The following is a 111499-nucleotide window of genomic DNA, read 5'->3' on the forward strand; positions in this document are numbered from 1 at the left end:
ACCTCAGAGCGACACACAATCCAAGAAGCCCACGACCACCCCTCGACCCCGCCGCACGGGTTAAAACTCAAGCTAGGCGAGGGCTCCGGCCAGCTCGCGGCGGGATGTGATGCCCAGCTTGGCGAAGACCTTGCGCAGGTGCCATTCCACGGTGCGGGGGCTCAGGAACAGCACCGCGCCGATTTCCGGGTTGGTGCGGCCGGCCACGGCCAGGCGGGCGATCTGCGATTCCTGCGGCGTCAGCTCCTCGCGGGCCGACGTGCCCCGCTTGCGAACGGTCTCGCCGGTCGCGGTCAGCTCGCGTCCGGCCCGCTCGGCGAAGCCCGCCGCGCCCATCGACAAGAAGGACTCGTACGCGATTCGCAATTCGCTGCGAGCCTCGGCGCGCCTGTTCTCGCGACGCAGCCATTCGCCGAACAGCAAGCGCGCCCGCGCCACCATCACGCTGAGCCGATCCGCCGGCAGCAGCTCGATCGCCTTGCGGAAGTTCCTCTCGGTGCCCGGGGCCGGCCCGGCCAGTGCGTCGGCCAGGGCCTGGATGCCGGTCGCCCAGTTCGTCCCGGCCGGGCCCGTCCGCTCCCGCAGCCGCTCGGCGGCCCCGGCCGCCTCCGCCGTCGAACCCGACCGCGCGGCCGCCTCGATCAACTCGATGAGACCCCAGTGCCAGAAACCCAGGTCCTCGTACGCGATGGTCTGCCGGGCCACGTGCAGCGCCTCCGGATAGCGGGCGAGACCGTTGTAGAGCACCGCTTTGTTGTGGCCGGCGAGAGCGAGCAGCCGCCCCTCGGCCCGGGACCGGGCGTCCCGCTCGGCCGGCTCCATCACATCCAGCGCCGGCCGTTCCGCACCTCGATAGGCGAGCAGATTGAGCGGGGCGGACGGCTGCGCCACCAGGCCGGTGGCCCGCCCCAGCGTGTCCGCCTCGCCGACCAGCTCGGACGCCTCGTCCAGCCGGCCGGCCAGCACGAGGGCGCCGGCCCGGAACGTGAGCATCGCGGGCAGCATCGAGAGCACGCCGGTCTCGCGCGCGAAGCCGGCGGCCTGCGCGGTGAGCCGGTTCCAGGCCTGGTCGTCGAACAGCTCGTGGGCGACCGGCACGCCGATCCAGACCAGGCCGAGGTTCTCCCGGGCGTCGAGCGCGGCCAACGCCCGGGTCAGCGGCTCGACCGAGGCCGCGAAGCCGTCGAGCACCCAGGTGGTCAGCCCGGTCAGGAGCAGGCCGGCCGGGTCGTCGCCCGGTGCGACGACGCGGGCCGCCTCGGCCACCAGCCGGGCATCGCCGTCACCCAGCCGGCCGGTGTGCAGGGCCGCGCCCAGCGCCGACAGGTACGTCTCGCGGGCGGCCGGCAGATCCAGTTCCTCGAGTCGGCGGGCCGCGGCTACCAGCGCCCGTGCAGCGTCGCGGCCGTGATTGAGCCAGAACGCGACCTGGGCTCGCAGCCGTTCGACCCCGGCCTGACCGAGCGGGTCGAGCGGGCCGATCTCGGCCGCGGCCAGCAGCTCGGGCACGCGGGCGGGCGCGCCGGCCAGGAAATGCGCCCGCGCGGCGGCCAGCGTCCGGGTGGCGCGGGGCTTGGGGTCGGGGCTGAGCTCGGCCGCGCGTTCGAGGAAGGCAGCCGCTGCCGCCCGGCCGCCCCGGCTCAGCGCGCGGTCGGCCGAGCGTTCGAGCTCGTCGGCGACCGCCGCGTCGGGGCCGGCGGCGGCGTGGGCGAGGTGCCAGGCGCGGCGGTCCGGCTCCTGGTGCGGGTCGAGGACGTCGGCCAGCGCGCGGTGAACGACCCGCAGGCCGGCGGCATCGGTCGACCGCCAGCTCGCCGACCGTACGAGGGGATGACGGAACCGGACCCGGGCGCCGATCTCGATCAGCCCGGCCACCTCGGCCGGCCCCGCGGCGCCGGGCGGCACACCGAGGCGTTCCAGGGCGCGCCACAGCAGCGGCACGTCGCCGACCGGTTCGAGGGCGGCCGCCACCAGCAGCGTCCGCGTCTCGGGCGGCAGCTCGGCGATGCGGCGCCGGAAGTCCTGGTCGAGGCGGCCCGCCACCGGGCCCGGACCGGGACCGCCGAAGCCGAAGGCCAGCTCGGCCGGGGTCAGGCCGCGCGGCAGCTCGAGCAGCGCCAGCGGGTTGCCCTGCGTCTCGGCGACGATCCGGTCGCGCACGCGCTCGTCGATCGGGCCCGGCAGCACCGTCTCGAGCAGGGCGCGCGCGTCGGCGTCGGGCAGGCCGGCCACCCGCATCTCGGGCAGCCCGGTCAGCAACCGCTCGTCGCCGGGGCTGCGCGCGGCGAACACGAGCGCGACCGACTCGGCGTCGAGACGGCGGGCCACGAACGTGAGGATCACCTCGGACATGCGGTCGAGCCACTGCGCGTCGTCGACCACACAGACCAGCGGCTCGTCCGACGCGGCCTCGGCGAACAGGCTCAGCACGGCCAGGCCGACGAGCAGCGCGTCCGGCGCCGGGCCCGAGGCCAGCCCGAACCCGACCGCCATCGCCTCGCGCTGCGGCTCGGGCAGCCGGTCGAGGTGGTCCATCAGCGGCGAGCAGAGCTGCTGCAGACCCGCGTACGCGATCTCGGTCTCCGACTCGACACCGGCCGCGCGGGCCGTCGGACCCGGCGCGGCGCTGCTCAGATGGTCGAGCAGGGCCGTCTTGCCGGCGCCGGCCTCGCCCCGCAGCACCAGGACCCGGCTCCGACCGCCGCGCACGTCGGCCAGCAGGCGATCGAGCTCGGCCAGCTCCCGGCGGCGCCCCCGCAGCGTTTCCGTCGGCACGTGGTCACTCCTTCTGATCGTCCCCGCCCGCCATCGCGGCGGAACCGTTGTCCGTGGCCGCCGTCGCGACCTGAGCGTCGTGCCCGGCCGCCCGCGCGGCGGAGCCGTTGTCCCTGGCCGCCGTCGCGACCTGAGCGTCGTGCCCGGCCGCCCGCGCGGCGGAAGCGTCGTCCCGGGCGGCTCGTGCGGCGATCCGGGACACCTCGTCCACCGTGAGCGCGATGATCGGCTCGTCCGGCCCGCCCGCGGCCAGCCCCCGCTCGACGTGCCCCACGTAGTAGTCCGTGGCGACACGCTGGTCGAGCGCTTCGTTGAGGGCCTCAGCGATCCGCTGAGCCAGTTCGTTCATCATGATTGCCAACGGTAGGCCCCGCCGGACCTCAGGGTGTCGCCGGGAAGATCCGGTCCAACTGGTATGCGCTCGCGCAGCGTGTCGTCGGCCAGGAAGCGTACGAAATAAGCCGCGTGCACCAGGTGCCGCTGCCGGCGGTTCTCGTCGAGCGGCAGGAATTCGAGCAGGACGCTCCGCAGAATGTCGCGGGGGCCCGCAGCATCGCCCAGCGCGGCGACCCGCGCTTGGGCCTCCGCCTCGCCGTCGGCGTTGAGCAGGTCGAGCGCGCCGAGTAGCAGCTCCTCGCGGGTGCCGAAGTAGTACTGGAGCTGCCGCGCGGGCACGCCGGCGTCGGCAGCGACCCGGCGGATCGTCGCCTCCTCCAGACCTCCGGCGGCGGCCAGCCGCCAGACCGCCGTGGTGGCAGTGGCGGGCATGCTTCTGGCCGGCTGGGGTAGTCGCCGGGCCACCACCTGACTCCGGCGCCCGGTGACGCCGGCTCATTGAAGTGGTGCTGAACGCGCTGGCCGGAGTCTTGGTCAGGCGGGCTCGGGCTCGCGGCGACCCTGTTCGGCCGTACGGGCCTCCGCCTCCTCGACGATGCGGCGCTCCTCCGCGGCGTTCTTGCGGTGCTGGCTGAACGAGTAGACCAGCGCGGCCGCCCAGACGACGTAGATGACGGCGTAGATGCTGTAGCGGACACCGTCCGACGCGTCGATCCAGTCCGAGCGGAGCAGGGTGCGGCTGTTGGTGAGGATGATGACGCCGCCGACCGCAGCACCGAGCACGCGCGGCGGAATGTGGCGGACCAGCCAGGCGGCGATCGGGGCGGCGATCACGCCACCGATCAGCAGCGCGGCCACCCAGGTGAAGTCGATGTTCTCGGAGCCGAGCCCGAACAGGAAGCCCAGGCTCGCGGCCACCGCCACCAGGAACTCGCTGGTGTCGATCGAGCCGATCGTCTTGCGCGGCTCCAGGCGGCCGCTGGCCAGGATGGCCGGGGTCCCGACCGGCCCCCAGCCGCCGCCACCGGTCGAGTCGACGAAGCCGGCCACCACACCCAGCGGTGCCAGGAACCGCTTGCGCAGCGGCAGGCCCAGGCGACCCTTGGGCAGGCCCATCGTGGTGAAGCGGATGAAGACGTACAGACCGAGCGCCAACAGGATCAGTGCCATGAGCGGGGCCGCGGTCTCGGTGGACAGCCCGGACAGGAACGTAGCGCCCGCGAACGCGCCGACCGCACCCGGCACACCGATCCGGAAGACGACCTTCCAGTCGACGTTGCCGAACTTCCAGTGCGAGACACCGGAGACGAGCGTGGTGCCGATCTCGGCCAGGTGCACCGTGGCCGAGGCCGCGGCCGGGTTCGTGCCGATGGCCAGCAGCAGCGTCGTCGACGTGACGCCGTACGCCATGCCGAGGCTGCCGTCGACAAGTTGCGCTCCGAGGCCGACGAGGGCTAGGAGGATCAGCTTTCTCATGGTCGCTCCAGTCCAGGCGCATGTGGGGGACGAATGCTGGGTGCGCCTATCGTGCCTACCATTTCGATAGGAGAACAGGCAAGAGCATCCCACCTCCGCCACCGCTTGTCACCCCCGGCCCACCGACACGCCGACCGGATGTCCTAATCGTCCGCATCCCGGCGTTCCGCAGCCGCTGAAACCGTGGGCCCCGCCGACCGTCGGTCATCTCAACTGTCGTTCACGCAGACCGTCACCCGCGCAGACCGTCGCCCACCTCGACCGTCACCCACGCAGACCGTCACCCACGTCGACCGTCACCCGCGTCGACCGTCACCCACGCAGACGGCCACCTGCGCAGACCGTCGTCCAGCTCGACCGTCGCCCGCGCAGACAGCCACCCTGCGGAGACCGTCATCCACGTCGACCGTCGCCCGCGCAGACGGCCAGCCGGCTCGACGGTCAGCCTGGTCGACCATCAGCCCGTGGGCTGCCCTACGATCCCGACCTGTGCGTAATCGGTGGTCCTTGGTGTGGTACGCGGCGCTTCTCCTGCTGGTCACGGGCCCCGAGCCCACCCACCCGGTCGCTCCCGCCGACGCCTGCGCCCAGGTGATCGCCGCTCATGCCGACGCCCACGGATCCGAGGTCAGCTGCGCTGTCGAGTGGTAAGGCCCGATCAGCGCGGGACCAACGGCCCTGACGGGACGCCGCGGCGAAGGCGACCGTGGAGGCATGAGAGCGCTGATCGTCTACGAATCCCTGTTCGGCAACACCGAGGCCATCGCGCGGGCGGTAGCGGCCGGGCTCACCGACGAGTACGAGGTCACGGTGGCCGAGGTGGGCGAGACACCGTCCGTCGCCGGGGTTGATCTGCTGGTCGTGGGAGCGCCCACGCACGCGTTCGGGTTGAGCCGGGCCGCCACGCGGCAGGACGCGGTGAGGCAGGGCTCGACGCGAGCCGCCACGACCGGCCTGCGGGAGTATCTGGATGCCGTTGAAGGGGTCCGGGCCGGGTTGGCTTGCGTCGCCTTCGACACGCGGGTCGGGCGGCCGTTCAGCGGCTCGGCCGCGCGCAAGGCCGACCGCCGCCTCCGCCGGCTGGGCGCACGACCGGCCTGCCCGCCGGAGAGCTTCCTGGTCACCGGCACCGCCGGCCCGTTGGTGGAGGGCGAGCAGAAACGTGCCGAAAGCTGGGCCGCCCACCTGGCGGCCGGGTTGGCGCCGGCCTCCGGCCGGGCCGCTTGAGCTGACTGGATGAGCGGGATCAGCACAGCCACATCAGCGCAAGCAGGGCGGCGCAAGCCCCGCCCCGCGAGCACCACCGCACGGACACCTTCCCACGAGCACCACGACGCAGGGCAGCGGCAGGAGAGGGCCGGCGAACCCCGCGGTCACGCGGCGCGGCTGCGCCAGAGGAGCCAGACGAAGTAGGGGGCGCCGATCAGGGCCGTGACCAGGCCCGCCGCCAGCTGGTTGGGGGCGATGACCGTACGCCCGAGGGTGTCGGCCACGCAGACCAGCAGGGCGCCCAGACCGACCGACACCGGCACCATCCGGGCGTGTGAGGCGCCGACCAGGGCCCGGGCCGCGTGTGGCGCCACCAGGCCCACGAAGGCGAGCGCGCCCACCGCCGTCGCGGCGGCGGCCGTCAACACCGCGGCCAGGGCCAGGAACGCCAAGCGGGCACGGTTGAGAGGCACGCCCAACAGGCGGGGCACGTCCTCGTCCAGCGCGACCAGGTCGAGCGTGCGGCTGCCGGCGAGGGTCAGCGGCAGGGCCACGGTCAGCATGAGCAGCACGGGAACGACCTGGCTCAGGGTGCGGCCGTACGTGGAACCGGCCAGCCAGGTCAGGGCCACGCCCACGTTCCACGGGGAGACGACGACCACCACGAGCGTCGTCACCGCGGTGGCGGCGGCGCTCACGCCCACGCCGACCAGGACGATCCGGTCGGACGACAGGCCCCGGCTCGCGGCCAGGTGGTGGACCAGCGCGAACGTCGCCAGCGCGAACAGCGTCGCCGCGCCCATGACGGGCCAGCCGCCGACGCCGGGAAACAGCAGCACTACCAGCACGGCGCCCACGGAGGCGCCGGGGGTGACACCCAGCAGGCTGGGCTCGGCGAGCGGATTGCGGGCCACGGCCTGGACGATCGCTCCGGCCAGGGCCAGCGCGGCCCCGCCCAGCAGGGCGGCCAGCACCCGCGGCCAGCGCTGGTCGAGCACGAAGCTGACCTGGCGCCCGGCCGTCCCGTTGAGCCAGTTCATGACGTCGCCGAGCAGGATCAGGCGGTCGCCCAGCAGCAGCGCCGTCACGAACGCGGCGACGACGGCGACGCCGAGCACGATCCCGACCGCGATCACCCAGGCGCCAGTGCGCACCGAGCCGTTGGCGCCGCGCGCCGGAGCCGCCGCCGGGCCGCCGTCGCGCAGGCGGCGGGCCAGCCACACGAGCAGGAGCGCGCCGGCCAGGGTGGTGACCACGCCGGTGGGCACCGAGATGGCCAGCGACGACGGGATGGCCAGGCGCAGCACCACGTCGGCCGCGACCACGACCAGCGCTCCGGCCAGGCCGGCGAACGGCAGCAGCAGCACGTGGGCGCCCAGGCCGGGCACGCGGCGGGCGGCCAGCCGGGCGATGACCGGCGCGCACAGGCCGACGAAGCCGATCGGGCCGGCCACGACGACGCCGGTCGCGGCGAGCAGCACCGCGCAGCCGATCGACAGCACCCGGGTCCGGCGGACGTCGACGCCCAGCACGCGGGCCGAGTCGTCACCCAGGCCGAGCACGTCGAGCCGGTGGGCGAGCAGCATGGTGGCCAGCACGCCGACGGCCACGACGGGCGCGGCCAGGGTGACGTTCTGGGTTCCGGACTGGACGGTGGTGCCGCTCCCCCACGCGAACAGGCCGATCGTGTTCTGCTGGAACAGCATCAGCAGCACGGTCGTCAGCGCGTTCAGGGCCAGCGCCACGGCCGAGCCGGCCAGCACGAGCCGGGTCGGGCCGGCCGCGCCACCCCGCGAGACGAGCAGCACGAGACCCGAGGCGAGCAGGCCGCCCACGAAGGCGACGGCGCCGCCGGCGAAGAACGGCAGGGAGATGCCGAACGCGGCGACGGCGACCACCGACACGTACGCCCCGGCGTTGACGGCCAGGGTGTCGGGCGAGGCCAGCGGGTTGCGGGCCACCGACTGCAGCACCGCGCCCGAGATGCCGACCGCGAGGCCGACCAGCAGTGCGGCGAACAAGCGGGGCAGGCGGCTGGCCACGAGCACGGCCACCGCCTGCGACCGCGCGTCGTCCGCTTCCGAGCCGGGCAGGATGGCCCGCGCCAGCTCGGCGACGCTCAGTGCGGCGGTGCCCTGCGTGAGGTGCACCGCCGACAACACGAGCAACAGCGCGGCCGCACCGGCGAAGACCGCTACGACCCCGTACGTTGTGGAGCTCTTGACCTCAGCCGCAGGAAGGGTGGTGGTGGTCACGCGCTCAGTGCGGCGGTGAGCGCGTCGACGAAGGCGCCGGCCGAAGCCGGGCCGCCGAACATCCAGATGCCGTCCGGGATGCGCTTGACCTTGGATTCCTTGACGAACGGGAGCTGCTTCCAGACCGCGTTGCTCTTCAGCGCGTCGGTGAAGTCGCCGCCGTCGGCGTCGTTGGCCACGTAGACGAACGTCGTCTGGGCCTTCGTGATCTTCGTGAGGCCCTCGACGTCGGTCTGCGCGAGGCCGTAGTCCTTGTCACCGCCGCTGGTCCACTGGTTCTCCAGGCCCAGCTCCTGGGCGATGCCGCCGAAGAACGAGTTCGGCGTGTACATGCGCAGCGACACGTTGCCGGACTCGACCCAGCCGTCGGTCATGACGAACGGAGCGCCCGCCTTACCCGCCTTGGCCAGCGCGTCCTTGCCCGCGGTGATCTTGGCGTCGAAGCCGGTGAGCAGCTCCTCGCCCTGGGCCTGGGTGCCGGTGGCCTGCGCGAGCGTGGTCACCGTCTTGCGCATGTAGCCGATCGGGTCGGCGCCGTCCGAGCCGCGCAGGGTGAGGACCTTGGTGGTCTTGGCGATCTGCTCGATGACGTTGGCCGGCAGGTCGCTGGTGGTGACGACCAGGTCGGGCTTGAGCGCGGCGATCGCGTCGAGGCTGGGTTCGCCGCGGGTGCCGACGTCGGGCGTGCCGGCGTCGATCGGGGCGCTCTTGTCCCAGGCGTTGTAGCCCTTGACGTCGGCCTGGCCGACCGGCTTCACGCCCAGCGCCACCAGGTTCTCGGTGAGGCCCCACTCGAGGGAGACGACAGCCTTGGCGGGCGCGTCGAGGTGCAGCGGGCCGCGCTCGTCGGTGAGGTCGACCGGCCCGCTCGAGGGGGCGGCCGATCCGGCGCCGGCCTCGTCGGCCGGATCTTCGGTGGTGCCGCAGGCGGCGAGAACCATGACGGTCAGGGCAGCGGCGAAAGCCCGGCGGGTAAGCGCCATCACAAATACCTTTCAGATGGTTACGGGCCGGCTGGTGTGCCGGCCGATCGGGCGCGTGTGGAGATGGCCGTCGTCGCCGACGGACACCTCGATGCGCAGTCCGTAGACCTCGCTGAGCAGCTCGGCCGAGAGCACGTCGGCCGGCGTGCCGGTCGCCCGCACGACGCCGGCGTGCATGAGGACGACCTGGTCGGCGACGGCCGCGGCCTGGTCGAGGTCGTGCAGCACGACGCCCACCGCGACCCGGTGGTCGTCGGCCAGCTCGCGCACGATGTCGAGGATCTCGACCTGGTAGCGCAGGTCGAGGAAGGTGGTGGGCTCGTCGAGCAGCACGACGCCGGTGTCCTGGGCCAGACAGGTCGCCAGCCAGACCCGCTGGAGCTCACCGCCGGACAGTTCGTCGACGGCTCGCTCGGCCATGGCGTCGACCCCGGTCAGCCGCATCGCCTTGTCGACGTGGGCCGGGCCCTCGGCGTCGCCGGCGCCGAAGCGGCCCCGGTAGGGATGCCGGCCGTAGGCGACGACGTCTCTCACCCGTACGCCCCCGGGGGTGGGCCGGGACTGGGTGAGGAGCGTGACCCGCCGGGCGAAGTCCTTCGGCCGCAGGGCGAAGGCGTCGCCCTCGCCGTCCAGCGTCACGGTGCCCGACTGCGGCGCGTGCAGGCGCGCCAGCGAGCGCAGCAGCGTCGACTTGCCCGACCCGTTCGGCCCGACCAGCGCCACCACTTCCCCGGCGCGCAGCCGCAGGCCGGCTCCGTGCACGACGGTACGACCGTCGTAGGCCAGCGTCAGGTCGCTCCCGGCGAGCGCCACGTCCCCACTCATGAGGTGAGGCTAACCTAACCCGAGATCAACTCATAACCGCGGGTCGCCGTGCGCGCTTCCCGAGCAGCTGAACCGTCAAAACGCCGAGGGCCAGCGGGATCAGCCCGAGCACGACATTCTGCAGCAGCGCGAGATCGTCGACGACGAAGATCGCCCAGTCCGGCCCCACCATCTGCTCGGCGGTCTGGAAGGCCAGGTGGAAGCCGATCGGCACCCACAGCGTGTCGGTGATCGCCCGGAGCAGCCCCTGGACGATCGCGAACCCGAAGAAGGTGACGACCCGGTCGACGCTGCCGGCCGCACCGATCAGCACACCGAAAAGGGTGAACAGCGCCGCTTGCACGACCACGACGGCCCAGGTCGGCATGGCCGCGGCCAGGTTCCGGAAGAGGTAGCCGCGGAAGACGAGTTCCTCGGGCAGCGCCTCGTAGAGGAACACGAGCACGATCAGGCCCAGCACCGGAAGCACCGAGCCGCGCACGTCGATCGACACCAGGCCGACCGCGACGAAGACCGTGACGGCCACCGCGGCGGGAATCAGGTAGCCCGCCGCGCCGGCTGCCAAGAGCCTTCCCACCGTACGAGGGGAAGCCCGTCGAAGCCCGCTCCAGGGCACCCGGTCGAGGTAGCGCCACGCCACCACCACCATCGGGACGGCCAGCGCGGTAGCCGCCACTGCCGAGAACACGTGCCGCCCGCGGTCGTAGTCGTCCGTACCGAAAAACGCCTCACCGGCCCAGTAGATCCCCAGCCAGATCGCCGTGGCCGCAGCGAAAACGATCCCGGCCCGCACCGCCACCTGTGGTCGCCCCATGCCCCGAGTCTGCGGCCGGCGACCCGCCCGTCGCTGCCGACTTAAGTCGACGGGGACGGCCGAAAGGCTCAGTCCTCGCGGTCCTCCTGGTAGGTCGCTCCCCCATGGGATTCCGGCGTCAGCGGCCGGGCGCCACCCTCGGGCGGCCCCGATTCCGACTGCGATCCGGCGGCGAGCTGCGGGAACTTCGCGTCGAAGGCGGGCCGCTCGGACCGGATGCGCGGCATCCGGTCGAAGTTGCGCAGCGGCGGCGGGGACGAGGTCGCCCACTCCAGCGAGTTCCCGTGCCCCCAGGGATCGTCCACTGTGACCAGCTGACCGACTCGGTACGACTTCCACACGTTGTAGAGGAACGGCAGTGTGGACGCGCCCAGCACGAACGAGCCGAGCGTCGAGAACGTGTTGAGGAACGTGAAGCCGTCCGAGGCGAGGTAGTCGGCGTAGCGCCGGGGCATGCCCTCGGCTCCGAGCCAGTGCTGCACCAGGAACGTGGCGTGGAAGCCGAGGAACGTCAGCCAGAAATGCACCTTGCCGAGCCGGTCGTCGAGCATGCGGCCGAACATCTTGGGGAACCAGAAATAGACGCCGGCGAAGACCGCGAACACGATGGTGCCGAAGAGCACGTAATGGAAGTGGGCCACCACGAAGTAGCTGTCGTGCACGTGGAAATCGACCGGCGGGCTGGCCAGCAGCACGCCGGTGAGGCCGCCGAGCAGGAAGGTGACCAGGAATCCGACCGCGAACAGCATGGGGGTCTCGAGGCTGATCTGGCCCCGCCACATCGTGCCGATCCAGACGAAGAACTTCATTCCCGTCGGTACGGCGATCAGATAGCTCAGCAGGCTGAAGAACGGCAGCAGCACCTGGCCCGTGGCGAACATGTGGTGCGCCCAGACACTCATCGACAGGGCCGCGATCAGCAGCGTCGCCGAGACCAGTCCCTTGTAGCCGAAGACCGGCTTGCGGCTGAACACCGGAATGACCTCGGTGATGATGCCGAAGAAGGGCAACGCCACCACGTACACCTCGGGGTGGCCGAAGAACCAGAACAGGTGCTGCCACAGCATCGGGCCGCCGGTCTCGGGCGCGAAGACCTGAGCGCCGAGCGTGCGGTCGGCCGCCAGCACCAGCAGCGCGGCCGCCAGGAACGGGAACACCAGGATGACCAGCAGGCTGGTGACCAGGATGTTCCACGTGAAGATGGGCATCCGGAACATGGTCATGCCGGGGGCGCGCAGCGTGAGCACCGTGGTGATCATGTTGACGGCGCCCAGGATGGTGCCGAGCCCGCTGATCGCGAGCCCGACCACCCACATGTTGCCCCCGACCCCCGGCGAGTGGATCGAGTCGCTCAGGGGCGCGTACGCCGTCCAGCCGAAGTCGGCCGCGCCGCCCGGCACGAAGAACCCGGCCACGACCAGCGTGCCGCCGAACAGATAGAGCCAGTAGGCGAACGCGTTCAGCCGCGGGAACGCCACGTCGGGCGCGCCGATCTGCAGCGGCACCACGAAGTTGGCGAACGCGAACACGATCGGCGTCGCGAACAGCAGCAGCATGACCGTGCCGTGCATCGTGAACAGCTGGTTGTACTGCTCGGGCGACAGGAACTGCATGCCGGGCCGGGCCAGCTCACCGCGCATCAGCAGCGCCATGACGCCGCCGAGGAGGAAGAAGACGAACGAGGTCGTGAGGTACATCAGGCCGATCTGTTTGGCGTCCGTGGTGCGGATGACGCGGGCCAGGGCCGAGCCCCGGACCTGGGGACGGACGGGCCAGGGCCGGGTGACGACAGGCTTCGGTTCGAGAGGCTTCGGTTCGACCGCAGTCATCGTGACCTCCTCGGGCGTGCCGAGGCCTGACGCTACGCCGACATCCTCAAGACCACACCCCGTACGGGCGTCAATCGACCATGAAGGACGCGGTGGTCACGTTGGGCGAGGTGGCAGCCGCCGCATCGCCGGCCGCCCGCACCACGTACCGGTAGGTCATCCCGCGGTTGCCCTGGGACAGTCCGGCCCAGGCGCCGCCGGTGGCGAACGTCGCGAACGTGGCGTTCTGGTCGGTGACCCAGGTGTTGCCGCTGCGGTGCTGCAGGCTGACGGTGACCTTGCCGGCGCGCTTGGGGAAGATCTGCATGGCCGCGCGCACCGCGTCGAGCGACCGGTAGCGCGCGACGCCGTTGCTGACCCGGGTGTAGCCGGTGAGCTTGACGACGGCTGCGCCCGCCGTGGTGAAGCGGGCCGACGCGGAGGCGGCCCGGGCGGTGCGGGTGGCCGCGACGGCGGCCGACGCGGTGCCGTTGCCGAGCCCGACCAACGACCAGGTGGCCACACCCCAGGCGTTGGTGGTGACCGACCTGGCCAGCGTCGCGCCGCCGGCGGTGACCCGGATCGTGACCGGGGTGCGCGGCCGGCTGGTAGCCCGCACGGTTACGGTCAGGCTCTTGCCGTACGCCGAAGCGGGTTTGACGCTCACCGCGAACGCCGGCCCGGCCGCGGCACCGGTCGGCGCGACGACACTCCCGGCGACGAGGGCGGCGGACACAAGGGCGGTCATCAATTTCCTCACCGCCCCAGCATCACCGCGTCGCGTTGCCGGCACGGTTCACGTTGATAGCCGGTCGGTTGTTCAGGCCCGATAGCCGTCGAAAAGGGGACCGCCGGCTCGCTCGAGAACCTCACGGGCCAGCTCGGCGGGGTCGTCACGGGCCGCCAGCCAACGAGCCGCGAGAACGGGATCCTGCTGACGCAGCTCGCGCAGCAACCACTTGCCGCTGCTGAGCCACCAGCCCGCGAACGCCAGGGCGGCACGGGCCGTCTCCGTCCACAGAGCGGCGGCAATCACCACGCGTTCGCCGGGGTCGGTGGCGTGGTGGTGGTCGTCGAGCAGGTCGGTCAGTCCGTAACGCAGGCGATCGCGTTCGGCCATGGTCAGCCCGGGCGGGCCGGCGGCCAGGATCTGCGCGCACTGCCCGGTCACCTCGCTGGGATCGCCCAGCAGCGGGACGCCGGTGGCGAGCATGCGGTGGGTGCTCGGCTTGCGGGCGGCCAGGTCGTCGGCCAGGAACGCCGCCAGCGTGGCCGGGGTGTTGACGAACAACTCGACCGGCCAGCCGCGAAAGCGCAGGCTCTCGCGGAAGTGGGGCGCCTCGTCCCGCAGCACCATGATGTCCAGGTCGGAGCCGGGCGTCCGGGCCGGACCCAGCACACTGCCGGTTAGCAGGGCCCACGTCGCCTCCGGGAAACGGTCCAGCACCAGGTCGCGGGCGTCGGTCAGCGGGTCCATCCGGCGATTCTGCCCGGCCGGTCAGCGGTAGCCGAGGCGAGGGGGCGGCCTTCGCGAGCCTCATCGGGCGGCCTTCGCGGGGCTCAGGACTGGCGGAGCACCGACTGGACGCCGGCCAGCAGCTGGTCCCGGGTGTAGGGCTTGGCGACGATCATCGAGTCGGGTTCGAGGTTGTTGCCGGCCTCGTCGATCAGCGCCTCGGCGAAACCGGACACGAAGACCACCCGCAGGTCGGGGCGGCGTTGCTTGGCCGCCCGGGCCAGCTGGCGGCCGTTCATGCCGGGCATCACGACGTCGGTGATCATGGCGGCGATCGGGTCGTGGTGGCGGTCGAGCAGGCTCAGCGCCTCGACCGCGTCGGCCGCCGACAGCACGCGGTAGCCGGCGCCGTCCAGGAAGCGGGCGGTCACCTCGCGCAGGTCGGCCTCGTCGTCGACCAGCAGCAGCGTCTCGCCTCCGGACGACTCCGAGACGCCGCCGGGCGGCGCGGGGGCTGCGGGCTGCGGAGCGGGGGGTGCGGCCTGGTCCCGTACGCCGGGAAGGGTGATCGTCGCGGTTGTGCCCTCGCCCGGGACCGAGTCCAGCATCAGCTGGCCACCGGCCTGACTGACGATGCCGTGGGCTGTCGACAGGCCCAGCCCGGCCGTCCCGGTCGACCGCTTCGTGGTGAAGAACGGCTCGAACGCCCGGTTCAGCACGTCGGCCGGCATCCCGCGGCCGGTGTCGGTGACCGTCACCGCCGTGCCGCCCTCGGCCCCGGCCGAGGTGGCGATGCTGATCGTGCCGCCGCCCGGCATCGCGTCGGCCGCGTTCGTGACCAGGTTGACCAGCACCTGGCCGATCTGGCGGGGATCGGCCCGCACGTCGGCCGGGCCGGGGGCCAGCTTCAGCACGACCGTAGCCTCGCCGGCGGCATCATGCAGAGCCTCCAGCATCTCCCGCAGCAGCGTGTTGACGTCGAAGGTCGCCGGCTGGGTGATCTCGCGCCGGCCGAAGGCGAGCAGCTGCTGGGTGAGCGCCTTGGCCCGCTCGCCCCCCTTGACCACCTGGTCGAGGTCGGCCAGCAACGAATCCGACAGCCCGGCCGGCAACGACTCCGAGAAGTCGTTGATCGATTCGATGGCCAGCGAGGTGTATCCGAGGATCGCGCCGAGGATGTTGTTGAAGTCGTGCGCGGCCCCGCCGGCCATCCGCCGCAGGCTGTCGAGCCGTTCCGCGTCGCGGCGGCGGGCGTCGTCCTGGCGCTGCTGGGTCTCGTCGCGCAGTCGTTCCTCGGCCGCGATCACGTCGGAGACGTCGTCGACCATGAGCACGCCGCCGGCCAGTTCGGCGTCGTCGTCCTGGATGTGCCGCAGCTGGAGCCGCAGACTGCGCACCGTGCCGTCGCCGAAGTCGACGCGGTGGGTGAACCGGCGCTCGGTCGCGTTCCCGCGCAGCAGGTCGAGGGCGTCGCGGCGGGCCGGAACGTCCAGGCAGGCCAGCCAGCCGCGCCCGAGCAGGCCGGCGATCGGCGTACGCATGATCTCGGCCAGCCGGGGGTTGATGTAGTCTGCCTCCCCGTCCGCGTCGACCAGCGCGATGCCGACCGGTGAGGCCACGGCCATCGCCTCGAAGCGGCGCTCCGTGTGGTGCAGCGCGCGCACCTTCTCGATCAGCTTGGCGTTGACCGCCTGCACGTGGGCCTGCGCGAAGTCGTCGGGCGGAACCACGTCGATCGAGACCGGGCCGCCGGCCAGCGCCGCGTCGACCGCGTCGAGCAGCTCGTGCGGATCCTGGGAGCGCAGCACGACCTGGCTGACCCCGCACGCCTCGGCGATGGGCCGGGTCTCGGGTTCGAGGTAGTTGGCCGTGTAGAAGATCACCGGCGCCTGGGCAGCGACCTCGTCGTCGTCGGTGCGCAGCCGGTGCACGAGCTCGAGCCCGTCGATCCCGGGCATCAGCACGTCGGAGACGACCACGTCGGGATGGTGCTCGTGGGCCAGCCGCAGCGCGTCGGCGCCGTCGTGGGCCTCGATCACCTCGTGCCCGCGGTAGCCGAGCAGCATACGGACGATGTCGCGGTTCGCGGCCACATCGTCGACGACCATCACCGTCGCCACCGGCGGCTCCTCATCTGCTCATGTCCGCTATAAGACTAAAGCATGAAAGATCCCTTGTACGGTTATTCACCGTGAGTAGTCGACATGTCGCGACCGCGGTCGTCGCCACGGGGAGCCTGGTCTGGGCCTGGCGCCGCCTCGTCCGCCGCCACGACCGCCGGCGCCTCGAGCGGTACATCCACCTCGCGGCCATCCTCGAGGAGACAGCCGCGCCGGCCTTCGTCAAGACGCTCGACGGGCGCTACCGGGTCGTCAGCCCCGCCTACGAGCGGCTGCACGGGATCACCGGCGCGGCCGGGCGCTTCGACCACGAGATGCACTCGCCGGACCGGATGGCCGAGATCCACCGGCACGACACGGACGTGCTCGGCGGCAACGGCCCGGTCGCGTACGAGGAGGAGCTGGACGGCCGCTGGTTCGTGACCACCCTGCACGCGCTGCGCGACGGGCGCGGCCGCCCGTACGCGATCTTCGGCGCCGGCGTCGACGTGACCCAGCTGCGCCTGGCCGAGGGCAAGTTCCGCAGCCTGCTCGACGCGTCGCCCGAGGCGATGGTCTGCGTCAGCGGCGACGGCCGGATCGTGCACGCGAACGGCCGCGCGGTGGAACTTTTCCGCTACCGGCGCGACGAGATGGTGGGCGCGGCGATCGAGACGCTGGTGCCCGGGGCCAGCCGCAAGGTCCACGTACAGCATCGCAACCGATACTTCGCCAGCCCGTCGGCCCGGCCGATGGGCGAGGGCATGCTGCTGACCGCCCAGCGCAAGGACGGCACCGAGTTCCCGGTCGACGTCAGCCTCTCCCCCGTGCAGGCCGAGGGCAAGACGATGGTGCTGGCGGCGATCCAGGACGTCTCCGCACGCCGCATGCAGGGGCACACGAACGCGCGCCTGGCCGCGATCGTCGAGTCGTCGAACGACGCGATCGTCAGCAAGGCCCTCGACGGCACGATCCAGACCTGGAACTCCGGCGCCGAACGGCTCTACGGCTACACCGCGGCCGAGATGATCGGGCACGATGTCACCCGGCTGCTGCCGCCCGACCGGCTCGACGAGGAGAAGCACCTGCTGGCCCGGGTGACCCGGGGCGAGACGATACCTCAGCACGAGACCCGGCGGATGCGCAAGGACGGCCGGATCATCGAGGTCTCGCTGAGCATGGCTCCGATGCGCGACGACGAGGACCGGATCATCGGGGCCTCCACGGTGGCCCACGACATCACCGCCCGCGTCAAGGCCGAGAACCGGCTGCGGGTCGAGCGCGAACAACTCGAGATGATCATGTCGGCGGCGGCCGACCCGTTCTTCTCGATGGATGCCGACGGCGTCATCACGGAGTGGAACCGGCAGGCCGAGCAGGTCTTCGGGTGGCCCCGCGAGCAGATCGTCGGACGCAACGTCGCCGACACCGTGTTGCCGGCCCGGTACAGCCAGGCCCTGGGGCGATTCCTCGAGGGCCGGTGGGACTGGCTGCTCGACCGGCCGACCGAGATGCTCGCCCGGCACCACGACGGCCGGGAACTGCCGATCGAGCTGACCATGTGGCGCATCCGGCACGACGGCTGCGCGCACCTGCACGCCTTCGCCCGCGACATCAGCGCCCGTCTCGAGACCGAGCAGGCGCTGGCCGAGGCCCGCGACCAGGCCATCGAGACGGCCCGGCTCAAGTCACAGTTCCTGGCCTCGATGAGCCACGAGATCCGCACGCCGATGAACGGGGTCATCGGCCTGACCAGCCTGCTGCTCGGATCCACCCTCGACGATCAGCAACGACGATACGTGGAAGGGATCAGCACGGCCGGTTCGGCGTTGCTGTCGGTCATCAACGACGTGCTCGACTTCTCGAAGCTGGAGGCGGGCAAGGTGCTGCTGGACGACACCAACTTCCAGCTGCGCCACCTCGTCGACGACGTGGTCGCCCTGGTCGCGCCGCCCGGCACGGCCCACACGGTCACGATCACCGGCGCGTGCGACCCGCGCCTGCCCGAGACGGTCAGCGGGGACGCGGCCAAGCTGCGCCAGGTGCTGCTGAACCTCGCCGGCAACGCCATCAAGTTCACCGCGTACGGCAATGTCTCCATCACCGTCACTCCCGACGCCGGCCTGCAGGCGGGCCCCGACGGCATTCCCGTTCGGTTCGAGGTGCGCGACACCGGCATCGGCATCGACCACCGCGAGCAGGAGAAGCTGTTCGAGCCGTTCACCCAGGCCGACGCGGGCACGACCCGGCGGTTCGGCGGCACCGGGCTGGGGCTGGCCATCTCGCGCGACCTGGTCGAGCTGATGGGCGGCGCCATCGGCGTGCAGAGCGAGCCCGGCCAGGGCAGCACGTTCTGGTTCACGGTGAGGTTGCGGCCCGCCCGCGCCGGCGTCGACGTCGCGTCCAGCCACGCCCTCGACGGCCTGCGGGTGGTGATCGTCGACGAGGACGAGACCGACCGGGCCGTGCTGGCCGACCAGCTGGCAGCCTGGTCGATGCAGGCGACCGGCGTCGAGAGCAGCGAGGCCGCGTACCAGATCCTGCGCGACGCCGCCGCCACCGGCCGCCCCATCGACCTGGTCATCCAGGACGTGCACACGGCCGGCCTGAGCACCGCGGCCCCCGAGGGCACGCCCGTGCCGAAGACCATCCTGCTCACGAACGACCCCACGGCCCTGCCGTCCGAACCCGACCCGCAGGCGGTGTCGGCCGCCTTCACCAAGCCACTGCGCCAGTCCCAGCTGTACGACGCCCTGGTCGGCGTCCTGGACGTGGCCGAGTCCCCGGCCGAGACGCCGTCGCTGCCTGCCGCCGGCCGGGGCCACGTGCTGCTGGTCGAGGACAACGAGATCAACCGCACGGTGGCCCTCGGCATCCTGGCCAACGTGGGCTACAGCGCCGACGTCGCCGTGAACGGCCGCGAAGCGGTGCGGATGGCCGCCGCCCGCGACTACCAGCTCATCTTCATGGACTGCCTGATGCCCGAGATGGACGGCTTCGCCGCCACGGCCGAGATCCGCCGCCAGGAGGGCCCGGGCCGCCACGTGCCGGTCATCGCCCTGACCGCCAGCGCCCTGGCCGAGGACCGGGCCCGCTGCCTGGCCGCGGGCATGGACGAGCACATAGCCAAGCCCCTGGTGCCGGCCCAGGTGGCCGCCGCCCTGGCCAAGTGGGCCGTCCCCGCGGCTGCCGGCGGCTCCGGCGTGCTCGCCCAGATCGAGGCCCGCCTGGACCAGCTACGCGGCCCCGACCCGGCCCACAGCGCCCCCGTCATCGAGGGCCTGCTCCGCAAGATGATCGACCGCATCCCCGGCCACATCGAGAAGATGAGCCAGGCCCTGGCCCTCGACGACGCCCCCACCCTGCGCAACGAGGCCCACCAACTGAAAGGCATCATGGCCAACATCGGCGCCGCCTCCGCCGCCGACGCCTGCGGCCACGTGGAAGATCAGGCCCGCCTGGGCGACCTCAACACGGCGGTGGAAGCGCTGGCCGCCCTGCACCCCGAGATCGACGCCGTCCGCGACGCCGTGGACATCATTCTTCGCACGCCCGCGGGTACGAGGCCGGCCTGACCTGCGACCACCGGATCGTCAGGCGCGCTCGAGGTGGGCTGCCATCGCCGTCATGAGGCGCTCGCGGGCGTCGACCTCCTTCAGCCGGGCGTCGGTGGCCTGCCGGCGCCACATGTCGCGCGGGCTGTGGATGTCGCGCGTGCTCGCGGTGGGTTCCTCGCCCGCCTCGGACTGCTTGCTCAGCGCGTACCGGAGCTTCTCGTGGCGGTCGAGCCACGCCTCGAACGCCTCGCGCACGGCGGGCTCGGCGAACAGTCCGACCAGCACACGGGCGCGCACCAGGTCCTCGTCGTCCGCGCCGGCTGTGCTGACCCGCACCACCGTCGTCGCGATCTCGACGTACGAATCCTCGAGCCGGCGGTCGCGGCGGTCGGCCCCGGCCTGGATGTGGCGCAGTTCCTCCAGCCGGCGGCCCTGGTCGCCGGTCAGTTCGGCCAGCGCCTCGGCGTGCCGGTTGCTCTCGCGCGCGAGCTCGGCGGTCTGCCGCTGGCTGCGTACGCTCGTGGCCCAGCCGAAGAGCAGGCCGGCCACCGCCACCACCCCGCTGCCGACCGGCGTGATCCAGTCCATCGGGTCAGTCGGCGCAGTAGCGGCCGTCGTAGGCGGAGCCGTCGATGACGCCGCCCCACTTGACGCACGAGCCGTCCGCCACCGGGCCCGCCTTGGCGCCGCCCGCGGAGAACTCGTCCTTGCGCCGGTCGCTGGCCCGCGGCTGCCCGTCGACCTCGGCGTAGGCCGACATGGAGATCTTCTTGCCGTTGCTGACGCTGCGAAGCGTGACCGTGCAGACCTGCTCGCCCTCGTTCAGCGAGAGCAGGAGGACCTGCCCGACCTCCTGGCCGTCGCCGTCGCGCACCTTGCCCTGGTCGACCTCCTGGAAGTCGTCGCCGCAGAGCGCCTCGGCGGTGATCGGGTTCTCGGTCTCGGTCTCGCTCGGCTCCGGTTCCGGGGATTCCGTGGTCTCGGTCGGTTCCGGCGCCGGGTTCTTCGTGCGCGGGGTCGAGGCGGGCTTGCGGGTCTTGGGCGGCTTGGTCGACGGGCTGGTGTCGCCGGCGATCACCCCGTTCGACGACGTGTCCTCGCCCGCGCTGTCGGACATGGCGAAGGCCACCCCGATGCCGCCCACGCCCACCACGACCGCGGCGATGGCCGACGCCAGGACGATGTTGCGGCGACGGTTGCGACCGGCGGACGAGCCGGAGCCCGGACCCGGACCGAAACCGCGGTCGGAGTCGGCCACGCCGGCGCCCGGCAGCGGGATCGCCACCGCCCCGGCAGCGGGCATCCGGCCCGAGGACGTGCCGTAGCCGGCTTGCGGCGGCACCCCGGCCGAGGCGCGACCGGCCTGGTAGCCACCGGACGACACCGGGCGGGCCGATCCCGTGTTCTGGTAGCCGGGCGACACCGGCCGGGCGGAGCCGGTGTTCTGGTAGCCGCGCGGCGGCACCGCCGGAGCGGGCATGCGGCCCGAGGTGGCCGGGCCGGGCTGGCCGTACGGGCGGGTGGCCTGGGTGTTCGTCGGGCCCTGGAAGCGGGTCGCCTGGGTGTTCGGCGGGCGGCCCGGGGAACGAGCCACGGTGGCCATCTCGGCCGCGCTCGAGAAACGCTGCGACGGCTCCTTGGCCAGGGCGCGCAGCACCAGGGCGGCCACCGGCGGCGGCACGTCGGCGGGCAGGGTCGGCAGATCGCCGTACACCAGCTGGGACATGACCTGCAGCGGGTTGTCACCGACGTAGGGCGGGCGGCCGGTGAGGCAGCAGTAGGCGACGGCGCCGAGGGCGTACACGTCGGTCTGCGGGCCGATCTTCTTGGCCTCGGCCTGCTCGGGGGCCATGTAGTTGACCGAGCCGAGCACCACGTTGGTGCCGGTCAGCCCGGCCCCGGCGGCGGAGCGGGCGACCCCGAAGTCGACCAGCACGATCGCGCCGTTGCGGCGGACCAGCAGGTTGGCCGGCTTGACGTCGCGGTGCACGATGCCCGCCTCGTGGGCGACCTGCAGCGCGTCGGCCACCTGGGCCACGATCGTCATCGTCTCGCCCGGGCTGAGCCGGCCCGCCTGCTCGATGCGCTTGGCCAGCGAGATGCCCTCGATGAACTCCATCACCAGGTAGTCGGTGCGGTTCCCCCCGACCTGGGCGTTCTCGCCGTAGTCGTACACCTGCACGATGCCGGGGTGGCGCAGCGCGGCCATCATGCGGGCCTCGGTGCGGAACCGCTGCAGGAACTCGCGGTCGGCCATCAGGGCGGGCAGGATCGTCTTGACGGCGATCGGCCGGTGGAGCATGAGGTCCTCGCCCCGCCAGACCTCACCCATGCCACCGGCGGCGATCCGCTGGGTCAAGCGATAACGGTCGTTGAGCATGGTTCCCGGGGACAGCACCCGGACATGCTACTCAAGCCGAACAACCCCGAAAGGGAGCGGCCCGGCCGACTCCGTGGGGACGGAGTGGGCCGGGCCGCGGGGAGCGCCGGAGGGTTGACCCGCTGGGTCAGGCCTTCCCGGCCGGCGCTGGTTCGAGCGCGGTGTCGGCGGGCGGAGGCGGAGCGTCATCGTCCGAATGCGGATCGTCGAGCATGGTGGCCTCGTCGAACGGGTCCTCGCCGGTCAGCACCGCGCGGGTCTTGTCGCGGTCGATCTCGTTGGTCCAGGTGCCGACCAGGACGGTGGCGACCGCGTTGCCGGCGAAGTTGGTCAGCGCCCGGGCCTCGGACATGAACCGGTCGATGCCCACGATCAGGCCGACGCCGTCGACCAGTTCGGGGCGGTGGCTCTGCAGGCCGCCGGCCAGCGTGGCCAGGCCGGCGCCGGTGATGCCGGCCGCGCCCTTGGAAGCGATGATCATGAACACCAGCAGCGAGATCTGCTCGCCGATGTTCAGCGGCTGGTCCAGCGCCTCGGCGATGAACAGCGAGGCCATGGTCAGATAGATGGCCGTGCCGTCGAGGTTGAAGGAGTAGCCGGTCGGGACGGTGATGCCGACGACCGGCTTGCTGACGCCGAGGTGCTCCATCTTGGCGATCAGCCGGGGCAGCGCCGACTCCGACGACGAGGTCGACAGGATCAGCAGGAACTCGCGGCCCAGGTACTTGAGCAGCGAGAAGATGTTCATCCGGGCGACCAGCCAGAGGATCACCGCGAGGATGACGAAGACGAAGATCGCGCAGGTGACGTAGAAGCCGAGCATGATCTGCGCGAGGCTCTTGAGCGCGTCCACCCCGGTCTCGCCGACCACCGCCGCGATCGCGCCGAACGCGCCGATCGGGGCCAGCCACATGATCATGGCGAGGATCTTGAAGACCAGTCGCTGGATGGTCGTGATGGCTCGCAGCACCGGCTCGCCCCGGCGGCCCATGCCCTGCACCGCGAAGCCGACCAGCAGCGCCACGAGCAGCGTCTCCAGGACCTCACCGTCGGTCAGCGACGACAGCAGGCTGTTGGGGATGATGCCGAGGATGAAATCGGCCAGGCTCTCGTCGGCCGCGCCGCCCGCCGCCTTCTGACCGGCCGCCGCCGCGTCCGGGTCGAGGTGCAGCCCGGCGCCGGGGTGGATGATGTTGCCGACCACGAGGCCGATCGCGAGGGCCACGGTCGACATGACCAGGAAGTAGCCGAGGGCCAGACCACCGACGCGGCCGACCTTGGCCGCCTGCCGGATCGAGCCGACGCCCAGCACGATGGTGCAGAAGATGACCGGGGCGATCATCATCTTGATCAGGTTGACGAAGCCGGTGCCGATCGGCTTGAGCTCCTTGGCGACATCCGGAACCACGAGGCCGAGCACGATGCCGGCCACGACCGCCGCGATGACCGCCAGGTAGAGGTAGTGCGTTCTGTCCCGCCTGACCCGCGGGGTGGGGCTCTGGGTCTCCATGGAGCAGACTGTGTCCTGCGTCTCAGCTCGAGGGCGACATTGCGTTCATTCTGTTTACTGCCGGGAACCGGAACCGAAACATGCCTTTAGCAAGACGGTGGAGCATCGCGCGCCAGCTCTTCGTGCTCCAGGCGCTGGTGGTGACGGCCCTGGTCGCGATCGGCACGGCCGGAGCGGTGCTGCTGGCCCGCGACGACACCGAGCAGGCGGCCATCGACCAGGTCACCGGCATCGCCCAGGCGATCGCCCACAATCCTCTGGTCATCGAAGCGGTGCGCGGCCCCGATCCGTCCGAGGTGCTGCAGCCGTACGCCGAAAGCGTCCGCCTGGCCACCGGCACCGACTTCATCGTGGTGATGGCGACCGACCGCACCCGGTACACGCACACCAATCCGCAGCTGATCGGCCGGCGGTTCATCGGGACGATCCAGGACGCGCTCGACGGCGGCACGGTGATCGAGAAGAGCGTCGGCACTCTCGGTGAATCCGTGCGCACGGTGGTGCCGGTGCGGGACGACAGCGGCCGGGTGATCGCGCTCGTGTCGGTCGGCATCAGGACCCACGCGATCAACCAGAAACTGCTGAGCCGCACGCCCGCTGTGGCCATCCCGACGGCGCTGGCGCTGCTGCTTGCGGCGGCCGGGTCGTGGCTGCTCAGCCGTCGGCTGCGACGCCAGACGCACGGCCTGGGACCGGCCGAGATGACCCGGATGTACGAGTATCACGACGCGGTGCTCCACTCGGTGCGCGAGGGTCTGGTCGTGGCCGACCGCTCCGGGCAGGTGACGCTGGTCAACGACGAGGGCCGGCGGCTGCTGGGCGACGGCGACCTGCCGCCCGAGATCAGCGAGCTGCTCGCCTCGAAGACAACGGTCGAGGACGAGCCGGTGCTGGCCGGCGACCGCATCCTGGTCGCGAACCAGCGGGTGATCCGCTCGGAGGGACAGACCGTCGGCACGGTGCTGACGCTGCGCGACCACACCGAGTTGCGCGCGCTGGCCGGCGAGCTCGACTCCGTCCGCGGCCTGACCGAGGCGCTGCGCGCGCAGGCCCACGAGTCCGCCAACCGGCTGCACACCGTGCTCACCATGGTCGAACTGGGCCGCACCGACGAGGCCGTGCGCCTGGCCACGGCCGAGCTCGAGGTGGCGCAGCAGCTGACCGATCAGGTGGTGGGCGCGCTCAGCGAGCCCGCGCTGGCCGCCCTGCTGCTGGGCAAGTCGGCCCAGGCCGCCGAGCGCGGCGTGCAACTGGTGGTGGACGATGCTTCCCGGCTCGGCAGCACCCCGCTGCCCAGCCGTGATCTGCTCACCGTGGTCGGCAACCTGGTCGACAACGCGCTGGAGGCGGTGGCCGGCACCGAGCCGCCGAGGGAGGTGACAGTGCTGGTGGTCGAACGGGACGGAGCTGTCCTCGTGCGGGTGGGCGACACCGGGCCCGGGCTGTCGTCAGCCGACGCGTTCCAGCGGGGCTGGTCGACCAAGGCCGAGGGTCGCGGGCTCGGCCTGGCGCTGGTCAAGCAGGTGGTGGACCGGCACGGCGGCAGCATCGACCTGGCGGGGGCCGGGGGTGGGGGCGCGCTGATCACCGTACGGCTGCCGGTGCGCCCGCTTTCCGCAGCTCACTCGCTTCCCGCAGCGCCGGAGACCGCGTGAGCGCCATCCGGGTGCTCGTTGTGGAGGACGAGCCGCTTCTGGCTGAGGCCCACGCCGCGTACGCGGGAAGGGTCGAGGGCTTCGAGGTGGCCGCCGTCGCGCACACGGCGCAGCGGGCGATGGCCACGCTGCGCACGACACCGGTCGACCTGGTGCTGCTCGACCTGAACCTGCCCGACATGAACGGGCTCGAGCTGACCCGGGCCCTGCGCGCGGCCGGGATCAGCACCGACGTGCTGGTCGTGACGTCGGCGCGGGACCTGGCGGTGGTGCGTTCGGCGGTCTCGCTGGGCGTCACGCACTACCTGCTCAAGCCGTTCACGTTCGCCACCTTCCGGGAGAAGCTGCTGGGGTACGCCCGGTACCGGGCCCACATGCTCGGCGTGGAACCGGTCGCGGCACAGCACGAGATCGACCGCGCGTTCGCGGCGCTGCGCGGAGCCTCCCCCGACTCGCTGCCCAAGGGACTCGACCAGGGCACGCTCGACCTGGTGCTCGGCGTGCTGCGCGGCGCCGCCGAGGCGACCGGGCTGTCGGCGGCCGAGGTGGCCGCGCGGATGGGCGCCTCCCGGGTCACCGCGCGGCGCTACCTGGAGCATCTGGCCGAGGCCGGGCAGGTCGCGCGGAGCCCCCGCTACGGCGGGCCGGGGCGCCCCGAGGTCGAGTACCGCCGCGTCCGCTAGGAACGCGGGCTCAGGGTGGCGAAGGTCGCGGCGGTGGTGGTTCCGTAGACGAGGTGAGCGCTGAGGTCTTTGGCCAGCGTCACCCGGTCGTACTCGTAAATGGGCTTGTAGAGGCCCGCGGGCGGGAGCACCGCGTAGCCGGTGAGCCAGACGCCGGCGCCGAAGGGCGGGCCGTAGGTGACGCGCGGTTTCGGCAGCGAGCCGGCCAGCACTCCGTAGGCGGCGCCGTTGAGGATTCCGTAGCCCCAGTGCGTGATGTTGTTGACCAGCGCGGCCTGGCTGTCGGGGAGTTTGCGCTGGAAGAGGCCCTCGTACAGGCGGCGTCCGACCTGGGCCGGCGCGGGCGCGTCGTCCCAGGTCCGCACGGTTGACGAGAACTCCCAGGCGAGGAAGCCGTCCTGGCCGCCGCCGCGCTTGTATCGCCAGAAGAGCAGCGCGTCCATGGCGAGGGTGCCGACCGTGCCGGCGACGAGGCCGCGGATGACGGCGCCCAGAGGAGTCGTGCGGGTCATGGGTTTCCCTTCGTCGTGCTGGTTCCCCTCAGACTGCCCCCCGGCTGCGGGAATGGGGCTCGGCGTAACGGACGTCTCACTGCCGGCCCGGCCGTGCAGCGCATGAATGATTCGGCGTGGTTATCGTGAACCCATGGCAACCGAGAGGGCGATCACTCCGATGGGGACGGTCTCGTTCCGCCTCGGTCTGCTCGGGGTCGCGCAGGATGCGCTGTACGCGTCGCGGCTGGCGAGCCTCGAGCTGAAGCCGAAGCATGTGGCGCTGCTGTGCATCCTGCGGTTGCGGGCCGCCGGGTCCCAGATGGAACTGGCCGGCCTGCTCGGCGTGGCGCCCAGCCTGGTGGTGCTGCTGGCTGATCACCTCGAGGAGCGGGGTGCGATTCAGCGCGTACGCGACCCGGCCGACCGCCGCCGGCAGAGCCTCCGCCTGACCGAAAAGGGGCTGCGGCTGCTCGCGTCGGCGACCGAGGTGGCCGCCGAGCTGGACGAGGAACTGGCCGCCGCCCTGCCGGCAGCCGACCGGGCCGCGCTCAGCACCGCCCTGGATCGCCTGCTGGCGGCATCTCCGCACCGTTCCTGACCTCGGCCGCTCGTCACCACGGTGGACGGGCGCGGCCTTCGGGCAGCCCCGCCTGCGCTCTCACGCGAGCCGGGTGCGGCAGCTCTCGCTCAGTCCGCCGTGCAGCAGCCGTCGGCGCAACCAGTGGGTTCCTCGTTGTTTCCGCGGGCGATCGGTTCGGTCCTTCCGCCGGCGATCGGTTCGGCCTTTCCGCCGGCGATCGGTTCGGTCTTGCCGCCGGCGATCGGTGGGGTGCAGCAGGTGTCGCCGCGCCAGGCCTCCCGGCCTTCCTTGACCGCGACGGCGGCGATGATCAGGGCGGCGACCGGGTCGGCCCAGCTCCAGCCGAGCACGCTGTTGAGGGCCAGGCCGATCAGCAGGACTGCGGACAGGTAGGTGCAGAGCAGGGTCTGCTTCGAGTCGGCGACGGCGGTGCGGGAGCCCAGCTCGCGGCCGGCTCGGCGCTGCGCATAGGAGAGGCCGGGCATGACAGCCAGCGAGACGGCGGCCAGGAGCAGGCCGACCGTCGAGTGCCCGGCCTCGGAGCCGGTGAGCAGGGTGCGTACGGACTCGAAGGTGACGTAGGCGGCCAGCGCGAAGAACGACAGTGCGATGACGCGCAGCGCCGCCTTCTCGCGGGCCTCGGGGTCACGGCCGCTGAACTGCCACGCGACGGCCGCCGCCGAGGAGACCTCGATGACGGAGTCGAGGCCGAAACCGATCAGCGCGGTGGAGTTGGCGACGGTGCCGGCGGTGATCGCGACGACAGCCTCGATGACGTTGTAGGCGATCGTGATGCCGACCAGCAGGCGGATCCGGCCGGCCAGAACGGCACGCCGCGACGGGCTCGGACCGAGCTGGAGAACCATCAGCAACCACCCTTCATCTCACCGGCGACGCCGGGACGGCGACTCATCTCGCTGTCCCCATGGCCAGAACCACACCGAACCAGCCCGCCATCAGCAGGATCCCTTCGCCTCGCCGTCGCCGCCACGCGCAGCCAAGACCGAATCGGCCGACCATCAGCAGCCTTTCGTCTCGCTGCCCGACCGAATTGGCCGCTTGTCAGCAGCAGCCCTGGGTTTCGCTGTCGGGGCAGGCGGCCGGGTCGACCGCCAGGACCAGGCCGAGCAGGTCGCCCAGGGCGTGTCGCAGGCGGCTGTCGGCCAGCTCGTAACGGGTGCGGCGGCCCTCGGGCACGGCGACGACCAGGCCGCAACCGCGCAGACAGGACAGATGGTTGGACAGATTCTGCCGCGTGACGCCGAGCAGGTCGGCCAGCTCCGCCGGGTAACCGGGGGCGTCGCGCAGGGCCAGCAGCAGCCGCGCCCGGGTCGGATCGGACAACGCGTGACCGAATCGCGCGAGCACCTGGCCATGGGCGACTGTCTGCATGCGGCCGACAGTACAGCGCCTGCTGTATTCAGTGGAAGATGAATCAACAACTTATCTGAATCGGATTCCGACGCCGCACTGATCAGGATCCGGGCGATGTGGGATTCTTCCGCCATGACGACGCCGCAGCCGCCCGAGCCCCTCCAGCGCCCGACGCCCCCGCCCGGGCCGGACGCGGAGCCGGCAGCCGGCGAGTCGCCATCCCCACCCGACCCCGCGCCCGCGGGCGAAACTTTTCAGCCCAGCACGGCTCCCACAGCAAACGAGTCACCTCAGCCCGGTCCGGCGCCATCCCAGCCCGGCCCAGCCCCGAGAGCGAACGAACCGTTCACCACCGGCCCGACGCCGACAGCCGGCAATCCGTTCCAGCCCAGCGAGGCTCCGACAGCAGGCGATCCATTCCAGCGCGGACCAGCGCCAGGCGACCCATTTCAAGCGGGCCAGGCACCAACGGCCGGCGAATCGTTCCCGGCGAGCCAGCCACCAACGGCCGGCGACCCGTTCCACGCGAGCCAAGCGTCAACGGCAGGCGACCCGTTCCCAGCGAGCCAGCCACCAACAGGCGGCGACTCGTTCCGGCCCGGCCCAGCTCCAGGCGACCCGTTCCAGGCGAGCCAGGCGCCAACGGCCGGCGACCCGTTCCCGGCGGGGCAGGCGCCAACGGCCGGCGACCCGTTCCAGCCCGGCCCCGCCACCGGTGCGGGTGGACAGCAGGTTCAGAACGGCGGCGGAGCAGCGAAGCCGTCCCGGGCGTGGCTGGTCGGGGGCGCCGCGGGGGCGGTGGTCGGCGCGCTCGTCGTCGGGATTCTCTGGGCGGCCAGCTCGTTCGTCGGCGGCGGTGGCAGCGACGACGACGCGGCCGAGGACGCCGCGGCAGCGTGTGGGGTCTTCCAGCGCGTGCCCGACGACTGGAAGCAGGAGACCGTCACCGAGGAGAACACCTATCAGCTCGGCGGGGCCATCGCGCTGGCCCAGGCCGCCGGCCAGCGGGACGCGAAGTACCGCGCCCTCGCCACCCAGGCCCAGCAGGTGCAGCAGGCGGTCGTCACATTCGACATCGGCCGGGTCAACCAGCTGGTCGTCGACGTCCGCAACACCTGCGACGACCTCTGATCAGCACGGAGCCGAGGCGACGTCCCCTGATCAGCGCCGCGCCGAGGCGTCGATCTCTGATCAGCGCCGCGCCGAGGCGTCGATCTCTTCGCGCCGCCGCCGCACCAGGCCGTCGAAGGCCTCGTCGGGCAGCGGCCGCGCGTCGCTGAGCTTGATGCCGCCCTTGGTCGAGCGGTAGCCGTCGAGGTCGGCGACGACCGCGGCCACCACCTCGGCGCTGAACGGGAAGACCGAGTATCCGTGCTTGGCCGCCACGACGCTGATCAGCGGCTTTCCGCGGTAACGGTGCGCCGCCATGCCGTAGCTCGTGCCCTCTTCGGCCTCCGGCACGAGCTCGACCACCCGCTTCCGCAGCCGTTCCAGCATGGCGCGGGCCGGCTCGTCGACGCCCCCGATGTAGTCGGCCACCTCACCCATGGGTCTCATGCTGCCGTACGCCGCATGAGAACGCCGATCATCGCCGTGCTCTGCCGGCGGGTGAGCAGGATGCGGCCGGCCGCTGCCAGGAAACGGTTGGCCCGGCCGGCGATGACGCCGGGCTGCGCCTTGCGGCGGGACAGCGCTTCAAAAGCGGTCTCGACCACCTGCTCGGCGGTCATCCGACGACTGCCACCGTCCGCGGTGCCGCCCGCGACGTCGAAGAACTCGGTCTCGGTGGCACCCGGTGACAGGGCGAGCACGCGCAGGCCGGTGCCGCGCGACTCGTACCAGAGCGCCTCGGTGAAGCTGAGCACGAACGCCTTGGTCGCGCCGTAGACGGCCATCGTCGGGTTGCCCTGATAGGCCGCCATGCTCGCCACGTTGATCAGGAAGCCGTCGCCCCGGTGACGGAGGCGCTCGATGAACGTACGGCTGATGTCGACGACGCTCGTCACGTCGACCGCGATCTCCTGGCGCAGGCGCTCCGGGTCCTCCTCGTGGAAGGCGCCGTGGGTCGCGAAGCCGGCGTTGTTGACGACGCTGGTGATGTCGATGCCGCGGCGGCTCAGCTCTTCGTCGAGCGCGGCGCCGACTCCGGGCGTGCTCAAGTCGAGCAAGATCACATGCGTCCGGACCCCGTGCAGCGACGCGGCGAGCGCTTCGAGCCGGTCGCGCCGGCGGGCGACCAGCACAACGTCAGCCCCGCGGGCGGCGAGACCCCGGGCGAAGGCAGCGCCGATGCCTGAACTGGCCCCCGTGACGAGGACGGTCTGGTTGCGGTACTCGATCGGCTTCATGCTGGCACGGTAGGCCTGGTTGGCACTGAGTGTCAACTAGTCACTGCTCGCCTATACTGCTCGGATGGTCAACGAGGGGATGTGGAACCGCACCCGGCAGGCGGCGATCGGCGAGATCAGCGCGATCGCCATGGACCTGTTCCTGGAGCGCGGTTTCGAGGTGACGACTTTCGATGACATCGCCACGGCGGCCGGCATCTCGCGGCGATCGCTGTTCCGCTACTTCGGCACGAAGGAAGACATCGTCCTGGTCCACCTGGCCGACGAGGGCAAGCTCGCCCTGGAAGCCCTCGAGGCGCGCCCCGACGACGAGCCGGTGTGGACAGCACTGCTCAACGTGCTGCTGCTGATCGACGACGACGGCGGCGACCGCGAGCGTCTCCTCAAGATCTCCGAGATGATGTACGACGTCCCGTCGCTCCGGTCCCGCAGCCTCGAGAAGCATCTGCAGTGGCAGTCCGACCTGCTCCCCGAGGTGAAGCGCCGCCTCGGCGCCGCCTCCGGTGACCTCCAGGCCGCGGCCGTGATCGCCAGCGCCGTCGCCTGCCTCGACGCCGCCGGCGAGATCTGGACCAGATCGCGCGGCCAGATCCCCCTCAGCCATCTGCTGACCGACGCCTTCGACGCCGTGCAACAGGCCGCCCGCTGACGCCCGACCGCGTCGTGCGGCACGAAGCGTTCCCGTTACGTCCGCTGCAGCAGGGCGCGCGCCTCGGCCGGCGCCTTCATCTGCCCCTCGAAACCGTTTCCGATCGGATGCGCCGCGAGCATGCCGGGCGCCCGACACGCGTTCGAAAACGCTTGAGATCCTGCAGCGCCCGGTCAGGAGTGCGCCACACCTGGCATCCTGCCGTCGTCGCCGCTTTGACAGCGGAGGGTCCGGATGGTGTGGTGGTGCCCGTGAAGGGTCAGATTGTGCACTCGCCCGCCGGTGAGGAAGTTGTCCTCGACGACGTCGGTCAGACGGTGCTGCTGGACAACCCGGTCGTACGGGTGTGGGACGTGTCCTTGGAAGCCGGGGAGACCCACCCCTGGCACCTGCACCACAACCCCTACGTCGTTCTGAGCCTGGCCGGCTCGAAGGCGCGCATGGACTGGTTGGACGGCAGTGAGCCGCGCTTCCTCAACGAGTACCGCGGCGGCTCGGTCTATCGTCCGCTGTCGCCCGTGCACCGGCTCACCAACATCGGGGGCCGCTTCTATCAGAACCGGCTCGTGGAGTTGAAGGACCTCGGCGAGAACCTGCCGTCCCCGGTGGACGTGGGGCCGGGCGACCGGAGCGTCGAGGGCGAGCGGCCGGGGCCGGAACTGGCCGACGGCCGCCTGCCGGTGATCGACCACCCGCACGTCAAGGTGTGGACGGTCACCGTGGACGAGGGCCGCAAGCTCGACCTGGCCGACCTTCCGCACGTCGTGGCGGCGCTGGATCCGGGCGCCGACGGTGGCGTCTCGTTCCACCCGGGCGGGCCGCTGACACTGACCGAGCCGGGTGAGTGGTTCGTCCTCGAACTGACATACACCGCGTCCTCGAACTGACCGAGGGCCCATGCCCCAGCGGCCCGCCGCCGAGAGCCGATCCCACAGCGGCCCGCCGCCGAGAGCCGATCCGGCAGCCACCTGCCCGCCGATTCGATCGTGCGGCGGCCCGTTGCATCGTCACCGCTCAGTAGAGGTCGAAGCGGAAGACCTCGAAGCCGCTCGCGTACTTCGTGCCCATCTTGCTGCCGGCCTGCCGGGCGAAGCCCTCGAGAAACTCCTCGGCGTCGAAGTCGCCCGAACCGAGCCCGCGCAGATAGGCCGCGTGCGCCTCGAGTGAGCGCACGCCGAGGTCGAACGTGGCGGTCGTGTCCACACCGTGCTTCGCCTGTGGGGAGCCGGCCGCCCAGACCTGGCGGACGCCGCCCCACTTCTCCAGGCCCTCGTCGATCTGTTCGCGGAACACCCAGCGATTGGCCGCGTCGCGCACCGCGTCGAGCACGGCCCTGCCGGTGGCGATGTGGTCGGCCATGTTGAGCGCGGCGCCGTCCGGGTCCCAGCTGTCACGGAAGTTGTTGGTGATCACGATTTCCGGGCGGTGCACGCGGATCACCCGGGCCAGGACGCTTCGCAGCGTCACGCCGTACTCGATCACGCCGTCGGGCAGGCCCAGGAACTCCACCTGTTTCACGCCCACGATTTCCGCGGACGCCCGCTGCTCCACCTCGCGCACCGGGCCCGCCTCGTCCGGGTCCATGGCGTCGATGCCCGCCTCGCCGCTGGTGAGCAGCACGTACACCATGTCCTTGCCCTGCCCGGTCCACCGCGCGACGGCTGCCGCGGCGCCGAATTCCAGATCGTCGGGGTGGGCCACGATCGCCAGCCCTCGTTGCCAGTTCTCGTCGACGGGCTGCCACTGAACGTCATCGGTCATGGGCCCATCATGCGCCGGAAACCGCTCGTCAGGACCCGGCGATTCCGGCGCGGCGCAACCGGTCGGCCAGGACGCGGCAGCGCTCGCGCAGTTCGGGCGGGTCGAGCACCTCGAAATCGTGCCCGAGCAACACGATGTGCAGGAGGACGAAGTCGAGGCTGCCGGCGCCGCTGACGACCTCGCTGCCGCCGTCGCGCTCCCGCACGAGCGCGGCCGAGGCGGGAATCTGCGCGCGGACGGTCTCGAAGGGCGCGCGCACCAGGAACCGGGCCTGGTGCCGGTACACCCGGCTGGAAATGCTTTCCTGCACGTACGCGGCGGCGTCCGGGGCCTCGCGCGGGCGGAAGCGCCAGGTGCGGGCGGCGACATCGCTCATCCGGTCGAGGCGGAAGGTACGCCAGTCGTCGCGTTCCAGGTCGTACGCGAGCAGGTACCACCGCCGGTCGGAGGCGACCAGGCGGTAGGGCTCGACCCGGCGCCACCCGCCCTTGTAGGTGAACCCCGCTTCGACCCCGTCGCGGCAGGCGCGGGCCAGCGTCATCAGCACCTCGGAGTCGACCGGCGGACGGCCGCCCCCGAACGACTCGACCGCGCCGGCCAGCGCCTGCACCTCGTGGCGGAGCCGGACCGGCAGCACCCGGTCGAGCTTGGTCAGGGCGCTCAGGGCCGCGTCCCCGCCCTCCGCGCCGGCCAGGAGCGCGACCGCGGTGGCGATGGCCTCCTCGTCGTCGAGCAGCAGCGGTGGCAGGGCCTGGCCCGCGCCGAGCTGGTAGCCGCCGCCGACGCCCTGACCGGCGTGCACCGGGTAGCCGAGGGTGCGCAACCGCTCGACGTCGCGCCGCACGGTGCGGGTGGTGACACCGAGCCGGTCGGCCAGTTCGGGCCCGGTCCACACCCGTCGCTGCTGGAGCAGGCCGAGCAGGGCCAGCACCCGCTCGGTCGTGCCCCGGTCGTCCACAGATCCCAGTGTCGCAGACATAGCGGACCGATCCTGTCCTCGTTCCGTGTCAGGGTGTGCTCATGGACGTCAACTGGAACGAGACGCTGCGGGAGCAGTGGACCTGGCACTGGGACAACCAGTTGCGGGCGCGGCTCGACGGGCTGACCGACGACGAATACTTCTGGTCACCGGTGCCGGAGGCGTGGAGCGTGCGGCCGGACGAGCCCGGTGGTATCGACTTCGCCTTCCCCGAGCCGACCCCGCCCCCGTTCACCACGATCGCCTGGCGGCTGGGGCACGTGGTCGTGGGGGTGCTCGCGATGCGGAACGCCGCCCACTTCGGGACGCCCCAGGTGTCGTACGAGAAATGGTCTTATGCCGGGACCGCGGCGGAGGCCCTGTCTCAATTGGAGGAGCAGCTGGCCGTGTGGCTGGAAGGCGTTCGCAGCCTGGGCGAGGACGGCCTGGCCGAGCCGTGCGGCGCCAAGGAGCCGTACCCCGAACTGCCGATGGCCGCGCTGGTGCTGCACATCCACCGCGAGCTGATTCATCATCTGTCCGAGGTCTGCCTGCTGCGCGACCTCTATGTGAGAGGAGCCGGCCGATGAGCCGTCACATCCAAGTCACCTTCGACGCCCGGGATCCCGCGAAGCTGTCGTCGTTCTGGCGGGACGTACTGGGCTACGTGCATCCCGGGCCGCCCGGGGTCACGCTCGCGACGGGCGAGGATCCGCTGGCCGCGTGGGAAGTCTTCCTCGAGAAGCGCGGTGTGCCACCCGAGGCCCGCAACCAGGCCTCGGCCATCGAGGACCCGGACGGCGACGGCCCCCGCATCTTCTTCCAGCAGGTGCCGGAGGACAAGGTCGCGAAGAACCGGGTGCACCTGGACGTGCGGAATGCGCCCGGCCTCGAGGGCGACGAGCGGATGGCCGCCCTCGAGAAGGAATGCGACCGGCTGGTGGCGCTGGGCGGCAAGCGGGTGAGTCGTTCCGAGCCCGCTCCGCCGATGAGCCACGGCTTCATCGTGATGAACGACCCCGAGGGCAACGAGTTCTGCCTCGACTGAACGGGGGGCGGGAGCGTCGCCGGGCGACGCTCCCGCCGGCGGATCAGCAGTACGTGGACTGCTTGCCGATCACCTTGTACGGACAGTCCGCCACCTCGGCCAGCAGCAGCGCCGCCTCACGGTTGCGCGTGGTCTCGCGCGTGATCACGCTGGCCGGCGGATAGAAGCCGCCGCCCGACGCCGACCGCGGGTACAGCTCGAACGTGTACGCGAAGATCTTGTGCGTCCCCCACAGCCAGTCGAGCGAGTCACCGTCGGTGATGTACAGGTCGGACGACTGCTCGGCGGTGTAACCATTGGTCGCGGCCATCTGACGGCCGAATGTGGCGAACGTGTTGTAGTCGTCCGTGGTCATGCCGGTGGTGGTGTTCGCCGTGGTGTGACCGAAGGGCCAGAGCACGAGCTCGGAGTAGCTGTGGAAGTCCATGGCCGCGCGGATCTGCTGCTTGCCGCCCACTACCCGGCCGTTGACGAAGTCGCGGACGGCGCGGGTCTCGGGCGCGGAGAAGGCCGACGGCCCGCGGTAGGTCGCCGACGAGGTGCTGCCCGACGAACCGCCGCAGCAACCCCAGCGGTAGCCGTAGTTGCGGTTCAGGTCGGTGCCGATGTTCGACGAGCCGCTGTTGGGCTGCCGGTTCTTGCGCCACGAACGGTAGCTGCCGGTCGCGACGTCGTACTCGGAACCGTCCGGGTTGACCGACGGGATGACCCAGATCTCGCGGCTGTTCACGACGTTGCGGACCCGGGTGTCGCTCGCGTAGTTGTCGGTGAACAGGTGCAGCAGATAGATCGCCATCTCGACCGTGAGGTGCTCGCGAGCGTGGTGATTGGCGTCGTACAGGATCTCGGGCTCGCTCTCGTCGGCGCCGACGTTGTCCGAGATCTTCACGGCCACGATGTCGCGGCCCTCGTAGGTCCGCCCGATCGTGCGCTTGCTCGCGATCGACGGGTTGGCCGCGACGATCTGGTTCACCTCGGTGATCAGCTCGCTGTAGTTGTGGTAGGGCGCGTCCGACGGCGGGAAGTCGAACGTGCTCAGCACGGGCTGCACGGTGAAGCCCTGCCGCTGCAACGCCCGCACCTCGGCCGGGGTAGCGGTGACGGTGACAACGGCGTGCTCGACGCTGTCGATGGCCACGCCGGTGCGGGCGATCACGTTGCGCTGGCCTTGCTGGCGTACGTCGTGAATCTCGTACTGGGCCGGTTCGGCGCTCGCCGTCGGCGCGGCGTCGGCCGGCATGCCGGCGAGGATGGCGCCCAGCACAGCGACGGCGAGTGCGGCCGCGGTGGTGCGTCGTCGTCTCATGAACGACCTCCGGGTCGGGGGATGGTGCCCTCAGCCCACCACCGGCTGGAATTGATAGCAATCGATCAGGCCATGCCAGTCCGTACCTCTCACCGACGTGATGAGCGCATCAGATGACGACGGGACTCCCAGTACCGGCAGCCGGCCCGCGACTACCGCCGGGCGCGCCTGACCGCCAGAACGATGAGACCGACACCGAGGATGGCGGGAACACCGATCAGGCCCGCCTGGTGGTGGCGTTGCCGGGGCTGCTCTCGCATCATCGGTGACATCGCGAATCTCGAGGAGACGCTGTGAGCTTTGACGAAATCTTCGCCGGCCGGCGGGTCATGGCGATCCTGCGCGGCCTGTCACCGCGCGAGACGATCAGCGTCGCGGGGGCGTTGTGGGACGCGGGAGTGAGCGTCCTCGAGATCCCGATCGCCGAGCCCGAGGCCGTCGCATCGCTGCGCGCGGCGGACGGCGCGGCCCACGAGCGAGGCCTGCGGGTCGGCGCGGGCACGGTCATCACCGCCGACCAGGTCCGGGCGGCAGCAGAGGCGGGAGCGCAGTACACCGTCGCGCCCGGACTCGACTTGGACGTGCTCGCCGCCAGCGAGGCAGCCGGAATCCCGCACCTGCCCGGCGTGGGCTCAGCCACCGAGGTGCAGCGGGCCTGGCTGGCCGGCTGCCGCTGGCTCAAGGCCTTCCCCGCCGCCGCCCTCGGACCGGCCTGGATCTCCGGCCTGCTGGGCCCGTTCCCCGACGTCAACTTCGTAGCTACCGGCGGACTTTCCGTCGCCACCGCCCCCGTCTTCCTCGACGCCGGCGCCCGCGTCGCCGCTCTCGGCGCTGCCCTGGCCGACCCCTCGCAACGCGACCAGATCAGCGACCTCCTCACCTGAGGCCATCACAGCGGTGGTCCACCGAAGTGACGAGGGCCGTCACGCCGGGCGCGGCTAAGATCATCAACCGTGACGACGGCTCGCTACGTGCTCTTTCCCGGGCGGCACCACCTGCTGACCCAGTTCCAGGCCGACTATCTGCAGCGGCTCGTGGACGACGGCGCGGGAACCATCGTGTGGGCGGTGACCTCGGCCAACCACGACAACACCAAGCGCAACCCCGTGCCCTACCACCGGCGCGAAGCGGCGATCGAGCGGTTCAGCGTGGTGACCGGCCTGCGGTCGGTCGTCGTGCCGGTGTTCGACACGGCGCCGACCGACCAGTTCGCTCAGGTCACGCTCAAGACCGTCACCGTGGCGACCGGACTCGAGCTCACGCCGGCGGACACCGTTGTCGCCTGTTCGACGCCGCAGGTGGCGGCGTTGTACGAGGAACTCGGTTTTCGCATCGCGCCGGTCGAGGCCGACCCGGCCCTGGACGCGGTGCCGGAACGTCCGTGGGACGTGCTGCTGCGGCTGGCCGCCGGCGACGAGTCGTGGCGCAAGCTCGCGCATTCGAGCACGATCGACGTGTTCGATCGCTATCGCCTGAGCGAAACCGTGCAGTCCGTGGTCAACGATCCGGTCGTCGGCGATGAGGGCGGCCTGACCGCGACGCGCGACTACCGGACGTACGTGGAAGCGTTCGCCGACGCCGCCGCCCGGAAATGGACCGCCGTGCGCCAGTACGTGCAGCCGGGACGCATCGTCGACATCGGCTGCGGCGCCGGGGCCGTGCTCGAACTGGCCGACCGCGACGACGCGCTGCACGAGAGCGACCTGATCGGCGTCGAGGTGGCCCGGCACCTGTACCAGGAATGTGTGCACAAGAAGGCGCAGGGTGTCTTCCGCAACGCCAACGTCTACTTCTACCAGCGCAATGTGCTCGGCGGCGCGGTGTTGCCGGACCGCTCGGTGGACACGACGCTGACGTTCGCGCTCACCCACGAGATCTGGTCGTACGGCAACCGCCGCGACTCCCTGCTGGCCTTCGCCCGCCGCATCCACGACCACACCGCCCCCGGCGGCGTCTGGATCAACAGCGACGTCTGCGGCCCCGGCGACCGCCTCCGCCCGGTCCGGCTCACACTGCGGACCGACGACGGCGTCAACCCGGCCGAGCCCCGTACGGATCTGGCCGCGCTGCCGTCAGCCGAAGTCGCCGCCTACGTGAGCGAACTGTCGACGCGCGCCCGACTCGCTCAGTTCGCGGTCGACTTCGCCTTCCCCTTCGAGTACGAATCCACCGGCGAAGGCGTCGTGCGGATCGCCCTGGGCCAGGCCATGGACTTCCTGACCCGCAAGGACTACACCGACAACTGGCTGTCGGAAACCCAGGAGCAGTTCTGCGGCCTCGACTTCGACGACTGGCGCACGCTGCTCACGGAAGCCGGCTTCGACATCGACCCCGCCTCCCACCCCCTGCGCAACGACTGGGTGATCGACAACCGGATCGCCCCCACCGCGTCCCTGGCCGACGACCAGGGAGCCCCGCTCGACTGGCCGTCCACCCACGCGATCATCGTGGCCCGCCGCCCCCACAACAGCTGACCCACGCCCACAACTGCTCGCGCCGTGGACAGGCCGCGGTCGACAGGCTTGCTGTCAATGGGCCCGCTGGCGACAGGGCCGGTGCAGACAGGCCCGCTGTCGACACACCCGCCGTCAACAGGGCCGGTGGGAGAACCTCGTTGTGGATGGACGTATGACGGGCAGTTCGATCAGCTGGCGGTGGCCGTCACCAGGACGGCGTGCTGGCGTACGTGGAAGGCACCCTCAGCAGCTACCTTCACCGCAACGACCTCGCGGATGCTCGCCATGACCTCAGCGGTCAGGGCGGCCGGGTTCCGGCTGGCGAGGTACCGGAGCACCGGCTCGGCGTCCGGGATCGCCAGCTCGCACGGATACCGCTCGACCACGACATCGCCGAAGTGGCGGCTGACGTACGAGCCGATGTTCTCGGCCGAGACGCCGTTGAGCACCGACCGCTTCTTCGGTAGCAGCGCGTCGATCTCGGCCAGGTGATCGCGGCCGTTAACCGAGACCGCCAGCCGCCCGCCACCGCGCAGCACCCGAGCGAACTCTCGCAGCCCGACCTCCGGGTCATCGAGGTGGTAGAGCATGTGGTTGGCGATGAGACCGTCGAAACTGCCGCGCGCGAACGGTAGCTCCATGGCACTCCCCCGCACTACATGCGCCCCCGCCACCGCCCGCAGCCCCTCGCACATGGCCGGCGAGAAATCGACCAGAGTCAGACCCGTCGGCGCCTGAATCCGGTTCCACAACGCTCCCGTGCCCGCACCCACCTCGACCACCCGGCCCTCACGGGGCAACCGCTCCCCAACCCACGAATACCAGTCCTGCGGATTCGTGCGGTAGTCGTAGATCGCGATCCGAGCGGCCAGGTTGCCGGTGGTCGACGCGTACTGCGAACGAGCATGCGCGGAGGGAGTCGTCACGGTCGCATCGTAGGCCCGGCCCGCTCACCGGCCCGGGCCACAGCTGTAAACGGGCGGGCACGACGAGCCCCCGGCCCGGCGGATCAGCTCAGCCGGACCAGCATCTTGCCCGTGTTCTCGCCCCGGAGCAGGCCGATGAAGGCGGCCGGCGCATTCTCCAGGCCGTCGACGATCGTCTCGCGCGCCTGCAGACGACCCTCGCGCACCCACGGGCCGACCTCGGCCAGGAAGTCGGGCATCCGCCGGTTGTGGTTGCTCACGATGAAGCCGCGCAGGTTGAGCTCCTTGCCGATCGCCAGCGCCAGGTTGCGCGGCGCGGCCGGGGCCGACGTCTCGTTGTACGCGCCGACCGCACCGCACATCGCCACCCGCCCGTACTTGGTGAGCGAACCGATCGCCGCCTCCAGGTGGTCGCCGCCGACGTTGTCGAAGTACACGTCGATGCCGTCCGGCGCGGCCTGGCGCAACTGCTTGCGTACGGGGGAATCGCGGTAGTTGAAGGCGGCGTCGAAGCCGAGGTCGTCCACGAGGTGGCTCACCTTCTCGGCCGAGCCGGCGCTGCCGATCACCCGTTTCGCCCCGCGCAGCTTGGCGATCTGCCCCACCACGCTGCCGACCGCTCCCGCCGCCCCCGACACGAAGACCGTCTCGCCCGGCTTGAACTGGGCGATGTCGAGCAGACCGACGTACGCCGTGAAGCCGGTCAACCCCAGCACGCCGAGGTACGCCGACAGGTCGGCCGCCGCCGGGTCGACCACCCGCACGCGGGCCGCCTCGGTCACCGAGTACTCCCGCCAGCCCAGCCCGTGCACCACGAACGCCCCGACCGGCACGTCCGGTGACTCCGAGGCCACCACTTCGCCGACCGCCCCGCCCTCGAGCGGCGCCCCGAGCTGGAACGGTGGCACGTACGACTTCGCGTCGTTCATGCGCCCGCGCATGTACGGGTCGACCGACATGTAGACGTTGCGGATCAGCACCTGTCCCGGACCGGCCGTGGGCATCGGCACGTCGGCGATCTCGAAGGTGTCGTCCGTGGGCCACCCGTCAGGCCGGGCGGCGAGCCGAATCTCTCTCACAAACGCCTACGGTACGGTGCGACGTGACCAGCACCATGCCGACAGCCAGCCTGTCGATCGACCAGCGGGCCGGCATCCGCCACCTGATGGACCTGGCCTTCCTGGGCAGCTTCGACGACGACGACTTCGATCACGCGTTGGGCGGCCTGCACTTTCTGGTCGAGGAGCAAGGCACGCTCATCGCGCACGCCGCCGTCGTCCAACGCAGTTTTCTGCACGGCGGCCGCGCCTACCGCTGCGGCTACGTCGAGGCGGTCGCCGTCCACCCCGACCGGCGCGGCCAGGGCTTCGCCGCCGCGGTCATGAGCGCCGCCGAGACCGTCATCGACCGGGCGTACGACCTCGGCGCGCTCTCCGCCTCGGCTTCCGGCCGCGGCCTGTACGTAGCCCGCGGCTGGCTGCCCTGGCTCGGCCGCACAGCCGTGCTGGCCCCCGAGGGACTGACGTTCACCGCCGAGGACGACGACAGCACCTTCGTCCGCCCGGTTCCCGGGGGTCCCGCGCTGGACCGCACCGGCACCCTCGCCTGCGACTACCGCAACGGCGACGTCTGGTAGGCCGCGGGCACCGCAATTCCGAACCGCGCACACACCAACGGCACGTCATGCCTGTCCTTCACCCGCGGCGCATAACCGGTGTGCCATCGCACCGACCATTCGGGCGCCTCGCAGCGCACGGTCACCCCGGCGATGATTCCCGAGCCGTCCAGGGCCGCCGCCGGAAACGATTCCCCGGCCACCGCCGAGCCGTAATGAATGGTTCCGTCGGCCCGCGTCTCATAAATGTGCAGATCCATCCGGCGACGCCCGCCGTCGTGCACCACGAAGTTCCACGGCTTGTCCCCCGGCCAGGGGTGAATGCGGTCGACGCCCGCCGAGACCAGCGCCTCCATGGCGTTCTCGAATTGCCCGGCCGGCAGCCAGACATCCAGATCGGCATGGTCCCGGGTCTGCTGTCCCAGGAGGGCGTCCACTCCCCAGCCGCCGCCGACGCACACGTCCACGCCGTGCTTCCCGAACACCTGCACGAGCCGGACGGCCTCGCCTGCGGTCATCTGATACGTCATCGGGTCAGTTCCAGCACCAGCTCGTCGTGGATCTCGATGCCGTGCGCGCCGACGAGCGGGATCGCCGGTTTGAGCGCCCGCGCCCGGTCGACCGCTCCGGAGTGGACGGCGACCAGGCGCAGCCCGCGACGCTGATAGAAGCGAAGCGCGTCCAGGTTGTCGTTCGTGGTGACGAGCCAGAGCCGCTCCGCTCCGGCCGCCCACGCCTTCTCGGCGGCGGCCGCCAGCAGCACGGTGCCGATGCCGGCGTGCGGCACCACGGCGTCGATCGTGACCACCTCGAGGCCGCCGGGGGCGATCGTGTACGTGAGCAGACCGACGGGGCCGCCGTCGCACCAGGCGAGCAGGGCCGGCAGGGTGGCCGCGTCGTAGCGGACCTCGTGCGCGACGACCACTGTGGTGCCCCACGATCCGGTCAGCAGCGAGACGACGGTCTCGCGGTCGGCCGGCCCCGCCTCGCGCACGATGATCTCCCCCATGGACGCGAGCCTAGACGGCGGCCAGGAACGGGCGGAAATGGTTTGCCACCTCGTCGGCGATCGCCTCGGCCGGGCGCGTTCCGTCCACCTCGATCACCGGGACATCCCATTCGCGCGCCCTTTCGACCGCGTCCAGGGCCAGCAGCCGGTCCCGCTCGATCCGGTTGCGGGAGGCCAGCTCCGGGTCGCTCACCTGATGCCCGACGGCCATCGCCCGGGGCAGCCGGGCCGCCTGCTTCAGCCGCCATTCGTCCGTCGGCACCATCACCACCATCCGGGCCGGATCGGTGACCGCCGCGACCAGTTCCGGCCGGCAACCCCAGCCGTCGACCAGAACCGGCCGGGGCGAGACGATGCCCCGCAGATCGTCGAGCACCCACTGGAACCGTTCCGGGAAGTCGGCCAGCACGGTGGCCGCCATCTCGGCCGGCGTCGGCCCGATCCAGACCGATTCCCAGTCCGTCTCGCCGTGGTATTCGCCGCGCCGGGCCCGGGCGGCAACGCGCCTGTCCTCGTGCCCCCGTGCCGCATGAAAATCGTAGTGATAATGCGTCACGCCGAGCCGGTCGACGAGAATTCCCGCGACCGTGGTCTTCCCGGCCCATTGTCCGCCACAGATCCACAACGCATTCCGCACAGTTCCCTCGAGCGTCCATTCCACGGCCCCCAAGGTGCCCGTTTTGCCCGCAAAAAACAAGCCTTGTTCTTTTGGCCGGGAGCTGATTAATTATTCTTAGGGGCAGCGTCCGGTGCAGAGGACCTATGCATAGGACCCTTGCAGGCCGGGAACACCCCCGCCTAGCGTCCCTGGCATGGCAGACGAATCCAGGGCCGAGAAGTCCGAGGTGGTGCTGACCGACGCCGCCATGATGCGGGCGATGGCTCACCCCCTCCGCATGCACATCGTCGGCTCGCTGCGGCTCGACGGCCCGGCCACCTCGGCGATCCTGGCCCGCCGCCTCGGCACCGACTCCGGTCAGACCAGCCACCACCTGCGCCTCCTGGCCCGGCACGGCTTCGTCATCGAGGCGCCCGAACAGGGGCGAGGCACGCACGGCCGCGAACGATGGTGGAAGGCCGCCCACGAGTCGACCCTGTGGGCGGACGACACCGACGCCGAGGACCTTGCCGCCGCGAACCGGGCCTCCCGCGCCGTCTACGACCAGGTGATCGACCAGTTCCACGCGGAAGCCGCGCACCAGCGCTGGAGCACGGAGTGGCTCGACGCCGCCGCGACCTCCGACTACGTCATCCGCACGACCCCGGCCGGCCTCCAGCGCCTCCGCGAGCGGATCGTCGAGGCGATCCGCGAGGCCGACGCCCCCGAGCCGGGCGCCGAGACGGTTGTCGTCGTCCTGCACGCCTATCCCCGGCGCGGCCGGCGATGACCAGCCTGTGGCGCAACCGCGAGTTCAACCTGCTCTGGGGTTCGCAGTCGCTGTCCGATCTGGGCGACGGCATCGCCTCCCTCGCGCTCTCACTGCTCGTGCTGGTGAAAACCGGCTCGCCGGTCAGCGCGGGCCTGGTCGGCACGGCCACACAGGCGGCGCGTCTGCTGCTGCGGCTGCCCGCCGGCGTCCTGGTCGACCGGGTGGACCGCCGCCACGCGCTGATCGCTTGCGACGCCGTACGCCTGCTCGTTTTCGCCGTCCTGACATTCTGTGTCATCACCGACCGCGCCGGGCTCGAGCTGATCCTGGTGGTCGCGGTCGTCGACGCCGGCGCGAGCGCGGTCTTCTCCACAGCCGAGGACGCGTCCTTGCGCAGCATCGTGCCGATCGGGCAACTGCCGGACGCGGTCGCCCGCAACGAGGCGCGCTCGTACGGCACCGCGCTGGCCGGGCCTCCCCTGGGCGGCCTGCTGTTCAGCCTGGGCCACGCCGTGCCGTTCGCCGCCAACTTCCTGTCGTATCTCGTGTCGATCGTGGCGGTCCTGTTCATCCGCAAGCCGTTGCAGGCGCCGCGCGAGGAGGAACCCCAGGGGTACGGCGCCGCCCTGACCGAAGGCCTCCGGTTCGTGCTGACGCATCCGTTCCTGCGTACGCTCATGCTGGTCGCCGCGCCGCTGAACTTCGCCATCACCGGCGTCATCTTCACGGTGATCGTCGCCCTGCAACGCCACGGCACCACCCCGGCCGTCATCGGCCTGACCGAGACCGTCGTCGCCGCCGGAGGCCTGCTCGGCGCGTTCGCCGCGCCCGCCATCCAGCGCCGCCTGCGACTGGTGCCCCTGGTCCGCACGCTGTGCTGGACCGCCGCCGCCCTACTGGCCACCGCCGCGCTGCTTCCGTCGAGCATCGCCGCCGCCGTCCCGCTGGGGCTGACCGTCTTCCTCGGCCCGGCGGCAAACGCCGCCCTCTTCGGCTACCAGGCCGCGATCACCCCCGACCGCCTTCAGGGCCGCGTCATCAGCGTCATCATGGTCGCCGCGACCTCACTGGCCGCCCTGGCTCCGCTGCTCGCGGGCACGATCCTCGCCTGGCGCGGCCCGGCCACCGCGATCCTGTTCTTCGCCGCCGCCGTCGCCGGCTCGGCCCTGATCGCCACCCTCGGCACCGGCCTCCGCTGGACCGAAAGCCCCGTCACCGTCCCGGCCGCCTCAGGGTCGGCAGGACACTAGAAGCCGGCCGCGCGCCGCTCGAGGTATCGGCGCTCGGCCGGGTTCGCCGTCAGTTCCGCGGCTTTCCCGTACGCCGCCACGGCCGCTTCCTTCCGGCCGAGCCGCCGCAACAGGTCGGCTCGGACCGTGTGCCACACGTGGTGGCGTTCCAGCCCCTCGAGACCGTCGACGACGGCCAGCGCCAGGGCCGGCCCGTGCACCTCGGCCACCGCGACCGCCCGGTGCAACGCCACGACCGGCCCGCCCGCGACAGCCGTCAGGTGGTCGTAGATCTGGAGGATCTGCGGCCAGTCCGTCGCGGCCGCGTCGGCCGCGTCGGCGTGCACGGCGTTGATCGTCGCCTGCAACTGGTACGTCCCGGGCCGGCCGCGCCGCAGGCAGTCCCGCAGCAGCGCCTGACCCTCGGTGATGTGCTCGCGGTTCCAGAGCGTACGGTCCTGATCCGCCAGCACCACCAGGTCACCCTCGGCGGTCGTCCGGGCGGGCCGCCGGGCCTCGATCAGCAGCATCAGGGCGAGCAGACCGCGCGCCTCGGGCTCGTCGGGCATCAGCGCCACCAGCAGGCGGGTCAGCCGGATCGCCTCACCCGCGAGGTCGTCCCGGGTCAGCCCCGGCCCCGAGCTCGCCGCGTACCCCTCGTTGAAGATCAGATAGAGCACCGCCAGCACCGCGCCGAGCCGGTCCGGCAGGTCCTCGTCGTGGGGCACGCGGTACGGGATGCGCGCGTCCCGGATCTTGCCCTTGGCCCGCGACAGCCGCTGTCCCATGGTTGCCTCCGGCACCAGGAACGCCCGCGCGATCTCGCCCGTGGTGAGCCCGCCCAGCAGCCGCAACGTCAGCGCCACCCGTGCCGCCGGCGCCAGTGCGGGGTGACAGCAGGTGAAGATGAGCCGCAATTGGTCGTCCGCCATGTCCTCGACCCGCTTTCCCGTCGCCCCACCGCCGGCCAACGCCTCGGACTCGGCCGAAACGGCGACCCCGGCCGCCCATTCCCGCACTGCCGCCGCCTCCCGGCCGCTCCGGGTCGATTCGCGGCGCAGCCGGTCGACCGCCCGGTTCCGGGCCGTCGTGATGATCCAGCCGGCCGGGCTGGGCGGAACGCCGTCCTCGGTCCAGCGGGGCACGGCCACGGCGAACGCCTCCTGCACGGCCTCCTCGGCGAGGTCGATGTCGCCGAAGTGCCGGATGAGGACGGCCACCGCCCGGCCGTACTCCGCCCGGTAGACCTGCTCGATCCCGTTCTCGGTCACGCGATCGGACGGACCTCGATCGCCAGCGGCGCCAGCACCGCTGCCACCCGGGCACCCCAGCTCAGCGCCTCGTCGAGGTCGGCCGCCCGGATGACGGTGAAGCCGCCCAGATGTTCCTTGCCCTCGGTGAACGGGCCGTCGGTGAGCACCGCGTCCCCGTCCCGGTCGCGGACGACGGTCGCCGTCGACGGCGGGTGCAGCCCCACGGCGAACACCCAGGCCCCCGCGGCCTTCATCTCGTCGTTCAGCTTTCCCAGCTCAGCCATGACGGGCTCGAGCACTGCGGGCGGCGGCGGATCCCCGTCGGGCTGGTAGATGCTCAGCAGGTACTGCTTCATCGCTCCTCCTCGTGGCTACTCATTCAGCACCTACACGAATGAGCGCACCCGCTTTCGACAACCCCGCAGCGAGGCGAGGACCGTCAGAGCCCGGCGTGGTAGGCGAGCACCCCCCGGTTGATCGCGGTGATCGCCTTGCGGGCCGTGTCGCGCAGGCTCTCGGAGGCGGCCGACGCCTCGCGCAGCTGACCCAGCAGGTCGAGCACCTGGCGCGCCCAGCGGACGAAGTCGCCCGCGGGCATGTCGGCGTCGTAGTTGTGCCCGCTCGCCAGCACCTTGGCCAGCGGCTCGCCCCGCGCCCAGCGGTACATCGGCCACACGAAACCGGGGTCGGGCTCACGGGTCAGGGTGAGCCCGTGGTCGGACTCGTCGCCGGCGATCTCGCCCCACAGCTTGCCGCAGGCGTCGACGGCCTCGGTGATCGCGCCCTTGGGCACCGAGGCGCGGTCGTCGGTCTCGCGGCGCGACTCGTAGAGGACCATGGACACCGCGGCGGCCAGCTCGTCGGGGGCCAGACCGTCCCACACGCCGTGGCGCAGGCACTCGGCCACCAGCAGGTCGGCCTCGGACCAGATGCGGCCCAGCATGCGGCCCGGCTCGGTGACCTCGCCGGCCTCGGTGAGGTAGCCGCGCTCGGCCAGCACCGCGCAGACCTGGTCGAACGTGCGGGCCAGCGAGCTGGTGCGCCCGGCCACCTTTTCGCGCAGCGCGTCGGTGTCACGCAGCAGCCGGTGCCGCCGCTCGGCCCAGCGGGCGTGGTCTTCCCGCTCGGGGCAGGCGTGGCACGGGTGCTGCCGCATCTGCACCTTGAGCAGCGCGATCTCGGGGTCCTCGCCGGTGCCGCCGCGCGAGCGGCGCCGGCCGTTGCCGTGCCGGTCGTGCCCGGTGGCGCTGATCTGGGCGGCCAGGTCGCGGCGGGCGGCGGGCGAGCGCGGATTGAAATGCTTGGGCACGCGGACGCGCTCGAGCACCTCGGCCTCGCCCGCGAAGTCGGCCGGGCTGACCCGGCCGGCCCACCTGTCCTGCGTGAGCACCAGCGGGCGGGGCTCGCCGAATCCGCCGCTGGGGGCCTCGAGCACCACGGCCAGCCCGGCGCGGCGGCCCTGCGCCACCCGGATGACGTCGCCGACCCGCAGCCGCTCGAGCGACGTCACCACCGCCGCCCGCCGCTGCGCCACCCCCTGCCGGGCGTTGGCGCGTTCCCGGTCGGCGATCGCGATCCGGATCGCGAAGTACTCGTCGAAGTCGCCGTGGTGGCAGGCCTCGTCGTTGGCGTAGGACTCCATGGTCTCGACGTTGCGCTGCACCTGGCGGGCCAGGCCGACCACCGAGCGGTCGGCCTGGAACTGGGCGAACGACGACTCGAGCAGCTCGCGGGCCTGGTCGGCGCCGACGGAGCCGACGAGGTTGACCGCCATGTTGTAGGACGGGCGGAACGAGGACCGCAGCGGGTAGGTGCGGGTGGAGGCCAGGCCGGCGACGAGGCGCGGGTCGACCTCGGGGCTCCAGAGCACCACGGCGTGCCCCTCGACATCGATGCCGCGGCGGCCGGCCCGGCCCGTGAGCTGCGTGTATTCGCCGGGTGTGAGGTCGACGTGGGCCTCGCCGTTGAACTTGACCAGCCGTTCGAGCACCACGCAGCGGGCCGGCATGTTGATGCCCAGGGCCAGCGTCTCGGTGGCGAAGACCGCCTTGACCAGGCCCTGGACGAAGCATTCCTCGACCGCCTCCTTGAAGGCGGGCAGCATGCCGGCGTGGTGGGCCGCGATGCCCCGCTCGAGACCGTCGAGCCATTCCCAGTAGCCCAGGACCGACAGGTCTTCGCGCGGGATGGAAGCCACCTTGGCCTCGGCGATGGTGCGGATCGCGGCCCGTTCCTCGGCGCTGGTGAGCCGCAGCCCGGCGCTGAGGCACTGCTGCACGGCGGCGTCGCACCCGGCCCGGCTGAAGATGAACAGGATGGCCGGCAGCAGGTTGGCGCGTTCGAGCCGGTCGACGACCTCGGCCCGGGGCGGGGGCTGCCAGCGCTTCGACCGGCCGCCGCGACCCGGCCCGTACGACCGGTCGGTCATCTCGAGCCGGCGCTGCATCTCGCGCGTGTAGCGCAGCAACTCGGGGTGCACGTCGTGCTTCCGGGCCGCGTCGGCGTCGTGGAACAGGTCGAACATGCGGCGGCCGACCAGCATGTGCTGCCAGAGCGGGACGGGACGGTGCTCACTGACGACGACCTCGGTCTCGCCCCGCACGGTGACCAGCCAGTCGGCGAACTCCTCGTAGTTGCTGACCGTGGCCGACAGCGACACCAGGGTCACCGAGGACGGGAGGTGGATGATCACCTCTTCCCAGACCGCGCCGCGGAACCGGTCGGCCAGGTAGTGCACCTCGTCCATCACGACGTAGGCCAGGTTCTTGAGCGCGGGCGAGCCCGCGTAGAGCATGTTGCGCAGCACCTCGGTGGTCATCACGATCACGGGCGCGTCGCCGTTGATGGCGTTGTCGCCGGTCAGCAGGCCGACCTGGTCGGGCCCGTAGCGCTCGACCAGGTCGTGGTACTTCTGGTTGGAGAGCGCCTTGATCGGCGTCGTGTAGAAGCACTTGCGCTCGCCGGCGCGCAGAGCGAGGTGGACCGCGAACTCGCCGACCACCGTCTTGCCGGCGCCGGTGGGGGCGCACACGAGCACGCCGCTGCCCCGTTCGAGCGATTCACAGGCGGAACGCTGGAAATCGTCGAGGTCGAAGCCGACGTCGAGCATGAAATCCGCGAGCGCCGGAAACTCGGCCACCCGGGCCGCCCGCCGCTTGGACGCTGCATATCTTTCGGCGGGACTCGTCATGACCACAAGCGTAGGTCGTGGGTGTGACAACAGAGGGCACGGGCACGGTCGGTATGGTGCATCCGTGCCGGATGTTGCATCGACCGATCACCCTCCCCATCGGCCGCACCGTCAGGTCGACGCCGTGCTGTTCGATTTCCACGGCACGTTGGCCCAGGTGGAAGACCCGGTGACCTGGGTTCTGGCGGCCGCCGCGACGTGCGGGCGCGAGCTCGACCGGGGCAAGGCCACGGTGCTGGCCGACCGTCTGGTCACCGCCGGGCGGGCCGGTGGCCCGCTGCCCCACCGGGTGCCGCCCGGTCTGGCCGAGCACTGGGCCGACCGCGACCTGTACGCCCAGAGCCACCGCGCCGCCTACACCGGGCTGGCCGCGACGGTCTCGACCGACGTCGAGGGCCTGGCCGACGCCCTGTACGACCGGCTGCTCGCCCCGGACGGCTGGCTGCCCTACCCGGACACGGAGCCCACCCTGCGTACGTTGCACGACGCCGGCATCAAGGTGGCGGTGGTCAGCAACATCGGCTTCGACATCCGCCCGCTGTTCGACGCCTGGGGCATGACGGCGCTGATCGACGCGTACGCCCTGAGCTACGAGCTCGGCCGCACCAAGCCCGACCCGGCCATCTTCCTGCGCGCCTGCGGCATGCTGGGCGCCGACCCCGAGCGCACGCTCATGGTCGGCGACACCCCGGCCGACGCCGGCGCGGTCCGTGCCGGCTGCGCCGCGCTGGTGCTCCCGGCTGCTGAGCCCGGCCGCCCCAACGGTTTGGGCGCCACCCTGGCCCTGACCGGCTGTTCAGCCTAGGGCGGATCAGATGCGCCCTAGATACGGCGGGGCCACGCCCCAGCCCCAGTGCGGCACCGGCGCGTCGCGCACCGGGTCGGCGCCGGGTTGCGAGTTCTCCCGGGCGAGCCGGGTGCCCCATTCCAGGTAGCCCGCGAACGCGGCCCGGAACTCCGGGTCGTCCGGCAGGCTCACCTCGTCGGCGGCGTCCATCATCAGATTGACCCAGCGCCGCCGCTGGGGCTCGGTGATCCCCTTGCCGAGGTGATGCCGCAGCATGGCCCCGTAGCCGCCGCGCCCGGCGGTGTAGGCGGCGGGCCCGCCGAACACTTCGCCCAGCCAGAGGGCCACGTAGCGCGGATGGTCCGGATGCATTCCGGCGAACAGCGCCGACAGCAGATCGTCGACGACAACCCGCCGGTAGAACGCTTCGCACAGGGCTTGCAGCGCCTTCTGGCCGCCGGCCCACTCGTAGAGGGTCGGCGGCGCCGCGCCTTTGCTGGTGTACTCGTCAGCCACGGGGAAAGCCCACCATCGGCGGCCGCCCCCGATCAAGTACGCACTTTCCGGTGCGTGACCCGCGGAGACGACGATGACGAAGCGTTACCACTGCCCGGTCGAGCTCACCGTCGACGTGGTCGGGGGCAAGTGGCGGGTGGTGATCCTGGCCCGCCTCAAGGAGGGCGTGCACCGCTACGGCGAGCTGCGCCGGCGGATGCCGGGGATCAGCGACAAGATGCTCACCCAGCGGCTGCGCGAGCTCGAGGCCGACGGGCTGGTGGCCCGCGACGACCTCGAGACCGTGCCACCGCATGTGGAATACCGGCTGACCGACGAGGGCCGGAGCCTGACGCCGGTGCTGCAGGCGCTCTACGACTGGGGGCTGGAGCGCGCCGCCCGCACCGGCGTCCCGGTCGGCTCGTGAGCCGTCAGGGGCGTTCGGTTTCCTGCCGTACGGTCTCCGCGCCCAGGTCAGAGGCCGTGCGCAGCGCCGACGGGGTGGGGTTGTCGGCCGTCTGCTGCAGGCCGGCCACCCGGTCCTCGATGACGAACGTGGCCCGGGTGTGCACCGGCGCGCCGGGCGTGGTCACGAACGGCACCACGCGGAAGTCGGCGGTCAGGCTGCCCGGGGTGATCCGCGTACGGACGTACCCCCGCTGGTTGTTGTAGAAGCGCAGGTGCGGGTTCCAGGCCGCCCACGGGTGCTGCCCGGAGGCGACGTCGGTCCCGTTGCCGGTCGAGGTGATCGAGGAGCAGACCAGCTCGGTCCCCACCGTCCGCGACGTCGGGTCGGCGTAGTCCAGCTTGAGCTCGTCGGCCCAGTGCGCGTGCACGTCCCCGGTCAGCACGACCGGGTTGCGCACGCCGGCGTCGACCCAGCCCCGGGTGATCCGGTCCCGCGAGGCGGCGTAGCCGTCCCACGAGTCCATGCTGGTCACGACCTGTGGTCCCGAGTTGTTGTCGCGCTGACCGAAGAACACCTGCTGGCCCAGCACGTCCCAGCGGGCCGACGAGCGGCGGAACCCGTCGAGCAGCCACTTCTCCTGCTGCTCGCCGGTGATCGAACGGGCCGGGTCGGAGGCGGCCGGGCAGTCCTTGTAGCCGTCGCCGCAACCCTGGTCGTCGCGGTACTGGCGGGTGTCGAGCATGTGGAAGGTGGCCAGCCGGCCCCAGCGCAGCCGCCGGTAGAGCTGCATGTCGAGGCCGCGTGGGATGGAGGTGCGACGCAGCGGCATGTTCTCGTAGTAGGCCTGGAACGCGGCCGCGCGCCGGGCCGGGAAGTTCGGGTCGGGCGCCTCGGGCACCTCGTCGGCCCAGTTGTTCTCGATCTCGTGATCGTCGAACACCACGGCCCAGGGCGCGACGGCGTGCGCGGCCTGCAGATCGGCATCCGTCTTGTACTGCGCGTGCCGCTGACGGTAGTTGGCCAGCGTGACGGTCTCGGGCCCGGCGTGGTCGCGCGGGTTGCCGCCGGGGATGGTGTAGACGCCGGCCTGGTACTCGTACTGGTAGTCGCCCAGGTGCAGGATCAGGTCCGGTTCGTCGGCGGCCAGGTGGCGGTAGGCGGTGAAGTAGCCGTGCTCGTACTGCGAGCAGGAGGCGAACGACATGGCCAGCGTGCCGCCCGTCGCCCACAGCGGCGGGGCGGTTCGCGTCCGGCCCACGGGCGAGACGTAGCGCTCGGCGCGGAAACGGTAGAAGTACTCCCGTCCGGGCAGCAGGTGGTGCAGTTCGACGTGCACGGCGTGCGCCGACTCCGGCCGGGCCGCGGTCACGCCGCGCCGGACGATCGTGCGGAAACGCTCGTCGGCGGCGAGTTCCCAGGTCACCGGCACGACCCGTGACGGCATGCCGCCGAGGCCGTCGTCGGCCAGCGGGGTGGGGGCGAGGCGGGTCCAGAGCACGAACCCGTCCGGTTCCGGATCGCCCGACGCGACGCCGAGCGTGAACGGGTCGGCCTGCAGCGGGCCCCGGTACGGTGCCGCCGAGGCTGCCAGGGGCCAGGTGGTCACGGCGCCCGCGACACCGGCGGCGGCCGAGCTCAGCAGAAGCGATCTTCTTGAGAGTGCCATGCCCGCAGCCTCGCGGGCATAGATGGAATTAGATTGCTGCCGACCTTACGAGCCGGGAAAGAGCCAATTAGGCGTACGAGTCGAGGTTGACGCCCTGCCGCTGGCCGGGAACCTGCTGGGGGACCTCATTGACGGGGGCGGCCGGCTCCGGCGCCTGAGCCAGGGCGGGCGTCACCTCGGGGGTGCGCTGCTCGGTGGCGGCCTCGGCCATGCTCCGCAGGTTCGAGCGGGCGGTGTCGTAGGCGGAGGTGACCAGCGAGCCGAGCGAGTTGATCTGCATGCCCCTCCCGATCGGCCGGTTCCTGAGGATCTGATGAAGAACTCAGCGGAGCAACCGAACCGCACCCGGCGCACACGTCAGGTCGAGGTCGAGGGGGCCGAGGCGCTCCCCGTCGGCGTAGGCGACGATCCCGTCCGAGCGCAATCGCACGTGCCGGGCCCGGAAGACGGTAACCCGCCGGTCGGTGACGTGCGTGCCCCGCCGCAGCCGGGGCTTGAGCCGGGCCAGGCCCGCCCGCCCGAACGGCGTCGCGACCACCACGTCGAGCAGCCCGTCGGTGGGGTCGGCGTCGGGCAGGATCCGCATGCCGCCGCCGTAGCTGGCGCAGTTGCCCACCGCCACCAGCATGCCCTCGAAGCTGTGGTCCTCGCCGTCGAGTTCGAGCGCGTACTTGCGCGGCTTGAGCCGGGCCAGCTCGAGCAGGATCGCCAGGTCGTAGCGCCGGGGCCCGCGCGGCCAGCGCATCCGGTTGGCCCGCTCGTTCACGAGCGCGTCGAAGCCACCGGCGAGCACCGCCCCGAACCATCGCGGCCGGGGCCCGTCCGGTGACTCATCCGGTGCGCGGGACACGACCCGGGCCAGGTCGATCGGCACGTGGCGCCCCTCGGCGAGCGCCGCGGCGACGACGTCGGCGGCCCGCAGCGGGTCGGACGGCATGCCGATGCCGGCCGCGAAGTCGTTGCCGGTGCCCGCCGGGACGACGCCGAACCCCACCGGCCGCTCGGCCACCCCCTGCAACGCGCGGTGGATCGTGCCGTCGCCGCCGACGGCCACGACGGCCGTGACACCCCCGTCGACGGCGGCCCGGCACGCCTGCTCCGCCTCGGCGCCGCTGTGGGCGGTCAGCAACCGGACCGTACGCCCGGAATCGCCCAGCCGGCGCAGGACCCCGGACAGCAGATCGCGGTGCCGGCCGCGCCCCGCTGTGGGGTTGGCCAGCACCGCGATCTCATAGCTCGTCACAGCCGGGCAGCATACTGCCCGGACCGTGACCTAGGTCATGTCGTCGAAGCGTCCCTCGAGCGAACGGGGCCGCGCGACGGGCGCGGGCGCCTCGATCGGGCTCGGCGCCTCGATCGGGTCGGACGCGCCGATCGGCACCCGGTCGTCCTCGAGCGGCGATATCTGGTCGTCGTCGAGCTCGGCGTAGATCTCTTTGCCGCGGCCCTTGCGCTTGTCGTTGAGCGCGGCCACACCGGTCGCGATCAGATAGAGCACGACCATGCAGAGCGCCAGCAGAATCATGCCGAACGGGCCGGGGTCGGGGGTGGCGATCGCGGCGAACGCGAACGACAGGAAGACCACGATCCGCCACCAGCTCAGCAGCTTCTTCGCCGACACGACGCCGGTGAAGTTGAGCATGAGCAGGATCAGCGGGAACTCGAAGGCCGCGCCGAAGATCAGGATCATGTTGGTCACGAACCCGATGTAGCCCGAGACCTCGAGTTTCGTGGCTTCGCCGAGGACGCCGGACTCCATGATGAACGCCAGGCTGTGGCCGACCACGAAGTAGGCCAGGATGCCGCCGCCGGCGAAGAGCGGAGCGGCGATGGCCACGAAGACGTACGCCCACTTGCGCTCGTGCCGGTGCAGGCCCGGCGCGACGAACGCCCACAACTGGTAGAGCCACACGGGTGAGCCGACGATCAGACCGACCCAGAGCGCGATCTTGAGGCGCAGGATCAGGGTGTCGGTGACGTTCAGGACGACCCAGTCGCAGTACTGCGTGCCGTCGGCGCGGGTGGCCATCGACGACGGCAGGTCGCAGTACGGCGCCTCGAGCAGGTGGAACACCCACTGCGACACGATGAAGCCGACGATCAACCCGGCGATCAGGCCGAGCGACGCTACGAACAGCCGATTACGGAGTTCGCGGACATGGTCGATCAGCGTCATGGAGCCGTCGGAAGCCTGCTGGAACTTGCTGGGCCCCTGACGGCCAAGGGCTAGCTTCATGCCCGCGGATCAGCGGTCGTTGGTGCGCTGCTGCACCGGGTCCACGTACGGCTGGGCCGGCGGCGGCGGAGCCTGCTGGTAACCCTGCGGCGGCGGCGCCTGCTGGTAGCCCTGCGGCGGATAGACGTCGCCCTGCAGCGGCTGACGCGCGACCTGCGGCTCGGCCTTCTCAGCGACGTTGTTGTCGTCGTCGACCAGGCCCTTGGTCTCGGCCTTGATGATCCGCAGCGACCGGCCCAGCGACCGCGCCGCGTCCGGCAGCCGCTTCGCGCCGAAAAGCAGCACGAGGACGACCACAAAAACGATGATGTGCCATGGCTTGAGGGCGCCCATGGGTTAACTCCAGTCGGTCGGATCAGGTGTGCGGGGTCCATCGTACGTGTCAAATCTGGTGATGCGGACCACGGACCCTCGTCGGTTTGCCACCATCGCCCAAATCCTTGGACAACGGGGAAGGAACGCCGCAGTCAGCCCCTCTTGAGGATCGCGTGCTCCTGGATCAGTTCGGCGCGCTGCTGCACCGCGAGAACGGTCTGCTGGAGCTCGAGCGCGGCCTCCTGCAGTTTCGCGGCCTCGGCCTGCCGTCTCTGCAGCCGTACGGCCGCGCGGCGCAGCCCGTCGAGCCGGCCGAGCAGCCGCACACCGGCCGCCCCCATGATGATCACGGCGACCACGACCACGGCGATCCAGATCCACATCAGCACCGGGCCACCCTACCGGCCGGGGGTGCTGTACTGGTCGAGCGCCGCCGTGGCCTGTTCGCGGATCCGGTCCAGCAGCTCCGGCGGGCCGAGCACGGTGACGTCGGGCCCGAGCCCCAGCAGCAGCCGCTGCGCCCAGCCCAGGTCGGTGACCCGCATGGTCACCACCCACTCGTCGCCGGACCGGCGCACCTCCTCCACCGGGTAGTACTCGGTGATCCAGCGGCTGCCGCGGCCCACCCGCAGGGTGACCAGCTGCAGGTCCGGGGTGGGGCGGAAGACCCCGTCGCTGACGTCGTGCGGCACCGCGTCGGCCGGCGGGCGGGACGGCTCGTCGAGCTCGGCGAAGTCGTCGATGCGGTCGATCCGGAACAGCCGGGTCGCCTCGGCCCGCCGGCACCACGCCTCCAGGTAGGCCTTGCCGCCCACCATGAGCACCCGCATCGGGTCGACGACGCGCTCGGTCGTCTCGTCGCGGGCGGCCGTGTAATAGGTCATCCGCAGCGCGTGCCCGCTCTCGACCGCCGTCCGCACGTTGTCGACGCGCTTGCTGTTGGCCGGCAGCCTGACCGCCACCGGCGCGCCGGCCAGGTCGCCGGCCGCGTTCTCGATCTTGGCGAGGGCGCGTTCGATGACGTCGCGGTGGCCGGTGCCCGGCGTCTCGGCCAGCATCCGCAGGGCCACCACCAGGGCCAGCGCCTCGTCCTGGGTGAGGCGCAGCGGCCGGTCGATGCCGGCGTCGTGACTGATCGTGACCCGGTCGCCGTCGAGCGCCATGTCGATCAGGTCGCCCGGGCCGTAGCCGGGCAGGCCGCACACCCACAGCAGTTCCAGGTCCTCCCGGAGCTGGCGCTCGCTGACGCCCAGGTCGGCGGCCGCCTCGGCCACCAGGATGCCGGGCCGGGCCAGCAGGTACGGGACGAGCAGGAGCAGCCGTCCGAGCCGGTCGGCGCTCTGCCGCGGGCCCGTCATGCCGCCACCTCGTGTCGCGCCACGACCTCCTTGAGCAGCTGGATCACGGCCTCCCGGACCTCCGGCGGCCCCTCGGCCCGCACGTCCGGCCCGTAGCCGACGATCGTCGCGGCCAGCCGCTCGGCGTCCGAGTACGGGATCGTCAGCGTGTCCCCGTCCGGGCCCGGCCGCGCGTCGGTGGCCCAGCGCCGCAGCCCGGCCGCCCGGCCCGGCCGCACGGTGACGGTGGCCCGGCCGTTGTGCGGCACCGGCCCCGACCACTTGGCGACGTGGCTGATCAGGTCTTCGTTCTCGGGCGGGTTGAACGCGCCCGGCCGGCCCAGCGCCTTGACCGCGCCGACGATGCGCGACAGCCGGAAGCACCGGGTCGCGTCCCGGTCGCGGTCGTGACCCACCACGTACCACCGGCCCTGCCAGCAGACCACGCCCCACGGCTCGAGCCGGCGGGTGGCCGGGTCGTCGACCTCGGGCACCCGGTAGCTGAAGCTGACCGCCCGGCGGTCGCGGGCGGCGCTGGTGAGCGGCCCGAACGCCGGGTCGACGGTGACCACCGGCTCGACCCCGAGGGTGGCCTGGGGATCGACCTCGACCCCGGCCGCGCGCAGCTTGGCCAGGCCGGACGACGCGGCCGCGGCCAGGCCGGCGTGCTGCCAGAGCCGGGCCGCGATGCCCACCGCGGCAGCCTCGTCGGGCTCGAGCCGGATGGCCGGCAGCGCGTACTCGCGGTGTGCGATGCGGTAGCCCGGTTCCTGATCGAAGACGCTCGCCGTACCCGTCTCGAGCGGAACGCCCAGGTCGCGCAGCTCGGCCTTGTCGCGCTCGAACTTGCGCTGGAAGGCTTCGTGGTCGCGCGGGTCCTCCGGGTCGTGCTCGTAGCCGGGCACCGTCGCGGCGATCTGCGCGGCGGTCAGGAACCGACGCGTCGACAGAAGGCAGATCACCAGGTTCACCAGGCGCTCGGTGCGGGTGCGCGACACGATTGGCAACGCTAGCAGGGTGGACGCCGACGTGACGTACGCGCTACGCCCGGGCGGTTTCCCGCGGGAGCGCAGCGGAAAGGTAGGCCCGGGTGAGCACCGCTGAAACCCCGGAAGAGCAGCTCCCGGTCGGTCTGGCCGCCGCCGGACCCCTCCCGATGGGCGATTCGTCCGATGAGTCCGAAGCACCGGAGAACGAGAGTGTGGGCACGGTCATCGTGGCCGGCCTGGCCAACCTGGCCATCGCCGTCGCCAAGCTGGTCGCCGGCATGGTCTCCGGCTCGGCGGCCATGGTGTCCGAGTCGGCGCACTCCCTCGCCGACACCATCACCGAGGTGTTCCTCTTCGTCGCCCTGCGGCGCGGCGCCACCCCGGCCGACGAGGAACACCCGTTCGGGTACGGCAAGGAGAGCTTCGTCTGGGCGTTCATCGCCGCGGTGTTCACCTTCGTCGGTGGCGCCGGCTTCTCGATCTACCACGGCATCGAGACGATCGTGCGCGGGGAGGAGACCGGCGACTTCGGTTGGTCGTACCTCGTGCTGGCCGTCTCGTTCGTCGCCGAGGGCACCTCGTTCCTGCGCGCCCGGCGCCAGGTCACGGGCGCGTCGCGGCGCTGGGGCGTCACCCGGTCGCGCTTCCTGCGGCTGACCCCGGACACCACCGTCAAGGCCGTCTACTTCGAGGACTCGGCCGCCCTGATCGGCCTGATCCTGGCGGGCGCCGGCCTGGTGCTGACCGAGCTCACCGGCAACGGCATGTGGGACGGCATCGCCTCGATCGCGATCGGCCTGCTGCTCTTCGGAGTGGCCGCGGTCCTCGCTCAGAGCAACGCCTCGCTGCTCGTGGGCCGGGCGGTGCCGCGCCGGGTGCACAACCAGATCGCCGCCGACCTCGCCTCGATCCCCATCGTGGTGGCCGTGCCGACGCTGCTGACCATGCAGCTCGGCCCGGGCGACATCCTGGTCGCGGCCAAGGTCGACTTCCGGGACGACGTCCGCGGGGGCGAGATCGAGGCGGCCAGCGACGAGGCCGAGCGCCGCCTGCGGGCCCGCTACCCAGGCATCCGGTACGTCTTCCTCGACCCGACGCGCGGCACGGCGGGCCGCAACCACGTCGACGGCGGCGTCGAATAGGGTTCCGGCCATGGTGCGGTGGCGGTCCGGAACAGTCCAGGCGATCCGGCGCCGGTGGCACGGCGCGGTCGAGCTCGACGTCGCGACCGGCGACGGGCCCCTGAAGGCGCTCGCCTACCCCGCGCTCACCGGCGAGCCCGAGCCGGGCGACCGCGTGCTGCTCAACGTCGGGGCGCTGGTCATGGGCCTCGGCACCGGGGGCTACGCGCTGGTGGTGGCGCTGCCCGACCGGCTGCCGGCCGATCCGCCCGACGACGGCGCCAACCGCGACTCGGGCCACCTCGTCAAGGCCCGCTACACGCCGCTGCAGGCGATCGGGCTCGGCGTCGACGAGGAGGCCTCGCCGCACCGCGAGGTGATGGCCGCGGCCACTTCGCTCGACGGCATGCCGGTGGTCCTGGCCGACCTGCACTCGGCACTGCCGGCCATCGTCGCCGCCGTCCGCTTCGACCGGCCGCGGGCCCGGATCGCGTACGTCATGACCGACGGCGGGGCGCTGCCGGCGTGGTTCTCACGCACCCTGGACGGGCTGCGCGACCACCTGGTGGGCACGGTGACCACCGGGCAGGCGTTCGGCGGCGACCTCGAGGCGAGCACCGTGCACACCGGCCTGCTGGCGGCGCGGCACGTGCTGCGCGCCGACGTCACGGTCGTCACGCAGGGGCCGGGCAACCTCGGCACGGGCACGACCTGGGGGTTCTCCGGGGTGGCGCTGGGCGAGGCGGTCAATGCCACGGGCACCCTGGGCGGGCGGCCGGTCGGCTCGTTGCGGATCTCGACGGGCGACGGACGGCCCCGGCATCGCGGCGTGTCGCATCACAGCCTCACCGCGTACGGAAAAGTGGCCCTGCTCCCCGCCGACCTGCCCGTGCCCGAAGGCCTCGACCCCCACCTGGCCGTCGAGATCGACGCGGCGCTCGCGCCGCTGGCGGCGAGGCACCGCCTGCCGCGCGTGCCGGTCGACGGTCTCGACGAGGCGCTGCGCGCGAGCCCGGCGCCGCTGTCGACGATGGGCCGCAAGCTCGACCAGGACTACGCCTACTTCCTTGCCGCGGCCGCCGCGGGCCGGTTCGCTGCCGCCCTGATCTGATTGCGGCCGGCGTTCTTGGCCTGGTAGAGCGCAGCGTCGGCCCGCTCGATGAGCTGGTCCGACGTCTCCGCCTCGTCCCAGACCGCGATGCCGGCCGAGAACGTCTGACCCAGCGGGGTGGCCGCCAGCGCCCGCCGCAGGACGTCACGCGCCTCCTCCCCGGACGCGCCGGGCAGCAGCACCACGAACTCCTCGCCGCCGTAGCGGGCCAGGGTGTCCACCGTACGGAGCTCGCCGTGCCAGGCCGTGGCCGAGGCCTTGAGCAGCCGATCCCCCGCCGGGTGGCCGTAGGCGTCGTTGAACTGCTTGAACAGGTCGAGGTCGAGCACGGCGACGCTGACCGGACGCCCGTCGCGGCGCGCGATCTCGAGGGCCCGGGGCAGCTCGTCGTTCCAGGCCCGCCGGTTGGGCAGCCCGGTCAGCTCGTCGCGCCGGGCCAGCTCGCGCACCTGCTGGGCCTGCCGCTCGACCTGCCGCACGAGCTGCGCCATCCGCGTGACGACCAGCAGGAAGAGTGCGAACGAGGCGACCACGATGGCCATCCCGTCGGTCACGGCGCCGTGGGCCAGCTGCACCGCGAGCAGGGCCGGCGCCACCAGCGAGGCCAGGGTCAGCAAGGCCAGGTGGACGCGACCCAGCCGTGCCACCGCCGGGCCGGCGGGCGCGCCCAGCGTCCGCGCGTCGCGATGCAGCGCCGCCACGCCGAACAGCGAGAACGCGACGAGGAAGATCGACGAGAGGGCCCGGTTGACCCAGACGATGTCCTCGACGGGGTAACCCTGGTCGATCAGGTTGCCCACGACCACCCAGGCCGTGTCGCCGACCAGGAAGGCCCCCAGCGACGCGGTGAGCAGCCAGAACGGCGCGCCGCGGGTGCCGCCGCCGCGCAGCAGCCGGGTCATCATCGCGATCATGACGAGGTCGCCGATCGGATACGCGGACTGCGTCGCCTCGCCCAGCATCGTGATCTTGCCGCCCTGGGCCGACGGCGCAATCACGTAGACCCAGGCCAGCAGGCCGAAGCCGGTGGTGACCGTGGTCGCGTCGATCATCGCGGTCCAGTCGCGGCCGGTCTCGCGGCGGCGGATCAGCACGGCGATGCCGGCCGCGCAGAACGGGTAGAGCAACAGGAACAGCGGGTCGGACGGCGTCGGCAGGTCGACCAGCTGCCAGAGCTCGGTGCAGACGACCGAGACGCCGATGCCGGTGACGTTCGCGCCCAGGCCGGCCGCGAACAGCCACCAGGGCAACCGGTCGCGCCGGGGCAGGCGGCGCGCGCCGGCCAGCACCGCCGCCACCCCGGCGTAGCCGATGGCCATCTGCCAGCCGCCCACCAGCCACGGATCGTCGGGCAGGAACTGGTAGACGGCAATGGCCAGAGCCACGGTCACCGCGAAGACGATCGGCATCCGTCCAGCACAACCCCGGCCGGGGAGAAGCCGGGACGTTCGCGGGTGCGATCCGGTTGCTACCGCTTGCGGACCAGCGTCACCCCGTCCCGTACGGGAAGCATGACCGACTCGACCCGGTCGTCCGTCACGATCCGGTCGTTGAGGTCGCTGACGGCCACGTCCCACTCGTGCTCGGGATGCAGGACCCGCCCGGCACGCAGCACGTTGTCGATCACCATGAGGCCGCCCGGGCGCAGCCGCGGCACGAGCTCGTCGTAGTACTTCGGGTAGCTGATCTTGTCGGCGTCGACGAACGCGAAGTCGACCACCGGGTCGCGGTCCAGCGCCCGCAGGGCCTCCAGGGCCGGACCCAGGTTCAGCTCGATCAGGTCGTCGACCCCCGCCCGTGCCCAGTACCGCCGGGCGACGTCGGTGAACTCCTCGGAGACGTCGCACGCGATCAGGCGTCCGTCCTTGGGCAGCCCGCGCGCGACGCAGATCGACGAATAGCCGGTGAACACGCCCACCTCGACCGCGAGCCGAGCGCCGGTGAGCCGCACCAGCATGGTGAGCAGCTCACCCTCGTCGTGCGAGATCTGCATGCCGGCGGCGTCGGGGAACGCGTCGCGGGTCTCGGCCGCGAGGTCCCGCAGCACGTCGTCGGCCGGGGTGCAGTGCTCGAGCAGGTAGTCGCTGACAGCCGGATCGATGATGTCCATCCGGCCAGTCTCGTACGTCTCACCGCTTTGCGTCAGGATGCATAAGGCACTTATGATCCTGGCGTGCCTGCTTCTCTCCGCCACCAACCCAAGGCCGTGTACGCGGTAGCGTTCGCCTGCGTCGTCAGCTTCATGGGCATCGGCCTGGTCGACCCGATCCTGCCCGCCTTGTCCTCGCAGCTGCACGCGAGCCCGAGCCAGGTCAGCCTGCTGTTCACCAGCTACCTGGTCGTCACCGCGATCGCCATGCTCGGCGTCAACTGGGTCTCCAGCCGGATCGGCCCCAAGCGCACCCTGATCACCGGCCTGGCCGTCATCGTCGTGTTCTCGGCGCTGGCCGGCCTGTCCGGCTCGATCGGCGGCATCGTCGGCTTCCGGGCCGGCTGGGGCCTGGGCAACGCCCTGTTCATCGCCACCTCGCTGGCGGTCATCGTCGCCTCGGCCACGGGCGGCTTCGCCGGCGCGATCGTCCTCTACGAGGCGGCGCTGGGCCTCGGCATCGCCGCCGGCCCCCTGATCGGCGGCCTGCTCGGCGACATCAGCTGGCGCGGCCCGTTCTTCGGCGTCGCCGCCCTGATGGCGATCGCGCTCATCGCCACGGTGACGCTGCTCGACCGGACTCCCCCGCCGCCGCGCCGGATCAGCCTGGCCGAGCCGTTGCTGGCCCTGCGGCACCGCTCGCTGCTGACGATGTGCGTGACCGCGTTGCTCTACAACTGGGGCTTCTTCACGATGCTCGGCTACGCGCCCTACCCGATGGAGCTGTCGGCGATCCAGCTCGGCTTCGTCTTCTTCGGCTGGGGTCTGCTGGTAGCCGTCTTCTCCATCACCGGCGCCCCGCGACTGCAGGCCAGATTCGGAACAGCGCCTTCGCTGTACGGGGCCCTGGGCGCCTTCGCCGTGCTGCTGCTCCTGATCGGACTGTTCACCGACGTGCGCTGGGCGCTGATCGTGTGTGTCGTCCTCTCCGGCGCGATGGTCGGCATCAACAACACGCTGACCACCCAGGCGGTCATGCTGGTCTCCCCCGTGGAACGCCCGATCGCCTCGGCCACGTACGGCTTCGTCCGCTTCATCGGCGGCGGCCTGGCCCCGTTCGTGGCCGGCAAGATGGTCGACCGCTGGAACATCCACGTCCCCTTCGTGGCCGGCGCGGTAGCCGTCCTGCTGGGCGTCCTGGTGCTGGCCACCAGCCACCGCACGCTGACCGAGGCCGACCGGCGCCTGGCTTCCGGCGCCCCCGCCGCGGTGGAGGGCGAAGTAGCCGACGAGTTCGGCGGCGCCCCCGACGCCATCGACGCCGAACTGCAGCACGAACGAGCCACCCGCCCCTGACCGCTACCGTGGGGCCGTGCCCGCTTCGTCCCGCCTGCTCGCCGTAGTCGAAGCCCTGCCCCTGGAACCGGACCTCCGCGTCCTCGAGATCGGCTGCGGCCCCGGCGTCGCCGCGCGGCTGGTCGCCGCCCGCCTCGCCACGGGCCACATCCTGGCCATCGACCGCTCGGCGACCGCCGTCGCCCAGGCCACCGCGGGCTCAGCCGCGGAGATCGCGTCCGGCCGCCTCGGCATCCGGCACGTGGCAGCCGAGGACTTCGTCCTCGAACCGGGCGAGCAGCCGTACGACCTGGTCTTCGCCGTCCGCGTCGGGGCGCTCGACGGCCGCCACCCCGCCCTGGGCGTACGCGTCATGGAGCGCCTGGCCCGAGCCACCCGTCCCGGCGCCCGCCTGTTCATCGACGGCGGCAACCCTCTGCGCGAGCTCCCGATCTGACCGCCGGTCCCGAATTCGTCCGCGCGAGCCCGGCGGCGCCCGGGCCGGCGACTCGCCCGAGGGTGCGCACGACCGGCAGAATGACCGCATGGCCCAGCCAGTGGTGCACTTCGAGATCATCGGAACCGACCCGGCCGCCCTGCGCGGCTACTACGGAGAGCTCTTCGGCTGGCAGTTCGCCACCGGCGGCCCCGTGGCCGAGCCCGTCTCCGAGGCCGGCAACTACGGATTCACCGAGGGCGAGACCATCCCCGGCGGCATCGGCGGCGGGGACGGCTACCAGCCGAAGACGGTCTTCTACGTGGGCGTGCCGGACGTGGCGGCCGCCCTGGCCAAGGCCGAAAGCCTGGGCGGCCGGCGAGTGATGGGCCCGGTCCGCTCGCCCGGCACCGACCTCGTGGTGGCCCATTTCACCGACCCCGAGGGCAACCTGATCGGGCTGGCCGGCCCGGCGCCCGGGCAGTCCTGACCCACCACGACATGGCACTCCTGCCCGGTGCTTCGAGCAGTCCCGGAAGTTCAAGCCGCCCGGCGGCGGGCGGCTTCGAACGGGGCGCGGTCGAAGAGGAAGCGGCTGCGGACGATTCTGCCGTCGCGGACGGCGTGGAACAGCCGCGACCTGGACCCGGTGGACAAGGCCACGCTGGACCGGGCCCGCCGCGGTGACGGCGACGCCGTCCGCACCTTGACGGCGCCGCACGAGCGAAAACTGCTGCTGCATTGCTACCGGATGCTCGGCTCCCTGACCGACGCCGAAGACCTGCTGCAAGAGACGATGCTCGCCGCCTGGCGCGGCCTGCCCGGTTTCGAGGGCCGGTCGTCGCTCCGCACGTGGCTCTACCGGATAGCCACCAACCGCTGCCTCAACGCCCTGCGCGACGGCGGCCGCCCACCGAACCGCAAACGACGTGGTCGACCCCGCCCGGTCGCGTGCCCGGTGCGTCGAGGACGCTGTGGCGCGCCGCTTCGCGGAGGCATTCACGGCCGGCGACGTCGACGCTGTGGTCGCTCTGCTCACCGACGACGCCTGGCTCAGCATGCCGCCCGCCCCGCACGAATATCACGGGCGTGACGCCGTCGCCGGCTTCCTCCGGGCCGGCATGGCGCACGCCGACGGCCGGAGCCTGACGCTCCGACCCACGCGCGCCAACACTCAGCCCGCGTTCAAGGCCGCCTTCCCCGAGGGCCCGGCCGGCATCGGCGTCCTGACGGTGGCCGGCGACCGAATCGCCGCGATCACCCGCTTCCACGACATCGCCCTGGCCACCCGATTCCCGGACTGACGATCCGATTCACCCGGCCCGGGCCAGGCTCGCGGCGATCGCCCCTGCTTGCCGTGCCCGGCTCCTCGACGTGAGTTCGGTCCGTCAGCAGCCCGCAGTTCCACGCCGACCCCGAGTCGCCGGCCTCCCTCGGCGGGCCAAAGCTCTTCGTCGACCGGTGAGCCTGCTGACCTACGCCAGCAGTTTCCGCCACGGGCGTGTCGACTGCCGGGGGACTCGCGTGTCGGGCCGGGCGGGGGCTTGGATGGGGCGATGCCGAAGGTGGACATCAACCCAGCCGATTACGACCTCTTCGCCGCCCGGGCCGCAGCGGCCGGGCTTACCGTCGACCAGTGGCTCACCGCAGCCGGGCTCACCACAGCCGGCCGGGAGTCCTCCGCCCCCGCCTCGCTCGACGACCTCTGGGCGACCAGTCTGGGCGACCTCGACGGCCAGATCGCCTCCACCCAGCAGCGGTCCTACCTGCGGCTGGCCCGTCTCAACGCCATCGTCGAGGGCGTGGCCCTGTTAGTCGTGCCCGACGCCTTCACCCGCGACGTCATCGAGTCCCGGCTGCGCGCCACCCTCACCGAGGCCCTGAGCCGCCGTCTGGGCACCCCCATCCAGATCGCTGTGAAGCTCGACGAACCCCGGCCCACACCCGCGCCGCCGCCCGCAGCACCGCCCCCGACGCCGGACCTTCAGCGCCTCACCGAGCTGCTGGCCCGTCCCGAGGTCGCCCGCCAGATTGCCGAAGTCCTGACCGCCGCCGGCTGATCCACCGGCACACGCGACGCCCCTCCCCCATCGGCACACGGCGACGCCTCCTGAGGCGCCCCAACCGCCACACCGCAGACCAGCAGGCCGAGACACGAGCGGCCTACGCGAAGCGCTGGGCTACGAGCCGGCCTGTGGACAGCCGAAGTGTGGACAGCTCCGCTGTGGACAACCCCAGCTCTGGACAGCCCCACTGTCGACAGCACAGCTTTTGGACAGCCCCGCTGTCGATAGCCGGGTCGGCCACGGAGCGAACACCTAGGGGGTGGCTGGGGGCGATGCCCGATGGCAGGGCCCGGAGCCGATGAGAAGGCTGAGGAGGCAGCCTCTGGAGGGAGCACAGGCATGTCTCTTCGACCGTTGGTAGCCGGGCTCGCGGCCCTGGCCATGATCGCGGTGGCCACACCAGCGCAGGCGGGCCCGAGCGCACTGCAACGGGATCTGGACGCCATCGTCGCCGAGGGGCCGGCCAGCGCGCTGGCCGAGGTGCGGGACGGCGGCCGGATCATCCGGTTGACCAGTGGGAGCGCGCGGTTCGGGACGCACGAGCGGGTGGATCCGCGCGGGCGTTTCCGGGTCGGCAGCGTGACGAAGATGCTGATCGCCACGGTGGTGATGCAGCTGGTGGCGGAGCGGCAGATCGGTCTCGACGACAAGGTCGACCGGTGGCTGCCGACGATGCCCGGTGTGACGGTGCGGCAGCTGCTCGACCACACCAGCGGCCTCTACGACGTGACCCGGACTCTGCCGCTCAGGCCGCCCAGCGCGTTCCTGCCGCTGCGCTGGAAGACGTGGACTCCGGAGGAGTTGATCGCCCGCGCGATGGCGGAGGAGGCAACGTTCCCGCCGGGCGACGGCTATGCCTACACGAGCACCGGCTATCTCATCCTGGGCATGCTCATCGAGCGGGTCACCGGCCGCCCGTACGCCGTGGAGGCATCGCGGCGGCTTCATCTGCAGAAGTCGACGTTCCCCGGCACCGACGTCCGGATCCGGGGGCCGCACGTGCGCAACTACGTGCCGGACGGTGCCGGCGGCGTGATCGACGTGACCGAGATGAACCCGTCGGTGATGGGCGCGGCCGGGGAGGCCGTCTCGACGGCGTCCGACCTCAACCGCTTCCTCACGACGCTGCCGCCGGAGCTGCTGCGGCGCATGAAGACAGTGACGCCGCCGTCGTCGCGGGGCCTCGGCCTGGAGTTCCTCGACACGCGGTGCGGCCCCGCCTACGGGCACATGGGCGACGCGTACGGGACCTCGGCGTGGGTCTTCGCCACCGGACCCCAGCACTCGGTGACGCTGTCGGTGGCGTGGGGCACCAACCGGCCCAGCAAGGCGTCCGTGGCAGCGCTCATCGACGACGCGCTGTGCCCTGCGAGATGACGACGCCCTACGAGGTGACCACCAGAACGAGCCAGCCGAGCAGAATCACACCGAGGATCGCGGCCAGCACCCACGTCGGGACGCGGTGGCCGCCCTCACGGTTGCGGCGGACCTCGGCGCGGATGCGGTCGCGCTTACGGTCGGCCCGGGAACGCGGTTGCTGGTCGGGCCCGTCCATGACCCGACCAGCCTAACGCCTGGTTCACCGCCGGGGCGGGAGCCGCAGCCCCCGCCCCTGAGCTCACATGCTGGCGATCAACCGTTCCACCCGCTCGTCGTACGCGCGGAACGGGTCTTTGCAGAGCACGGTGCGCTGCGCCTGGTCGTTGAGCTTGAGGTGCACCCAGTCGACGGTGAAGTCGCGGCGCTTCTCCTGCGCGTGGCGGATGAACTCGCCCCGCAGGCGGGCCCGGGTGGTCTGCGGCGGCGTCTCCTTGGCCTCGAAGATCTCGAGGTCGTTGGAGATGCGGTCGACCTGCTTGCGCTTCTCCATCAGCGCGTAGAGGCCGCGGCCCCGGCGCACGTCGTGGTAGGCCAGGTCGAGCTGGGCGATGCGCGGGTGGCTCATCGGGATCTGGTGCTTGGCCTGGTAGCGCTCGATCAGCTTGTACTTCGACACCCAGTCGATCTCGCGCGAGACCGGGTCGAGGTCGCCGCTCTCGATCGCGTTGAGCACCCGGCCCCACAGCTCGACGACCCGCTTGGCCGTCGGGTCGCCGCCGCGGCGCTCGACGAACTCGGTCGCCTTGGCCAGGTACTCCTGCTGGATCTCGAGGGCGCTGACCTCTTTGTTGTTGGCCAGGCGGATCTTCCGGCGGCCGGTGATGTCGTGGCTGACCTCGCGGATCGCGCGGATCGGGTTCTCGAGCGACAGGTCGCGCATGACCACGCCGGCCTCGATCATGCGGAGCACGATGTCGGCGCTGCCCACCTTGAGCAGCGTGGTCACCTCGTTCATGTTGGAGTCGCCGACGATCACGTGCAGGCGGCGGTAGCGCTCGGCGTCGGCGTGCGGCTCGTCACGCGTGTTGATGATCGGACGGGAGCGGGTCGTCGCGCTGGAGACGCCCTCCCAGATGTGCTCGGCCCGCTGCGACAGGCAGAAGACGGCGCCACGAGGAGTCTGCAGCACCTTGCCGGCGCCGCAGATCAGCTGACGGGTCACGAGGAACGGAATGAGGACGTCGGCGAGCCGGCCGAACTCGCCGTGGCGCGACACGAGGTAGTTCTCGTGACAGCCGTACGAGTTGCCGGCGGAGTCGGTGTTGTTCTTGAACAGGTAGATCTCGCCCGCGATGCCCTCGTCGTGCAGCCGCTTCTCGGCATCGACCAGCAGGCCCTCCAGGATCCGCTCGCCGGCCCGGTCGTGGGCGACGAGATCGGTCACGGAGTCGCACTCGGGGGTCGCGTACTCGGGGTGGGAACCGACATCGAGGTAGAGGCGGGCGCCGTTACGGAGAAAAACGTTGCTGCTGCGTCCCCAGGACACCACTCGGCGGAACAGGTAGCGGGCCACCTCGTCGGGAGACAGCCGCCGCTGCCCCCGGTAAGTACACGTGACGCCGTACTCGGTCTCGAGGCCGAAAATTCGCCGTTCCATGACGAAACACTAGCCGCATAAGCCATCCATTGGCAGTCACCCGACGCCGGTAGAGTCGTTACGGATGAACGTTCTGGTCACCGGCGGCGCCGGCTTCATCGGTTCGCACTTCGTGCGGGCGATGCTGGCCGGCGGCCTGCCGGGCCTCGAGGACGCGCGGGTCACCGTCCTCGACAAGCTGGCGCACGTCGGAAACTTCGCCAACCTCGGCGCGGTGGCCCACGACAAGCGGCTCGACTTCGTCCCCGGCGACGTGGCCGACGCCGCCCTGGCCGAGGTCGTAGTCCGCCGCCACGACGCGATCGTCCACTTCGCCGCCGAGCACGACGTGAAGTCGAACGTCCTGGGCACTGAGGTCCTGCTGGAAGCCGCTCGCCGCCACGACGCAGACCGTTTTGTACACATATCAACCGATGCGGTGTACGGCTCGATCCCGACCGGCGCCTGGTCCGAGCGCGCACCGCTGTCGCCGACCTCCCCCGGCGCTGCCACCAAGGCCGCCGCCGACCTGCTGGTCCTGGCCGCCCACCGCACCCACGGCCTCCCGGCCACGATCGTCAGACCCAGTTCCACGTACGGCAGCCATCAGCACCCCGAGAAGCTGCTCCCGCGCCTGCTGACAACCCTGCTCACGGGCGGAACGCCCACCCTCCGAGGCGACGGCACCCACACCCGCGACTGGCTGCACGTCTACGACCTGATCCGCGCCGTGGCCCTGGTCCTGACCGACGGCCGCCCCGGCGAGGCCTACAACGTGGGCGGCAGCGTGGAACTGGCCCACAAGGACCTGGCCGCCCTGCTGCGGGAAGAACTGGACGCGCCCGCGACCCCCATCGAGTACGTCCCTGACGTTCCCGGCCACGACGCCCGCCGAGCCATGGACGACGACAAGATCCGCCAGAACCTGGGCTGGCGCCCCCGGGTCGAGTTCACCTCCGGCCTCAACAGCACAGTCCGCTGGTACCGGGACAACCCCGACGCGTGGCGCCCCCTGCTGCAGTAGGACCCCGCAGGCACAACGACATGTATCAACATTGACGATGTGTACATATTGATACACACAATCAACATGTACACCCGTGGTGGCTACAGGCCGCGAGAACCACTGAGCCGGCCCGCCTCGACCTGACGCACCACAACACGCAGCAGCGACGCTCCAAGGCTGCCGCAGCGGCCACAATCCGGGACTGCTGAACCAGCTACCGCGCCCTGACCCACCACAACACGCAGCAGCGACACTCGAACGCGGCTAACGGCGGCCGCAATCCCGGAAACCGCCGCACCAGCTACCCCCGCCCTGACGCACCACAAAACACGCAGCTGCGACACTCAACGCGGCTAATGGCCGGCCACGGTCGCGATGGCTGCCGAGCCGGTTACCCCCGATCTGACGCACCACGACATGCAGCCACGACGCTCAAACGCGGCCGGCTGCGGTCGCGATAGCCGCTCAGCCGGCTACCCCCGATCTGACGCACCACGACATGCAGCCACGACGCTCAAGCGCGGCCGGCTGCGGTCGCGATAGCCGCTGAGCCGGCAGCCGCGGCCCAGCGCACTGCCGCAGGGCGGCTGCGCGTCAGCGCGGTTGTGGCCAGGCCCCACGCGGACGCCAGAGCCAGCGGCAGCGCGCCCCGGCGCGAACGCGCCACTCCCCCGGCAACCGCGGCCGAGGCGAGCAGGACAGCTGCCGTCGAGGCCGCGACCAGGCGGGAATCGCTCTTGTTCACACCGGCGGCCACCGCGCCCGCCGCCAAGTTGACCGTGCTGGCGAGGGCCGTCCAGCCGAGCAGCAAGCCGGTGCTCGCGGGCGTCACCGTGGCCGGCGCCGACGTCGAGCCGACGCGCTGCGCACGGCCGTAGGCCGCGGCGGTGAAGGCGGTAGCGACCGGCAGCAACAGCGGCGTGAGGCCGAACCGGTCCGTCTGCGCGGCCAGCGACCACGCCGCGTTGGCCGCGTAGGCGCCGGCCAGCGGCCAACCCGTCCGGCGGCTCATCGGATCGCGTCGGCCGCCGGGCAGGCACTGGGCCACCGTCGAGGCTGCGCAGCCGGCGAAGATCGGGGCCCACACCGCGAACGCGTAGCCGGGCGGAGTGATCACCGTGTCGTAGCGCTGGGTCTGCTCACCCCGGCCGAGAAGCGCCCCCAGGCACGGCACGGCCACGAAAGCAGCGCAGGAAGAAGCGAGTGCGACGGTACGAACGGTGTCAGTCATGCCCCCGGTGTACCCACCGGGGGCATGTCCACGTCAGGAACCGTCGCCGTTGACGCCGTCGGCCGGCGCGGCCGGGTCGGTCGGCTCGGCCTCTGGCTTGTCGGCCGCGTCCTCCTCGGCGGCAGCCGACACCGTGGGCTTGTCGGCGGCCGGAGGCGGCGGCGGAGCGGCATCCACCCCGCCCAGGTCCTTGTCGAGCACGTCCTTCAAGCCCTCGAGCAGCTGGATCAGCGCCGGCCCCTGGATGCGCCGGAACGCCCGGCCCTTACGCCGCCGGTCGAGCACCGCGACCTCGAGCTGCTTCTGGTCGAGCTTGCGCGTCTGACCGTTCTCGCCGCCCACACTGCCCAGCGCCTGCGCCGCGAGTGCCAGCGCCGCCGGCAGCTCGGCCGTCGCGTCGTGCCGCTCGCGCAGCACGTTCGAGATCGCCTCGGCCTGGCCGCCCATCGCCATGAACCCCGGCTCGTCCATGACCGAGCCGTCGTACGTGATGCGGTAGAGCTCGTCGGTCTCGGGCGACGAGCCCACCTGGGCGATGCAGATCTCCACCTCGTACGGCTTCTGCGTCTCCGTGAAGATCGCGCCCAGCGTCTGGGTGTACGCGTTGGCCAGGAACCGCCCGGTCACGTCCCGCCGGTCGTAGCTGTAGCCGTTCACATCGGCCATCCGGATGCCGGCCCGGCGCAGGCTCTCGAACTCGTTGTACCGGCCGACCGCGGCGAACCCGATCTTGTCGTAGATCTCGCTGATCTTGCGCAGCGTCGTGATGTTCTCGGCGACCAGCAGGATGCCGCCCTCATACGTCAGCACCACGGCGGAACGGCCGCGGGCGATGCCCTTACGGGCGTACTCCGAACGGTCGCGCTGGACCTGCTCGGGTGATGCATAGAACTGCATGGCCACGGGTGGCTACTCCCTCTCGTCCCTGGTGAATTCGGCTGCTACCAACAACCGGACTCAGCCGCCCGGATTCTCCATGCGCCCGGCCACGACCTGCTCGGCCACCGCGGTGATCTCGGCCTCGGTCAGACGGTGCGTGCCGTTCGCCGTCGCCGACATCACCACCGGGAAGATCTTGCGGGTCAGGTCGGGACCGCCGGTCGCGGTGTCGTCGTCGGCCGCGTCGTAGAGCGCCTCGACCGCCAGCCGCACCGCGTCATCGGTGCTCAGACCCGCCCGGTACTTCTTCTTCAGAGCCGACTTCGCGAACAACGAGCCCGAACCGATCGCGTCGTAGCCGGTCTCCTCGTAGAGCCCGCCCGCCACGTCGAAGCTGAAGATGCGCCCCACCTTGGCCGGGTCGGCCGGCGACAGGTCGTAGCCCGCGAACAGCGGCACCACGGCCAGGCCCTGCATCGCCGCGCCCAGGTTGCCCCGCACCATGCCGGCCAGCCGGTTCGCCTTGCCGTCGGTCGAGAGCATCGTGCCCTCGATCTTCTCGTAGTGCTCCAGCTCGACCTGGAACAGCCGCATCAGCTCGATGCCGATACCCGCCGTCCCGGCGATGCCGATCAGCGAGTACGAGTCGGCCGGATGCACCTTCTCGATGTCCCGGCTGGCAATGAGGTTGCCCATCGTCGCGCGCCGGTCGCCACCCATCACGACACCCTCAGCGGTGGCGATCGCGACGATCGTCGTCGCGTGGGGTGCGATATCGGCGGAAAGCCCCGGCGGCAGCGGCCGCCGGCCCGGTAGAAGTTCCGGGGACGCATGGTTCAGGAACTGCGTGAAGGAGGACGTCCCCGCGTTGGTGAAGTAATCCGGCATGCGCCCGGATGGATCAAAGTCCTTTGCCACGTGGTTCCTTTCAGTTCCGTGATTGCTCCGGCATCCCCAGAGCTGCCGGTGCAGTTGACGAACCTTATCCCGCGGCACGGGGGCGAGGCGATGATCGTGGTCGACGTGTTGGGCTTGACAGCGACGGCCGTCAGGCCTACGAGCACCTGACGGCCGCACAAGATCCCCGCGGCTCACCGCGGCGTCTTTTTCGCTCTGGGCTTAGCCGGCCCAGAAACGGACAACTAGGTCTATTCTCCGCCTTTTTGGACGTAGCCCCTGACGAATTCCTCGGCGTTCTCTTCGAGGACCGAGTCAATTTCGTCGAGCAGGTCGTCGACGTCTTCGGTGATCTCGGCGTGCCGTTCCGCTACCTCTGGGTTGGCCTCGACGGTGGCGTCCTGGACTTCCTCGTCCTGCCGGCCCTTGCCCGACTGCGACTGCCCGCCGGTGTCCCGAGTTGCCATCGGTGTCCCCCTTCTCAGCCACCCGAAGCCTGTGACATCGGGTTGGGAAAAACCTACCTCGTGGTTGTGACAAAACCACTCAGCGACTGGTGATCACTTCGAGGAGATCCTTCGCGCTCTCGCACTTGTCGAACAGCGCGCCCACGTGCTTCTTCGTCCCGCGCTCGGGCTCCATCATCGGCACCCGGACGAGCGACTCGCGCCCGACGTCGAAGATGACCGAGTCCCAGCTGGCCGCGACCACTTCGGACGCGTACTGGGCCAGGCACCGGCCGCGGAAGTAGGCCCGCGTGTCCTCCGGCGGCTCGGACATGGCCCGCTGCACGTCGTCCGGCTCGAGCAGCGTCTTCATCGAGCCGCGCGCGACCAGCCGGTGGTAGAGGCCCTTCTCGGGGCGGACGTCGGCGTACTGCAGGTCGACCAGCTGAAGTTTGGGCGAGGACCAGCCGAGGTTCTCGCGCTCGCGGTAGCCCTCGAGCAGCCGCAGCTTGGCCACCCAGTCGAGGGTGTCCGCGCATTCCATCGGGTCGCGGCCGAGCCGGTCGAGGATGTCCTCCCAGCGGTCGAGCACGTCCTTCGTCTGCTCGTCGGTGTCGTCGCCTTCCCGCTGGTCGACGAACTCGCGGGCCCGCTCGTAGTAGGCCCACTGCAGGTCGAGCGCCGTGAGCTTGCGGCCGTCGCGCAGCCGGATCAGGTGCTGCAGCGACGGGTCGTGGCTGACCGCTTTGAGCTCGCTGACCGGGTCGGCGATGCCGAGGTCGCCGCTGAACACCTTCTCCTCGATCATGTTGAGCACCAGCGAGGTGGTGCCCATCTTGAGGTAGGTGGCGATCTCGGACAGGTTGGCGTCGCCGATGATGACGTGCAGGCGCCGGTATTTGTCGGCGTCGGAGTGCGGCTCGTCGCGGGTGTTGATGATCGGCCGCTTGAGCGTCGTCTCGAGGCCGACCTCGACCTCGAAGAAGTCGGCGCGGGAGCTCATCTGGAAGCCGGAGCCGGAGCCGTCCTGGCCGAGGCCGACGCGGCCGACGCCGGTGAAGATCTGCCGGGTGACGAAGAACGGCGTGAGGTGGGCGACGATGTCGGCGAACGGGGTCTGGCGCCGCATCAGGTAGTTCTCGTGGGAGCCGTACGAGGCGCCCTTGTTGTCGGTGTTGTTCTTGTAGAGCTGGATGCGATGGGTGCCCGGGATGGTGGCGGCGCGGCGGGAGGCCTCGGCCATCACGCGCTCGCCGGCCTTGTCCCACTTGACGATGTCGAGCGGGTTGGTGCACTCGGGCGTGCTGTATTCGGGGTGTGCGTGGTCGACGTAGAGGCGGGCGCCGTTGGTCAGTATCACGTTGGCCAGGCCGAGGTCTTCGTCGGCGAGGGCGTCGGCCGGGTCGTAGGCGGCGCCGGAGTAGGTGAAGCCGCGCGCGTCGCGCAGCGGCGACTCTTCCTCGTAGTCCCAGCGGGCGCGTCCGTTGCGGTTGAGCTCGGGGCGTGCCCCGTAGGCGTTGACCACCTGCGACGACGTGACCATCGGGTTGGCGCCGGGCTGCCCGGGGACGCTGATGCCGTACTCGACCTCGGTGCCCATAATTCGTCGAACGCTCATGCGACCATCCCGCCCGCCACGTTGCCCCTGTTGCTCATGTATTGAGCCTAGACGCTCTCACGCGTGTTATCGCCCCGCCCGGTGCGCGGCGCGGCACGCTGGGTGGGGGCGCAGAGAGCAGGGTCGATCTTCGAGATCAGGCGGCGTCCGAGCGCCTGGCCCGGCTGTTCCACCATGCGGTAGGAGATCGCCGCCAGCAGAAGCATGACGATCACGTACGCCACCCCGGACGCGGCCCTGATCGGCAGCGCCTGCGTCCCGAGATCCGGGACGACGCGCGGGATCATGAACAGCACCATGACGTGCAGCAGGTACAGCGAGTAGCTGATCCGGCCGAGCCCGGTGAGCACCTGCGGCATCGCGCGTTTGCGAAAAACGTACGCCAAAAGGAATGTCGCGATGACGGCGAGCGTCGTGGTGAAGCCCTGATCGGCGACGAGTGCACATGCGACGACGGCGAGCGCCGCGACGGCCGGGACCCGCCCGGTCTGCCCGTGCTGCCACCGATAGACGACCGTCCCGGCGAACATGACGGCGAGCAGCAGCAGCCCCTGCCCCGACGAGGTGACCGTGCTGGCCGGGCTCGGGTGCCCGTTGAGGGCGGGCAGCAGCACGAACCCGATGCCGATCGCCCCCGCCGCCGAGCCGCGGAACTGCAAGATCAAGGTCAATCCGACCAGCAGCACCAGGACGGCGGCCAGCAGGCGCCGATCGGACCAGGAGTTCCCGAGAAGCGCGTCCGGCAGGTACGGCCCGGCCAGCCCCGCGACGAGGCCCAGCGCAGCCGCGTACCAGGCGCTGTGGCGGTGCGCCCGCCACGCGAACAGCCCTGCCACCACGAGGTAGAACACCATCTCGTAGGAGAGCGTCCAGAACACCCGCACGACGCCGCGCACCCCGACCAGGTCGGGCATCATCGTGAGGTGCGCGAGCACGCCGGCGCCGGTCTCGGCCCGCAGCGATGCCTGCCAGTGCAGCAGCCCGGCCGAGGCGAGCAGCGCGAACAGGCCGATCGTGACCAGGTAGGCCGGGTAGACGCGGCAGAGCCGCCCGATCCAGAACCGCCGCAGCGACCCGTGGCGCTCCAGCGACATCGGGATCACGTATCCGCTGACCACGAAGAACAGCAGAACCGCGTACTTGCCCAGGTTGATCTGCCGCATGACCGCCAGGTGCGCGTCGTCGCCGATCACCTGCGGGCTGAGGTGGAACAGCACGACGGTGATCGCGGCCAGGCCCCGAAGAGCATCGAGCCAGTCGAGGCGTCTCATGCGCAGTGCAACGAAAGCGCGGGCCGGGGGAAACCCCCGGCCCGCGCTGACAACCGTCTCTTACAGAGCCTTACAGGTACTGACCGGTGTTGCTGGCCGTCTCGATGGAGCGGCCGGCCTCGGCGCCCTTGCCGCCGGAGACGAGCGTGCGGATGTAGACGATCCGCTCGCCCTTCTTGCCGGAGATGCGGGCCCAGTCGTCGGGGTTGGTGGTGTTGGGGAGGTCTTCGTTCTCGCGGAACTCGTCGACACAGCTGTCGAGCAGGTGCTGCAGGCGCAGCCCCTTCTTGCCGGAGGTGAGGAACTCCTTGATGGCCATCTTCTTGCCGCGGTCGACGATGTTCTGGATCATCGCGCCGGAGTTGAAGTCCTTGAAGTACAGGACCTCTTTGTCACCGTTGGCGTAGGTGACCTCGAGGAAGCGGTTCTCCTCGGTCTCCGTGTACATCCGGAGCACGACTGCCTCGATCATGGCGGCGACCGTCATGTCACGGTCGTTGCCGTGCTCGTTCAGGTCGTCGGTGCTCAGCGGCAGGTCGGACAGGATGTACTTGCCGAAGATGTCCTTCGCCGCCTCGGCATCCGGACGCTCGATCTTGATCTTCACGTCGAGACGGCCGGGGCGCAGGATGGCCGGGTCGATCATGTCTTCCCGGTTGGAGGCGCCGATCACGATGACGTTCTCGAGGCCCTCGACGCCGTCGATCTCGCTGAGGAGCTGGGGAACGATCGTGTTCTCGACGTCGCTGGAGACACCGGAGCCACGGGTGCGGAAGATCGAGTCCATCTCGTCGAAGAACACGATCACCGGGGTGCCCTCGCCGGCCTTCTCGCGAGCCCGCTGGAAGACCAGGCGGATGTGCCGCTCGGTCTCACCCACGTACTTGTTGAGCAGCTCAGGACCCTTGATGTTGAGGAAGTAGCTGGTGTGCTTCTCCTCGCCGCGGCGCTCGGCGATCTTCTTCGCCAGCGAGTTGGCGACCGCCTTGGCGATCAGGGTCTTGCCACAGCCGGGCGGGCCGTAGAGCAGGATGCCCTTGGGCGGGCGCAGCTGGTGCTCCCGGAACAGGTCGGCGTGCAGGAACGGCAGCTCGACCGCGTCCCGGATCTGCTCGATCTGCGAGTGCAGGCCGCCGATGTCGGTGTAGTCGACGTCGGGAACCTCCTCGAGGACGAGCTCCTCGACCTCGCTCTTGGGGATGCGCTCGTAGGCGTAGGCCGACCGTGGCTCGATCATCAGCGAATCGCCGGCGCGCAGCTTGCTGATCTCGAGCGAGTCGGCCAGGAGGACGATGCGTTCCTCGTCGGCGTGCGAGACGACCAGTGCCCGGTCGCCACGCTGGCCGTCGGGGCCCGCGAGGACCTCCTTGAGCGTCACCACCTCGCCGCTGCGTTCGAAGCCGAACGCGTCGACGACGTTGAGCGCGTCGTTGAGCAGCACCTCCTGCCCGCGCTGGAGCTCCTCGACCTCGAGGGACGGGGAGACCGCCACGCGGAGCTTGCGACCGCCGGTGAAGACATCGACGGTGCCGTCCTCGTGTGCCGTGAGGAATACGCCGTAACCGCTGGGCGGCTGGGCGAGCCGGTCAATCTCTTCCTTGAGAGTGACGATCTGAGCTCGGGCTTCCTTGAGGGTCGCCACGAGCCTGTCGTTGTTCTCGGTCAGTCGGGCCAGCTGCGCCTGCGTTGCCGCGAGCCGTTCCTCGAGCTGCCGGACGTGTCGTGGGCTTTCGGTCAACTTCCGCCGAACAAGGGCGAGTTCCTCCTGAAGGAACGCGACCTGGCTGGAGAGATCGTTGGCCTCTTTTTCCCAACGTGCGGCGCGGTTGTCCGCCTCGTCGCTGCGTGCCACGTCCCACCTCCCCGGGGGCTCGAACGTCTTGGGATAACACTAGCCGCTGCGGACCGGATTTCGACCCATGCAACACCCTCGTCACCGAGTCTTGATCCATTCGGCCGGTGTGCGCAAGGAGTTTGTCGGTGCATTCCGGTACGGTTGGGCGGGTTCCGCTCCGGGACGGACACGTTGTCCGCGCCCACCGCGGCCGCCGGCCGGCAGATCGCGGCCGATCAGGGGCTTTACCGCCGTGACGAGGCCCCGACGCCCCACCGCAAGACCCTTGCGCGGCCGGGCCGGAGCCGTTTCGCGGGAAGGCGATGTTCGTCTCAGCCACGTCGATGCGGATCGGCGGAGCGCCGAAAAAAGTCACCTGCGCGAAATGTGTGTCGCGCCCTACAGGGTCGGCCGGCCCACCAACGAGGCCACGACGCGCGAGAACTCCTCCAGCCGGGCGATCTGTCCGGGTCCGCCGTCGTCGAGGGTCTTGCCGAAGCGCAGCGCGTCGTGGCGGATGGTCGCCCGCGACTCCCCCTCGTCCATGCCGGGCGGCGGAACGGCGTCGTCGACGGAGCTCAGCAGCAGGTAGACGTCGATGCTGTCGACCCGCGCCTGGCCGTTCGAGGTGCGGGTCAGCCGCCGCCGGCAGCCCACCTCGGTGACGGTGGACAGCGGCACCACCCGCAACGACGAGGTCATCGAGCCGACCGGGCCGTCGCCGGGCGCCACATCCTCACCGTGCCAGAGCACGAGGCGACTGCCGTCGCAGATGACGACCTCCTGCCAGACGCCGTTGACCTCGTTGACGAAGCGCTCGAGCGTGAAGCACAGCACCGAGGCCCCGCGGAGCACGCCGAACAGGGCGTCCAGCGCCACCTCGGGATCGCGCAGGTAGGCCCGGGCGGCGGAGTCCAGATCCTGGTAGGGCGACCAGTCGGGGAAGACTGCCGGCATCTCGTTGCTGCCGCCGAACGGCGGAGAACTCATCGCGCCCACCCGATCCTCCCCGAGCCGTGCCACTGCCGAACTGGAAGCTACCCGAACGTTGAGCGCCGCGTCACATCCACGAGCCAGGAGGCGTCATTCGATCGGTGAGCGGTCGTCCGGCGCGTCCTCGGCGGGCTCCACGGCGGGCTCCGCGGCGGCGGCCAGCGCGGCCTGGGCGGCCCGCTTGAGGGCGTACGCCTCGGCGCCCTTGCTGGGCTTGCGGCGGCGCGGCGGCGCGGTGACGCCGGGCGCGAGCTTGCGCGCCGAGACCAGGAACGCCGTGTGCGCGATCATGCGGTGGTCGGGCCGGACGGCCAGGCCCTCGGCGTGCCAGTCGCGGACCAGCGATTCCCAGGCCCGCGGCTCGGTCCAGCCGCCGCGTTCGCGCAGCGCCTCGACCAGCTCGGACAGCTGCGGCGTGGTGGCCACGTAGCCGATGAACACGCCGCCCGGCACGAGCGCCTTCTCGACCATGTCGAGCGCCTCCCACGGGGTCAGCATGTCGAGGACGATCCGGTCGAAACCGGTCTCGGGGTTGCTCGCGACGTCGCCGGAGTGCAGGTGCCAGGCCGGGTGCGGGCCGCCGAAGAACGATTCGACATTTTTGCGGGCGATCGCCGCGAAGTCGTCCCTCAGCTCGTACGAGTGCAATTCCCCGCTCGTGCCGACCGCCCGCAGCAGGGAGCAGCTCAGCGCGCCCGAGCCGACACCGGCCTCGAGCACCTTGGCGCCGGGGAAGATGTCGCCCATCGCGACGATCTGCGCCGCGTCCTTGGGGTAGATGACCTGGGCGCCGCGGGGCATCGAGAGCACGTAGTCGCTGAGCAGGGGGCGCAGCGCGAGATAGGCCGTGCTGCCGGTGGAGGTGACGACGCTGCCGTCCGGCAGGCCGATCAGGGCGTCGTGCTCGAGCGCGCCGCGGTGGGTGTGGAACGACTTGCCCGGTTCGAGCACGATGGTGTGCATCCGACCCTTGGGGTCGGTGAGCTGGACGCGGTCACCCACCCGGAAAGGCCCGCGATGGGCGGGCTGCGACTCGTCGACGACGGCGGTGACTGGCGAAATGGTCACTACTTCTCTTTCTGCTTCACGGGCGGGCCGGCGCGGCGGGGTTCCAGCACCTGGGCGACGTCACCCACCCGCAGAACCCCCACCACATCCTCGCCCGAGGTGACGACGTACTGCGCGGCCGGGTGGGCCTGCAACGCGCGGACGACCTGTTCGCCGCTGAGTCCCAGCGGCAGCGCGGGCACGGCGTCACGCGAACGGGAGACGCTGTCGACCGCCACCCACGGGCGCCGGTCGACCGGGACGCGCTCGGCGGCGACCGGATCGACCAGTGCCGTGAGATTACCGGCCGAGTCCGACACGGCGAGCACCACGTTCGGTCTCGGGTCTTCCGAGCGGCGGCGCTGGGCCTCGCCGAGCGGGGTGCCGGCCGGCACGGTGAGCAGCGGACGGGCCAGCAGGCCGAGGTCGACCAGCGGGAATCGGCGGGTCATCCGGGCCAGCCGGATCGACTGGCCGGCCCCCTGCCACAGGGTGAACACGACCAGCAGCACGAACAACAGCCCGAGCAGGGTGATCGTGCCGAGGCGGTAGAACCAGAACGCGGTCATGCCGGTGCCGAACGCGATCAGGCGGCCCGCCCAGCCGGCCGCCTCGGTGGCGCGGTTGCGGTCCTTGAGCATCGCCCACAGGCCGGCGCGAAGGGCCCGGCCACCGTCGAGCGGCAGGCCCGGCAGCACGTTGAACAGGGCCACCAGGATGTTGCTGGCGGCCAGCTGGAACGCGATCTGGCCGGCCATCGTCCGGTCGGGAAGCACGAGGAACGCGGCCGTGGCGATCCCGCCCAGGAACAGGCTGACGGCCGGGCCGGCCAGGCTGACCAGCGCGTCGACCCGCGGGGTGGGCGCGTCGCGGTCCATCTCGGTCCAGCCGCCGAGCAGTTCCAGGGTGATTCCGCGTACGCCGATCCGGAAGCGGCGGGCGGTGAGCGCGTGCCCCAGCTCGTGCAGCAGCACCGAGCCGAGCAGGCAGACCACGAAACCGAGGCCCACCAGGTACGCGACCGGGCCGGGCAGGTCGAGCCGGCCCCGTACGTAGTTGCCGTAGACGACCGTGACCAGCACCGCGAGCAGGATCATCGACCCGTTGACGAAGACCGGGATGCCGAGCACGCGGCCCACCGGACGCGCGGCGCGTCCCGTCCGGCCCCGCTGCCGCGCTCCGTTGCTGCCCGCCGCGCTGTCATTCACGGCGTTGATGCTACGGAGTCGAACTGGGAAGTCCCGGAGCACGTTTTGTCGTACCCCTGCCCTAGCCTTTTCCCCATGACAGCACCGACGGTCTCGCCCGCTGACTCCCCGGCCCCGCACACGGGTCCCTCGCTGTCACCGTCGCGCGCTGCCGACTTCAAGACCTGCCCGCTGCTGTTCCGCTTCCGCACGATCGACCGCCTGCCCGAGCAGCCCACCGCCGACCAGGTACGCGGCACGCTGGTCCACGCCGTGCTCGAGGCGCTGTTCGACCTGCCCGCCGCCGAGCGCACCCCCGAGGCCGCGGCCGCCCTGGTCGCCCCGTCCTGGCAGCGTCTGCTCGCCGACGAGCCCGAGCTGGCCGAGATCTTCGCCGCCGCCACCGAGCCGCCCGCCTTGATCGACCCCGCCGGCCACCCGATCACCCCCGGCAACGTCGTCGTCGATCCTGCGGCGGCTGACGCCGAGGCCGACGCGACCGGCGGCGTCGACCCCTCGGCCGCTTCGCCGGCGCGGCTGGCGGCTTTCCTGGCCAGCGCCCAGGCGCTGCTGCCCGGCTATTTCGCGCTGGAGGACCCGCGCCGCCTCGAGCCCGCCGAGCGCGAGACCCTGGTGTCCACCCTGGTCGACGACGAGCTGCTGATCCGCGGCTACATCGACCGGCTCGACGTCTCCCCCGCCGGCGACCTGCGCGTGGTCGACTACAAGACCGGCGGCGCCCCGCGCGAGGCCTTCGAGGGCCGCGCCCTGTTCCAGCTGAAGTTCTACGCGCTGGTGCTGTGGCGCACCCGCGGCGTCGTCCCCCGCGTGCTGCGCCTGGTCTACCTGAAAGACACCGAGATCTGCGACTACAGCCCCGACGCCGAAGAGCTGGAACGCTTCGAGCGCACGCTGGTCGCCCTCTCCCAGGCCATCGAGCGCGCCAAGCGCGACCAGACGTTTCTGCCCAAGCGCAGCCGCCTGTGCGGCTGGTGCAGCCACCAGGCGGTCTGCCCCGAATTCGGCGGCACGCCCCCGCCCTATCCCGTCACCCGCACCGAGCAGCCCCAGTCCGGCCCCGTCGACGACGACCGCCTGGCCTGACCCCCTAGGGTGGCCGCCATGCCCCGCACCAGCCCGCCGGCACTCCGGTGACCCCGGCATCCTCGACCGGCACGACGCGTCCACTGCGCGTCCTGCTGGCCGACGCCGCCCCCATGCAACGCTCGGGCCTGCGCGCCGTGCTCACCGCCGCGGCGCCGGGCGGCAGCGAGATCGTGGTGGCCGGCGAGACGGGTGACGGCGGCGAGGCGGTCGAGCTGGCCCGGCGGCTGTCGCCGGACGTGCTGATCACCGACCTGACCCTCCCCCGGATCGACGGTCTGGGTGTCGCGCGGGCCGTCGCCCGGGCCGGCCTGCCGGTGCGGGTGCTGGTCATGACCGACCACGACACCGACGAGGACGTGCTGGCCGCGATCGGCGCCGGGGCCGCCGGCTACCTGTGCAAGGACGCCCCGGCCGACGAGCTCGTCGCGGCCGTCCGCGCCATCGCCACCGGCGGCGCCGTGATCACGCCGGCCGTCCTCAACCGCATCCTCGTCCGCGTGGCTGAGGCCCTGCCCGCTCCCGAGACCACCACGGCGTCCAAGCTGGACGCCCTGACCGATCGCGAACGCGAGGTCCTGGTCCACGTGGCCCGCGGCCACTCCAACGCCGAGATCGCCGCCGCCCTGCAGGTCAGCGAAACGACGATCAAGACCCACGTCGGCCACGTCCTGACCAAGCTCCGCCTGCGCGACCGCACCCAGGCCGTGGTGCTGGCCTACGAGACCGGCCTGGTCAAGCCGGGCGCCTGATCGGTTCCGGCCCGCGACCTCGGGGCCACGGGCCGGAATCGATCACGAAGCCTCAGTCGTGGGCGATGGCGGCCAGGACGTTGAGGCGGGCTGCCTTGATCGCGGGCAGCACCGCCGCCAGGATGCCGACCAGGGCGGCCAGCACCAGGTAGAGGCCCATCTGGGTCCACGGCAGCACCAGGTCCGTGATGCCCTCGCCGTCCAGGGCCTGCACCACGGCCGAGCCCAGGCCGGCGCCGACGACCACGCCGAGCAGGGCGCCGAAGACCGAGATGACCACGGCCTCCACCGTCACCATGCGCATCGTCTGAGCCCGGCCCAGGCCGACGGCGCGCAGCAGGCCCAGTTCGCGGGTGCGTTCCAGCACCGAGAGCGCGAGCGTGTTGACCACGCCCAGCACCGCGATGAGGATCGCCAGGCCGAGCAGCACCTGCACCATCGTGATGATCGTGTCGAACATGCCCACCTGCTGGTTGATGTAGCTGCTGCGGTCGGTCGCGTTGACCTCCGGGCTGTCCGCCACCAGCGCCTTGACCTGTGGCAGCACCTGGGCCATGGTGGCGCCGTCGGCCAGCCGCACGAAGCCGAGGATCGGCTGGGTCAGGCCGAAGTCCCGGGTCGCGGCGAGCGGCAGCAGGTAGCTGCCGGGCATCGCGTCCTCGTCGTAGGTCGCCACGATCGTGTAACTGCGCTCCTCCCCGCGCGGCAGCTGCACCTTGAGCACGCTGCCGACGGCCCAGCCGTGCTCGGCGACCTCCTGGGTGCTCACCGCCAGCTGATCCGGCTTCAGGGCCGGCAGGGTCGTCTGCCCGAACGCGTCGGACAGCTTGGCGAGGTTGTCGGTGGCATTGATGTACGTGCGTTCGCCGTTGACGAGCGCCTGGTCGTTCCAGACGCCGGCCGCCGACCGCACGCCGGGCACTGCGGTCGCCTGGGCCAGCACCGCATCGTCGAAGGTGGGCGGGCGCGGCCCGTTCTGGTCGCCGCCGATCACGATCTCGGCCTTGACCGTGTTCTCGGCCTGCGCCACGAGACTCGACTTGGCCGAGTCCATCACGACCGTCACGCCGGTGACCAAAGCGATGCCGACCATGAGGGCGGCCGCGGTGATCGCCGTACGCCGCGGGTTGCGCCCCGAGTTGAGCCGGCCCAACCGGCCCGGCACCGACCACGAGAACAACCGTCCCAGCCCGGACACGACCGGCTTGGAGATCAGCGGCGTGAGCAGGGCGACCCCGATGAACGTGACCAGCACGCCGGCCAGGATGAGCCACAACGAGCTCGTCCCGTACAGGCCGACGCCGAGCATCGTGGCGCCGGCCGCGCCGATGACCGCGCCGGTGATGGTGACCTTGGTCAGCGGCCGGTCGGGAGTGGCGACGTCCTGCATGGCGGCGATCGGTGAGATCCGCGAGGCGCGCAGCGCGGGCAGCACCGCCGCGATCACGGTCACCACCACGCCCACGATCAGCGAGCTGAGGATCGCCGCGAGCGGCACGCCCACCGGGGCCGGGTCGAGCCCGCCGCTCATCGAGCCGAACAGCGTGACCAGCAACGCGCCCACCCCGACGCCGGCGCCCAGGCCGAGCACCGCCGCGATCAGGCCGATCACGAGCGCCTCGATCAGCACCGAGTTGATCACCTGGCGGCGGCCGGCGCCGAGCGCGCGCATCAGCGCCAGCTCGCGGGTCCGCTGGGCCACGATGATCGAGAACGTGTTGAGGATCAGGAACGTGCCGACGAACAGGGCCACACCGGCGAAGCCGAGCAGGATGTTGTTGAAGAACCCGAGCGCCTCCTTGAACTGCGCGGAGCTCTCGGCGGCCAGTTGCTCGCCGGTCTTGACGTCGTAGCCGCTGCCCATCCGGGTCGCGATCCGGTCCCGTACGCCGGAAGCCTCGACGCCGTCGTCGGTGCGCACGGTGACCTGGGTGAAGACGCCGGTCTCGCCCAGCATCAGGCGCTGGGCCACCGGCGTGGTGAAGGCGACCTCCTGGACGCCACCGATGCTGTCCCGGTTGTCGGTGTAACCCCACACGCCGACCAGCGTGAACGTCTTCTTGGGGAGCTGGGTGAGCACGCCCACCCGGTCGCCGACCTTGATGCCGGCCGCCTTGGCGACGGCCTCGTTGACCGCGATCTCGGTGTCCTTGTCGGGACCGCGGCCCTGGCGCATCTCCATGATGTCGTCGGTGCCCACCCAGTTCATGCCGATGCGGGGCGGCCCGTAGCTGGTCACGACCTTGCCGTCGGAGCCGATGACCCGGGCGCCGTCGGTGGCCACCACTCCGGTGGCCTGGCGCACGCCGGGCACCTGGCGCACGGTGTCGACGACCGACGCGGGCAGGGGTGTCTCGACCTGCTCGCCGTCCATCTCGGACACGGCGATCTTCGGTTTCGCCTTGACGGCCACATCGGTCGTCGCGTAGCCCTCGGTGAACAGCTTGTCGAACGTGCGCCCCAGGGTGTCCGTGGTGACGAAGGCGCCGGCGACGAACATGACGCCCAGCACCACGGCCAGACCGGAGAGCACCAGTCGCAGCTTGCGGGCGAGCAGGCTTTTCAGCGTCGCGCGCAGCATCAGACCAGCACCTCCCCGGCCTTCATCTGCTCGAGCACCGACTCGGGGGTCGGGTTCTCGAGCTCGGCCACGATCTCGCCGTCGGCCAGGAAGACCACGCGGTCGGTGTAGCTGGCGGCGACCGGGTCGTGCGTGACCATGACGATGGTCTGGCCGTGCTCGAGCACGCTGCTGCGCAGGAAGGCCAGGATCTCGGCGCCGGCCTTGGAGTCCAGGTTGCCGGTGGGCTCGTCGGCGAAGATGACGTCGGGGCGGCTCATCAGCGCCCGCGCGCACGCCACCCGCTGCTGCTGGCCGCCGGAGAGCTGGCTGGGGCGGTGCCCGAGCCGATCGCCCAGGCCGACCGTGCCGATCACCGTGTCCCACCACTGCGGGTCGGGCTTCTTGCCGGCGATGTCGAGCGGCAGCCGGATGTTCTCGGCCGCGGTCAGGGTCGGCAGCAGGTTGAACTGCTGGAAGATGAAGCCGACGCGGTCGCGCCGGAGCCGGGTGAGCGCCTTGTCGCCGAGGCCGGTGACCTCGGTGCCGCCGATGTGCACCGTGCCCCGGGTCACCGTGTCGAGGCCGGCCAGGCAGTGCATCAGCGTCGACTTGCCGCTGCCGGAGGGGCCCATGATGGCCGTGAACTTTCCGCGCTCGAAGCTGGCGCTCACCCCGCGCAGAGCCACCACACGCGCCTCTTCCTTGCCGTAGACCTTCCAGACATCGTCGGCGCGTGCCGCGTTCGTCCCGATCATTGTCAAGCCCCCTGGAATTGGATTCTGCTGGGGCCAGTGTTTCGGTGTGACAGCGTGATGACGTCAGCCCAGCGGCGTACTCGTACGCGGAGATTCGGGTACGGGAAGCACCCAGGGGTTTCTCAGGGTCGACCCTGAGATGTCAGGATGACGGCACGCCAGCTCTTGACTGACGTCATAGGTGACGCCATAGTGGTGTCATGGACTTGACGCCGTACCTCGAAACGCTCCGGGCGGACCTGAAGGCCGCCGCGGCGCCGGCCGGCCCGGAGACCACGCGGGCAGCCGAGCTGCTCGGGCACTCACTCGAATCGTCCGCCCGCCTGGCGCTGCTCGAGGCGCTGTCCGACGCGGCGGCCGAGATCACCACCCGGCTGCCCGACGCCAGCGTCGAGGTGCGCCTACGCGGTCGCGACGCCGACCTGGTGGTCAACCACCACGCTCCCGAGCCGCCCCAGCCACCGGCCCCGCCCGCCCCGCCGGCAGCGCCCGTGCCGCCCGACGGCGACCTGACCCGGCTCACCCTGCGCATGCCCGAGTCGCTCAAGACCCACGTCGAGCAGACCGCGGCCGCCGAGGGCATCTCGGTCAACGCCTGGCTGGTGCGCGCGGTGACAGCGGCCGTCAACGCGCCCATGCCCCCGCCGTTCCCGCCTCCGCCCTTCCCGGGCGGCGGCGGTGGCCGCAACCCCAAGCGCGTGACGGGCTACTTCCAGGCCTGAGCCGCTTCCCCCTTGACCCTGCCCCTCGGTGAGGGGTTTGCCTACCCTCATGCCCTTTTTCAAGGAGACCCCGCATGTACGAGTTCCCGCACCCTCAGCCCGTCACCGTCGCCCTGCACGCCCGCAACGGCGTGGTCCGGCTCCACGCCGAGGACCGCGACGACATCCAGGTCACGGTCGAACCGATGGACGGCAAGGACAGCGGCCGCGAGGCCGCCGAGAGCACGCCCGTCCTGCTCGAGGGCGACACCCTGGTCATCGGGGAGCGCGGCGCCGTCTCGTGGTCGCTGCGGCGCACGCCGAAGCTGGCCATCACGGTCCGCGTGCCCGCCGGCAGCTCCCTCGCCGGCAAGAGCGCCTCGGCCGACGTCGCCGCCACCGGCTCCTGGGAGACGGTCAAGCTCGACGTCGCCTCGGCCGACGTCCAGATCGACGAGATCGCCGGGGACGCCGCCCTCGACAGCGCCAGCGGCGATCTGTCCGTCGGCCGCGTCGGCGGCTCCCTGCGCATCGGCGCCGCGTCCGGCGACATCCGGGTCGGTGACGTCACGGGTGACGTCAGCGCGAAGTCGGCGAGCGGCGACATGCGCTTCGACGCGGTCGACGGGCGGCTGCGGGTCTCGACCGCGTCCGGCGACGTCCGGATCGGCCGCCTCCGCGAGGGCCGCAGTGAGATCAAGACCGCCTCGGGCGACGTCCAGGTCGGCATCGAGGCCGGCGCCGGCGTGTGGCTCGACGTGAGCACCGCATCCGGCCGGACGATCACCGACCTGACCCAGCAGGGCGTCGCCCCGCCCGCTGCCGACGGCCCGGCGGTCGAACTGACCGTCCGCACCGCCAGCGGCGACATCCACCTGCACCGCGCCACCGACAGGAAGGTTGCCTGAGATGCTGCCTGACAACCGCTACGGACTCGAGAACTCCGTCCGCCGCCGCCTGCGCGCCGGACTGCGCAAGCGCACCGACCGTTTCGCCCCGCCGGAGTGGCCCGTCAGCCGGGGCCCGACACCCAACCCCCGTCGCGGCGACGGTTAGGAAGGCTCCAGCAGCCCGCGATGGATCAGCAGGTCGGCCAGGTAGTCGGGGTCCACGCCCACCAGCGAGGTGCGGAGGTGGACCCCGTCGGTCGGCGGGAGTTCCAGCTCGGACGGGACGGCGAGCACCGCCGCGCCCGAGGCGAGCGCGCTGGAGACACCGGTCGGGGAATCCTCGATGGCCACGCAGTCCTCGATGGGGACGCCGAGCAGCTTGGCCGCGGCCCGGTAGGGCTCGGGGTCGGGCTTGGGCATCGCCACCTCGTCGCCGCAGACGATGACGTCGAAGTTCTCGCGGCCGAGCGTCTCGAGGGCGACCTCGACCAGCCGGCGGCCGGTCGAGGTGACCAGGGCGGTGGGCAGGCCGGCGAATCGAACAGCGTGCAGCAGGGCCTGAGCGCCCGGACGCCACACCAGGCCCGCGCCGAACAGCTCGAACACCCGGCTCGTCAGCCACTCGACGTCGGGCGCCTCGGGACGGTCGGGCTGGCCGAGGTCGTCGCGGAAGATCTGCATGCTGTTCGCCATGCTGCTGCCGATCATGGCGTGCCGGGCGGCCGGTGAGAGCGTGCCCCCGGCCCGCACGGCCAGCTCGTGCAGGGCGATCTCCCACACCTTCTCGCTGTCCACCAGCGTTCCGTCCATGTCGAAGAGCACCGCGGCCGGTCGTCGCGCGTTCAGGATGAGCCTCCGTCGTTCGAGGTGAGCGTCGCTCCCATTGTCCCCCGTGGGACCGGTACCGCGCGGCGGTTAACTCCATCACTGTCCCGGCAGACGCCCGTGGGCAGGCGTAACTTCGGCGGCATGAGACGCGTATCGCTCGCGGGGCGCACGGACGACGCCGTCAGTGAGGTCGTGTGCTGAACGCCGAAGCGGTCACCGTCAGCACGCCGCGGCCGGTGCGGCGGTCCGTGCTCGTGCAGCGCTGGACCGACCTGGCGTTCCTGCACTGGCCGGTCGACCCGGCTGTGGTCGCCCCGCTGCTACCGGCGGGCACGGTGCCCGACACCCTCGACGGCGTCACCTACGTCGGGTTGATCGGCTTCCGGATGGAGGGCGTCGGCTTCCTCTCCGGGCCCGGGGTGCCGTACCTGGGAACGTTCGCCGAGACCAACGTGCGCCTCTACAGCGTCGATGCGCGGGGGCGCCGGGCGGTGGTCTTCCGGTCTCTCGAAGCGGAGCGCCTGCTGCCGGTGTTGACCGCCCGGGTGTCGCTTCGGCTGCCGTACATGTGGGCGCGCATGCGGATCACGCGCTCGGGCGACGTGCTGACCTATTCGTCGCGCCGCCGCTGGCCCGGCCCGCGCACCGCCGGCAGCGCGATGGCGATCCGGGTGGGTGGCCCGATCGCCGAGCCGACGCCGCTGGAATGTTTCCTGACCGCCCGCTGGGGCCTGCACACGACGGCCTGGGGCCGCACCCGCCATCTGGCCAACGAGCACCCGCCGTGGCCGCTGCACCGCGCCGAGCTGCTGTCGCTCTCGGACACGCTCATCGGGGCGGCCGGACTGCCTCAGCCGTCCGATCCGCCGGTCAGCGTGCTGTACTCGCCGGGCGTGGCGGTGGCGTTCGGCCGGACCCACACGCTGGCTCCGACCTAGGGCCGGCGAGCCAGCGCGACGTCGGTGTGGATGACGAAGTCGATCGTGCCGCCGTGCGCGTCGACGACGGCGGTCGTGTCGTCCAGCGCGATCTCGGCCGTGATCGGGTCGAGCAGGCGGTAGAGCGAGGTCGACAGCAGGTAGTCGCGGTAGAGCTTCGAGCTGTACGACAGGGCCGACTCGTACCGCAGGCTGCGCAGCTCGGTGAAGCGGCCGTCGGTCAGGTTCAGTTCCGACCACTCCTGCTCGAACGGGCCGAGCGGAAGCTGGGCGGCGGCGCTCCGGCGATGGGCCGTCTGATCGGTCAGGCCGTGGCGGGCGTCGACCTCGGCCAGGGCGGCGTGCAGCCCCGGGTCGGCGACCAGGAAGACGTTCCAGAACGGCGCGAACAGACCGCCCGGCGCGAGCGCATCGAAGGCCAGGTCGGCACGACGGTCCTGGTCGACCCAGTGCCAGGCCTGGGCGCTCACGATCAGCCCGTACGCGGACGGGGGTTGCCAGTCCTCGAAGGTGCTGGTGATCACCGTGGCGCCCGGCACGTTGCGCCGCAGCACGTCGGCCATGCGCTCGTCGGGCTCGACGCAGGTCAGGTCCACGCCGGTACGGGCGAAGAGGCGGGTCGCCTTGCCGGTGCCCGCGCCGACCTCGAGGACGGGACCGGGACCGGCCGCGGCCAGCAGCTCCTCGGCCAGCGCGGGCGGATAGCCCGGCCGGATCCGGTCGTACTCGTCCGCCACCTCGCCGAAGACCGTGCCCCGTTCGCGCATCGGGTCAACGTACCGGTGTCAAGCGATGAGCGCTGCCGTGTACTGATCGGCGGTCGCCGCCGGATCGGCCAGTTCGGCCACGGTCGCGGTCAGTCCGAAGTCGACGACGTCCGCGCCCAGCTCGCGCAGGAGCCGGGCCAGGAACGCCTCAGCCGTCTCGGCCTGCGACTGCACCTCGGCCGTGACCACCGGAACGGCGAGCACCCCGGCCAGAGCGTTGGCCGGCAACTGGTCGAGCAGCACCTTCAACGCCCCGGAGAACGTGCCGCGATAGGTCGGCGTCGCCACGATCAGCAACGCGGCGTCCTGCACCTCCATGAGCGCCGCGCCGGTGGCGCCGTCGTCCGGGGTGAGCAGCCCCGGTCCCAGCTCGGCCACGTCGACCGTGACGAACGCGCCGCCGCCCCGGCTCCGGGAGATCCGTTCCCCCAGCGCGGTGGCCAGCCGCAACGTCCGCGAGGCGGGACTCGGGTGGCCGGAGATGACAACCACGTCCGGCATGGGCGCCTCCTCGTCGTATCAACCTCCCGCCATCATCGACCCCGGCCCTGAAGATTGCCATACGTCGAACGCTTGACTACTTTCCGCTACCCGTGATGACGACCGCCTTGCCGCTGATCCGGTTCTGCTCGATGTCGCGGTGGGCGTCACGGACGCGCTCGAACGGATAGACCGTCACCGGGCCCAGCGTGAGGGCGCCGGCGGCCAGGCGGTCGAGCGCATCCTGCAGCACGGGCTCCGGCAGGTCGGCCGCGTTTCCGCTGTACGCCGTGAGTCGTACCCCGGTCGGCAGGTACCCGATCGGATAGAAGTCGGGGATCGTCCACTCGTTGCTCAGCATCCCGGCGAAGCACACCGTGCCGTGCACGCGGGTCGCGGCCAGCGTGTCCGGCAGCGTCGGAGTGCCGACCAGTTCGAGGGCCGCGTCCACCCCGTCCGGGACGAGTTCGCGGACCCGGGCGGCGACCGCGCCGTCGTCCAGGATCGGATGGTCGACGCCGTTCGCCTCGAGTTCGGCCAGGCGGGCGGGCCGGCGGGTGGTGGCCAGCACGGTGGCGCCGAGGTCGCGGGCCAGCGCGGCAGTGGCGTAGCCCAGGGCCGAGGTGCCGCCCCGGATCAGCAACGTCTGCCCGGCCCGCAGGTCGAGGCCGGTGGTCAGGGCGCCGTACGCGGTCTGCAGCGTCTCCGGCACGGCCCCGAGCACCCGCCAGGGCAGCGCCGACCGGAACGGCACGACCTGGGCGCGCGGCACCACCGTGTAGTCGGCGTAGCCGCCGTCGAAGGTCCGCCCCATGCCGCCCATCATCGCGGCTACCTGCTGCCCGGGCGCCAGATCACTGCCCGGGGCGGCGTCGACCACGCCGACCGCCTCGATGCCGGGCACGATGGGCAGCCGGGCGCCCTCGGCGTACCCGAGACGCAGGTGAAGATCGGAGCGGTTGATGCCGAAGGCCTCGACCCGGATGCGCACCTCACCCGGGCCCGGCACGGGCACGGGCCGCTCGGTGATCCGGAGGTTCTCGACGGGACCGGGCTCGGACAGAACGATGGCTCTCATGCCCCGGTCAACAACATTCCATGGAATCTAATTCCGCGGAAGGTAATCTGGTCCGGTGACCCCGCGCGTGCGATGGCTCAACGACCTCATCCGGCTCGAGATCATGCTCTGGGACCACGTCGACGCCCGCCTCAAGCGGGAGCACGACCTGCCGCTGTCGTCCTTCGAGACGCTGCTGGCGCTCGAGGACGGCGAACCCCGGCGGATCGGCGACCTGGCCGGCGTGCTGCGCATCACCGTCGGAGGCGCCAGCAAGCTGGCCGACCGGGTGCGCGCGGCCGGGCTGATCGACCGCGCCGCCGACCCCGGTGACCGGCGGGCCAGCCTGATCGCCCTGACTCCCCACGGCCGGGCGAGCCTGGCCGCCGCCACGGTCACCTATGACGCCGCCGTGGCCGAAATGCTGGACGGAGTCCTCAACGACGACGAGCAGCGGTCGATGCACGAGATGGTCCGCCGACTCCTCGCAGAGACCACACAGCGATCGCACAGTTGGTCGACGCACAGTAGAGGGGTCACTTCTTTCGGTACCGGAGGTACCCCTTGATTCTGGCTCTCGTCGACTTCGTCCTCCTGCTCGTGCAGCTGTTGCTGGTCGCACGGGCCCTGCTCGACTGGAGCACCGTGCTGGCCGGCCCCGCCCAGGCCGGCGGCTTCCGGGCGCGCCTCATGTCGGGCGTCTACACCGTCACCGAGCCGATCCTGGCCCCGGTGCGCCGCGTCATCCCGCCGCTGCGCCTCGGCGGGGCCGCGATCGACGTCGCCTTCCTCATCGTCTTCTTCGGCATCGTCGTCATCCGCGCGATCATCTAGCCACGGGCTCCGGGCCGCCGGGTCAGATCATCAGACCGCCGGTGGCCCGGATGTTCTGGCCGGTCACCCAGCCGCCCTGCGGCGAGCAGAGGAAGCCGACCACGGCGGCGACGTCGGCGGGCCGGCCGAGACGCCCGAGGGCGGTCATGGCCGCCGCGGTCTCGAGCGCCTCCGGCGGGTTGGCCGAGCGCAGCAGGTCGGTGTCGGTGGCGCCCGGCGAGACCGCGTTGACGGTGATCCCCCGCGGGCCGAGCTCGCGCGCCGCGACCGCGGTGATCTGCTCCAGAGCGGCCTTGCTGGCGCAGTAGAGGGCGAGGCCCGGCGCCTGCCAGGCAGTGTTGAGCGTCGAGATGGTGACGACCCGGCCGCCGTCGCGCAGCAGCGGCGCCGCCTCCCGGACGGCGAACAGCGGAAACTTCGTGTTCACCGCGAAGACCCGGTCGAACTCTGCCGGCGTGAGCCGGTCGATCGGCGCCGCGGTGGCGATGCCCGCGTTGCTGACCAGGATGTCGAGGCCGTCGCGGACCGGGTCGAACATCGCGTCCAGCGTGCCCAGGTCTTCCTGGTCGGCCCGCACGGCCGTCGTGCCGGGCACCTCGGCGACGACCTCGGCGGCTGCTGCCTCGTCCTGCCGGTAGGTGAAGACGACCCGGGCCCCGGCTGCGGCCAGCTCTTCGACGATCGCCCGCCCGATACCCCGTGATCCCCCGGTCACCAGCGCGGTTCTGCCCGTCAGCGTCATGCCGGCACGCTAGGCCCGTTTCGCCCCGCCCGTCTTGGAAGATTGCGACACCACGACCGGCGGCGTCCGCAGATGGGCGGCCAGCGCGGACGGCGTCATCCCGGCCAGCGCGCGGGTTTCGCGGGCCAGATGCGACTGGTCGGCCAGACCGCTCCCGGCCGCGGCCTCCGCCGGCGCCGCACCCGCCCCGAACCGGCCCACCACCCGCTGGAAGCGCGTGATTCGCGCCACCTTGGCGGGCGACATCCCGATGTGTTGCCGGAACCCCCGCTCCAGCCGCCGCCGGCCGACCCCCAACTCGTCCGCGAGCACCCCGATCCGCGGGCAGTCGCCCCGCTGAAGCCGCCACCAGGCCTCCGTCACCGCCGGATCCGGCCGCACGGCAGGGCCGCGAACCATGCGGGTCCCGATCGCCGCGATGTCTCGCCCGGCCGACGTCGACGTGGCCACCGGGGCGAGTCCGTTCGCCCGCCGGCGCCCGGTGTCCGCGAGCTCCGCCTGGAGAATCGCGGAGCTGAGCACCGCCTCCAGAAGGTCGAAGCACTGCTTCCATCCCGGAGCCGCACCCAGCAGCCCTGGCAGCTCCGTGGCGGCGGGCCCCAGCAAATCGGCCAGACCGACTGCGCCACCGCCGAGCTCCCGCATGGGCACTCCGAACAGCACCCCCACCCCCAACGGCGTGAGCCCGAAGCTGACGCCGTGTCCCCACCACGTGTCACCACGGGTCGTAGCCGCCTCCCGAGCCCCGGACACCAGCCCCGACGGCGATCCGAAGTCGACGATCACCGTCGTGGAGGCAAGCGGCAGCACCAGATGAGCGACGGGCCGCCCCAACCCCGACCGAAACCCGGACAGCCCGACGACGTACGGCCGGAGCCACCCCGGCACGGCCCGAACCGCAACCTCGCACGGCTCCTCCGAGACCACCGCCGGCACGGAGTGAATCTGCGCCCCCATGCCGCCAGCCTCGCCGCCGCCCCCACCCCGGTCAAGCACCCCTGACCATGCGACCAGCTTCGATCTTGCCCGGGGTGCCACCGCCTCCCCCGCCCACCCAGGGGAACGGGCTGAAGCTACGCGTTTGTCAAGCAGGGCCGGGCACGCCGTCCACAGGTGTGATGACCCCACAGCGGTTCGTCCACAGGCCGGCTCGATCGTGAGTTGCCTTCGGGAGGCCGCGCGAAATCGGGTTTGCTGTTGGGCGCAACCGCTCACTCAGGCCGCCCGGGTGGGCCGAGCGTCATGGGCGCGCCGGCGCCCAGCTCGGCTCGCCCGGGCCCTCGACGTGAGTTGCGGTCCGTACCCACCACCCCGCCACGACAGCCGGCCCTTGAACTTGATCTTGGATACGAGCTAGACCTTGGCGGGCAACCTGCGGTGCAGTTCGGCCAGCAGCACCTCGGGCGCGGGCGACATCAGGCCCACATCGACGAGATAGACCACCTGACCGTTGCGGCGGCGGGTGCGCGGGGGGCGGCCGGTGCCGTGCAGGGGTTCGGCGAAGTCGTCGTCGACCGGGGTGATGAGCAGTTCGGTGAAGGGGCCGCGGTAACGCAGCGCCACCTCGCCGATGCCGGCCCACGGAATGTGCACGGGACGGCGGCCGGTGGCGGCGAAGTCGAGGCCGCGCATCGAGCTGTGCAGCCAGCCGAGGCGGTTCCAGACAGTCAGCAGGATCAGCGCGGTCACCACCACGGGGACGATCAGGGCCAGTTCGATGTACAGGACCAGGTCGCCGGCCGTGGGAGTGTCGCCGGCGGCCAGCCGGAGCAGGGTGAACAGGCCGAGCGACGTGATCCAGACGGCGGCTACGACCCATAGCATCGTGACGAAGGCCATCGCGCGGGGCTGGAAGAACGTCACCGTGTCGTCGTCGGGTCCGAGCACCTCGTCGATGTGCGTCACGATGGGATTATGCCCTGATTGGTGGTGACTGTGGGCAATTATGAGGGGGTGACCGTCACGCGCTTGGACAGCCTGGGTGACATCGACGCCGCGGCCGGCCTGCTCGACCAGTACCGCCAGCACTACGGCGCCAACCCGGCCCCCGAAGCCGTGGGCGCGTGGCTGCGCGAACAGATCGAGTCGGCCCGCGCCCGCGTGTATCTGGCCGGCGAGGCGGACGGCATCTGCACCGTCGCGGTAGTGCCCGCCGCGCTCACTCTCCGCACGGTGTGGCTGGTGCGTGACCTCTACGTGAGGCCGGCGGCCCGGCGCCGCGGGGTCGCGCGGGCGCTGCTGACCGCGGTCGCGGAGGAGGCGCGCGCCAGCGGCGCGCACCGCCTCTCACTGCAGACCGAGACCGACAACGTACGGGCCATCGAGCTCTACACCCGGACCGGTTTCGCCGCCCTGCCGGAAGTGACCGTGATGGACGGCGTCCTTTAGGCGGGCACCGCCACGCGCTGCTCCTCGGGCCGGCGCGCCTTGGCCCGGGTGTACGCGTAGAGGCGGTAGATCAGCAGCAGCTCGAACGCCACCATGAGCACCGACGACAGGATCGCGACCGCGATGATCTGCTGGACGACGGGACCGAGGATGAACACGAACATCATGAACTCGATGCCGCTGAACAGGTGCGGACGGATCCGGTGCCGCACCAGGAAGTTGCGCAGGCGCCACACCGCGGACTCGTTGCCGGTGGCCTCGGCGACGACCACCGGGCCGGACGGCGCGTCCTCGTCGGTCATGACGACCGTGCCCTGGTTGAGGTCGGCGCGCACCTTGCCCATCTGAAGCGCGTTGAGGTAGCGGAACATGTCGAGGAAGACGACCACGCCGCCGACCCAGAGGTAGGTCCGGTTGTCCGTCGCCACGTACTGCCCGCCGAACAGGCCGACCGCGCACGCGGCCACCCGCAGGCGGTCGAACACGTAGTCGAGCCATGACCCGAAGGCCGAACCCGTCCCGTTCAGGCGCGCGATCTTGCCGTCCATGCAGTCCAGGACGAAGCTGAGGTGGAACAGCAGGGCCCCGAGCAGCAGCCACGGGTAGTCGGCACGCCAGAACGAGTAGGCGCTGCCGAGACCGACGACGAAGGCCAGAACGGTCAGCCGGTTGGGCGTCACCGCACGCCACGGCGAGACCAGCCAGACCAGGCGGGAGGCGAGCGGGTCGACCAGGCCGACGGTCCACCAAGCGTCCCGCTGCTTGTACGTGCGATCGCGGATCACTTCAAGTGGGAACCGCTGAGTCATCCAGGAACTCCTGCTTTTTACCGAAAACGTGAACGATCAACCGCGCGGACCTTACTAGAAGTTGAACACCCCGCAAAGGACGTCGGCTACAAAACGGACGGAGCCAAGCCTGTGGACGCCAGTCATGTCGCGGACGACCTGGAGAGCGTGATTCTGACCGAGGAACAGATTCTCACCCGGGTCGGCGAGCTCGCCGCCGAACTGCACGAGCGCTTCGGTTCCCGTACGCCGGTGCTCGTGGGCGTGCTCGGCGGGGCGGCCACCTTCACGGTCGATCTGGCCCGCGCCTACCCCGCACAGGTCGAGATCGGCTGGATGGCCGCCAAGTCGTACAGCACCGGCAACCGCGCGTCCGGCTCCGTGCGGTTGCTCAAGGACCTCGACATCGACATCACCGGGCGCGACGTCGTGATCGTCGACGGGGTCATCGACACCGGCCTGACCATGTCGTGGCTGATCGCCAACCTGGCCCAGCGCGAACCGGCCTCGATCACGGTGTGCGCCCTGCTGCGCAAGCCGGAGACCGCCCACGTCGAGGCCGGCACCCCCACGTACGTCGGTTTCGATGTCGGCGAGGGCCTGATCGTCGGCTACGGGCTGGATCACGAGGGCCACTACCGCAACCTGCGCTGCGCAGCCGTGCTCGCGCCCGCGGTGTACGCGGCGCGGCGCGGCCGACGGGTGGCGCCGCACGGCCGCACGTAGGCTGTTACCCATGACTGAGTTCGACGGCCTCCCGGTGCTCCGCTCCCCCGTGGCGATCGCCGCCTTCGAGGGCTGGAACGACGCGGCGGACGCATCGACCGCGGCCGTGGAACACCTCGAGCAGGTGTGGCAGGCGCGCGAGATCTCCACCATCGACCCCGAGGACTTCTACGACTTCCAGGTCAGCCGTCCGACGATCACCATGGCCGAGGGCGAGACGCGCAAGATCGAGTGGCCGACCACCCGCTTCACCGTGGCCAGCCCGCCCGGCGCCGACCGCGACGTCGTGCTGATCCGCGGCATCGAGCCCAGCATGCGGTGGCGCACCTTCTGCGAGCAGGTGCTCGAGGTCTGCCACAGCCTCGAGGTCAACCGGATCGTGCTGCTGGGCGCCCTGCTGGCCGACGTGCCCTACACCCGCCCGCTGCCGATCAGCGGCTCGGCCAACGACCGCGAGGCGCAGGACAAATACAAGGTGGTCCCCACCCGCTACGACGGCCCGACCGGCATCGTCGGCGTGCTGCACGAGGCGGCCGGCCGCGCCGACCTCGACGCGTTGTCGTTCTGGGTGCACGTGCCGCACTACGCCAACAACCCGCCCTGCCCCAAGGCGACGCTGGCCCTGCTGAGCCGCCTGGAGGACGTGCTCGACCTGCCCGTCCCGCTGGCCGACCTGGCGGAAGAGGCCGACGAGTGGGAGAAGCGCGTCCGCGCCGCGGCCGAGCAGGACGCCGAGCTGGGTGAATACGTCCGCGAACTCGAGGAGCGGGTCGGCGACGAGGGAATCCAGCCGCTGACCGGCGACGAGATCGCCAGCGAGTTCGAGAAGTACCTGCGCCGCCGCGGCGGTTCCGCGGGTCCCACAGCCGGCTCCTGGTAACGGACCCCTCAGGCCGGGCCGCTTGCCAGCAGGCCGGGCCGCTTGCCAGCAGGCCGGGCAGTTTGCCAGCAGGCCGCGCCGCTTGCCAGCAGGCCGGGCAGTTTGCCAGCAGGCCGGGCAGTTGAGGCCGGTTGTCAGCAGGCCGGGCAGTTGGGCAGGCGCGCGGCGGCTATCGCGGTGGCGAGCTGCCGGAAGACCTGCTGGTCGTCGGGGCTGAGGTCGCCGGCGATGTCGGGCAGACGCTCGGCGATGTCGACGTAGAGCGCGTCGGCGATCAGCTTGCCCTCGGCCGTCGCGTAGAGCGTGATCACGCGCCGGTCGCTGCCGGGGCTTTCCCGCTGAACCAGGCCGCGGCGCTCCGTGCGGTCGACCAGCTGGCTGAGCGCGTTCTTCGCCATGCCCATCGCCGCGGCCAGCTCGGCCATGCGCCGGGGCCGGTCTTTGACGCTGCACAGCAGCTGCCCCTGGGCGGGCGTGAGGTCGTGGTCGCCGCAGATCTGCACGAACCGCCGCTGAATCACGATCGAGAGCGCGACCAGCGCGTTGCCGAACCCGTGGTTGTCCACGCCGACATCGTAAGCCTTGCTCAAGTTCACGCCGTGAACTACTTTGGTTCACAGCATGAACTTTATTGGCGAGGGAGCAGACATGGCGTTCGAGACCCGTCGGGGCACACGCGGCGCACGGCAGCCCGGCGGCCGCCTGCTGGCGTGGATGAATCGGTTGATGATGCGCCGCATCCGAAGCGGCAAGGGCGCCGGGTCGAGCACCCTCGTGCTGACCACCATCGGCCGCAAGAGCGGTGCCGAGCGCCAGAACCCGGTCACCTACTTCCCCGGCGACCGCGGCCCCGACAGCTGGCTGATCGTCGCGTCCGCGGCGGGCGCGGCCGGCAACCCCGCCTGGTTCCACAACCTCGCCGCCCACCCCGACCAGGTACGCATCGAGCTCGCCAACGGCGCGATCCCGGTGACCGCCGAGCAACTGACCGGCGCCGATCGCGAGTCGGCCTGGCGCGGCATCACGTCCAGCTCGGCCCGGTTCGCGCAATACCAGAAGAAGACCGACCGCGAACTCCCCGTGATCCGCCTGACCCCACGCCAGGCCGCCGAGCCGCGGGCCGACGGGGCCCGCTGAACGCGTAACGGGCCGTCCCGGCCGGTGCACGAAACGCGAGCGGACTCGTCCAGAAGCAAGGCATCACAGCGCTGCTCGCGTGCCGCTCGTTGAAGATCAGAAACCGGACGCGCTGGGCTTGTCGGCCACTCCAGCCATCGCGCGCGGCGTTCGTTGGGGCGTGTCGCTGCGAGCTGCGACACAGCGCGTAAGGCATCCTAGGAACCTAGGGTCTAGGGGGTCGGCATGACGATCAATCCGGGGGCGGCGGAGTTTCCGCATCGGCAGATCGCTAGTCAGCTCAAGGAACGCATCCGGCGCGGGGACTGGCAGCCGGGGGAACGCCTGCCGAGCATTCCCGCAATGGCTGAGATGTTCGGCGTCGCCAAGCAGACCGTGCAGCGGACCGTCGACCAGCTGCGGGTCGAGGGCATCCTGATCACCAAGCCGGGCTCCGGCACATACGTCCGGGGCACGCGGCGCCGCCTGAACCGGCTCTCGCGCGGGCGGTACGGCGCGCACCGGGGGTATCACGCCGACCTCGCCGCCCGGTATCGGCAGCAACTGGTTTCCGTACGGCGTGAGGCCGCACCGCCGGAGGTGGCCGACGCGTTCGGCGTGCGCGACGGCACCGAGATGCTCGTCCGCCGGCACATCGTGCGCGCCGACGACGCCGCGGTGGAGGTCGGCGCCTCGTGGTTCCGGGTGACCGACGTCAGCGGCACCTCGCTCGAACGGGCCGAGGCGTTCGGGCGGCCGCTCTATCAGGAGGCCGAGGAGGTGCTCGGCAAGCGTTACGCCTCGGCGACCGACACGATCAGCGCCCGGCAGCCCAGCCGCGAGGAGGCCGAGATCCTCCAGATCCGCCCCGACACCCCGGTGCTGCACCTGCTGCACGTGGCCTTCGACGAGACCCGCAAGCCCATCGAGGTGGCCCAGGCGACCTGGCCCGGCCCGATGACCACCCTCACCGAGGAGTACAAGATCCCGGCCCCCGTGCCGGCCCCCGACCCGGACCCGGGCCTGGCCCTCGCCTGAACGGCCGGTCGCGGCGGGCGGGCCGGGTGTCACGGCGGTCGGCGACCGAAGACCGGAAATACAGAAGACCCGAGGTGCCCTGTGCGAAGGGCGCCTCGGGTCTTCGGTGGTGCTTAGCGGCCGAGGAGGCCCAGGTTCAGGCCGGAGTTGCCCTGGCCGTTGGGGCTGAGCACGTTCAGCAGGGCGAACTGGTTGTACTCGTCGTTGTTGTCCGAGTAGCGGTAGTCGAGGTCGTAGCTCGAGCTCCGGTACGAACGGTAGTCGAGGTCGTAGTCGTAGTCGCCGCCGAACGGGTGGTGGGCGACAGCCGACGCCTGGCCGTCGTGCGAGACGGCGGCGCTGGCGGTGCCCGCGAAGGCGAAGCTGGCGCCGGTGGCGAGCATGAGGCCGGCGATGTAGAGGACCGGACGACGCATGGTATTTCCTTTCGGACGATTTCAGGACCAGGGAAAGTCTGGCGGAATCGTGACCGAATTGTGGCTTATTTCGGTTGAGTCCAGCCAACCGCATGGAATGTTCCCGAACCGCCCAGTAACCCTGATCAAGCGTCTAAAGTCCTCGCGGGGCGAGCCGCGCCCGAACAGCAGGAAGCCGGGCACTCCCCGAAGAGAGCGCCCGGCCGCAGCACCGATCAGAGACGGACGCCGAGCAGGGCGTCGACCGTCCGCGCCATCAACTCGGGCGCCTGGTCGTCCTCACCCGCGCCGGCCAGCGCCGCCTCGGCCCAGGCGTCGACCACGGCGAGCGCCGCGGGCGAGTCGAGATCGCTGCTCAGGGCCTCGCGCACCGCGGCCACCAGCCCCTCCCCCGACGGGCCGGCCGGCGCAGCCGCCGCCGACCGCCAGCGGGCCAGCCTCTCCTCGCCCGTCTTGAGCACCTCGTCGGTCCACTCGCGGTCGCCGCGGTAGTGGCTCGACAGCAACCCCAGGCGCACGGCCATCGGGTCGACCCCGTCGCCCCGCAGGCGGGACACGAAAACCAGGTTGCCCTTGGACTTCGACATCTTCTCGCCGTCGAGGCCGATCATGCCGGCGTGCACGTAGTGCCGCGCGAACGGCGCCCGGCCGGTCAGCGTCTCGGCGTGCGCGGCAGAGCACTCGTGGTGGGGGTAGAGCAGGTCGTTGCCGCCGCCCTGCACGTCGATCGTCTCGCCCAGCCGGTCGAGGGCGATCGTCGTGCACTCGATGTGCCACCCGGGGCGGCCGGGACCGAGGTCGCCGCCGTCCCAGGCCGGTTCGCCGTCGCGGGCGCCGCGCCACAGCAGCGGATCGAGCGGGTCGCGCTTGCCCTCGCGGTCGGGGTCACCGCCACGCTCGCGCGACAACGCGATCATCTCGTCGCGCGCGAGGTTGGACTCGTAGCCGAACCGGGGCGCCGCGGCGACCGAGTAGTAGACGTCGCCGGTGCCGTCGTCGAGCGTGTACGCAGCGCCGGCCTCGATCAGATCGGCCACGTGCGAGACGATGGCCGGGATCGACTCGACCGCGCCGACGTAGTGGGCCGGCGGGATGATCCGCAGGGCCTCCATGTCCTCGCGGAACAGGGCCGTCTCGCGCATGCCGAGCACGATCCAGTCCTCCCCGTCGCGGGACGCGCGCTCGAGCAGCGGATCGTCGATGTCGGTCACGTTCTGCACGTAGTCGACGTCGAGACCGGCGTCGCGCCAGGCCCGGTTCACCAGGTCGAAGGTGATCATCGTGGCGGCGTGGCCCAGATGGGTGGCGTCGTAGGGCGTGATGCCGCAGACGTACATCGTCGCCCTGGAGCCGGGATCAGAAACAGCGACCTCGCGGCGGGCCGAGTCGTAGAGGCGCGGCAACGGTGCCGTTCCCGGCAGGGTCGGCACGTCGTGCCCGGTCCATGAATCCATGCTCAGAACATTATCCAGCAGTGGTCACGCAAGCCCGGCGGCGTGAACAAAACTACACAGGTGGCCAGGGGATCGCGGGCCAGTCCTGCGGCGGATCGGGGAACCGGCTGCGGCGCAGCAGGCGCTTGGCCCGCAGCCGCACCTGTTGCACCTCGGTGATCGTCAGGTGCTCCTCCAGCGCCTCCCCGAGCTCGCCGTCGAGCTGCGCGAGCAGTGCCGGCAGCACCTCGGCGGCCTCGGGGATCAGCGGCTTGCCGGTCCAGCCCCAGAGGACCGTACGCAGCTTGTTCTCGACGTGGAAGCTCACGCCGTGGTCGACGCCGTGCACCGAGCCGGTGGCCGGGTAGAGCACGTGACCGCCCTTGCGGTCGGCGTTGTTGATCACCGCGTCGAACACGGCCAGGCGGGCCAGGCGCTGGTCGTCGGCGTGGGCCAGGGCGTACGCGTCCCCGTCCTCGTCGCGCGCGTTGGCCACCGCCAGCCATCCCTCGGGCACGTCGTAGGCCGGCACGAAGCCGATCAGCGACTCGGCCGTCGCGGGCTCGTCGATCCACAGCTGCAGCGCGCCGACGCCGAGCGGGCCGTCCCGCAGGATCGTGGGCGGGACGACATCCCACCCCGTCGCCCGGGACACCAGATAGGCCGACACCTCACGCCCGGCCAGGGTGCCGTCGGGGAAGTCCCACAGCGGGCGCTCGCCCTGCACCGGCTTGTAGACGCAGCGGCGGGTCAGCCCGTCGAGGGTGATCTCGGCCCGCAACGTGGTGTTCGAGGCGTCGACCAGCCGGCCCTCGATCTCGAGCCGGCCGCGGCTGAGCAGTTCGAGGGCATCAGCCTCGGCCAGCGCCGCGGCGGGCTCGGTGGTCACCGGTGGTAGCCGTTGTGCCGGGGGCAGAGGTGGCCGGCCGGGTCGAGCGGCTGGCCGCAGAGCGGGCACGGCGGGCGACCGGCCGCCACCACCCGGCGGGCACGATCGATGAACGCGCGCGTCGCCTCGGGGGTCAGCCGCACCCGGAGCCGGTCGAGGTCGTCGTCGGGCTCGTCGTCGGCGTCGTCCTCGTCGTCGTCGGTCACGGGGACGTCGTCGTCGTCCTCGGCGCCCAGCTCGATCTCGACCTCGGTCTCGCCGGCCTCGATGGCCTCGATGACGACGGTGCTCGTGTCGACGTCGAAGGCCAGGCCCAGCGTGCCGACGCGGAACTCCTCGTCGACCGGGGTGTCGAGCGGCTCGTTGTCGTGCACGGTCAGCACGGGCGCCTCGGGCAGCGAGACACCGAAGCGTTTGTTGGCCTCGACGAGCAGTTCCTCGAGCTTCTCGGCGAGCAGCGACACCTGGACCTTTTCGAGCGCGACGCTGACCACCCGGCCGCCACCGCGGGCCTGGAGGAAGAAGGTCCGGTCGCCGGGCTCGCCCACCGTCCCGGCGACGAACCGCTCCGGCGGCTCGAACGAGTGCACCTGGTGGGTCATGCGAACAACCCTATCCGCGAAGGGTAGGGCTCGCGCGTCCCGGACGGCCGGGTTCGCCGAGGGCGCAACGCACACCAGCCTGCGGTAACACGCCGGTCACACAGTGCAGTCAGACCCCGCCGCCCGCTCCGCCGCCGACCGCGGCGTCGGAGCGCTCGGCGTCGGCCGACGGCGGCGGGATGAGCGACTGCAGGTCGGCGGTGTCGTTCAGCCGTACGACAAAGGGCCGGGTCGGCGTGTAGCGGATGACGCTGATCGAGGCCGGATCGGCCACGATCCGCTGGAACTGGTCGAGGTGCAGGCCCATCGCGTCGGCCACGATGGCCTTGATCACATCACCGTGGCTGCACGCGAGCCACAGGGCGTCGGGCCCGAACTCCGCCGAGACGGACGCGTCCCAGCGCCGGATCGCGGCGATCGCGCGGGCCGACATCGCGGCCATCGCCTCGCCGTTGGGGAAGACGGCCGCGCTGGGGTGCTGCTGGACGACCGGCCAGAGCGGCTCCTTGGACAACTCCTTGAGCGGGCGGCCCTCCCAGTCGCCGTAGCCGCACTCGGTCAGACCCTCGTCGACCACCGGCGTGCTGCCGGGCAGGGCCAGCTCGACGGTGGTGCGGCAGCGGACGAGCGGGCTGGTCACGACCCGGGCCAGCGGCAGCGCACGAAGTCGCTCGCCGGCCCGCCCGGCCTGGGCGCGGCCGGTGTCGTCGAGTTCCACCGGACGGCGGCCGGCCAGCTCGCCGGTGGCGTTGGCCGTCGTACGCCCGTGGCGCAACAGCAGGACGGTGGCCACTACTCGGCCACGCCGGACTCTTCGTACGCCTCGGCGACGATCCGCAGGGTGTCGATGCCGCTCTTCAGATCGCCGACGTACGGGCTGATCGAAAGGGTGCCGACACCGGCCGCGGCGTACTGCTTGATCCGTTCCTTGACCTGGATCTTGTTGCCCAGGATCGAGGTGCGCTCGATGAAGTCCTGCGGCACGGCCTCGGCCGCCTCGGCCTTCTTGCCGCTGAGGTAGAGATCCTGCACCCGGGCCGCCTCGTCGGCGTAACCCATGCGTACGGCCAGCTGGTTGTAGAAGTTCTGCTCCCGGCTGCCCATGCCGCCCACGTAGAGCGCCGCGTAGGGCCGGATGACGTCGGCGCACCAGGCCACGTTGTCGCCGAGGACCACGGGCACGCTGGGCGCCACGTCGAAACCGGTCAACCCGAGGCCGTGCTTGGCCCGGCCGCGCTCGATGTGCTGCAGGTATTCGCCGGCCGCGTCGGGCGCGAAGAAGATGGCCAGCCAGCCGTCGGCGATCTCGCCGGCCAGCTCGAGGTTCTTGGGGCCGACGGCGGCCAGGTAGATCGGCACGGCGTCGCGCGGCGGGTGGAAGCCCAGCCGCAGCGCCTTGCCGGGGCCGTCGGGAAGCGGGAGCGTGTGGTGCTCACCCTGGTACGACACCGGCTGCCGGGCGATCGCCATCTTCACGATCTCGACGTACTCGCGGGTGCGCGACAGCGGCTTGGCGAAGCGCACGCCGTGCCAGCCCTCGGAGACCTGCGGGCCGGAGACGCCCAGGCCGAGGCGGAACCGGCCGCCCGACAACGTGTCGATGGTGGCCGCCGTCATCGCGGTCATCGCCGGCGTACGCGCGGGAATCTGCATCACCGCCGCGCCCAGGTCGATCTGCTGGGTCTGGCCGGCGATCCAGGCCAGCATGCTCACCGAGTCCGACCCGTACGCCTCGGCCGACCACACCACGGCATAGCCGAGCCGGTCCGCCTCCTGCGCCATCGCCAGATGGTCGGCGGGCGTGGTCCACGCCGCCTGATAACCGAGATTCAGCCCGAGCCGCACGATGTCCCCCTCCGCCCATGAACAACGTCACCTGAAGACTACTGACCGCGCCCTGAGCGATTTCGGTCCGGTTACCGACGGGGTTGACGCGGACGCGGGCATTTCGCTATGTGCGCTTGCTGAATAAGGTTCACTCATGCTGCAACGACCGCTCGGCCGAAGCGGGCTGGCGGTTTCCCGGCTCGCTCTCGGCACCATGACCTGGGGCCGGGACACCGACCCCGACGACGCGGCGGCGCAGCTCAAGCTGTTCCTGGAGGCCGGCGGCACGCTGCTCGACACGGCCGACGTGTACGGCGACGGCGACGCGGAAGACGTCATCGGCTCGCTGCTCGACCATCTGGTGCCCCGCGACGAAGTGGTGATCGCCACCAAGGCCGGTCTCACCCCGCACGGTTTCCGCCGCCGGGACGGCTCGCGCGGCAACCTGCTGCGCTCGCTCGACGCGTCGCTGCGCCGGCTCGGCACCGACTACGTCGACCTGTGGCAGGTGCACGGCAACGACCCGATGACCCCGCTCGACGAGACCCTCGGCGCCCTCGACCACGCGGTGAACAGCGGCCGGGTGCGCTATGTGGGTGTCTCCAACTTCGCGGCGTGGCAGGCCGCCCGGGCCTCGACCTGGCAGTCGGCGTACCCCGGCCGGGCGCCCATCGTGGCCGCGCAGATGGAGTACTCGCTGCTCGAGCGGGGCATCGAGCGCGAGCTGCTGCCCGCCTCGGCCGCGCTCGGCTTCGGCGTGCTGGCCTGGTCGCCGCTGGGCCGGGGCGTGCTGACCGGCAAGTACCGCAACGGCCGCCCGCTCGACTCGCGCGCCGCCACCGAGCATCTGGCCCCGTTCGTGCAGACCTACCTCGAGCCGCGCAGCTCCAGCATCGTCCAGGCGGTCGTCACGGCCGCCGCAGGGCTGGGCGTGTCCCCGGTCGAGGTCGCGCTGGCCTGGATCCGCGACCGGCCCGGGGTGGCCGCGCCGATCCTGGGCGCCCGCACGGCCGGGCAGCTGCAGGGCGCCCTGCAGAGCGAGGATCTGACCCTGCCGGCCGAGATCGCCAACGCGCTCGACGACGTCTCGGCGATCGACGTCGGCTACCCCGAGCGCGAGGGTGTCGGCTATCCGGACGGCGAAGGCTGAATGCTGCGACCGCTGATCAGCGCCACCACCTATCGGCGGGCCGTCTTCCTGCTCCTCGGTGCGGTCGTCCTCACGCCGTACGCCCTGATCGCGGCCTTGATCGTCGGCATGTTCGCCGGGGACGGCGAGGACCTTCCGGGCCTGATCGCCACCGGCCTGGTCGCCGCGGCCGTCGGGGCCGTCCCGCCGTTCCTGGGCGGCACCCGGGAGCTCGAGATCGCCGCCGCCCGGGCGCTGCTCGGTGTCGACCTGCCCGGCCACGACCGCGCCCGGCCGCTGGCTCGCGAGAGCCGCCTGCGGGCAGCCCTCTGGTTCGGGCTGCACCTGCTGACCGGCGCTGTGATCGGCGCGGCGGTGCTGATCGCGCTGCCCCTCGCCGTGCTGTCGATCGTGGGGCAGGAGAGGCTGCTCGGCCCGGTGCCGGGCGTCGCCGTCGGCCTCGCGCTGCTGGTCGCCACCCTCTACGCGACGGCCGGGCTGGGCTCGCTGGCCGCCACCATGGCCCCGGTGCTGCTCGGGCCGTCGCCGGCCGAGCGCGTCGCCCATCTGGAGGCGCAGGAGCGCAGGCTCGCCGAGCGCAACCGCCTCGCCCGCGAGCTGCACGACTCGGTGGGCCACGCGTTGACCGCGGTCACGATCCAGTCCGGCGCGGCCCGTACGGTCTTCGACAGCGACCCCGCCTTCGCGCTGCAGGCCCTGGCGAACATCGAAGAACTCGGCCGTACGGCCCTGGAAGAGCTCGACGCCGTGCTGGGTCTGCTGCGCGACGCCGAGGCGCCGACCCTGCGGGATCTCGACCGGCTGCTCACCGCCGAGGTCGACAGCGTCGTCGACGAGGTCGACGTGCCCGAGCCGATCTCGCGGGAGGCGTACCGGATCGTGCAGGAGAGTCTGACCAACGCGGCCAAGCACGGCGAGGGCCGGGCCCGGCTCCGGATCACCGCCCCCGACGAGTTGGTCATCGAAGTCTCCAACAGGATCGGTCCCCCGCACACCGATAAAGGTGGCCGGGGTCTGGTCGGCATGCGGGAACGCGTACGGCTGCTCGGCGGAAGTCTGCAGGCCGGAGCGGACGACGGTGTGTGGCGGGTCGTGGCCCGGCTGCCGAGCGGAGGTGACCCATGACCCGGGTGCTGATCGTGGACGACGACGACCTGATCCGGGCCGGGCTGCGCGCGGTCCTGAGCGCCGAGGCCGACGTCACGGTCGTGGGCGAGGCCGCGGACGGCGACGAGGTGGTGCCCCGGGTGATCGAACTGCGGCCCGACGTCGTCCTGATGGACGTGCGCATGCCCCGCATCGACGGGCTCCAGGCGACCCGCCTGCTGCTCGACCGGCTCGACGACCCGCCCCGGGTGCTCGTGCTGACCACCTTCGAGAACGACGAGTACGTGTACGAGGCCCTGGCCGCCGGGGCCAGCGGCTTCCTGCTCAAGCGGGCCCGCCCGGAACGGATCGCCGAGGCCGTGCGCCTGGTCGCCCGGGGCGACTCGCTGTTGTTCCCCGCCGCCGTACGCCGGCTGGCGGCCGCTCACCACCGCCCGTCCGGTGGCCGCCTGCCCGGCCCGCGGCTCACCGACCGCGAGGCCGAGGTGCTGGTGCTGATGGCCGAGGGCCTGTCCAACGCCGAGATCGCGGGCCGGCTGGTGCTCGGCGTCGAGACGATCAAGACGCATGTCGGCAGCGTGCTCGGCAAGCTGGGGGTGCGCGACCGGACGCAGGCGGTCGTCATCGCGTACCGCTCGGGGTTCATCTCCCCCTAGGGAGGGAGCAGGCTCCCCCGCGGCCGGGATCCGGCCCGCCGGAAACATCGAGATCGTCGAAGCATGACGAACACGGCACAGAAACTGGCGGCCGGCTGGGCCGCCCTCTACGGCACGGTCGCGCTGGTCTGGACCGTGACCGGCAGCGGTTTCCCGTACGGTCCGGGCCGGCCCAACATGCAGACCAGCCCGCTGCGGGCGCTCGACCCGGAGCTCGGCGCTCCCCTGTTCGCCGGGATCCTGCTGCTGACGGCGGTGGCCCTGCTGGTCATGAGCGGCCGCCGGTCGGCACCCCGGCCGCTGCGGATCGTCCTGCTCACGTACGTCGGGGTGGTGGCCGCCGCCCTGCTCGTGGTGCTGCCCGACACCCGGCTGCTGACCGTGGCCGGCTACCTGCCCATGCTGATCATCGGCTTCCCGTTCGGCTGGCCCCCGGTCGACTACGCCACGGTCTTCACGTGGACCCTGGCCAACCAGGCCTTCGCCGTGGCCGGCGGGCTGCTGCTGGCCCGGGCCGCCGTACGCTGGCACTTCGGCACGACCGGGGCCTGCGAGGACTGCGGACGCGACGGCCGTTCCCAGCGGTGGACTCGGGAGTCGGCCGCGCGGTGGGGGCGTTGGGCGGTGGGCGTGGCGGTGGTCATCCCGGTCGCGTACGCGGCAGTGCGCCTGGCCTGGGCGGCCGGTATCCCGCTGGGCATCCCGTCCGCGTTCCTGCGCGAGATGCAGGAGACCGGCATGGTCTGGGCGGGCGCCGGGCTCGGGGCGTTCGCCGTGGCCGGCGCCGTCCTCACGCTCGGGCTGGTGCAGCGGTGGGGCGAGGTGTTCCCGCGCTGGATGCCCGGCCTGGCCGGGAAGCGGGTCCCGATCAAGCTCGCGACCGTGCCCGCCACGCTGGTGTCGATCTTTGTGATGTCGGCCTCGGTGGCCCTCTACGCCGAGCCCGGTTTCTGGGGCAAGGTGACCGAGGACGGGCTGATGGTGGCGCCCGTGCTGGCCTGGCCGTTCTGGAGCCTGGCGCTCGGCGCGGCCGCCCTCGCGTACCACCTCCGGCGGCGTCCGGCCTGCGCTAACTGCGGTCGGGGAGACCGCGGCGCGGGACTGGTGCCCAGGGCGGAAACGGGAGCATATTAGACCCCATGGACTACGAATACGCGCCGCTGCGGTTGCCCTCGAACGTCGATCGGTTGACCGCCGCGGCGCAGCTCGCCATTCAGGCGGAGTTCTCGGGGTGGGAGCTGGCCCGCGTCCAGCTCTTCCGGGACGGCAGCCGCAAGGTGATGCTCCGCCGTCGTGTGCAGCCCAGCCCGCAGCCCGGGTTGAGCTACTGAGAAGGGCCCGTCCGTGCGGACGGGCCCTTCGCACACCTCAGGGCGCCACTCAGTGGTGGTGCCCGGCGTGGTCGTGGTCGTCCTCGTCGGGCAGGAACGGGTGCTCGTCGAGACGACCGACCAGCAGGTCGCCCTGCTTGGGCGCGAACGGGCCGTCGCCGTCGGAGTCCTCGAACTCCTCGAGGTCGAGCGGCTCGGCGATCTCGCTGACGGTGAGCAGGCCGTCCAGCGGCTCCAGCTCGGGCACGTCGAGCGACGAGAGCGATCCGTCACCGGCCTGCAGCAGTTCGAGCACGGCCTCGCCCACGCTCTCGACCGGGCCGGCGTCCTCGTCCTCGGGCACGGAGGAACGGCGGGCGTCCTCGGCCCGGCGCAGCAGGGCGGACACGCTGGGCACCCGGTAGTCGCGGCGCTGGCGCACCGAGAGCACCTGCGGGTAGGGGTCACCCGAACCGGCGCCGTCGAGGCCCTCGACGCCCAGGCCGAAGCGCTGGTCGGCCTCGTTGGGGTCGATCGACTCCACGTCCCACGGCGTCACCTCGCCGAACGCGTCGAGCAGCTTCTCGTCGTACGCGAAGGAGGCGTTGTTCAGGTCGACGTACGCCTGCCACACACCGTCGTCGTCAACACGGCCCTCGGCCGCCTTGACCGCCGCGAGGTGCGCCCGGGAGGCCTCGATCACCCGTTCGAGGGCGGCGTCGAGCTCCTGGTTCTGGTCGGTCATCGGTATGGATCCTTCCAACAGGTCAGCTGTTCCGGAGCAGACGGTCGAGCACGCGCACGCCGAACTTTAGCCCCTCGACCGGGACCCGCTCGTCGATGCCGTGGAACAACGAGGCGAAGTTCAGGTCAGCGGGAAGCCGCAGCGGGGCGAACCCGAAGCACCGGATGCCGAGGGTCGCGAACGCCTTGGCGTCGGTGCCGCCGGACATCAGGTAGGGCACGGTACGCGCTCCCGGATCCTCGGCGCGCAGCGCGGCCCCCATCGCGTCGACCAGCGCGCCGTCGAACGACGTCTCGACGGCGGGCTGCTGGTGGACGTGCTCGATCTCGATGTCGGGCCCGATCAGCTCGCGCAGGGTGGCCAGGAACTGATCGGCCTCGCCGGGCAGCGTGCGGCAGTCGATGGTGGCCGAGGCGCGGCCGGGGATCACGTTGTCCTTGTAGCCGGCCTCGAGGCGGGTCGGGTTGGCCGTGTTGCGGATGGTGGCGCCGATCAGGTTGGCGATCGGGCCCAGCTTGGCGATCGCCAGCTCGGGCTCGGCCGGGTCGATGTCGATCTGCAGCGCGTCCCCGACCTGCTCGAGGAAGGTTCGCACGGTCGGCGTCACCACGGTCGGGAAGCGGTGGTGGCCGACCCGGGCGACCGCGTCGGCCAGGTTGGTGACCGCGTTGTCGTCGTGGATGAACGAGCCGTGCCCGGGGCGGCCGGTGGCGTGCAGGCGCAGCCAGTCGAGGCCCTTCTCGGCGGTCTGGACCAGATAGAGGCGCAGGTCGTCGTTCACCGTGTAGGAGTAGCCGCCGACCTCGCCGACGGCCTCGGTGCATCCCTCGAACTTCTCGCGGTGGTTGTCGACCAGCCACTGCGAGCCGTACT

116 protein-coding genes and 3 pseudogenes (1 of these 119 cut by a window edge) are annotated in these 111499 nt (G+C 71.4%); 46 read left to right on the top strand and 73 right to left on the bottom strand.

Annotated elements, in window-relative coordinates; genetic code table 11:
- Window positions 1-72 precede the first annotated feature (72 nt).
- The 4 genes from KXC43_RS28745 to KXC43_RS28760 form a co-directional block, all read right to left on the bottom strand.
- On the bottom strand, window positions 73-2775 hold the full coding sequence (locus KXC43_RS28745) for an AAA family ATPase (protein WP_221379306.1): 2703 nt from the start codon (window positions 2773-2775) through the stop codon (window positions 73-75).
- A gap of 4 nt (window positions 2776-2779) precedes the next feature.
- Window positions 2780-3127, bottom strand: coding sequence for a hypothetical protein (locus tag KXC43_RS28750; protein WP_221379307.1), 348 nt, complete (start codon window positions 3125-3127; stop codon window positions 2780-2782).
- Window positions 3124-3543 carry a TetR family transcriptional regulator gene (locus KXC43_RS28755; RefSeq protein ID WP_221379308.1) on the bottom strand — a complete coding sequence of 140 codons (420 nt, stop codon included), beginning with the start codon at window positions 3541-3543 and terminating at the stop codon, window positions 3124-3126. Before KXC43_RS28755 ends, KXC43_RS28750 begins: the two co-directional genes overlap by 4 nt.
- Before the next feature lie 102 nt (window positions 3544-3645).
- Window positions 3646-4587: a sulfite exporter TauE/SafE family protein gene (locus tag KXC43_RS28760; protein ID WP_221379309.1), complete on the bottom strand. Its 942-nt coding sequence runs from the start codon at window positions 4585-4587 to the stop codon at window positions 3646-3648.
- Window positions 4588-5076: 489 nt separating this feature from the next.
- Here KXC43_RS28760 and KXC43_RS28765 point away from each other — a divergent pair, with 489 nt between their 5' ends.
- Both KXC43_RS28765 and KXC43_RS28770 read left to right on the top strand, forming a co-directional pair.
- Entirely contained in the window at window positions 5077-5238 is a 162-nt protein-coding gene (locus KXC43_RS28765) for a hypothetical protein (RefSeq protein WP_221379310.1), read from the top strand.
- A gap of 63 nt (window positions 5239-5301) precedes the next feature.
- Window positions 5302-5814 carry a flavodoxin family protein gene (locus KXC43_RS28770; protein ID WP_221379311.1) on the top strand — a complete coding sequence of 171 codons (513 nt, stop codon included), beginning with the start codon at window positions 5302-5304 and terminating at the stop codon, window positions 5812-5814.
- 146 nt (window positions 5815-5960) lie between these two features.
- Here the strand turns inward: KXC43_RS28770 and KXC43_RS28775 are convergent, their stop codons facing one another.
- The 8 genes from KXC43_RS28775 to KXC43_RS28810 form a co-directional block, all read right to left on the bottom strand.
- Window positions 5961-8051 (bottom strand): iron ABC transporter permease, encoded by a 2091-nt coding sequence (locus KXC43_RS28775; protein WP_221379312.1) that lies wholly within the window; start codon window positions 8049-8051, stop codon window positions 5961-5963.
- Window positions 8048-9034, bottom strand: a complete 987-nt coding sequence (locus KXC43_RS28780) for an ABC transporter substrate-binding protein (protein WP_221379313.1) — start codon at window positions 9032-9034, stop codon at window positions 8048-8050. Before KXC43_RS28780 ends, KXC43_RS28775 begins: the two co-directional genes overlap by 4 nt.
- Window positions 9035-9046: 12 nt before the next feature.
- Window positions 9047-9859, bottom strand: coding sequence for an ABC transporter ATP-binding protein (locus tag KXC43_RS28785; protein WP_221379314.1), 813 nt, complete (start codon window positions 9857-9859; stop codon window positions 9047-9049).
- Between the two features lie 25 nt (window positions 9860-9884).
- A complete protein-coding gene (locus KXC43_RS28790) occupies window positions 9885-10673 on the bottom strand; it encodes a CPBP family intramembrane glutamic endopeptidase (protein ID WP_221379315.1) in 789 nt (262 codons plus the stop codon).
- Window positions 10674-10741: 68 nt separating this feature from the next.
- A complete protein-coding gene (gene ctaD / locus KXC43_RS28795) occupies window positions 10742-12502 on the bottom strand; it encodes an aa3-type cytochrome oxidase subunit I (protein ID WP_221379316.1) in 1761 nt (586 codons plus the stop codon).
- A 70-nt stretch (window positions 12503-12572) separates the two neighbouring features.
- Window positions 12573-13229 carry a hypothetical protein gene (locus KXC43_RS28800; RefSeq protein WP_221379317.1) on the bottom strand — a complete coding sequence of 219 codons (657 nt, stop codon included), beginning with the start codon at window positions 13227-13229 and terminating at the stop codon, window positions 12573-12575.
- 72 nt (window positions 13230-13301) lie between these two features.
- A complete protein-coding gene (locus KXC43_RS28805) occupies window positions 13302-13958 on the bottom strand; it encodes a nucleotidyltransferase family protein (RefSeq protein ID WP_221379318.1) in 657 nt (218 codons plus the stop codon).
- An 83-nt stretch (window positions 13959-14041) separates the two neighbouring features.
- Window positions 14042-16057, bottom strand: coding sequence for a hybrid sensor histidine kinase/response regulator (locus tag KXC43_RS28810; protein WP_308129298.1), 2016 nt, complete (start codon window positions 16055-16057; stop codon window positions 14042-14044).
- Between the two features lie 71 nt (window positions 16058-16128).
- Between KXC43_RS28810 and KXC43_RS28815 the strand changes: the two genes are divergently transcribed.
- Window positions 16129-19611 (top strand): PAS domain-containing hybrid sensor histidine kinase/response regulator, encoded by a 3483-nt coding sequence (locus KXC43_RS28815; protein WP_221379319.1) that lies wholly within the window; start codon window positions 16129-16131, stop codon window positions 19609-19611.
- An 18-nt stretch (window positions 19612-19629) separates the two neighbouring features.
- Here the strand turns inward: KXC43_RS28815 and KXC43_RS28820 are convergent, their stop codons facing one another.
- The 3 genes from KXC43_RS28820 to KXC43_RS28830 form a co-directional block, all read right to left on the bottom strand.
- Window positions 19630-20181: a hypothetical protein gene (locus KXC43_RS28820; RefSeq protein ID WP_221379320.1), complete on the bottom strand. Its 552-nt coding sequence runs from the start codon at window positions 20179-20181 to the stop codon at window positions 19630-19632.
- Between the two features lie 4 nt (window positions 20182-20185).
- Entirely contained in the window at window positions 20186-21991 is a 1806-nt protein-coding gene (locus KXC43_RS28825) for a serine/threonine-protein kinase (RefSeq protein WP_221379321.1), read from the bottom strand.
- A gap of 109 nt (window positions 21992-22100) precedes the next feature.
- Complete coding sequence (locus KXC43_RS28830; protein WP_221379322.1) at window positions 22101-23483, bottom strand: cation:dicarboxylate symporter family transporter; 1383 nt, start codon at window positions 23481-23483, stop codon at window positions 22101-22103.
- 80 nt (window positions 23484-23563) lie between these two features.
- Here KXC43_RS28830 and KXC43_RS28835 point away from each other — a divergent pair, with 80 nt between their 5' ends.
- Complete coding sequence (locus KXC43_RS28835; protein WP_221379323.1) at window positions 23564-25138, top strand: ATP-binding protein; 1575 nt, start codon at window positions 23564-23566, stop codon at window positions 25136-25138.
- A complete protein-coding gene (locus tag KXC43_RS28840) occupies window positions 25135-25821 on the top strand; it encodes a response regulator (protein ID WP_221379324.1) in 687 nt (228 codons plus the stop codon). The genes KXC43_RS28835 and KXC43_RS28840 overlap by 4 nt, the downstream gene beginning before the upstream one ends.
- On the opposite strand, the gene KXC43_RS28845 is transcribed toward KXC43_RS28840, so the two are convergent.
- Complete coding sequence (locus KXC43_RS28845) at window positions 25818-26333, bottom strand: DUF1440 domain-containing protein (RefSeq protein WP_221379325.1); 516 nt, start codon at window positions 26331-26333, stop codon at window positions 25818-25820. The two genes, KXC43_RS28840 and KXC43_RS28845, sit on opposite strands and share 4 nt — an antisense overlap.
- Window positions 26334-26466: 133 nt before the next feature.
- Here KXC43_RS28845 and KXC43_RS28850 point away from each other — a divergent pair, with 133 nt between their 5' ends.
- Complete coding sequence (locus KXC43_RS28850; RefSeq protein WP_221379326.1) at window positions 26467-26913, top strand: MarR family winged helix-turn-helix transcriptional regulator; 447 nt, start codon at window positions 26467-26469, stop codon at window positions 26911-26913.
- An 89-nt stretch (window positions 26914-27002) separates the two neighbouring features.
- Here the strand turns inward: KXC43_RS28850 and KXC43_RS28855 are convergent, their stop codons facing one another.
- Both KXC43_RS28855 and KXC43_RS28860 read right to left on the bottom strand, forming a co-directional pair.
- Window positions 27003-27761, bottom strand: coding sequence for a cation diffusion facilitator family transporter (locus KXC43_RS28855; protein WP_221379327.1), 759 nt, complete (start codon window positions 27759-27761; stop codon window positions 27003-27005).
- A 196-nt stretch (window positions 27762-27957) separates the two neighbouring features.
- Window positions 27958-28287: an ArsR/SmtB family transcription factor gene (locus KXC43_RS28860; protein WP_221379328.1), complete on the bottom strand. Its 330-nt coding sequence runs from the start codon at window positions 28285-28287 to the stop codon at window positions 27958-27960.
- Window positions 28288-29067: 780 nt separating this feature from the next.
- On the opposite strand from KXC43_RS28860, the gene KXC43_RS28865 reads away from it, so the two are divergent.
- Window positions 29068-29400, top strand: coding sequence for a hypothetical protein (locus tag KXC43_RS28865; protein ID WP_221379329.1), 333 nt, complete (start codon window positions 29068-29070; stop codon window positions 29398-29400).
- A 60-nt stretch (window positions 29401-29460) separates the two neighbouring features.
- On the opposite strand, the gene KXC43_RS28870 is transcribed toward KXC43_RS28865, so the two are convergent.
- Together KXC43_RS28870 and KXC43_RS28875 are read right to left on the bottom strand one after the other, a co-directional pair.
- The gene (locus KXC43_RS28870) at window positions 29461-29817 is read right to left on the bottom strand and encodes an iron chaperone (RefSeq protein WP_221379330.1); all 357 of its coding nucleotides are present in this window, start codon (window positions 29815-29817) and stop codon (window positions 29461-29463) included.
- A 5-nt stretch (window positions 29818-29822) separates the two neighbouring features.
- Complete coding sequence (locus KXC43_RS28875; protein ID WP_221379331.1) at window positions 29823-30617, bottom strand: SDR family NAD(P)-dependent oxidoreductase; 795 nt, start codon at window positions 30615-30617, stop codon at window positions 29823-29825.
- A gap of 64 nt (window positions 30618-30681) precedes the next feature.
- On the opposite strand from KXC43_RS28875, the gene KXC43_RS28880 reads away from it, so the two are divergent.
- Both KXC43_RS28880 and KXC43_RS28885 read left to right on the top strand, forming a co-directional pair.
- Window positions 30682-31266 (top strand): TetR family transcriptional regulator, encoded by a 585-nt coding sequence (locus tag KXC43_RS28880; RefSeq protein WP_221379332.1) that lies wholly within the window; start codon window positions 30682-30684, stop codon window positions 31264-31266.
- Window positions 31267-31517: 251 nt separating this feature from the next.
- Window positions 31518-32153: a cupin domain-containing protein gene (locus KXC43_RS28885; protein ID WP_221379333.1), complete on the top strand. Its 636-nt coding sequence runs from the start codon at window positions 31518-31520 to the stop codon at window positions 32151-32153.
- Window positions 32154-32280: 127 nt separating this feature from the next.
- Here the strand turns inward: KXC43_RS28885 and KXC43_RS28890 are convergent, their stop codons facing one another.
- Window positions 32281-33027 carry a PIG-L deacetylase family protein gene (locus tag KXC43_RS28890; protein ID WP_221379334.1) on the bottom strand — a complete coding sequence of 249 codons (747 nt, stop codon included), beginning with the start codon at window positions 33025-33027 and terminating at the stop codon, window positions 32281-32283.
- Window positions 33028-33055: 28 nt separating this feature from the next.
- Window positions 33056-34006, bottom strand: coding sequence for a helix-turn-helix transcriptional regulator (locus KXC43_RS28895; RefSeq protein ID WP_221379335.1), 951 nt, complete (start codon window positions 34004-34006; stop codon window positions 33056-33058).
- Between the two features lie 41 nt (window positions 34007-34047).
- Between KXC43_RS28895 and KXC43_RS28900 the strand changes: the two genes are divergently transcribed.
- Both KXC43_RS28900 and KXC43_RS28905 read left to right on the top strand, forming a co-directional pair.
- Window positions 34048-34575 (top strand): DinB family protein, encoded by a 528-nt coding sequence (locus KXC43_RS28900; RefSeq protein WP_221379336.1) that lies wholly within the window; start codon window positions 34048-34050, stop codon window positions 34573-34575.
- On the top strand, window positions 34572-35033 hold the full coding sequence (locus KXC43_RS28905; protein WP_221379337.1) for a VOC family protein: 462 nt from the start codon (window positions 34572-34574) through the stop codon (window positions 35031-35033). The genes KXC43_RS28900 and KXC43_RS28905 overlap by 4 nt, the downstream gene beginning before the upstream one ends.
- Before the next feature lie 46 nt (window positions 35034-35079).
- Here the strand turns inward: KXC43_RS28905 and KXC43_RS28910 are convergent.
- A pseudogene (locus KXC43_RS28910) lies at window positions 35080-36339 on the bottom strand (M14 family metallopeptidase); the annotation flags it as partial.
- A gap of 293 nt (window positions 36340-36632) precedes the next feature.
- Here KXC43_RS28910 and KXC43_RS28915 point away from each other — a divergent pair.
- A complete protein-coding gene (locus tag KXC43_RS28915) occupies window positions 36633-37223 on the top strand; it encodes a bifunctional 4-hydroxy-2-oxoglutarate aldolase/2-dehydro-3-deoxy-phosphogluconate aldolase (protein ID WP_221379339.1) in 591 nt (196 codons plus the stop codon).
- A gap of 69 nt (window positions 37224-37292) precedes the next feature.
- Window positions 37293-38813, top strand: a complete 1521-nt coding sequence (locus tag KXC43_RS28920; RefSeq protein WP_221379340.1) for a class I SAM-dependent methyltransferase — start codon at window positions 37293-37295, stop codon at window positions 38811-38813.
- 170 nt (window positions 38814-38983) lie between these two features.
- On the opposite strand, the gene KXC43_RS28925 is transcribed toward KXC43_RS28920, so the two are convergent.
- Both KXC43_RS28925 and KXC43_RS28930 read right to left on the bottom strand, forming a co-directional pair.
- Window positions 38984-39721, bottom strand: a complete 738-nt coding sequence (locus KXC43_RS28925) for a class I SAM-dependent methyltransferase (protein ID WP_308129299.1) — start codon at window positions 39719-39721, stop codon at window positions 38984-38986.
- A gap of 83 nt (window positions 39722-39804) precedes the next feature.
- Window positions 39805-40800: an NADP-dependent oxidoreductase gene (locus KXC43_RS28930; RefSeq protein ID WP_221379341.1), complete on the bottom strand. Its 996-nt coding sequence runs from the start codon at window positions 40798-40800 to the stop codon at window positions 39805-39807.
- Between the two features lie 35 nt (window positions 40801-40835).
- Between KXC43_RS28930 and KXC43_RS28935 the strand changes: the two genes are divergently transcribed.
- Entirely contained in the window at window positions 40836-41357 is a 522-nt protein-coding gene (locus tag KXC43_RS28935; RefSeq protein WP_221379489.1) for a GNAT family N-acetyltransferase, read from the top strand.
- Here the strand turns inward: KXC43_RS28935 and KXC43_RS28940 are convergent.
- From KXC43_RS28940 to KXC43_RS51380, 3 genes are read right to left on the bottom strand one after another with little or no spacing between them, the layout of a single operon-like run.
- The gene (locus tag KXC43_RS28940) at window positions 41333-41854 is read right to left on the bottom strand and encodes a nucleotidyltransferase domain-containing protein (RefSeq protein WP_255645015.1); all 522 of its coding nucleotides are present in this window, start codon (window positions 41852-41854) and stop codon (window positions 41333-41335) included. The genes KXC43_RS28935 and KXC43_RS28940 overlap by 25 nt on opposite strands.
- Before the next feature lie 8 nt (window positions 41855-41862).
- Window positions 41863-42345 carry a GNAT family N-acetyltransferase gene (locus KXC43_RS28945; RefSeq protein ID WP_221379343.1) on the bottom strand — a complete coding sequence of 161 codons (483 nt, stop codon included), beginning with the start codon at window positions 42343-42345 and terminating at the stop codon, window positions 41863-41865.
- 10 nt (window positions 42346-42355) lie between these two features.
- The gene (locus KXC43_RS51380) at window positions 42356-43006 is read right to left on the bottom strand and encodes a hypothetical protein (protein ID WP_255645016.1); all 651 of its coding nucleotides are present in this window, start codon (window positions 43004-43006) and stop codon (window positions 42356-42358) included.
- A gap of 151 nt (window positions 43007-43157) precedes the next feature.
- Here KXC43_RS51380 and KXC43_RS28955 point away from each other — a divergent pair, with 151 nt between their 5' ends.
- Window positions 43158-43733, top strand: coding sequence for a winged helix-turn-helix domain-containing protein (locus tag KXC43_RS28955; RefSeq protein ID WP_221379344.1), 576 nt, complete (start codon window positions 43158-43160; stop codon window positions 43731-43733).
- Complete coding sequence (locus KXC43_RS28960) at window positions 43730-44965, top strand: MFS transporter (protein ID WP_221379345.1); 1236 nt, start codon at window positions 43730-43732, stop codon at window positions 44963-44965. Before KXC43_RS28955 ends, KXC43_RS28960 begins: the two co-directional genes overlap by 4 nt.
- Here the strand turns inward: KXC43_RS28960 and KXC43_RS28965 are convergent.
- From KXC43_RS28965 to KXC43_RS28975, 3 genes are all read right to left on the bottom strand, one after another.
- Complete coding sequence (locus tag KXC43_RS28965; RefSeq protein WP_221379346.1) at window positions 44962-46215, bottom strand: RNA polymerase sigma factor; 1254 nt, start codon at window positions 46213-46215, stop codon at window positions 44962-44964. The two genes, KXC43_RS28960 and KXC43_RS28965, sit on opposite strands and share 4 nt — an antisense overlap.
- On the bottom strand, window positions 46212-46553 hold the full coding sequence (locus KXC43_RS28970; protein ID WP_221379347.1) for a YciI family protein: 342 nt from the start codon (window positions 46551-46553) through the stop codon (window positions 46212-46214). Before KXC43_RS28970 ends, KXC43_RS28965 begins: the two co-directional genes overlap by 4 nt.
- 83 nt (window positions 46554-46636) lie before the next feature.
- Window positions 46637-49387 (bottom strand): DEAD/DEAH box helicase, encoded by a 2751-nt coding sequence (locus KXC43_RS28975; RefSeq protein WP_221379348.1) that lies wholly within the window; start codon window positions 49385-49387, stop codon window positions 46637-46639.
- Window positions 49388-49451: 64 nt separating this feature from the next.
- Between KXC43_RS28975 and KXC43_RS28980 the strand changes: the two genes are divergently transcribed.
- Window positions 49452-50192 carry an HAD family hydrolase gene (locus tag KXC43_RS28980; protein WP_308129301.1) on the top strand — a complete coding sequence of 247 codons (741 nt, stop codon included), beginning with the start codon at window positions 49452-49454 and terminating at the stop codon, window positions 50190-50192.
- 6 nt (window positions 50193-50198) lie between these two features.
- Here the strand turns inward: KXC43_RS28980 and KXC43_RS28985 are convergent, their stop codons facing one another.
- A complete protein-coding gene (locus KXC43_RS28985; protein ID WP_308129302.1) occupies window positions 50199-50690 on the bottom strand; it encodes a group II truncated hemoglobin in 492 nt (163 codons plus the stop codon).
- Window positions 50691-50763: 73 nt separating this feature from the next.
- Here KXC43_RS28985 and KXC43_RS28990 point away from each other — a divergent pair, with 73 nt between their 5' ends.
- Window positions 50764-51096 (top strand): winged helix-turn-helix transcriptional regulator, encoded by a 333-nt coding sequence (locus KXC43_RS28990; protein ID WP_221379350.1) that lies wholly within the window; start codon window positions 50764-50766, stop codon window positions 51094-51096.
- Window positions 51097-51100: 4 nt separating this feature from the next.
- Here KXC43_RS28990 and KXC43_RS28995 read toward each other — a convergent pair whose 3' ends face one another.
- The 8 genes from KXC43_RS28995 to KXC43_RS29030 form a co-directional block, all read right to left on the bottom strand.
- Window positions 51101-52744, bottom strand: coding sequence for an alkaline phosphatase D family protein (locus KXC43_RS28995; RefSeq protein WP_221379351.1), 1644 nt, complete (start codon window positions 52742-52744; stop codon window positions 51101-51103).
- A 67-nt stretch (window positions 52745-52811) separates the two neighbouring features.
- Window positions 52812-53024 carry a hypothetical protein gene (locus KXC43_RS29000; protein ID WP_221379352.1) on the bottom strand — a complete coding sequence of 71 codons (213 nt, stop codon included), beginning with the start codon at window positions 53022-53024 and terminating at the stop codon, window positions 52812-52814.
- A 42-nt stretch (window positions 53025-53066) separates the two neighbouring features.
- Window positions 53067-53987 (bottom strand): diacylglycerol/lipid kinase family protein, encoded by a 921-nt coding sequence (locus KXC43_RS29005; RefSeq protein ID WP_221379353.1) that lies wholly within the window; start codon window positions 53985-53987, stop codon window positions 53067-53069.
- Window positions 53988-54017: 30 nt separating this feature from the next.
- Window positions 54018-54980 (bottom strand): twin-arginine translocase subunit TatC, encoded by a 963-nt coding sequence (gene tatC, locus KXC43_RS29010; protein ID WP_221379354.1) that lies wholly within the window; start codon window positions 54978-54980, stop codon window positions 54018-54020.
- A 9-nt stretch (window positions 54981-54989) separates the two neighbouring features.
- Window positions 54990-55313 carry a Sec-independent protein translocase subunit TatA gene (gene tatA / locus KXC43_RS29015; RefSeq protein WP_221379355.1) on the bottom strand — a complete coding sequence of 108 codons (324 nt, stop codon included), beginning with the start codon at window positions 55311-55313 and terminating at the stop codon, window positions 54990-54992.
- 134 nt (window positions 55314-55447) lie between these two features.
- Window positions 55448-55678, bottom strand: coding sequence for a hypothetical protein (locus KXC43_RS29020; RefSeq protein ID WP_221379492.1), 231 nt, complete (start codon window positions 55676-55678; stop codon window positions 55448-55450).
- A 15-nt stretch (window positions 55679-55693) separates the two neighbouring features.
- Window positions 55694-56653, bottom strand: a complete 960-nt coding sequence (locus KXC43_RS29025) for a helix-turn-helix transcriptional regulator (protein WP_221379356.1) — start codon at window positions 56651-56653, stop codon at window positions 55694-55696.
- Window positions 56650-57630, bottom strand: a complete 981-nt coding sequence (locus KXC43_RS29030) for a helix-turn-helix transcriptional regulator (RefSeq protein ID WP_221379357.1) — start codon at window positions 57628-57630, stop codon at window positions 56650-56652. Before KXC43_RS29030 ends, KXC43_RS29025 begins: the two co-directional genes overlap by 4 nt.
- 158 nt (window positions 57631-57788) lie before the next feature.
- On the opposite strand from KXC43_RS29030, the gene KXC43_RS29035 reads away from it, so the two are divergent.
- Window positions 57789-58763, top strand: coding sequence for a cation diffusion facilitator family transporter (locus KXC43_RS29035; RefSeq protein WP_221379493.1), 975 nt, complete (start codon window positions 57789-57791; stop codon window positions 58761-58763).
- 10 nt (window positions 58764-58773) lie between these two features.
- Window positions 58774-59853, top strand: a complete 1080-nt coding sequence (locus KXC43_RS29040; protein ID WP_221379358.1) for a DUF3866 family protein — start codon at window positions 58774-58776, stop codon at window positions 59851-59853.
- On the opposite strand, the gene KXC43_RS29045 is transcribed toward KXC43_RS29040, so the two are convergent.
- Both KXC43_RS29045 and KXC43_RS29050 read right to left on the bottom strand, forming a co-directional pair.
- The gene (locus KXC43_RS29045; RefSeq protein ID WP_255645019.1) at window positions 59802-61262 is read right to left on the bottom strand and encodes a GGDEF domain-containing protein; all 1461 of its coding nucleotides are present in this window, start codon (window positions 61260-61262) and stop codon (window positions 59802-59804) included. The genes KXC43_RS29040 and KXC43_RS29045 overlap by 52 nt on opposite strands.
- Before the next feature lie 59 nt (window positions 61263-61321).
- Window positions 61322-61963, bottom strand: coding sequence for an O-methyltransferase (locus tag KXC43_RS29050; RefSeq protein WP_221379359.1), 642 nt, complete (start codon window positions 61961-61963; stop codon window positions 61322-61324).
- 63 nt (window positions 61964-62026) lie between these two features.
- On the opposite strand from KXC43_RS29050, the gene KXC43_RS52840 reads away from it, so the two are divergent.
- The 7 genes and pseudogenes from KXC43_RS52840 (at window position 62027) to KXC43_RS29085 (ending at window position 67156) form a co-directional block, all read left to right on the top strand.
- Window positions 62027-63298: an MFS transporter gene (locus tag KXC43_RS52840; RefSeq protein ID WP_308129303.1), complete on the top strand. Its 1272-nt coding sequence runs from the start codon at window positions 62027-62029 to the stop codon at window positions 63296-63298.
- Between the two features lie 16 nt (window positions 63299-63314).
- Window positions 63315-63734 carry an SAM-dependent methyltransferase gene (locus tag KXC43_RS29060; protein WP_221379360.1) on the top strand — a complete coding sequence of 140 codons (420 nt, stop codon included), beginning with the start codon at window positions 63315-63317 and terminating at the stop codon, window positions 63732-63734.
- Window positions 63735-63822: 88 nt separating this feature from the next.
- Window positions 63823-64203 carry a VOC family protein gene (locus KXC43_RS29065; RefSeq protein WP_221379361.1) on the top strand — a complete coding sequence of 127 codons (381 nt, stop codon included), beginning with the start codon at window positions 63823-63825 and terminating at the stop codon, window positions 64201-64203.
- Window positions 64204-64464: 261 nt separating this feature from the next.
- Window positions 64465-64575: pseudogene (locus tag KXC43_RS52845) on the top strand (sigma factor); the annotation flags it as partial.
- A 67-nt stretch (window positions 64576-64642) separates the two neighbouring features.
- The gene (locus KXC43_RS29075) at window positions 64643-65017 is read left to right on the top strand and encodes a nuclear transport factor 2 family protein (protein WP_308129304.1); all 375 of its coding nucleotides are present in this window, start codon (window positions 64643-64645) and stop codon (window positions 65015-65017) included.
- Between the two features lie 414 nt (window positions 65018-65431).
- Window positions 65432-65686 (top strand): annotated as a pseudogene (locus tag KXC43_RS29080) (chromosomal replication initiator protein DnaA); the annotation flags it as partial.
- A gap of 432 nt (window positions 65687-66118) precedes the next feature.
- On the top strand, window positions 66119-67156 hold the full coding sequence (locus tag KXC43_RS29085; protein WP_221379363.1) for a serine hydrolase domain-containing protein: 1038 nt from the start codon (window positions 66119-66121) through the stop codon (window positions 67154-67156).
- 7 nt (window positions 67157-67163) lie between these two features.
- Here the strand turns inward: KXC43_RS29085 and KXC43_RS29090 are convergent, their stop codons facing one another.
- Both KXC43_RS29090 and pafA read right to left on the bottom strand, forming a co-directional pair.
- Window positions 67164-67334 (bottom strand): hypothetical protein, encoded by a 171-nt coding sequence (locus tag KXC43_RS29090; RefSeq protein ID WP_221379364.1) that lies wholly within the window; start codon window positions 67332-67334, stop codon window positions 67164-67166.
- 63 nt (window positions 67335-67397) lie between these two features.
- Window positions 67398-68756, bottom strand: a complete 1359-nt coding sequence (pafA, locus tag KXC43_RS29095) for a Pup--protein ligase (RefSeq protein WP_221379365.1) — start codon at window positions 68754-68756, stop codon at window positions 67398-67400.
- A 64-nt stretch (window positions 68757-68820) separates the two neighbouring features.
- On the opposite strand from pafA, the gene KXC43_RS29100 reads away from it, so the two are divergent.
- A complete protein-coding gene (locus KXC43_RS29100; protein ID WP_221379366.1) occupies window positions 68821-69759 on the top strand; it encodes a dTDP-glucose 4,6-dehydratase in 939 nt (312 codons plus the stop codon).
- 496 nt (window positions 69760-70255) lie between these two features.
- Here the strand turns inward: KXC43_RS29100 and KXC43_RS29105 are convergent, their stop codons facing one another.
- From KXC43_RS29105 to KXC43_RS29150, 10 genes are all read right to left on the bottom strand, one after another.
- The gene (locus tag KXC43_RS29105) at window positions 70256-70972 is read right to left on the bottom strand and encodes a TspO-related membrane protein (RefSeq protein WP_221379367.1); all 717 of its coding nucleotides are present in this window, start codon (window positions 70970-70972) and stop codon (window positions 70256-70258) included.
- 33 nt (window positions 70973-71005) lie between these two features.
- Entirely contained in the window at window positions 71006-71875 is an 870-nt protein-coding gene (prcA, locus tag KXC43_RS29110; RefSeq protein ID WP_221379368.1) for a proteasome subunit alpha, read from the bottom strand.
- A 54-nt stretch (window positions 71876-71929) separates the two neighbouring features.
- Window positions 71930-72769 (bottom strand): proteasome subunit beta, encoded by an 840-nt coding sequence (gene prcB, locus KXC43_RS29115; RefSeq protein ID WP_221379369.1) that lies wholly within the window; start codon window positions 72767-72769, stop codon window positions 71930-71932.
- A gap of 230 nt (window positions 72770-72999) precedes the next feature.
- Window positions 73000-73215, bottom strand: a complete 216-nt coding sequence (locus tag KXC43_RS29120) for a ubiquitin-like protein Pup (RefSeq protein WP_221379370.1) — start codon at window positions 73213-73215, stop codon at window positions 73000-73002.
- Window positions 73216-73294: 79 nt separating this feature from the next.
- Window positions 73295-74812: a depupylase/deamidase Dop gene (gene dop, locus KXC43_RS29125; RefSeq protein WP_369076961.1), complete on the bottom strand. Its 1518-nt coding sequence runs from the start codon at window positions 74810-74812 to the stop codon at window positions 73295-73297.
- A 47-nt stretch (window positions 74813-74859) separates the two neighbouring features.
- Window positions 74860-76083: an acyltransferase family protein gene (locus KXC43_RS29130; RefSeq protein WP_221379371.1), complete on the bottom strand. Its 1224-nt coding sequence runs from the start codon at window positions 76081-76083 to the stop codon at window positions 74860-74862.
- A 70-nt stretch (window positions 76084-76153) separates the two neighbouring features.
- Complete coding sequence (arc, locus tag KXC43_RS29135; protein ID WP_221379372.1) at window positions 76154-77935, bottom strand: proteasome ATPase; 1782 nt, start codon at window positions 77933-77935, stop codon at window positions 76154-76156.
- 381 nt (window positions 77936-78316) lie between these two features.
- On the bottom strand, window positions 78317-78907 hold the full coding sequence (locus KXC43_RS29140) for a hypothetical protein (RefSeq protein WP_221379373.1): 591 nt from the start codon (window positions 78905-78907) through the stop codon (window positions 78317-78319).
- Between the two features lie 93 nt (window positions 78908-79000).
- Window positions 79001-79978, bottom strand: coding sequence for a tRNA (adenine-N1)-methyltransferase (locus tag KXC43_RS29145; RefSeq protein ID WP_221379374.1), 978 nt, complete (start codon window positions 79976-79978; stop codon window positions 79001-79003).
- Complete coding sequence (locus KXC43_RS29150; RefSeq protein WP_438870919.1) at window positions 79978-81087, bottom strand: site-2 protease family protein; 1110 nt, start codon at window positions 81085-81087, stop codon at window positions 79978-79980. The genes KXC43_RS29145 and KXC43_RS29150 overlap by 1 nt, the downstream gene beginning before the upstream one ends.
- A gap of 153 nt (window positions 81088-81240) precedes the next feature.
- On the opposite strand from KXC43_RS29150, the gene KXC43_RS29155 reads away from it, so the two are divergent.
- Window positions 81241-82248 (top strand): RecB family exonuclease, encoded by a 1008-nt coding sequence (locus KXC43_RS29155; RefSeq protein ID WP_221379375.1) that lies wholly within the window; start codon window positions 81241-81243, stop codon window positions 82246-82248.
- 47 nt (window positions 82249-82295) lie between these two features.
- Window positions 82296-83000, top strand: coding sequence for a response regulator (locus KXC43_RS29160; RefSeq protein WP_308129305.1), 705 nt, complete (start codon window positions 82296-82298; stop codon window positions 82998-83000).
- Window positions 83001-83052: 52 nt separating this feature from the next.
- Here KXC43_RS29160 and KXC43_RS29165 read toward each other — a convergent pair whose 3' ends face one another.
- Together KXC43_RS29165 and KXC43_RS29170 are read right to left on the bottom strand one after the other, a co-directional pair.
- Entirely contained in the window at window positions 83053-85581 is a 2529-nt protein-coding gene (locus KXC43_RS29165; protein WP_221379376.1) for an ABC transporter permease, read from the bottom strand.
- Window positions 85581-86318: an ABC transporter ATP-binding protein gene (locus KXC43_RS29170; protein ID WP_221379377.1), complete on the bottom strand. Its 738-nt coding sequence runs from the start codon at window positions 86316-86318 to the stop codon at window positions 85581-85583. Before KXC43_RS29170 ends, KXC43_RS29165 begins: the two co-directional genes overlap by 1 nt.
- 200 nt (window positions 86319-86518) lie before the next feature.
- On the opposite strand from KXC43_RS29170, the gene KXC43_RS29175 reads away from it, so the two are divergent.
- From KXC43_RS29175 to KXC43_RS29185, 3 genes are all read left to right on the top strand, one after another.
- Complete coding sequence (locus KXC43_RS29175) at window positions 86519-87040, top strand: hypothetical protein (RefSeq protein ID WP_255645020.1); 522 nt, start codon at window positions 86519-86521, stop codon at window positions 87038-87040.
- A gap of 74 nt (window positions 87041-87114) precedes the next feature.
- Window positions 87115-87927 (top strand): DUF4097 family beta strand repeat-containing protein, encoded by an 813-nt coding sequence (locus KXC43_RS29180; protein WP_221379378.1) that lies wholly within the window; start codon window positions 87115-87117, stop codon window positions 87925-87927.
- 1 nt (window position 87928) lies between these two features.
- On the top strand, window positions 87929-88075 hold the full coding sequence (locus KXC43_RS29185) for a hypothetical protein (protein WP_221379379.1): 147 nt from the start codon (window positions 87929-87931) through the stop codon (window positions 88073-88075).
- On the opposite strand, the gene KXC43_RS29190 is transcribed toward KXC43_RS29185, so the two are convergent.
- Window positions 88072-88731: an HAD family hydrolase gene (locus tag KXC43_RS29190; RefSeq protein WP_221379380.1), complete on the bottom strand. Its 660-nt coding sequence runs from the start codon at window positions 88729-88731 to the stop codon at window positions 88072-88074. The genes KXC43_RS29185 and KXC43_RS29190 overlap by 4 nt on opposite strands.
- Before the next feature lie 203 nt (window positions 88732-88934).
- Here KXC43_RS29190 and KXC43_RS29195 point away from each other — a divergent pair, with 203 nt between their 5' ends.
- The gene (locus KXC43_RS29195; protein ID WP_221379500.1) at window positions 88935-89675 is read left to right on the top strand and encodes a YqjF family protein; all 741 of its coding nucleotides are present in this window, start codon (window positions 88935-88937) and stop codon (window positions 89673-89675) included.
- Here the strand turns inward: KXC43_RS29195 and KXC43_RS29200 are convergent.
- The 3 genes from KXC43_RS29200 to KXC43_RS29210 all read right to left on the bottom strand — a co-directional run bounded on the left by KXC43_RS29200 (window position 89672) and on the right by KXC43_RS29210 (window position 92000).
- Window positions 89672-90442, bottom strand: a complete 771-nt coding sequence (locus KXC43_RS29200) for a class I SAM-dependent methyltransferase (protein WP_221379381.1) — start codon at window positions 90440-90442, stop codon at window positions 89672-89674. The genes KXC43_RS29195 and KXC43_RS29200 overlap by 4 nt on opposite strands.
- An 18-nt stretch (window positions 90443-90460) precedes the next feature.
- Window positions 90461-90943: an NADPH-dependent FMN reductase gene (locus KXC43_RS29205; RefSeq protein WP_221379382.1), complete on the bottom strand. Its 483-nt coding sequence runs from the start codon at window positions 90941-90943 to the stop codon at window positions 90461-90463.
- A gap of 76 nt (window positions 90944-91019) precedes the next feature.
- Complete coding sequence (locus KXC43_RS29210) at window positions 91020-92000, bottom strand: alcohol dehydrogenase catalytic domain-containing protein (RefSeq protein WP_221379383.1); 981 nt, start codon at window positions 91998-92000, stop codon at window positions 91020-91022.
- 55 nt (window positions 92001-92055) lie between these two features.
- Between KXC43_RS29210 and KXC43_RS29215 the strand changes: the two genes are divergently transcribed.
- Both KXC43_RS29215 and KXC43_RS29220 read left to right on the top strand, forming a co-directional pair.
- On the top strand, window positions 92056-92547 hold the full coding sequence (locus tag KXC43_RS29215; RefSeq protein WP_221379384.1) for a MarR family winged helix-turn-helix transcriptional regulator: 492 nt from the start codon (window positions 92056-92058) through the stop codon (window positions 92545-92547).
- On the top strand, window positions 92544-92813 hold the full coding sequence (locus KXC43_RS29220) for a YggT family protein (RefSeq protein WP_221379385.1): 270 nt from the start codon (window positions 92544-92546) through the stop codon (window positions 92811-92813). Before KXC43_RS29215 ends, KXC43_RS29220 begins: the two co-directional genes overlap by 4 nt.
- 22 nt (window positions 92814-92835) lie before the next feature.
- Here KXC43_RS29220 and KXC43_RS29225 read toward each other — a convergent pair whose 3' ends face one another.
- The 3 genes from KXC43_RS29225 to KXC43_RS29235 form a co-directional block, all read right to left on the bottom strand.
- Window positions 92836-93555, bottom strand: coding sequence for an SDR family oxidoreductase (locus tag KXC43_RS29225; protein ID WP_221379386.1), 720 nt, complete (start codon window positions 93553-93555; stop codon window positions 92836-92838).
- Window positions 93556-93564: 9 nt separating this feature from the next.
- On the bottom strand, window positions 93565-94512 hold the full coding sequence (locus KXC43_RS29230) for a helix-turn-helix domain-containing protein (protein WP_221379387.1): 948 nt from the start codon (window positions 94510-94512) through the stop codon (window positions 93565-93567).
- Between the two features lie 396 nt (window positions 94513-94908).
- Entirely contained in the window at window positions 94909-95460 is a 552-nt protein-coding gene (locus tag KXC43_RS29235; protein WP_221379388.1) for a hypothetical protein, read from the bottom strand.
- A 48-nt stretch (window positions 95461-95508) separates the two neighbouring features.
- Between KXC43_RS29235 and KXC43_RS29240 the strand changes: the two genes are divergently transcribed.
- Window positions 95509-95943 (top strand): GNAT family N-acetyltransferase, encoded by a 435-nt coding sequence (locus tag KXC43_RS29240; RefSeq protein WP_221379389.1) that lies wholly within the window; start codon window positions 95509-95511, stop codon window positions 95941-95943.
- Here the strand turns inward: KXC43_RS29240 and KXC43_RS29245 are convergent.
- Window positions 95940-96752, bottom strand: a complete 813-nt coding sequence (locus KXC43_RS29245) for a CDP-alcohol phosphatidyltransferase family protein (RefSeq protein WP_221379390.1) — start codon at window positions 96750-96752, stop codon at window positions 95940-95942. The two genes, KXC43_RS29240 and KXC43_RS29245, sit on opposite strands and share 4 nt — an antisense overlap.
- A 111-nt stretch (window positions 96753-96863) precedes the next feature.
- Between KXC43_RS29245 and hpt the strand changes: the two genes are divergently transcribed.
- Together hpt and KXC43_RS29255 are read left to right on the top strand one after the other, a co-directional pair.
- Entirely contained in the window at window positions 96864-97457 is a 594-nt protein-coding gene (gene hpt / locus KXC43_RS29250; protein ID WP_221379391.1) for a hypoxanthine phosphoribosyltransferase, read from the top strand.
- A gap of 10 nt (window positions 97458-97467) precedes the next feature.
- Entirely contained in the window at window positions 97468-98337 is an 870-nt protein-coding gene (locus KXC43_RS29255; protein ID WP_221379392.1) for a PAC2 family protein, read from the top strand.
- A gap of 134 nt (window positions 98338-98471) precedes the next feature.
- On the opposite strand, the gene KXC43_RS29260 is transcribed toward KXC43_RS29255, so the two are convergent.
- Entirely contained in the window at window positions 98472-98903 is a 432-nt protein-coding gene (locus KXC43_RS29260; protein ID WP_221379393.1) for a MarR family winged helix-turn-helix transcriptional regulator, read from the bottom strand.
- Between the two features lie 82 nt (window positions 98904-98985).
- On the opposite strand from KXC43_RS29260, the gene KXC43_RS29265 reads away from it, so the two are divergent.
- Together KXC43_RS29265 and KXC43_RS29270 are read left to right on the top strand one after the other, a co-directional pair.
- Window positions 98986-99474, top strand: a complete 489-nt coding sequence (locus KXC43_RS29265; RefSeq protein WP_255645021.1) for a nitroreductase/quinone reductase family protein — start codon at window positions 98986-98988, stop codon at window positions 99472-99474.
- Between the two features lie 225 nt (window positions 99475-99699).
- Window positions 99700-100491: a GntR family transcriptional regulator gene (locus KXC43_RS29270; protein WP_221379394.1), complete on the top strand. Its 792-nt coding sequence runs from the start codon at window positions 99700-99702 to the stop codon at window positions 100489-100491.
- A 113-nt stretch (window positions 100492-100604) separates the two neighbouring features.
- On the opposite strand, the gene KXC43_RS29275 is transcribed toward KXC43_RS29270, so the two are convergent.
- The 6 genes from KXC43_RS29275 to KXC43_RS29300 form a co-directional block, all read right to left on the bottom strand.
- On the bottom strand, window positions 100605-100907 hold the full coding sequence (locus KXC43_RS29275; protein ID WP_221379395.1) for a hypothetical protein: 303 nt from the start codon (window positions 100905-100907) through the stop codon (window positions 100605-100607).
- 215 nt (window positions 100908-101122) lie between these two features.
- Window positions 101123-102361 (bottom strand): cysteine--1-D-myo-inosityl 2-amino-2-deoxy-alpha-D-glucopyranoside ligase, encoded by a 1239-nt coding sequence (gene mshC / locus KXC43_RS29280; RefSeq protein ID WP_221379396.1) that lies wholly within the window; start codon window positions 102359-102361, stop codon window positions 101123-101125.
- Window positions 102362-102413: 52 nt separating this feature from the next.
- Complete coding sequence (locus KXC43_RS29285) at window positions 102414-103229, bottom strand: SCO1664 family protein (RefSeq protein WP_221379397.1); 816 nt, start codon at window positions 103227-103229, stop codon at window positions 102414-102416.
- Window positions 103226-103831: a DUF3090 domain-containing protein gene (locus KXC43_RS29290; protein ID WP_221379398.1), complete on the bottom strand. Its 606-nt coding sequence runs from the start codon at window positions 103829-103831 to the stop codon at window positions 103226-103228. Before KXC43_RS29290 ends, KXC43_RS29285 begins: the two co-directional genes overlap by 4 nt.
- A gap of 109 nt (window positions 103832-103940) precedes the next feature.
- Entirely contained in the window at window positions 103941-104624 is a 684-nt protein-coding gene (locus KXC43_RS29295) for an MSMEG_4193 family putative phosphomutase (RefSeq protein ID WP_221379399.1), read from the bottom strand.
- Window positions 104624-105676 (bottom strand): LLM class F420-dependent oxidoreductase, encoded by a 1053-nt coding sequence (locus KXC43_RS29300; protein WP_221379400.1) that lies wholly within the window; start codon window positions 105674-105676, stop codon window positions 104624-104626. The genes KXC43_RS29295 and KXC43_RS29300 overlap by 1 nt, the downstream gene beginning before the upstream one ends.
- 136 nt (window positions 105677-105812) lie before the next feature.
- On the opposite strand from KXC43_RS29300, the gene KXC43_RS29305 reads away from it, so the two are divergent.
- The 5 genes from KXC43_RS29305 (at window position 105813) to KXC43_RS29325 (ending at window position 109902) form a co-directional block, all read left to right on the top strand.
- Window positions 105813-106808, top strand: coding sequence for an aldo/keto reductase (locus tag KXC43_RS29305; protein WP_221379401.1), 996 nt, complete (start codon window positions 105813-105815; stop codon window positions 106806-106808).
- Entirely contained in the window at window positions 106809-107933 is a 1125-nt protein-coding gene (locus KXC43_RS29310; RefSeq protein WP_221379402.1) for a sensor histidine kinase, read from the top strand.
- Window positions 107930-108571, top strand: coding sequence for a response regulator transcription factor (locus KXC43_RS29315; protein WP_221379403.1), 642 nt, complete (start codon window positions 107930-107932; stop codon window positions 108569-108571). Before KXC43_RS29310 ends, KXC43_RS29315 begins: the two co-directional genes overlap by 4 nt.
- 63 nt (window positions 108572-108634) lie before the next feature.
- Window positions 108635-109705 carry a hypothetical protein gene (locus KXC43_RS29320; RefSeq protein ID WP_221379404.1) on the top strand — a complete coding sequence of 357 codons (1071 nt, stop codon included), beginning with the start codon at window positions 108635-108637 and terminating at the stop codon, window positions 109703-109705.
- 5 nt (window positions 109706-109710) lie between these two features.
- Window positions 109711-109902, top strand: coding sequence for a DUF5703 family protein (locus KXC43_RS29325; RefSeq protein ID WP_221379405.1), 192 nt, complete (start codon window positions 109711-109713; stop codon window positions 109900-109902).
- A gap of 49 nt (window positions 109903-109951) precedes the next feature.
- Here the strand turns inward: KXC43_RS29325 and KXC43_RS29330 are convergent, their stop codons facing one another.
- Window positions 109952-110626, bottom strand: coding sequence for a hypothetical protein (locus KXC43_RS29330; protein WP_221379406.1), 675 nt, complete (start codon window positions 110624-110626; stop codon window positions 109952-109954).
- A 22-nt stretch (window positions 110627-110648) separates the two neighbouring features.
- Window positions 110649-111499: the 3' portion of a M20/M25/M40 family metallo-hydrolase gene (locus KXC43_RS29335; protein WP_221379407.1), read on the bottom strand. The gene runs 457 nt beyond the window's last position; only the last 851 of its 1308 coding nucleotides appear in the window; the start codon falls outside the window, past its right edge; the stop codon is at window positions 110649-110651.

The organism is Paractinoplanes polyasparticus, assembly GCF_019710575.1.
Taxonomy (GTDB): Bacteria; Actinomycetota; Actinomycetes; order Mycobacteriales; family Micromonosporaceae; genus Actinoplanes; species Actinoplanes polyasparticus.

Coding starts and splice junctions, on each gene's coding strand:
- KXC43_RS28750 (WP_221379307.1), bottom strand. CDS start 3,127: ATGATGAACGAACTGGCTCAGCGGATCGCTGAGGCCCTCAACGAAGCG.
- KXC43_RS28755 (WP_221379308.1), bottom strand. CDS start 3,543: ATGCCCGCCACTGCCACCACGGCGGTCTGGCGGCTGGCCGCCGCCGGA.
- KXC43_RS28760 (WP_221379309.1), bottom strand. CDS start 4,587: ATGAGAAAGCTGATCCTCCTAGCCCTCGTCGGCCTCGGAGCGCAACTT.
- KXC43_RS28770 (WP_221379311.1), top strand. CDS start 5,302: ATGAGAGCGCTGATCGTCTACGAATCCCTGTTCGGCAACACCGAGGCC.
- KXC43_RS28780 (WP_221379313.1), bottom strand. CDS start 9,034: ATGGCGCTTACCCGCCGGGCTTTCGCCGCTGCCCTGACCGTCATGGTT.
- KXC43_RS28785 (WP_221379314.1), bottom strand. CDS start 9,859: ATGAGTGGGGACGTGGCGCTCGCCGGGAGCGACCTGACGCTGGCCTAC.
- KXC43_RS28790 (WP_221379315.1), bottom strand. CDS start 10,673: ATGGGGCGACCACAGGTGGCGGTGCGGGCCGGGATCGTTTTCGCTGCG.
- ctaD (WP_221379316.1), bottom strand. CDS start 12,502: ATGACTGCGGTCGAACCGAAGCCTCTCGAACCGAAGCCTGTCGTCACC.
- KXC43_RS28800 (WP_221379317.1), bottom strand. CDS start 13,229: ATGACCGCCCTTGTGTCCGCCGCCCTCGTCGCCGGGAGTGTCGTCGCG.
- KXC43_RS28805 (WP_221379318.1), bottom strand. CDS start 13,958: ATGGACCCGCTGACCGACGCCCGCGACCTGGTGCTGGACCGTTTCCCG.
- KXC43_RS28820 (WP_221379320.1), bottom strand. CDS start 20,181: ATGGACTGGATCACGCCGGTCGGCAGCGGGGTGGTGGCGGTGGCCGGC.
- KXC43_RS28830 (WP_221379322.1), bottom strand. CDS start 23,483: ATGGAGACCCAGAGCCCCACCCCGCGGGTCAGGCGGGACAGAACGCAC.
- KXC43_RS28835 (WP_221379323.1), top strand. CDS start 23,564: ATGCCTTTAGCAAGACGGTGGAGCATCGCGCGCCAGCTCTTCGTGCTC.
- KXC43_RS28845 (WP_221379325.1), bottom strand. CDS start 26,333: ATGACCCGCACGACTCCTCTGGGCGCCGTCATCCGCGGCCTCGTCGCC.
- KXC43_RS28850 (WP_221379326.1), top strand. CDS start 26,467: ATGGCAACCGAGAGGGCGATCACTCCGATGGGGACGGTCTCGTTCCGC.
- KXC43_RS28855 (WP_221379327.1), bottom strand. CDS start 27,761: ATGGTTCTCCAGCTCGGTCCGAGCCCGTCGCGGCGTGCCGTTCTGGCC.
- KXC43_RS28860 (WP_221379328.1), bottom strand. CDS start 28,287: ATGCAGACAGTCGCCCATGGCCAGGTGCTCGCGCGATTCGGTCACGCG.
- KXC43_RS28870 (WP_221379330.1), bottom strand. CDS start 29,817: ATGGGTGAGGTGGCCGACTACATCGGGGGCGTCGACGAGCCGGCCCGC.
- KXC43_RS28875 (WP_221379331.1), bottom strand. CDS start 30,617: ATGAAGCCGATCGAGTACCGCAACCAGACCGTCCTCGTCACGGGGGCC.
- KXC43_RS28880 (WP_221379332.1), top strand. CDS start 30,682: ATGGTCAACGAGGGGATGTGGAACCGCACCCGGCAGGCGGCGATCGGC.
- KXC43_RS28890 (WP_221379334.1), bottom strand. CDS start 33,027: ATGACCGATGACGTTCAGTGGCAGCCCGTCGACGAGAACTGGCAACGA.
- KXC43_RS28895 (WP_221379335.1), bottom strand. CDS start 34,006: ATGTCTGCGACACTGGGATCTGTGGACGACCGGGGCACGACCGAGCGG.
- KXC43_RS28900 (WP_221379336.1), top strand. CDS start 34,048: ATGGACGTCAACTGGAACGAGACGCTGCGGGAGCAGTGGACCTGGCAC.
- KXC43_RS28905 (WP_221379337.1), top strand. CDS start 34,572: ATGAGCCGTCACATCCAAGTCACCTTCGACGCCCGGGATCCCGCGAAG.
- KXC43_RS28935 (WP_221379489.1), top strand. CDS start 40,836: ATGCCGACAGCCAGCCTGTCGATCGACCAGCGGGCCGGCATCCGCCAC.
- KXC43_RS28940 (WP_255645015.1), bottom strand. CDS start 41,854: ATGACCGCAGGCGAGGCCGTCCGGCTCGTGCAGGTGTTCGGGAAGCAC.
- KXC43_RS28945 (WP_221379343.1), bottom strand. CDS start 42,345: ATGGGGGAGATCATCGTGCGCGAGGCGGGGCCGGCCGACCGCGAGACC.
- KXC43_RS28955 (WP_221379344.1), top strand. CDS start 43,158: ATGGCAGACGAATCCAGGGCCGAGAAGTCCGAGGTGGTGCTGACCGAC.
- KXC43_RS28960 (WP_221379345.1), top strand. CDS start 43,730: ATGACCAGCCTGTGGCGCAACCGCGAGTTCAACCTGCTCTGGGGTTCG.
- KXC43_RS28970 (WP_221379347.1), bottom strand. CDS start 46,553: ATGAAGCAGTACCTGCTGAGCATCTACCAGCCCGACGGGGATCCGCCG.
- KXC43_RS28975 (WP_221379348.1), bottom strand. CDS start 49,387: ATGACGAGTCCCGCCGAAAGATATGCAGCGTCCAAGCGGCGGGCGGCC.
- KXC43_RS28990 (WP_221379350.1), top strand. CDS start 50,764: ATGACGAAGCGTTACCACTGCCCGGTCGAGCTCACCGTCGACGTGGTC.
- KXC43_RS28995 (WP_221379351.1), bottom strand. CDS start 52,744: ATGGCACTCTCAAGAAGATCGCTTCTGCTGAGCTCGGCCGCCGCCGGT.
- KXC43_RS29000 (WP_221379352.1), bottom strand. CDS start 53,024: ATGCAGATCAACTCGCTCGGCTCGCTGGTCACCTCCGCCTACGACACC.
- tatC (WP_221379354.1), bottom strand. CDS start 54,980: ATGAAGCTAGCCCTTGGCCGTCAGGGGCCCAGCAAGTTCCAGCAGGCT.
- tatA (WP_221379355.1), bottom strand. CDS start 55,313: ATGGGCGCCCTCAAGCCATGGCACATCATCGTTTTTGTGGTCGTCCTC.
- KXC43_RS29020 (WP_221379492.1), bottom strand. CDS start 55,678: ATGTGGATCTGGATCGCCGTGGTCGTGGTCGCCGTGATCATCATGGGG.
- KXC43_RS29025 (WP_221379356.1), bottom strand. CDS start 56,653: ATGACGGGCCCGCGGCAGAGCGCCGACCGGCTCGGACGGCTGCTCCTG.
- KXC43_RS29035 (WP_221379493.1), top strand. CDS start 57,789: ATGGGCGATTCGTCCGATGAGTCCGAAGCACCGGAGAACGAGAGTGTG.
- KXC43_RS29040 (WP_221379358.1), top strand. CDS start 58,774: ATGGTGCGGTGGCGGTCCGGAACAGTCCAGGCGATCCGGCGCCGGTGG.
- KXC43_RS29045 (WP_255645019.1), bottom strand. CDS start 61,262: ATGCCGATCGTCTTCGCGGTGACCGTGGCTCTGGCCATTGCCGTCTAC.
- KXC43_RS29050 (WP_221379359.1), bottom strand. CDS start 61,963: ATGGACATCATCGATCCGGCTGTCAGCGACTACCTGCTCGAGCACTGC.
- KXC43_RS29065 (WP_221379361.1), top strand. CDS start 63,823: ATGGCCCAGCCAGTGGTGCACTTCGAGATCATCGGAACCGACCCGGCC.
- KXC43_RS29085 (WP_221379363.1), top strand. CDS start 66,119: ATGTCTCTTCGACCGTTGGTAGCCGGGCTCGCGGCCCTGGCCATGATC.
- KXC43_RS29090 (WP_221379364.1), bottom strand. CDS start 67,334: ATGGACGGGCCCGACCAGCAACCGCGTTCCCGGGCCGACCGTAAGCGC.
- pafA (WP_221379365.1), bottom strand. CDS start 68,756: ATGGAACGGCGAATTTTCGGCCTCGAGACCGAGTACGGCGTCACGTGT.
- KXC43_RS29100 (WP_221379366.1), top strand. CDS start 68,821: ATGAACGTTCTGGTCACCGGCGGCGCCGGCTTCATCGGTTCGCACTTC.
- KXC43_RS29105 (WP_221379367.1), bottom strand. CDS start 70,972: ATGACTGACACCGTTCGTACCGTCGCACTCGCTTCTTCCTGCGCTGCT.
- KXC43_RS29120 (WP_221379370.1), bottom strand. CDS start 73,215: ATGGCAACTCGGGACACCGGCGGGCAGTCGCAGTCGGGCAAGGGCCGG.
- dop (WP_369076961.1), bottom strand. CDS start 74,812: ATGAGCGTTCGACGAATTATGGGCACCGAGGTCGAGTACGGCATCAGC.
- KXC43_RS29130 (WP_221379371.1), bottom strand. CDS start 76,083: ATGAGACGCCTCGACTGGCTCGATGCTCTTCGGGGCCTGGCCGCGATC.
- KXC43_RS29140 (WP_221379373.1), bottom strand. CDS start 78,907: ATGAGTTCTCCGCCGTTCGGCGGCAGCAACGAGATGCCGGCAGTCTTC.
- KXC43_RS29155 (WP_221379375.1), top strand. CDS start 81,241: ATGACAGCACCGACGGTCTCGCCCGCTGACTCCCCGGCCCCGCACACG.
- KXC43_RS29165 (WP_221379376.1), bottom strand. CDS start 85,581: ATGCTGCGCGCGACGCTGAAAAGCCTGCTCGCCCGCAAGCTGCGACTG.
- KXC43_RS29170 (WP_221379377.1), bottom strand. CDS start 86,318: ATGATCGGGACGAACGCGGCACGCGCCGACGATGTCTGGAAGGTCTAC.
- KXC43_RS29175 (WP_255645020.1), top strand. CDS start 86,519: ATGGACTTGACGCCGTACCTCGAAACGCTCCGGGCGGACCTGAAGGCC.
- KXC43_RS29180 (WP_221379378.1), top strand. CDS start 87,115: ATGTACGAGTTCCCGCACCCTCAGCCCGTCACCGTCGCCCTGCACGCC.
- KXC43_RS29185 (WP_221379379.1), top strand. CDS start 87,929: ATGCTGCCTGACAACCGCTACGGACTCGAGAACTCCGTCCGCCGCCGC.
- KXC43_RS29200 (WP_221379381.1), bottom strand. CDS start 90,442: ATGCGCGAACGGGGCACGGTCTTCGGCGAGGTGGCGGACGAGTACGAC.
- KXC43_RS29205 (WP_221379382.1), bottom strand. CDS start 90,943: ATGCCGGACGTGGTTGTCATCTCCGGCCACCCGAGTCCCGCCTCGCGG.
- KXC43_RS29210 (WP_221379383.1), bottom strand. CDS start 92,000: ATGAGAGCCATCGTTCTGTCCGAGCCCGGTCCCGTCGAGAACCTCCGG.
- KXC43_RS29225 (WP_221379386.1), bottom strand. CDS start 93,555: ATGACGCTGACGGGCAGAACCGCGCTGGTGACCGGGGGATCACGGGGT.
- KXC43_RS29230 (WP_221379387.1), bottom strand. CDS start 94,512: ATGGGGGCGCAGATTCACTCCGTGCCGGCGGTGGTCTCGGAGGAGCCG.
- KXC43_RS29245 (WP_221379390.1), bottom strand. CDS start 96,752: ATGACTCAGCGGTTCCCACTTGAAGTGATCCGCGATCGCACGTACAAG.
- KXC43_RS29255 (WP_221379392.1), top strand. CDS start 97,468: ATGACTGAGTTCGACGGCCTCCCGGTGCTCCGCTCCCCCGTGGCGATC.
- KXC43_RS29265 (WP_255645021.1), top strand. CDS start 98,986: ATGGCGTTCGAGACCCGTCGGGGCACACGCGGCGCACGGCAGCCCGGC.
- KXC43_RS29270 (WP_221379394.1), top strand. CDS start 99,700: ATGACGATCAATCCGGGGGCGGCGGAGTTTCCGCATCGGCAGATCGCT.
- KXC43_RS29275 (WP_221379395.1), bottom strand. CDS start 100,907: ATGCGTCGTCCGGTCCTCTACATCGCCGGCCTCATGCTCGCCACCGGC.
- mshC (WP_221379396.1), bottom strand. CDS start 102,361: ATGGATTCATGGACCGGGCACGACGTGCCGACCCTGCCGGGAACGGCA.
- KXC43_RS29290 (WP_221379398.1), bottom strand. CDS start 103,831: ATGACCCACCAGGTGCACTCGTTCGAGCCGCCGGAGCGGTTCGTCGCC.
- KXC43_RS29305 (WP_221379401.1), top strand. CDS start 105,813: ATGCTGCAACGACCGCTCGGCCGAAGCGGGCTGGCGGTTTCCCGGCTC.
- KXC43_RS29310 (WP_221379402.1), top strand. CDS start 106,809: ATGCTGCGACCGCTGATCAGCGCCACCACCTATCGGCGGGCCGTCTTC.
- KXC43_RS29315 (WP_221379403.1), top strand. CDS start 107,930: ATGACCCGGGTGCTGATCGTGGACGACGACGACCTGATCCGGGCCGGG.
- KXC43_RS29320 (WP_221379404.1), top strand. CDS start 108,635: ATGACGAACACGGCACAGAAACTGGCGGCCGGCTGGGCCGCCCTCTAC.
- KXC43_RS29325 (WP_221379405.1), top strand. CDS start 109,711: ATGGACTACGAATACGCGCCGCTGCGGTTGCCCTCGAACGTCGATCGG.
- KXC43_RS29330 (WP_221379406.1), bottom strand. CDS start 110,626: ATGACCGACCAGAACCAGGAGCTCGACGCCGCCCTCGAACGGGTGATC.